The organism is Anaerococcus sp. Marseille-P3915, assembly GCF_900258475.1.
Classification (GTDB): Bacteria; Bacillota; Clostridia; order Tissierellales; family Peptoniphilaceae; genus Anaerococcus; species Anaerococcus kampingae.
On record NZ_LT984888.1, the window covers coordinates 115,344 to 230,686 of the forward strand.

107 protein-coding genes (2 of these 107 cut by a window edge) are annotated in these 115,343 nt (G+C 36.3%); 72 read left to right on the plus strand and 35 right to left on the minus strand.

What is annotated here, in order from left to right; all coding sequences use genetic code 11:
* The 5 genes from C8269_RS08265 to dcm all read left to right on the plus strand — a co-directional run.
* Positions 1–433, plus strand: the 3' portion of a protein-coding gene (locus C8269_RS08265) for a YidC/Oxa1 family membrane protein insertase (protein ID WP_106461250.1). Its footprint begins 287 nt before the window's first position; the window shows 433 of its 720 coding nt (coding positions 288–720); its start codon lies off the left edge, out of view; its stop codon occupies positions 431–433.
* Positions 430–1,425: an RNA-binding cell elongation regulator Jag/EloR gene (gene jag, locus C8269_RS08270; protein WP_106461251.1), complete on the plus strand. Its 996-nt coding sequence runs from the start codon at positions 430–432 to the stop codon at positions 1,423–1,425. Before C8269_RS08265 ends, jag begins: the two co-directional genes overlap by 4 nt.
* Positions 1,426–1,475: 50 nt before the next feature.
* Positions 1,476–1,655, plus strand: a complete 180-nt coding sequence (locus C8269_RS08275) for a hypothetical protein (RefSeq protein WP_106461252.1) — start codon at positions 1,476–1,478, stop codon at positions 1,653–1,655.
* A gap of 118 nt (positions 1,656–1,773) precedes the next feature.
* Positions 1,774–3,243: a Sau3AI family type II restriction endonuclease gene (locus tag C8269_RS08280; protein WP_106461253.1), complete on the plus strand. Its 1,470-nt coding sequence runs from the start codon at positions 1,774–1,776 to the stop codon at positions 3,241–3,243.
* 11 nt (positions 3,244–3,254) lie between these two features.
* Entirely contained in the window at positions 3,255–4,514 is a 1,260-nt protein-coding gene (dcm, locus tag C8269_RS08285; RefSeq protein ID WP_106461254.1) for a DNA (cytosine-5-)-methyltransferase, read from the plus strand.
* A 287-nt stretch (positions 4,515–4,801) separates the two neighbouring features.
* Here dcm and C8269_RS08290 read toward each other — a convergent pair whose 3' ends face one another.
* Together C8269_RS08290 and C8269_RS08295 are read right to left on the minus strand one after the other, a co-directional pair.
* Positions 4,802–5,455, minus strand: a complete 654-nt coding sequence (locus C8269_RS08290) for an MgtC/SapB family protein (RefSeq protein WP_106461255.1) — start codon at positions 5,453–5,455, stop codon at positions 4,802–4,804.
* A 76-nt stretch (positions 5,456–5,531) separates the two neighbouring features.
* Entirely contained in the window at positions 5,532–7,208 is a 1,677-nt protein-coding gene (locus C8269_RS08295; RefSeq protein WP_106461256.1) for a Na/Pi cotransporter family protein, read from the minus strand.
* A gap of 307 nt (positions 7,209–7,515) precedes the next feature.
* Between C8269_RS08295 and mnmE the strand changes: the two genes are divergently transcribed.
* The 16 genes from mnmE (at position 7,516) to ftsH (ending at position 23,206) form a co-directional block, all read left to right on the plus strand.
* Complete coding sequence (gene mnmE / locus C8269_RS08300; protein WP_199792191.1) at positions 7,516–8,880, plus strand: tRNA uridine-5-carboxymethylaminomethyl(34) synthesis GTPase MnmE; 1,365 nt, start codon at positions 7,516–7,518, stop codon at positions 8,878–8,880.
* A complete protein-coding gene (gene mnmG, locus C8269_RS08305) occupies positions 8,870–10,765 on the plus strand; it encodes a tRNA uridine-5-carboxymethylaminomethyl(34) synthesis enzyme MnmG (RefSeq protein WP_106461258.1) in 1,896 nt (631 codons plus the stop codon). The genes mnmE and mnmG overlap by 11 nt, the downstream gene beginning before the upstream one ends.
* Positions 10,758–11,390, plus strand: a complete 633-nt coding sequence (gene rsmG, locus C8269_RS08310; RefSeq protein WP_106461259.1) for a 16S rRNA (guanine(527)-N(7))-methyltransferase RsmG — start codon at positions 10,758–10,760, stop codon at positions 11,388–11,390. Before mnmG ends, rsmG begins: the two co-directional genes overlap by 8 nt.
* A 27-nt stretch (positions 11,391–11,417) precedes the next feature.
* Complete coding sequence (locus C8269_RS08315; RefSeq protein WP_106461260.1) at positions 11,418–12,209, plus strand: CPBP family intramembrane glutamic endopeptidase; 792 nt, start codon at positions 11,418–11,420, stop codon at positions 12,207–12,209.
* Between the two features lie 90 nt (positions 12,210–12,299).
* Complete coding sequence (locus tag C8269_RS08320; protein ID WP_106461261.1) at positions 12,300–13,508, plus strand: CinA family nicotinamide mononucleotide deamidase-related protein; 1,209 nt, start codon at positions 12,300–12,302, stop codon at positions 13,506–13,508.
* On the plus strand, positions 13,486–14,346 hold the full coding sequence (locus tag C8269_RS08325) for a ParA family protein (protein WP_106461262.1): 861 nt from the start codon (positions 13,486–13,488) through the stop codon (positions 14,344–14,346). Before C8269_RS08320 ends, C8269_RS08325 begins: the two co-directional genes overlap by 23 nt.
* Positions 14,343–15,278 carry a ParB/RepB/Spo0J family partition protein gene (locus tag C8269_RS08330; protein ID WP_106461263.1) on the plus strand — a complete coding sequence of 312 codons (936 nt, stop codon included), beginning with the start codon at positions 14,343–14,345 and terminating at the stop codon, positions 15,276–15,278. Before C8269_RS08325 ends, C8269_RS08330 begins: the two co-directional genes overlap by 4 nt.
* Positions 15,271–15,831, plus strand: a complete 561-nt coding sequence (locus tag C8269_RS08335) for a cyclodeaminase/cyclohydrolase family protein (protein WP_106461809.1) — start codon at positions 15,271–15,273, stop codon at positions 15,829–15,831. Before C8269_RS08330 ends, C8269_RS08335 begins: the two co-directional genes overlap by 8 nt.
* Positions 15,828–16,301, plus strand: a complete 474-nt coding sequence (locus C8269_RS08340) for a DUF4446 family protein (RefSeq protein WP_199792192.1) — start codon at positions 15,828–15,830, stop codon at positions 16,299–16,301. The genes C8269_RS08335 and C8269_RS08340 overlap by 4 nt, the downstream gene beginning before the upstream one ends.
* A gap of 76 nt (positions 16,302–16,377) precedes the next feature.
* Positions 16,378–17,403 carry a phosphate acetyltransferase gene (pta, locus tag C8269_RS08345; protein WP_106461264.1) on the plus strand — a complete coding sequence of 342 codons (1,026 nt, stop codon included), beginning with the start codon at positions 16,378–16,380 and terminating at the stop codon, positions 17,401–17,403.
* Between the two features lie 62 nt (positions 17,404–17,465).
* Complete coding sequence (locus C8269_RS08350) at positions 17,466–18,851, plus strand: DUF1538 domain-containing protein (protein WP_106461265.1); 1,386 nt, start codon at positions 17,466–17,468, stop codon at positions 18,849–18,851.
* Position 18,852: 1 nt separating this feature from the next.
* On the plus strand, positions 18,853–19,449 hold the full coding sequence (locus C8269_RS08355) for a P-II family nitrogen regulator (RefSeq protein ID WP_106461266.1): 597 nt from the start codon (positions 18,853–18,855) through the stop codon (positions 19,447–19,449).
* A gap of 9 nt (positions 19,450–19,458) precedes the next feature.
* A complete protein-coding gene (trxA, locus tag C8269_RS08360) occupies positions 19,459–19,767 on the plus strand; it encodes a thioredoxin (protein ID WP_106461267.1) in 309 nt (102 codons plus the stop codon).
* The gene (locus C8269_RS08365) at positions 19,767–20,624 is read left to right on the plus strand and encodes an NAD(P)/FAD-dependent oxidoreductase (protein ID WP_106461268.1); all 858 of its coding nucleotides are present in this window, start codon (positions 19,767–19,769) and stop codon (positions 20,622–20,624) included. The genes trxA and C8269_RS08365 overlap by 1 nt, the downstream gene beginning before the upstream one ends.
* 96 nt (positions 20,625–20,720) lie before the next feature.
* Positions 20,721–21,191 (plus strand): MarR family winged helix-turn-helix transcriptional regulator, encoded by a 471-nt coding sequence (locus C8269_RS08370; RefSeq protein WP_106461269.1) that lies wholly within the window; start codon positions 20,721–20,723, stop codon positions 21,189–21,191.
* Positions 21,188–23,206 carry an ATP-dependent zinc metalloprotease FtsH gene (gene ftsH, locus C8269_RS08375; protein ID WP_106461270.1) on the plus strand — a complete coding sequence of 673 codons (2,019 nt, stop codon included), beginning with the start codon at positions 21,188–21,190 and terminating at the stop codon, positions 23,204–23,206. The genes C8269_RS08370 and ftsH overlap by 4 nt, the downstream gene beginning before the upstream one ends.
* Positions 23,207–23,443: 237 nt before the next feature.
* On the opposite strand, the gene C8269_RS08380 is transcribed toward ftsH, so the two are convergent.
* Genes C8269_RS08380 through larE form a run of 5 tightly spaced genes read right to left on the minus strand, consistent with a single transcriptional unit; the run spans position 23,444 to position 26,519 of the window.
* On the minus strand, positions 23,444–23,644 hold the full coding sequence (locus tag C8269_RS08380) for a DUF4177 domain-containing protein (RefSeq protein ID WP_106461271.1): 201 nt from the start codon (positions 23,642–23,644) through the stop codon (positions 23,444–23,446).
* Between the two features lie 29 nt (positions 23,645–23,673).
* Complete coding sequence (gene larC, locus C8269_RS11075) at positions 23,674–24,039, minus strand: nickel insertion protein (RefSeq protein ID WP_267895199.1); 366 nt, start codon at positions 24,037–24,039, stop codon at positions 23,674–23,676.
* Positions 24,040–24,080: 41 nt separating this feature from the next.
* A complete protein-coding gene (locus C8269_RS11080; protein WP_106461273.1) occupies positions 24,081–24,923 on the minus strand; it encodes a LarC family nickel insertion protein in 843 nt (280 codons plus the stop codon).
* Between the two features lies 1 nt (position 24,924).
* Positions 24,925–25,683: a nickel pincer cofactor biosynthesis protein LarB gene (larB, locus tag C8269_RS08395; RefSeq protein ID WP_234025867.1), complete on the minus strand. Its 759-nt coding sequence runs from the start codon at positions 25,681–25,683 to the stop codon at positions 24,925–24,927.
* On the minus strand, positions 25,680–26,519 hold the full coding sequence (gene larE, locus C8269_RS08400; protein ID WP_234025868.1) for an ATP-dependent sacrificial sulfur transferase LarE: 840 nt from the start codon (positions 26,517–26,519) through the stop codon (positions 25,680–25,682). Before larE ends, larB begins: the two co-directional genes overlap by 4 nt.
* Before the next feature lie 231 nt (positions 26,520–26,750).
* Between larE and sppA the strand changes: the two genes are divergently transcribed.
* From sppA to C8269_RS08420, 4 genes are all read left to right on the plus strand, one after another.
* The gene (sppA, locus tag C8269_RS08405) at positions 26,751–27,734 is read left to right on the plus strand and encodes a signal peptide peptidase SppA (protein ID WP_106461274.1); all 984 of its coding nucleotides are present in this window, start codon (positions 26,751–26,753) and stop codon (positions 27,732–27,734) included.
* Entirely contained in the window at positions 27,724–28,191 is a 468-nt protein-coding gene (locus C8269_RS08410) for an RDD family protein (RefSeq protein WP_106461275.1), read from the plus strand. The genes sppA and C8269_RS08410 overlap by 11 nt, the downstream gene beginning before the upstream one ends.
* Positions 28,192–28,384: 193 nt before the next feature.
* Positions 28,385–30,913: a ribonucleoside-diphosphate reductase subunit alpha gene (locus C8269_RS08415; RefSeq protein WP_106461276.1), complete on the plus strand. Its 2,529-nt coding sequence runs from the start codon at positions 28,385–28,387 to the stop codon at positions 30,911–30,913.
* 421 nt (positions 30,914–31,334) lie between these two features.
* Complete coding sequence (locus C8269_RS08420; protein ID WP_234025869.1) at positions 31,335–31,928, plus strand: IS3 family transposase; 594 nt, start codon at positions 31,335–31,337, stop codon at positions 31,926–31,928.
* Positions 31,929–31,991: 63 nt separating this feature from the next.
* On the opposite strand, the gene C8269_RS08425 is transcribed toward C8269_RS08420, so the two are convergent.
* Positions 31,992–33,086: a hypothetical protein gene (locus tag C8269_RS08425; protein ID WP_106461278.1), complete on the minus strand. Its 1,095-nt coding sequence runs from the start codon at positions 33,084–33,086 to the stop codon at positions 31,992–31,994.
* Positions 33,087–33,187: 101 nt separating this feature from the next.
* On the opposite strand from C8269_RS08425, the gene C8269_RS08430 reads away from it, so the two are divergent.
* The 14 genes from C8269_RS08430 (at position 33,188) to C8269_RS08500 (ending at position 49,038) form a co-directional block, all read left to right on the plus strand.
* Positions 33,188–33,511, plus strand: a complete 324-nt coding sequence (locus tag C8269_RS08430; protein ID WP_106461279.1) for a V-type ATP synthase subunit H — start codon at positions 33,188–33,190, stop codon at positions 33,509–33,511.
* A complete protein-coding gene (locus C8269_RS08435; protein WP_106461280.1) occupies positions 33,498–35,423 on the plus strand; it encodes a V-type ATP synthase subunit I in 1,926 nt (641 codons plus the stop codon). Before C8269_RS08430 ends, C8269_RS08435 begins: the two co-directional genes overlap by 14 nt.
* The gene (locus C8269_RS08440; RefSeq protein ID WP_106461281.1) at positions 35,420–35,887 is read left to right on the plus strand and encodes a V-type ATP synthase subunit K; all 468 of its coding nucleotides are present in this window, start codon (positions 35,420–35,422) and stop codon (positions 35,885–35,887) included. Before C8269_RS08435 ends, C8269_RS08440 begins: the two co-directional genes overlap by 4 nt.
* Before the next feature lie 15 nt (positions 35,888–35,902).
* Positions 35,903–36,451, plus strand: a complete 549-nt coding sequence (locus tag C8269_RS08445) for a V-type ATP synthase subunit E (protein WP_106461282.1) — start codon at positions 35,903–35,905, stop codon at positions 36,449–36,451.
* Between the two features lie 2 nt (positions 36,452–36,453).
* Complete coding sequence (locus C8269_RS08450; protein ID WP_106461283.1) at positions 36,454–37,449, plus strand: V-type ATPase subunit; 996 nt, start codon at positions 36,454–36,456, stop codon at positions 37,447–37,449.
* Entirely contained in the window at positions 37,442–37,753 is a 312-nt protein-coding gene (locus tag C8269_RS08455) for a V-type ATP synthase subunit F (RefSeq protein WP_106461284.1), read from the plus strand. Before C8269_RS08450 ends, C8269_RS08455 begins: the two co-directional genes overlap by 8 nt.
* 11 nt (positions 37,754–37,764) lie before the next feature.
* Positions 37,765–39,534 (plus strand): V-type ATP synthase subunit A, encoded by a 1,770-nt coding sequence (locus tag C8269_RS08460; RefSeq protein WP_106461285.1) that lies wholly within the window; start codon positions 37,765–37,767, stop codon positions 39,532–39,534.
* Positions 39,527–40,894: a V-type ATP synthase subunit B gene (locus tag C8269_RS08465; RefSeq protein ID WP_106461286.1), complete on the plus strand. Its 1,368-nt coding sequence runs from the start codon at positions 39,527–39,529 to the stop codon at positions 40,892–40,894. Before C8269_RS08460 ends, C8269_RS08465 begins: the two co-directional genes overlap by 8 nt.
* Positions 40,895–40,903: 9 nt before the next feature.
* A complete protein-coding gene (locus C8269_RS08470; protein WP_106461287.1) occupies positions 40,904–41,536 on the plus strand; it encodes a V-type ATP synthase subunit D in 633 nt (210 codons plus the stop codon).
* 132 nt (positions 41,537–41,668) lie between these two features.
* Positions 41,669–43,255: a Na+/H+ antiporter NhaC family protein gene (locus tag C8269_RS08475; RefSeq protein ID WP_106461288.1), complete on the plus strand. Its 1,587-nt coding sequence runs from the start codon at positions 41,669–41,671 to the stop codon at positions 43,253–43,255.
* Positions 43,256–43,330: 75 nt separating this feature from the next.
* Positions 43,331–44,281, plus strand: a complete 951-nt coding sequence (locus C8269_RS08480) for a magnesium transporter CorA family protein (protein WP_106461289.1) — start codon at positions 43,331–43,333, stop codon at positions 44,279–44,281.
* A gap of 869 nt (positions 44,282–45,150) precedes the next feature.
* The gene (locus tag C8269_RS08490; protein WP_106461041.1) at positions 45,151–45,699 is read left to right on the plus strand and encodes a helix-turn-helix domain-containing protein; all 549 of its coding nucleotides are present in this window, start codon (positions 45,151–45,153) and stop codon (positions 45,697–45,699) included.
* Complete coding sequence (locus C8269_RS08495; RefSeq protein ID WP_234025864.1) at positions 45,699–46,583, plus strand: IS3 family transposase; 885 nt, start codon at positions 45,699–45,701, stop codon at positions 46,581–46,583. Before C8269_RS08490 ends, C8269_RS08495 begins: the two co-directional genes overlap by 1 nt.
* A gap of 1,129 nt (positions 46,584–47,712) precedes the next feature.
* Positions 47,713–49,038, plus strand: a complete 1,326-nt coding sequence (locus tag C8269_RS08500; protein WP_106461291.1) for a hemolysin family protein — start codon at positions 47,713–47,715, stop codon at positions 49,036–49,038.
* A gap of 51 nt (positions 49,039–49,089) precedes the next feature.
* On the opposite strand, the gene C8269_RS08505 is transcribed toward C8269_RS08500, so the two are convergent.
* From C8269_RS08505 to galE, 4 genes are all read right to left on the minus strand, one after another.
* The gene (locus C8269_RS08505; protein WP_106461292.1) at positions 49,090–49,956 is read right to left on the minus strand and encodes a hypothetical protein; all 867 of its coding nucleotides are present in this window, start codon (positions 49,954–49,956) and stop codon (positions 49,090–49,092) included.
* 116 nt (positions 49,957–50,072) lie between these two features.
* Entirely contained in the window at positions 50,073–50,546 is a 474-nt protein-coding gene (locus C8269_RS08510; RefSeq protein WP_106461293.1) for a PTS sugar transporter subunit IIB, read from the minus strand.
* Between the two features lie 94 nt (positions 50,547–50,640).
* On the minus strand, positions 50,641–51,564 hold the full coding sequence (locus C8269_RS08515) for a nucleotidyltransferase family protein (RefSeq protein ID WP_106461294.1): 924 nt from the start codon (positions 51,562–51,564) through the stop codon (positions 50,641–50,643).
* Positions 51,565–51,566: 2 nt separating this feature from the next.
* The gene (galE, locus tag C8269_RS08520) at positions 51,567–52,592 is read right to left on the minus strand and encodes a UDP-glucose 4-epimerase GalE (RefSeq protein WP_106461295.1); all 1,026 of its coding nucleotides are present in this window, start codon (positions 52,590–52,592) and stop codon (positions 51,567–51,569) included.
* Between the two features lie 410 nt (positions 52,593–53,002).
* On the opposite strand from galE, the gene thrS reads away from it, so the two are divergent.
* The 3 genes from thrS (at position 53,003) to C8269_RS08535 (ending at position 57,533) form a co-directional block, all read left to right on the plus strand.
* Positions 53,003–54,925, plus strand: coding sequence for a threonine--tRNA ligase (gene thrS / locus C8269_RS08525; RefSeq protein ID WP_106461296.1), 1,923 nt, complete (start codon positions 53,003–53,005; stop codon positions 54,923–54,925).
* The gene (locus C8269_RS08530; protein WP_234025870.1) at positions 54,897–56,102 is read left to right on the plus strand and encodes a carboxylate--amine ligase; all 1,206 of its coding nucleotides are present in this window, start codon (positions 54,897–54,899) and stop codon (positions 56,100–56,102) included. The genes thrS and C8269_RS08530 overlap by 29 nt, the downstream gene beginning before the upstream one ends.
* A gap of 69 nt (positions 56,103–56,171) precedes the next feature.
* Positions 56,172–57,533 (plus strand): MATE family efflux transporter, encoded by a 1,362-nt coding sequence (locus C8269_RS08535; RefSeq protein ID WP_106461297.1) that lies wholly within the window; start codon positions 56,172–56,174, stop codon positions 57,531–57,533.
* A gap of 85 nt (positions 57,534–57,618) precedes the next feature.
* On the opposite strand, the gene C8269_RS08540 is transcribed toward C8269_RS08535, so the two are convergent.
* The gene (locus C8269_RS08540) at positions 57,619–58,785 is read right to left on the minus strand and encodes a peptidoglycan-binding protein (protein WP_106461298.1); all 1,167 of its coding nucleotides are present in this window, start codon (positions 58,783–58,785) and stop codon (positions 57,619–57,621) included.
* Positions 58,786–58,925: 140 nt separating this feature from the next.
* Between C8269_RS08540 and C8269_RS08545 the strand changes: the two genes are divergently transcribed.
* Positions 58,926–59,450, plus strand: a complete 525-nt coding sequence (locus C8269_RS08545; protein WP_106461299.1) for a GNAT family N-acetyltransferase — start codon at positions 58,926–58,928, stop codon at positions 59,448–59,450.
* 118 nt (positions 59,451–59,568) lie between these two features.
* Here C8269_RS08545 and C8269_RS10820 read toward each other — a convergent pair whose 3' ends face one another.
* Both C8269_RS10820 and C8269_RS08550 read right to left on the minus strand, forming a co-directional pair.
* Positions 59,569–59,745, minus strand: a complete 177-nt coding sequence (locus C8269_RS10820) for a hypothetical protein (RefSeq protein WP_158698398.1) — start codon at positions 59,743–59,745, stop codon at positions 59,569–59,571.
* Between the two features lie 245 nt (positions 59,746–59,990).
* Positions 59,991–60,704, minus strand: a complete 714-nt coding sequence (locus C8269_RS08550; RefSeq protein WP_106461300.1) for a hypothetical protein — start codon at positions 60,702–60,704, stop codon at positions 59,991–59,993.
* 329 nt (positions 60,705–61,033) lie between these two features.
* On the opposite strand from C8269_RS08550, the gene C8269_RS08555 reads away from it, so the two are divergent.
* The 5 genes from C8269_RS08555 to C8269_RS10910 all read left to right on the plus strand — a co-directional run bounded on the left by C8269_RS08555 (position 61,034) and on the right by C8269_RS10910 (position 66,677).
* Positions 61,034–62,959, plus strand: a complete 1,926-nt coding sequence (locus tag C8269_RS08555; protein WP_106461301.1) for an acyl-CoA dehydrogenase family protein — start codon at positions 61,034–61,036, stop codon at positions 62,957–62,959.
* 12 nt (positions 62,960–62,971) lie between these two features.
* On the plus strand, positions 62,972–64,225 hold the full coding sequence (locus C8269_RS08560) for an FprA family A-type flavoprotein (protein WP_106461302.1): 1,254 nt from the start codon (positions 62,972–62,974) through the stop codon (positions 64,223–64,225).
* Positions 64,226–64,426: 201 nt separating this feature from the next.
* Positions 64,427–66,178 (plus strand): dihydroxy-acid dehydratase, encoded by a 1,752-nt coding sequence (ilvD, locus tag C8269_RS08565; RefSeq protein WP_106461303.1) that lies wholly within the window; start codon positions 64,427–64,429, stop codon positions 66,176–66,178.
* Positions 66,179–66,263: 85 nt separating this feature from the next.
* Positions 66,264–66,353 (plus strand): lipoprotein, encoded by a 90-nt coding sequence (locus C8269_RS10905; RefSeq protein ID WP_199792193.1) that lies wholly within the window; start codon positions 66,264–66,266, stop codon positions 66,351–66,353.
* A gap of 96 nt (positions 66,354–66,449) precedes the next feature.
* The gene (locus C8269_RS10910) at positions 66,450–66,677 is read left to right on the plus strand and encodes a hypothetical protein (RefSeq protein WP_199792194.1); all 228 of its coding nucleotides are present in this window, start codon (positions 66,450–66,452) and stop codon (positions 66,675–66,677) included.
* Between the two features lie 93 nt (positions 66,678–66,770).
* Here C8269_RS10910 and C8269_RS08575 read toward each other — a convergent pair whose 3' ends face one another.
* Positions 66,771–68,687, minus strand: a complete 1,917-nt coding sequence (locus tag C8269_RS08575) for a BglG family transcription antiterminator (RefSeq protein WP_158698399.1) — start codon at positions 68,685–68,687, stop codon at positions 66,771–66,773.
* 247 nt (positions 68,688–68,934) lie between these two features.
* Here C8269_RS08575 and C8269_RS08580 point away from each other — a divergent pair, with 247 nt between their 5' ends.
* From C8269_RS08580 to C8269_RS08595, 4 genes are read left to right on the plus strand one after another with little or no spacing between them, the layout of a single operon-like run.
* On the plus strand, positions 68,935–69,372 hold the full coding sequence (locus C8269_RS08580; RefSeq protein ID WP_158698400.1) for a fructose PTS transporter subunit IIA: 438 nt from the start codon (positions 68,935–68,937) through the stop codon (positions 69,370–69,372).
* Between the two features lie 10 nt (positions 69,373–69,382).
* Positions 69,383–69,688 carry a PTS fructose transporter subunit IIB gene (locus C8269_RS08585; RefSeq protein ID WP_106461306.1) on the plus strand — a complete coding sequence of 102 codons (306 nt, stop codon included), beginning with the start codon at positions 69,383–69,385 and terminating at the stop codon, positions 69,686–69,688.
* Positions 69,689–69,706: 18 nt separating this feature from the next.
* Positions 69,707–70,723 carry a PTS fructose transporter subunit IIC gene (locus tag C8269_RS08590; RefSeq protein ID WP_106461307.1) on the plus strand — a complete coding sequence of 339 codons (1,017 nt, stop codon included), beginning with the start codon at positions 69,707–69,709 and terminating at the stop codon, positions 70,721–70,723.
* Positions 70,723–73,335, plus strand: a complete 2,613-nt coding sequence (locus tag C8269_RS08595) for a glycoside hydrolase family 38 C-terminal domain-containing protein (RefSeq protein WP_106461308.1) — start codon at positions 70,723–70,725, stop codon at positions 73,333–73,335. Before C8269_RS08590 ends, C8269_RS08595 begins: the two co-directional genes overlap by 1 nt.
* Positions 73,336–73,449: 114 nt before the next feature.
* Here C8269_RS08595 and C8269_RS08600 read toward each other — a convergent pair whose 3' ends face one another.
* The 4 genes from C8269_RS08600 to C8269_RS08615 form a co-directional block, all read right to left on the minus strand.
* Positions 73,450–74,079, minus strand: a complete 630-nt coding sequence (locus C8269_RS08600) for a PepSY domain-containing protein (protein ID WP_106461309.1) — start codon at positions 74,077–74,079, stop codon at positions 73,450–73,452.
* 142 nt (positions 74,080–74,221) lie between these two features.
* The gene (locus C8269_RS08605) at positions 74,222–74,791 is read right to left on the minus strand and encodes a PepSY domain-containing protein (protein WP_106461310.1); all 570 of its coding nucleotides are present in this window, start codon (positions 74,789–74,791) and stop codon (positions 74,222–74,224) included.
* 126 nt (positions 74,792–74,917) lie between these two features.
* Positions 74,918–75,532, minus strand: coding sequence for a PepSY domain-containing protein (locus C8269_RS08610; protein ID WP_106461311.1), 615 nt, complete (start codon positions 75,530–75,532; stop codon positions 74,918–74,920).
* A gap of 157 nt (positions 75,533–75,689) precedes the next feature.
* The gene (locus tag C8269_RS08615; RefSeq protein ID WP_158698401.1) at positions 75,690–76,292 is read right to left on the minus strand and encodes a PepSY domain-containing protein; all 603 of its coding nucleotides are present in this window, start codon (positions 76,290–76,292) and stop codon (positions 75,690–75,692) included.
* Positions 76,293–76,612: 320 nt separating this feature from the next.
* Between C8269_RS08615 and C8269_RS08620 the strand changes: the two genes are divergently transcribed.
* The 7 genes from C8269_RS08620 (at position 76,613) to C8269_RS08645 (ending at position 82,187) form a co-directional block, all read left to right on the plus strand.
* Positions 76,613–77,134: a radical SAM protein gene (locus C8269_RS08620; protein ID WP_234025871.1), complete on the plus strand. Its 522-nt coding sequence runs from the start codon at positions 76,613–76,615 to the stop codon at positions 77,132–77,134.
* Positions 77,135–77,278: 144 nt separating this feature from the next.
* On the plus strand, positions 77,279–77,959 hold the full coding sequence (locus C8269_RS08625) for a response regulator transcription factor (RefSeq protein WP_106461314.1): 681 nt from the start codon (positions 77,279–77,281) through the stop codon (positions 77,957–77,959).
* Positions 77,940–79,052: a sensor histidine kinase gene (locus C8269_RS08630; RefSeq protein ID WP_106461315.1), complete on the plus strand. Its 1,113-nt coding sequence runs from the start codon at positions 77,940–77,942 to the stop codon at positions 79,050–79,052. Before C8269_RS08625 ends, C8269_RS08630 begins: the two co-directional genes overlap by 20 nt.
* A gap of 41 nt (positions 79,053–79,093) precedes the next feature.
* Positions 79,094–79,231 carry a CD1871A family CXXC motif-containing protein gene (locus tag C8269_RS10915; RefSeq protein WP_199792195.1) on the plus strand — a complete coding sequence of 46 codons (138 nt, stop codon included), beginning with the start codon at positions 79,094–79,096 and terminating at the stop codon, positions 79,229–79,231.
* The gene (locus C8269_RS08635) at positions 79,224–80,093 is read left to right on the plus strand and encodes a 4Fe-4S binding protein (RefSeq protein ID WP_106461316.1); all 870 of its coding nucleotides are present in this window, start codon (positions 79,224–79,226) and stop codon (positions 80,091–80,093) included. Before C8269_RS10915 ends, C8269_RS08635 begins: the two co-directional genes overlap by 8 nt.
* Positions 80,083–80,757, plus strand: a complete 675-nt coding sequence (locus C8269_RS08640; protein ID WP_106461317.1) for a TlpA family protein disulfide reductase — start codon at positions 80,083–80,085, stop codon at positions 80,755–80,757. The genes C8269_RS08635 and C8269_RS08640 overlap by 11 nt, the downstream gene beginning before the upstream one ends.
* Positions 80,758–80,906: 149 nt before the next feature.
* Complete coding sequence (locus C8269_RS08645; protein ID WP_106461318.1) at positions 80,907–82,187, plus strand: C39 family peptidase; 1,281 nt, start codon at positions 80,907–80,909, stop codon at positions 82,185–82,187.
* Positions 82,188–82,214: 27 nt separating this feature from the next.
* Here C8269_RS08645 and C8269_RS08650 read toward each other — a convergent pair whose 3' ends face one another.
* A complete protein-coding gene (locus C8269_RS08650; RefSeq protein ID WP_106461319.1) occupies positions 82,215–83,072 on the minus strand; it encodes a hypothetical protein in 858 nt (285 codons plus the stop codon).
* 57 nt (positions 83,073–83,129) lie between these two features.
* Here C8269_RS08650 and C8269_RS08655 point away from each other — a divergent pair, with 57 nt between their 5' ends.
* The 3 genes from C8269_RS08655 to C8269_RS08665 are packed head-to-tail and all read left to right on the plus strand — an operon-like array spanning position 83,130 to position 85,569.
* A complete protein-coding gene (locus C8269_RS08655; protein ID WP_106461320.1) occupies positions 83,130–83,780 on the plus strand; it encodes a hypothetical protein in 651 nt (216 codons plus the stop codon).
* Positions 83,767–84,663 (plus strand): CPBP family intramembrane glutamic endopeptidase, encoded by an 897-nt coding sequence (locus tag C8269_RS08660; RefSeq protein WP_106461321.1) that lies wholly within the window; start codon positions 83,767–83,769, stop codon positions 84,661–84,663. The genes C8269_RS08655 and C8269_RS08660 overlap by 14 nt, the downstream gene beginning before the upstream one ends.
* A gap of 30 nt (positions 84,664–84,693) precedes the next feature.
* Entirely contained in the window at positions 84,694–85,569 is an 876-nt protein-coding gene (locus C8269_RS08665) for a helix-turn-helix transcriptional regulator (RefSeq protein WP_106461322.1), read from the plus strand.
* 118 nt (positions 85,570–85,687) lie between these two features.
* On the opposite strand, the gene C8269_RS11085 is transcribed toward C8269_RS08665, so the two are convergent.
* A complete protein-coding gene (locus C8269_RS11085; RefSeq protein ID WP_265213392.1) occupies positions 85,688–85,810 on the minus strand; it encodes a hypothetical protein in 123 nt (40 codons plus the stop codon).
* A 139-nt stretch (positions 85,811–85,949) separates the two neighbouring features.
* On the opposite strand from C8269_RS11085, the gene C8269_RS08670 reads away from it, so the two are divergent.
* The 4 genes from C8269_RS08670 (at position 85,950) to C8269_RS08685 (ending at position 89,571) form a co-directional block, all read left to right on the plus strand.
* Positions 85,950–86,594, plus strand: coding sequence for a hypothetical protein (locus C8269_RS08670; RefSeq protein WP_106461323.1), 645 nt, complete (start codon positions 85,950–85,952; stop codon positions 86,592–86,594).
* Between the two features lie 28 nt (positions 86,595–86,622).
* The gene (locus tag C8269_RS08675; RefSeq protein WP_106461324.1) at positions 86,623–86,889 is read left to right on the plus strand and encodes a hypothetical protein; all 267 of its coding nucleotides are present in this window, start codon (positions 86,623–86,625) and stop codon (positions 86,887–86,889) included.
* Between the two features lie 252 nt (positions 86,890–87,141).
* Positions 87,142–88,020, plus strand: a complete 879-nt coding sequence (locus C8269_RS08680) for a helix-turn-helix domain-containing protein (protein ID WP_106461325.1) — start codon at positions 87,142–87,144, stop codon at positions 88,018–88,020.
* Positions 88,021–88,098: 78 nt separating this feature from the next.
* Positions 88,099–89,571, plus strand: a complete 1,473-nt coding sequence (locus tag C8269_RS08685) for an ATP-binding cassette domain-containing protein (RefSeq protein ID WP_106461326.1) — start codon at positions 88,099–88,101, stop codon at positions 89,569–89,571.
* 438 nt (positions 89,572–90,009) lie between these two features.
* Here C8269_RS08685 and C8269_RS08690 read toward each other — a convergent pair whose 3' ends face one another.
* Positions 90,010–91,281, minus strand: a complete 1,272-nt coding sequence (locus C8269_RS08690; RefSeq protein WP_106461327.1) for a glucose-6-phosphate isomerase — start codon at positions 91,279–91,281, stop codon at positions 90,010–90,012.
* Between the two features lie 360 nt (positions 91,282–91,641).
* Here C8269_RS08690 and rbr point away from each other — a divergent pair, with 360 nt between their 5' ends.
* Positions 91,642–92,235 (plus strand): rubrerythrin, encoded by a 594-nt coding sequence (rbr, locus tag C8269_RS08695; RefSeq protein WP_106461328.1) that lies wholly within the window; start codon positions 91,642–91,644, stop codon positions 92,233–92,235.
* Positions 92,236–93,012: 777 nt separating this feature from the next.
* Positions 93,013–93,735: a glucosamine-6-phosphate deaminase gene (gene nagB / locus C8269_RS08700; RefSeq protein WP_106461329.1), complete on the plus strand. Its 723-nt coding sequence runs from the start codon at positions 93,013–93,015 to the stop codon at positions 93,733–93,735.
* Between the two features lie 118 nt (positions 93,736–93,853).
* Here nagB and C8269_RS08705 read toward each other — a convergent pair whose 3' ends face one another.
* The 7 genes from C8269_RS08705 to C8269_RS08735 form a co-directional block, all read right to left on the minus strand.
* The gene (locus C8269_RS08705) at positions 93,854–94,780 is read right to left on the minus strand and encodes a helix-turn-helix domain-containing protein (RefSeq protein WP_106461330.1); all 927 of its coding nucleotides are present in this window, start codon (positions 94,778–94,780) and stop codon (positions 93,854–93,856) included.
* Complete coding sequence (locus C8269_RS08710) at positions 94,767–96,170, minus strand: ATP-binding cassette domain-containing protein (protein WP_106461331.1); 1,404 nt, start codon at positions 96,168–96,170, stop codon at positions 94,767–94,769. Before C8269_RS08710 ends, C8269_RS08705 begins: the two co-directional genes overlap by 14 nt.
* Positions 96,164–96,859, minus strand: a complete 696-nt coding sequence (locus C8269_RS08715) for an energy-coupling factor transporter transmembrane component T (RefSeq protein WP_106461332.1) — start codon at positions 96,857–96,859, stop codon at positions 96,164–96,166. The genes C8269_RS08710 and C8269_RS08715 overlap by 7 nt, the downstream gene beginning before the upstream one ends.
* Positions 96,859–97,440: an MptD family putative ECF transporter S component gene (locus C8269_RS08720; RefSeq protein ID WP_106461333.1), complete on the minus strand. Its 582-nt coding sequence runs from the start codon at positions 97,438–97,440 to the stop codon at positions 96,859–96,861. Before C8269_RS08720 ends, C8269_RS08715 begins: the two co-directional genes overlap by 1 nt.
* 9 nt (positions 97,441–97,449) lie before the next feature.
* Positions 97,450–99,171 (minus strand): ABC transporter ATP-binding protein, encoded by a 1,722-nt coding sequence (locus C8269_RS08725; RefSeq protein ID WP_106461334.1) that lies wholly within the window; start codon positions 99,169–99,171, stop codon positions 97,450–97,452.
* Positions 99,171–100,916, minus strand: a complete 1,746-nt coding sequence (locus C8269_RS08730; protein ID WP_106461335.1) for an ABC transporter ATP-binding protein — start codon at positions 100,914–100,916, stop codon at positions 99,171–99,173. The genes C8269_RS08725 and C8269_RS08730 overlap by 1 nt, the downstream gene beginning before the upstream one ends.
* A gap of 482 nt (positions 100,917–101,398) precedes the next feature.
* On the minus strand, positions 101,399–102,406 hold the full coding sequence (locus C8269_RS08735; RefSeq protein ID WP_106461336.1) for a potassium channel family protein: 1,008 nt from the start codon (positions 102,404–102,406) through the stop codon (positions 101,399–101,401).
* 95 nt (positions 102,407–102,501) lie between these two features.
* On the opposite strand from C8269_RS08735, the gene C8269_RS08740 reads away from it, so the two are divergent.
* Both C8269_RS08740 and C8269_RS08745 read left to right on the plus strand, forming a co-directional pair.
* On the plus strand, positions 102,502–102,819 hold the full coding sequence (locus C8269_RS08740) for a hypothetical protein (protein ID WP_106461337.1): 318 nt from the start codon (positions 102,502–102,504) through the stop codon (positions 102,817–102,819).
* 30 nt (positions 102,820–102,849) lie between these two features.
* Positions 102,850–103,041, plus strand: coding sequence for a 2-keto-3-deoxygluconate permease (locus tag C8269_RS08745; RefSeq protein WP_106461338.1), 192 nt, complete (start codon positions 102,850–102,852; stop codon positions 103,039–103,041).
* Positions 103,042–103,077: 36 nt separating this feature from the next.
* Here C8269_RS08745 and C8269_RS08750 read toward each other — a convergent pair whose 3' ends face one another.
* The 5 genes from C8269_RS08750 to C8269_RS08770 form a co-directional block, all read right to left on the minus strand.
* Positions 103,078–104,619: an AbgT family transporter gene (locus C8269_RS08750; protein ID WP_106461339.1), complete on the minus strand. Its 1,542-nt coding sequence runs from the start codon at positions 104,617–104,619 to the stop codon at positions 103,078–103,080.
* 352 nt (positions 104,620–104,971) lie between these two features.
* Positions 104,972–106,714, minus strand: coding sequence for an NADH-dependent [FeFe] hydrogenase, group A6 (locus C8269_RS08755; protein ID WP_106461340.1), 1,743 nt, complete (start codon positions 106,712–106,714; stop codon positions 104,972–104,974).
* Positions 106,715–106,722: 8 nt separating this feature from the next.
* Positions 106,723–108,300 carry an NADH-ubiquinone oxidoreductase-F iron-sulfur binding region domain-containing protein gene (locus tag C8269_RS08760; RefSeq protein ID WP_106461341.1) on the minus strand — a complete coding sequence of 526 codons (1,578 nt, stop codon included), beginning with the start codon at positions 108,298–108,300 and terminating at the stop codon, positions 106,723–106,725.
* On the minus strand, positions 108,290–108,790 hold the full coding sequence (locus C8269_RS08765; RefSeq protein ID WP_106461342.1) for an NADH-quinone oxidoreductase subunit NuoE family protein: 501 nt from the start codon (positions 108,788–108,790) through the stop codon (positions 108,290–108,292). The genes C8269_RS08760 and C8269_RS08765 overlap by 11 nt, the downstream gene beginning before the upstream one ends.
* 316 nt (positions 108,791–109,106) lie before the next feature.
* A complete protein-coding gene (locus C8269_RS08770) occupies positions 109,107–110,336 on the minus strand; it encodes an aminopeptidase (RefSeq protein ID WP_106461343.1) in 1,230 nt (409 codons plus the stop codon).
* Between the two features lie 942 nt (positions 110,337–111,278).
* On the opposite strand from C8269_RS08770, the gene pepF reads away from it, so the two are divergent.
* Positions 111,279–113,078, plus strand: a complete 1,800-nt coding sequence (gene pepF, locus C8269_RS08775; protein WP_106461344.1) for an oligoendopeptidase F — start codon at positions 111,279–111,281, stop codon at positions 113,076–113,078.
* 1,116 nt (positions 113,079–114,194) lie between these two features.
* Positions 114,195–115,343, plus strand: partial view of a G5 domain-containing protein gene (locus tag C8269_RS08780; RefSeq protein ID WP_106461345.1) — the start only. Its footprint extends 4,305 nt past the window's final position; only the first 1,149 of its 5,454 coding nucleotides appear in the window; it begins with the start codon at positions 114,195–114,197; the stop codon falls past the right edge of the window.

The window sequence follows — 115,343 nt, forward strand, 5'->3', positions numbered from 1 at the left end:
AGGACCAGGACTTGGTGGATGTCTACCAATGATAATCCAACTACTCGTAATAATAGCCCTCTTTAGAGTAATGCAAGATACCACAAAGTACGTATTCCCAGAAGGAGTAACCCATCTAAAAACCAACTTCTTTTGGATCGAAAACCTACTAAACCCAGACCCACTATGGTATGGTCTACCACTACTAACATCCCTATCACAATTTGGTGTAACCCTATTCTCAATGAAGACAAACCCACAAATGCAACAGCAAGGCGGGGCAATGGGATCAATGAACACAATGATGCTAGTAATGCCACTAGCTTACTACTTCTTCTTTGTAAAGCTCCCAGCAGGTCTTCCACTATACTACACCCTATCATCAGTATTTAGATTAATAATAATGGTAGGAATGCACTTATTTATGAGTAAAGATGAGGCAACAGAAAAATGAAAAAATCAGTAATCAAATCAGCAAAAACAGCCGACGAAGCTATAAAACTAGCCCTAGATGAAATAGGCAAAAAGAGAAGCGAAGTAAGTGTAGAAATCCTAGAAGAAGCATCAGCAGGCTTCTTAGGACTCATAGGCGGTAAAGATGCCCTAGTAAGAGTATCCTATGAAGAAGACATCAACGAAGTTTTAAACGACCTAAAAAGCGAAATAGAAGTTGAATCCTTCAAAGAAGCCAGCAAAGACTACGACGTCAAAGAAAGAAGCAGCTACTTCCAAAAAGAAGAAGGCTTAGAAGAAGAAAAAGAGACAATAACAGAAAAAGCTAAAAATCTAGGCGATAAAGTTACAGAAGAAGCCAAAGAATTTGGCGAAAAAGTCAGAGAAGAAGCAAAAGATTTAGGCGAAAAGGTAAAAGACAAAATCGAAGAAGCAAAAGAAGAAGTAGAAGATGTCTTTGAAGATGACAGCCAAGACGATGAAACAGAAGAAGTCGAAAGCAAAGACTACGCCCTAAACAAAAAGCGTTCAAACATCGACAACTACTACAAAGCCAAAGAGCTCTTAGAAGAAATCCTAAAAGCCATGCACTTTGAAAACACAAGCGTCATCGGCAACCTCGACGGCCAACTAATCAAGCTAGAAGCAAAAGTAGATGAAAACGACACAGGCATCGCCATAGGCAAAAGCGGATCCACCCTAGATGCTATAGAATTCATCATAAGAAAAGCCATCGACTCAAGAGCCAACAGCCTAAGAGTAAACGTAGACATCAACGGCTACAAAAAGCGTCGTGACGAAAAAATCGTAAGACTAGCAAGAGAAACAGCAGAAAAAGTAGCCAAAACCCAAAAATCATGGAACTTACGCTACATGAACTCCTACGAAAGACGCCTAGCCCACGAAGAAATCAGTAAACACAAAAACGTAACAAGTCACTCAGAAGGCCGCGAACCACAAAGATACGTAGTAGTAGACTATGTAGAAGAATAAAAATAAGAGAGAGTACTCGAAAGAGTGCTCTTTTTTTAAGGAAGGAAAAAATGGAAATAAGAAAACAAATAAAACACTACGCCAAAACCAACTACAAAGACCTAATAAAAGCCATAATAAGCCTAGAAAGCCCAGAAACAAGCGAAGAGAAATTAGAAGAAATATATAATTACTACATGGAAAATGATGAGGTAAACCTATTAAGTAATGAGATTTTGGAGAGCTTGTAGGATTTAATGCTATAGATGATTTTATAAAAATCTAAATTCTGATATAATTAATGTTAAGATGATAATTTTATTTCAGCTAGAATTAACAAGAAAGTTTTTGAACTAATTGGAGAATATTATGAATAAGTTATTTGATGAATCAGATCCAAAATCAATAGAAAATTATGCTAAAAAATTAATAGGATATAGTTTTTCAGATGTTATTTATAGTGTCTCAAATAATGAATATGATTATAACATGCTAGTTGATTATTATAAATCACCTTATGGAAAAGGGTCATTGGGTAATTTACTAGAAAGATTATATTTCTTTTATCAACCCAATAGTGATTCAAGACCAGATTTTCCGGAAGCGGGTGTAGAGCTTAAAGTAACCCCATATGAATATACCAAAAAAGGCGATATAAAGGCTGGTGAAAGACTTGTAATAACAATGATACCTTTTGATAGGCCTTTAAATAATGATATAATGCAGTCACATTTGCTTTCAAAATTAGAGTTGATATTATTTATTTTCTATTATAGAAATAAAGAACTATTAAGAACCGATTATAAAATTGGTTATGTGAATTTATTTCATATGCTTAGTGAAAAAACTAAAGAAGATTTTGAAATTATAAAAGATGATTATAAAAAAATAATAGATAAAATAAAAGCTGGAAAGGCGCATGAATTATCTGAAGGAGATACATTATATTTAGGAGCTTGCACAAAAGGTGCTACAGCTAAATCTAGTTATAGGAGTCAATATTATAGCAATATACCGGCAAAGAGTCGAGCTTTTTCTTTAAAACAATCATACATGAAATATGTTTTAAATCACTATATATTAAATGAAGTCGAAACATATGAAAGGGCTTTTGCAGAAGAAGAGATAGAGAATTCTGACTTTGAAAGCTTAGTACTTAATAAAATTAATAAGTATGTAGGTTATAAAGTTGAAGATTTATATAAAGAGTATAATATTAAATCTGGAACGAAATCTAGAAATCACTTACTTCTTATGAGGATTTTGGGAGTAAATACAGATAATGCCCAAGAGTTTGTCAAAGCTAATATTCAAATTAAAACAATTAGAGTAAAAAACAGCGGAGTATTAAGAGAGCATATGTCTTTTCCTAATTTTGTTATAGAAGAATTTATAGATGAAGACTGGGAAGAATCGGAAGTATATGAATTATTTTCTCAAACAAAATTTATTTTTGTTGTTTTTAAAGAAGATGACAATGGTGATGATATTTTGATGGGAGCTAAATTCTGGACTATGCCTATTTCAGACTTAGACAATGAAGGTAAGAAAGAATGGCGAATGTTCCAAGATAAATTTATATCTGGTATCAACTTTGAAGTAAAAGAAACCAATAATGGTGATTATAGAATAGATAATGACATACCAAAAGCGAGTCAAACAGAAATATTTCACGTTAGATTACATAGTAGTAATACTGGATACGTAATTGATGGTAAAAGGTATGGTAAGGGAAAAGATTCAGATATGGATACCTTACCAAATGGAGATAAAATGACTAAACAATGTTTTTGGCTGAATAAAGATTATGTTAAAAATCAAATTGATGATTTAATATAGAAAGAGGATAGATGAAACTTAGTGTAGTAGAGTTATTTGCAGGCGTTGGTGGATTTAGGGTTGGCTTAAATGATATTAAGTCGTTTGATTATGAAACGGGCCTTGCAATTGAAAATAGAGATTGGGATTTTGTGTGGGCAAATCAATTTGAACCAGCATATAAAACCCAAGATGCATATGAATGTTACGCAAAAAGATTTGGTAAAGAAGATGTTTCGAATCTTGATATAAATTTAGTTAATAAAAAAACAATACCAGACCACAATCTCCTTGTTGGCGGTTTTCCTTGCCAAGATTATTCTGTAGCAAGGTCATTATCAAATGAACAAGGTATAGAAGGTAAAAAAGGTGTTTTATTTTGGCAAATTAGAGATACCCTGATTGAAAAAAACACCCCTTTTGTACTTCTTGAAAATGTTGATAGACTATTAAAATCTCCTGCCTCTATGAGAGGAAGAGATTTTGCTATAATGTTAAAAACCTTGGATGATTTAGGTTATAACGTAATTTGGAGAATGATTAATGCAGGAGAATATTCTATGCCACAAAAAAGACGTAGGGTATTTATATTTGCCTTTAAAAATGATACAAAATTCTCTAAACAATTAATCGATAAGGAATTAAATGAAATTCTTAAGGATAATTTTATTAATAGATTATTCCCTATAAATATGGAAGAAAAAAATAATAAATTGATAAGATTAAAAGAATATAAAGATATAGCAGATGTTTCAGATAATTATAAAGATGGGAAATTTTTTGAAACAGGGGTTATGATTAATCAAGAAGTCTTTACAAGTGAATTAGAACCTATAAGCGAAGAAATTTATCCACTTAGCAAAGTTCTTATGGAAGCTAATTATTATAATTTAGCCGACTTATCAGCTTATGTAGTAGAAGATGAAAAACTAGATAAATGGAAATATCTAAAAGGATCCAAAAGGATTGAAAGAACTAATAAGAATGGTCATAAGTATTTTTATAGTGAAGGTTCAATGTCATTTCCTGAAGATATAAATTCACCAGCTAGAACTATGCTTACAAGCGAGGGAACTTTAAATAGATCATCCCATATAATATATGATGAAAATATTAAAAAATATAGGATTTTAACAGAAATTGAAGCTGAATTAATACAGATGTTTCCACCAAATTGGACAAATACAATGCCAAAAAGAAAAAGATATTTTATGATGGGTAATGCTCTAGTAACAGGAATTATCAATAGAATGGAAGCTGATTTAAGAGAAATAATATTAAGTGAAAATTAATTATAAAATTTTTATTAAAAATAAAAGACAAGGCAGTAGGTGCGAACTACTGCCTTTTTTAATGTCTTGATTCTCATGGAGAATCGCAATCTTTCTTTTCCTTGATATGGGTCAAGGGCTTTTTTGATTTAAGAGGTGGCTTCTCTTGCTTTTATTATATATAGAATTGCTTATATTTCAAATTCTCTACCATATGGTCCAACATATTGACTTAAAAAATTAGATTTAGCTGCTAAGTTAACAAAAGATTTTAAAAAATATCATAGAGATTAATTATTACTTTTGTGCTAAAATATATCAAACTTCTCCACATGAAGGTCGTTTTCTAGGAAGGTTATGAAGTTGTTTAGCTCTTCCTTATCTTTTGGGTAGATGTTGAAGTTTAGGATGAATTTGTCATCTTTAAATCTTAGGTTGTAGCCTTTTTTGTGGAAGTTGTTTTCTTCGACGTAGGTGTCGATTTTTTCTAGGATTTTGGAGTCTTTTGATTCTATTAGGGCGGTGTATTGGGTGTGTCTTTGGAAGATTTCTCCTTTGAACATATAGGATTGGAAGAAGACTATGAAGCCTGTGGCTATGATTCCTATAAAATACATACCTGCTCCAAAGGCCATGCCTATGATGGATGTGGTCCAGATGCCTGCTGCTGTGGTGAGTCCTGTGACGCCGTAGTTTTTGACGAAGATTAGGCCTGCTCCTAAGAATCCTACTCCTGATACTATTTGGGCTGCGACTCTTGCTGCGTCGAAGTGTTTGACGTCGTAGAAGCCGTATTTGGAGATTATCATGGCAAGACACGCTCCTAGGCAGACTAGGGTGTGGGTCCTAGATCCTGCTGATTTATTTTTGTTTTCTCTTTCTGTTCCTATTATGAAGCCTGCTGCCAGGGCGAGTGTCATTCTTGCTAGGAGGTAGAGGTTGAAGATATATGATTTGTCCATGGTGCCTTCCTTTATTTTTTAATGAGAAAATTTTCTAATAAGAAAAGCTTGAGTTTTTGCTCAAGCCTTTTGTTTTTTAGTTTTCACCTTCTATATGGTAGCCGGTGTGAGTTTTTACTGGTTCTACTGTTAGTCTAGCTATATTGTAGGCGTGGTCTCCGATTCTTTCCATGGTTGATAGGATGTCGTTGAATACGTAGCTTGCCATTGTTGTGATGTCTAGACCTTGTTTTAGTCTCTTGTAGTGGGACTTTCTTAGCTTTACTTCCATTAGGTCAAGGGCGGCTTCGTCTTCTTTTAGCTTGTTATATTTGGCTAAGTCTTTTAGCTCGAAGACTTCTACTGCGCTTGCTATGTTGTTTATTACTAGATCGTAGATTTCGTTTAGGTCTGCTACCGCTTCTTCATTGTAGGATGAACCTGATTCTAGGATTTCGTTGAAGTATTCTGCTAGGTTTTCTCCTAGGTCTGATATTCTTTCGACGTTGATTTGGACTTGTAGGTAGGATTGTAGCTCTGCTTCTATGTCTACTGGAGCCTGGTTTTGGGCAAAGTTTAGTAGGTAGGCTTGGATTTTGGTGTCCATATCGTTGACCATTGACTCAGCTTCTTTGACTGTTTGGTAGTATTTTTTGTCTTTGGTGTTTAGGTATTCCTTGCTGGCCTTGATTGTTTCTAGGGCTACTACTGATTCCTGGATGATGGCTGTCCTTATTTGATCTAGGGCTGCTGCTGGGAATTTTTCGATTAGCATTTCATCAAGTTCTAGGTTGCCTAGGTCGGTTAGGATTGAATCCTTGCCTGGTATTATGTGTCTTAAGAGCCTTGCTGTTTGGCTGATTAGTGGCAAGAAGACTACCATACCTATGAAGTTGAAGGTGAAGTGTCCTACTGCTATGGTCATGAGCTTGTTGGCTCCTATTGCCCCTGCTATGTGCTCTACTAGTATTTTGTATGGGTTTAGGAAGATTAAGAAAATCAATGATACTGACACATTAAAGAGAATGTGAAAGAGTGATGTTCTTTTTGCTGATAGGGATCCTCCCAGACTTGCTAGTATTGCTGTGATACAAGTACCTATGTTTGCACCAAACATGAGGGCTAGGGCGACGTTTAGGTCGATTGCCCCTGATGCAAAGAGGGACTGGGCTATACCGATGAAGGCTGATGATGATTGGATTAGGGCTGTAAGGGCCGCACCGATTATTACTGCTATTATTGGGTTTTGGGCCATATTTGCTACTACATCTTCAAAGCCTGGCACATCCTTTAGTGCTGTGAGAGATCCTCCCATCATTTCTAGACCTATGAATAATAGGCCAAAACCTACTAAGATTTCTCCTATATATTTATTTTTTCTTCTGGCTGAGAACATGAAGATACCTACACCGATTAGGGCTATGAAGTAGGCGAAATATCCTAGATCAAAACCGATTAAGATTGATGTGACTGTGGTACCTATATTTGCTCCAAGGGTTATACCTATGGCTTGTTCTAGGCTCATGATGCCTGCTCTTACGAAGCTTATGGCTATTACTGTTGTTGCTGATGATGATTGGATAAGTCCTGTTATAAAGATTCCGACAAAGACACCCTTGATTGGATTTGAGGTGTATTTTTCTACATAGCCTCTTAATTTTGGGCCTGCAAAGTTGGTAAGGGCATCACCCATTAGACTTATACCAAATAAGAATATGGCTAGCCCACCTGCGATTAGGTTCCATTCTAGGCTAGACAGTGACGATAATTGCATATTTCCTCCAAAAAAAATTTTGCGATTTTCGCTAAGGACTTTTGAATCTGGTCCACTAAATAAAAAATGTTTAGATTATCTTAATAAACTATACTTCTAATATATCATAATTTAGCCCTAAAACCAAAGATTTTATCAAATTTTTTGATAAGAATTCATATTTTTTTAAAAATTCTTTACAAAGGGCTTGTTTCTATGATTTATAAGTCCTATAAATGTTGACAAATTCCTATTTTCTATTATAATCCTTATGTTAAAGACCACTAGTCAAAGTAGTGGATAATCACTAATTTTATAAGGAGGAATGATGGCAAGTACAATAGCAGCTATATCTACTCCAGCAGGGACTGGTGGGATATCAATTGTCAGAATGAGTGGGGATAAGTCCCTAGAGATTATTAATAAGATTTTTAGGCCAATTAATAAAAGGCCAGTTGACCCTGATAAGGACAATAGGTATTTGCGTTATGGAAATATCGTAAATAAGGATGGGGATGTTATAGATGAGGTGATGGTGGCCTTTATGAAGGGGCCAGGCACCTATACTAGGGAAGATGTGTGCGAGATTAACTGCCACGGGTCTTTTATTTCTGTAAGGGAGATTTTAAACCTATTATTAGATGAGGGTTGTGACCTTGCAGAGCCTGGTGAATTTACCAAGAGGGCCTTTCTTAATGGAAGGATTGACCTTTCCCAGGCTGAGGCTGTTCTTGATATAATTAATTCGACCAATAAGCTTTCAGCAAGCCAAGGTATCAGCCACTTGCAAGGCTCTCTTAGTAAGAAGATAGAAGATATTAGAAATGACCTAAAGGAGGGCCTTGCCCGTCTAGAATATTCTATTAATTTTACTGAAGATGGGGAAGATTTGCCTGTGTCAGATATAGAAGCTTATTTGATTAAGGCTAAGGATAAGATTGATGAGCTTTCCTCAACTTCTAATAAGGGAAAGCTGCTAAAAGATGGCATAAATACGACAATTATCGGTAAGCCAAATGTGGGCAAGTCTTCTCTTATGAATGTCCTTCTTGATGAGAACAGGGCTATTGTTACGGATATACCAGGTACAACTCGTGACCTCATTACAGAATATATTTCCCTGGGAGACTTTACCCTTAAGATAAACGATACAGCAGGTATTAGGGATACTGATGATTTGGTTGAAAAAATCGGAGTTGATAAATCAATCGACTTGGTAGATAAGTCTGACCTTATCCTTGCGATTTTTGACCTATCTAGGGATTTTGATGAAGAAGACCAAAAAATTTTAGACCTTATCAAGGATAAGAACGCTATAATTATCCTCAATAAGACTGACCTTGACCCAGTTTTTGATGAAAAAGTTTTTGATCTAAATCTACCAATCATTAGGACTTCTATGACCGACCTTTTGGGTATAAAGGAATTGGAAGATACAATTAGAGATATTTTTGATACCAAGGATTTAAATAGGGAGTCAGTCCTTATTACCAATACTAGACATGAAAGGCTCCTAGCTTCTGCTAGAGAAAAGCTTGCTTCATCCCTTCACGATATGCAGATGGGAGTGCCTATAGATGCTTGTGAGGTGGACCTATCTTCTGCCTATGAAGATCTGGGTCTAATAATTGGTGAGAGTGTATCAGGAGAGATAATGGATAAAGTATTTAAGGAGTTTTGCGTTGGAAAATAGAAAATATAAGGCTGGGTCCTATGATGTAGTAGTCGTTGGGGCTGGCCATGCAGGATGTGAAGCGGCGCTTTCCGCAGCTAGACTTGGAATGAAGACCCTAGTCCTTACCACATCTATGGAATCAGTGGCAGATATGCCTTGCAATCCAAATATAGGTGGTACAGGCAAGGGCCATATAGTAAGGGAAATTGACGCCCTGGGTGGAGAGATGGCAATAAATATCGACAAGACCTTCATCCAATCAAGGATGCTCAATACATCAAAGGGACCAGCAGTGCATTCGCTAAGGGTCCAGGCTGATAAGAGACGCTATCACGAAGAGATGAAAAAGGTCCTAGAGGATGAGCCAAACCTCGATTTATTTGAGCAGGAAGTAGATAAGATTAATTACCAAGACGGAAAAATTGTTTCATGTGAAACAGTTCAAGGGGCAATCTTTGAAACAAAGGCTCTTATAATTTGTACAGGCACCTACCTTAATGGAACAATATTAATCGGTGATTATGCTAAAGTAAGTGGTCCTCATGGCTTATCAGCAGCGACTTACTTAAGCGATTCCTTAAAGGAAATGGGATTTTATATCCGCAGATTTAAGACAGGAACACCAGCTAGAATTCATAGGTCTTCCGTAAATTATGAAAAGACTACAGTCCAAGCGGGCGATAGCGAAGTAATACCATTTTCCTTTATAAATGAAGGCAAGGACTTTTCTGATAGGCAGCAAGAAAATTGCTTCCTTACCTATACCACAGAAAAGACCAAGGAAATCATCATGGATAACCTTGAAAGGTCACCAATTTATGGGGGCAAGGTCAAGGGCATTGGTCCTAGGTATTGTCCGTCAATTGAAGATAAGATGGTAAGATTCCCAGATAGGGATATCCACCAAGTCTTCATCGAACCAGAAAGCCTTTCGACAAATGAGATGTATGTTCAAGGGGTATCTTCATCCCTTCCACAGGAGGTTCAGGAAGAATTTTACAGGACAATTATCGGTCTTGAAGATGTAAAGATAATGAGACCTGCCTATGCTATTGAATATGACATGATCGATACCAGACAGCTAAAGAGAACCTTGGAATCAAAAGATTATGAAGGACTTTATTTTGCAGGCCAAATCAATGGCTCATCAGGATATGAGGAAGCTGCAGGCCAGGGTCTTGTGGCAGGAATCAACGCAGCCCTTAAGATAAAGGGTGAGGATGAATTTATTCTAGATAGGTCAGATGCTTATATAGGGGTCCTAATTGATGACCTAGTCACAGAAGGAACTAACGAGCCTTACAGGATGATGACTTCAAGATGCGAGTACAGGCTCACCATGAGACAGGACAATGCCGACCAAAGATTATCCAAAAAGGGCCACGACATAGGCCTTGTATCTGATGAACGCTATCAAAAGATGCTTGATAAGAGGGCTATGATAGAAAATGAGATTGATAGGCTTAAAAACGTCCACATCACTCCAAAGGATGAAACAAACAAGGCCCTAGAAGAAATGGGTTCTACTGTTCTTAATAAGGGCCTAAGCCTATATGAGCTTATAAAAAGACCTGAAATCACCTATCAGATGACAGAAATTTTTGACCAAGAAAGGCCAGACCTTCCTAAGTATATAAAAATCCAAGTACAAACAGAAATCAAATACGAAGGATATATCAAAAAGCAAATGGCAGATATAGAAAAATTCAAAAAGCTAGAAGGTCATAAATTATCAGCAGATATCGACTACAGCCAAATAAAGGGCCTAAAGAAAGAATCGGCAGAAAAGCTTAACGAAATCAAGCCAGAATCAATCGGACAAGCTTCTCGTATATCTGGAGTAAGTCCAGCTGATGTTAACGTGCTTTTGATTAGACTAAAGACAGGAGAGCTTTATGGATAAGAAGTATCAAATCTATACAGACTATCTTTTGGAAGTCAATTCCCACACCAACCTTACAACAATCACTGACCCCGCTGAAATTGAGCTTAAGCATTTTAAGGACTCCCTTACAGTCATAGATTATATTAAGGAAGGCGATAAGGTCCTTGACATAGGTGCTGGGGCTGGTTTTCCTGGTATACCACTAAGGATTGAAAAGGACTTTGACCTTACTCTCATAGATTCTGTGAACAAAAAGGTCAACTTCATGAACGAAGTAATAGAAAAGCTTGACCTAAAAAATGCCAGAGCCATCCACACCAGAGCAGAAGATTTTGCCAAGGACCATAGGGAGAACTTTGACCTTGTCGTATCCCGTGCTGTGGCAAATATGGCAACCCTATCTGAGCTTTGCCTGCCCTTTGTCAAGGTCGGTGGACTTTTCATTGCTCTTAAGGGGCCAAAGGCAGATGAGGAAGTGGAAAATGCAGCCAATGCCCTAGAGATTTTGGGCGGGGAGGTGATAAAAATGGAAAAGCTTGACCTTGATGGCAATGAAAGGGTAAATGTCATTGTCAAGAAGGTAAGATCTTGTAAGAAAAGCTACCCAAGGGGACAAAATCTCCCAAAGAGAAAACCCCTTTAGTGTTTCATATGAAACAAAGGAGTCTAAATGAAATTTTTAAAATCATTCCTTATTATAGTATTATTTCTAGCCTTTAATATAATAATAGATGCTCTCACAAGTGTCTTTATCCCTGGTCTTATAGCAGTCTTAAAATCAGGAGACTTCCTCCAGTCGGCTAACTATTTGGTTTATGGGCTCTTGGCAGGCCAATTAGTAAAGCTTACCATCCTTGCCATATATATGGACAAACGTGATAAGACATTTTATAGAAATTTTACTCAAAGATATATAAAAAATGAAAAACTTGAAAGGCCTCTAAGATTTGTAGGAATCGGCTTAGGTACTGTTGGCTTTGGTCTACTCTTAACGAATATTATAATGAAGGCAATGGCGGGTACAGAACTTCTTACATCAGCCCTCAACCTTATGGAAAATGCCTTTAATGCTCAGACAAATCTTGATGGTCTAGTATTAATACTTACAGTTGCAATTGGGGCACCAATAGTCGAAGAGCTTCTTTTTAGGGGAGTCCTCTTTGAAGAGCTTAATAGGCATGTTTCTGTAAAGACAACAATCTTTCTAACAGCATTGATTTTTGGTTTGTATCATTTTAATATACTCCAGTCCCCAAATACCTTTGTTATGGGTTTGGTACTGGCATGGACCTATTATAAGACTAGGTCAATAAAGGCTTCTATTATAATCCACGCTACAAATAATATTCTAGCCTTGATTCCGATAATCGACCAAGGTCTTAGCCCAATAGGCATTGGTATTTATATAATATTTATGGTCATAGGAATATATTCACTTACAACACTTAGGCAAAAGGCCTAGGTGTTTTTTGTTTCACAAAATTAGATTTTATAAGCTTATGAAGTAAAATATAAGTATAAAAGTTTCACGTGAAACATTAAGGTGGTTATAATGAAAGCTATAATTTATTCGGTAGGTACAGAAATCCTACTAGGATCAATACTAGATACAAATTCTAAATTTATTGCAGAAAGGCTCCAGGACCTGGGCATAAATTTATATAAGATGGAAACCATAGGTGATAATCCGGATAGACTTTATCAAGGGCTTAAGGAAGCTGATGGGGTCTATGACTATATATTTATAACAGGTGGCCTTGGACCGACAGAAGATGACATTACAAAAGAAGTGGCAGTAAAAGTCTGCGGGCTTGAAGATGAGATGGTTCTTGACCCATATTCCTATGAAGAACTTAGGAGATATTTTGAAAATAAAAATAAGGCTATGGAAGTTAATAGAAAACAAGCCGTATTTCCTAAGTCAGCAGTGATTTTAAAAAATACCCAAGGGACAGCACCAGGTTGCATCTTAGAATCAAAAAATAAGTCTAAGTACATACTTATGCCTGGGCCACCAAACGAGATGAGAAATATGTTTGATAAAGAAGTAACACCGAAACTTGCGACTGATAGACTAATAAGGTCTATAAATTGTAAGATAGGACTTCTCGGTGAATGGGATGTGGCAAGTAGAATTGACCTAAGTGGATCTGATCCAACCATAAGCCCTTATGCCAAGACTAGCGGTGTAGAGCTAAGAATAACCGCATCTGCTCCAGATGAAGAAAGCTTGAATAAGTCTTTAGAAAGAGGTCTTAAGAGTGTGAAGGATGCCTTCCGAGGCCTAGTTATAACTACTGATGATAGGGCTCGTGAATCAGTCTTAATAGATGAGCTAAGAAATAATAGAGAGACAGTCTCAACTGCTGAATCAATAACGGGAGGCTTAATTGCAAGCTCTATTATAGATATAAGCGGGGCAAGCGATGTGCTTAAGGAATCCTTTGTGACTTATTCTAATGAAGCCAAGCATAGAATATTAGGTGTTTCATATGAAACAATCGATAAGTACGACGTGGTTAGCAAGGAAGTTGTAAGCGAAATGCTTGATGGACTTGATTCTGACCTAAGAATAGCCACATCTGGCTATGCCCATTTGGGAATAGCCTATGTAGGAGTCTCCTATAAAGGAAAAAAATATATAAGGCAGGTAAAGGTCAAGGGCGAACGCAACAAGGTAAGACGTGTGTGCAAGAATAAGGCCATTGACATGAGTATTTTAATAGTAAGAGGTGTATATGAAGATTATATCAGTTTTTAATCAAAAGGGAGGAGTAGGAAAAACTACTACAGTTGTAAACCTAGCAGTAGCCCTTGCCTACCTAGACAAGAAGGTTTTAGTAATAGATATGGATCCCCAAGCCAATGCCACAACAGGTTTGGGCATAGATAAAAATAAGGTTGAGACATCTATCTATGACTTATTTTATTTTACAAGTCCTGAAGATGATAAAGCAGAAGTAACCGAGGGTGACATAGCAGAAGATAATACTGAAGAAGAAAAGACAGTTGAAGAAAATACAGAAGAGTCTTTAGAAAATATAGATAAGTATATAATAAAGACAAAATCTGGAGTAGACTTAATTCCTTCAGAAAATTCTCTTTCAGGTCTTGAAGTTGAGCTTGTAGAGCTTGATCCAGTAGAAAGAACCCAGAAGCTTAAGACAATTTTAGCTGCTATAAAGACCGAGTATGACTTTATCCTCATAGACTTACCACCTTCACTAGGACTCTTATCAATAAATGCTCTAGTAGGATCAAACTCTATAATTATTCCAATACAGACAGAATACTATGCTCTTGAGGGAGTAAGCGAACTTATGAATACTTTTGAGCTTGTGAAAGAATCTCTAAATAAGGACTTATATGTAGAAGGAGTCCTCCTATCTATGTTTGATAAGAGGACAAAACTTGCTTATGAAGTAGTTGAAGAAGTAAAGAAATATTTCAAAAATAGGGTCTTTATGACAATGATACCTAGAAATGTAAAACTTGCTGAAGCACCATCCCATGGCAAGTCAGCGGTAGAATATGATCCAAAAAGCCAGGGAGCTATGGCCTACATCAGCCTAGCTCAAGAAATATCGGAGGACGTATGAATAAGAAAAGAAGCCTAGGCAGGGGCCTATCATCTCTTATACCTGATGCTAAAGATACAAATCATGAAGGCAGGATAATAAAGGTCTCTCTTGATAAGATTAAGGCTAGGGAAGGCCAGCCAAGAAAAACTTTTGACCAAAAGGGTCTGGAAGATTTGGCAAGGTCAATAAAGGAATATGGCCTTTTAAATCCAATAAGCCTATCAAAAGCTGGTGACCATTACGAAATTCTAGCAGGAGAGCGTAGGTATAGGGCAAGCCTTCTAAATGGAGCTACTGAAATAGAAGCCATAATCAAAGACTATGAAGATAAGGATATAGAAATTTTATCACTTATAGAAAATGTCCAAAGGGAAGATTTATCTTCTATAGAAGAAGCCACAGCTTACAAGAAGCTTTATGAAACATATAACTTAACCCAAGATCAGATAGCAGAAAAGATGGGTAAGTCCAGGTCCTATATAGCAAATACCATGAGGCTATTAAAGCTAGAAGATTCTGAAAAAGAAGCTCTAAATAAGGGTGAAATTTCATCATCACAAGCCAGAAGCCTTCTTTCTTTAAAAGATGAGGATGATAGAAAAAAGGCTCTTGAAGATTATAAAAATAAGAAAACTGTCGTAAGGGAAGTAGAAGAACTATCCAGAGCGAAGGCTGATAAGCCTAGCAAAGAAGAAAGTCCAAAAACTATAGAAAACGAAAAGCACAAGGGTAAATACCTAGACCTAAGCAAGGATACTAAAGATACTAAGGAAGAAAAGCTACCAAACCTTGACCAACTCCTCTTTGATGACTTTGAAGAAAAATTCATGGATAAGCTTTCAACCAAAGTATCTATAAAGAAGGATAAGGATACTTATAGGCTAGTAATAGATTGCTATTCTATAGAAGATTTGGAAAATATTTATAAGAGGCTTGGTGAAGATGATTAATTCTTATTCGATTGAGAAACTCTTAGGAGAGATTAGAAGGCCAAGTGCTAACCCAGGCGGTGGAGCTCTTGTAATAATGATTGCTAATATGGCAGTAAATCTAATCTTTATGATGGATAAGAAGGACTACGGGGCTAAGAATGATCAGGCAAATGTTTCACGTGAAACATTAAATCATATCTCAGACCTACTAACAGACCTTGCTGATGAGGATATAAAATATGCGACAATCTTGGTGGATAAGTGCATAAAGGAAAAAAATGTCGATGAAAAATATTTTATAGATGCTGCAAGGCCACAAATTAAGCTAAGTACCCTAATCTTAGAGGCTATGAAGCATTTAGGATTTTTTCTAGAAAATGGAAAATCTTATACAATTTCAGATGGGGAGATTGCAAATATCCTCCTTAAGGCTGCAATTGATGCAAGCCTACCAACAATTGATATAAATTTAAATCAAACAAATTTTAAGTATAATATAGATGAAGTAAAAAATGAAGCTGAAAAGCTTTATGAAAAAAATCTAATTATTATAGAAAGAAGGAAATCTTGACAGGATTATATATAGGAATGGGATGCTTGGCACTTGTTGTAGTCATACAATTTGCCATGATTAAGTCCCTACAAAATAGAACACGAAGACAAAAACAAAGATACGATCACCTCCTAAGAGGTAATGACCCAGATGTAAACATAGAAGAGCTATTAAATAGGCTAAATGACCAGATAGAATCATCCCACAAGGAGCTAAAAAATATAAATAAAACAGCAGCAGATGCAAAAGATACAATAATGGGCGCTGTAAGCAATATGTCTACAGTTCACTTCGATGCCTTTGAAGGACAAAGCAGGGAACTTTCTTTCTGTTTATGTATGCTTGATAATTTTCATAATGGAATTATCCTAACTAGTCTATATGGAGATAACACTTCAAACGTCTATTTAAAGGAAGTTGTAAGCGGTAGGGCTAGGGAGGAATTATCTGAGGCTGAAGAAGAGGCTTTAAAAAAGGCTAAAAGATAAAAAATAACTAGCAATTTAATATATTTTACAATATAATATTAGTAATAAAATTAAGTATAAAAATTAGGAGGACTTAATGGCACAAGTAGGTATTTTAGATCAAGCGATAAAAACTATAGAAGGAAAAAACCTTACCATTGTCTTACCAGAAGGTAAAGACGAGAGAGTTTTGGAAGCAGCTATTAGACACCAAGAAGAAGGTTTATTACAACCAATCGTATTAGGTGACCAAGGAGAAATCCAAAAAACAGCCGACAAATTAGGCAAGAGCATATCTAATATAAAGATATTAAATCCAGAAACATTTGAAAAATTTGATGAATTGGTTGATTCTTTTACAGAAATTAGAAAAGGAAAAATCGACAGAGAAGAAGCAGAATTTATCCTAAGAAGAGATTTAAACTACTTCGGTGTTATGTTAGTTAAATCTGGTTATGCAGATGGTCTTGTATCAGGTGCAATCCACACAACAGCAGACACTATTAGACCTGCCCTACAAATTATCAGAACCAAACCTGGTCAAAAGAGAGTATCAGGTGTTATGGTAATGTTAGGACCAAATGGAGAACAATTAGTATTTGCAGATACTGCGGTTAATATAACACTAGAAGCTGATGAGCTTGCAGAAGTTGCAGTAGAAACAAGCCACACTGCTAAATCATTTGGTATCGACCCATATGTAGCACTTCTATCATTCTCAACCCTAGGCTCTGCTCACCATGACCTAGCTACAAAGGTTGCAAGAGCTACAGCAATAGCAAGAGACCTTGACCCAGAATTAAGAGTAGAAGGAGAAATCCAATTTGATGCAGCAATAGATCCAAAAACAGCTGCTAATAAGGCACCAAAATCAGATGTAGCTGGTAAGTGTAATGTATTTATCTTCCCAGACCTACAAGCAGGAAACATCGGTTATAAAATAGCACAAAGACTTGGCGGTTACAAAGCCCTAGGACCAATACTCCAAGGACTAAATGCACCAGTTAACGACCTTTCAAGAGGTTGTTCAGCTCAAGATGTATATGAAATAGCTATTATAACAGCAATGCAAGCATCAGAAAGAGCAAGAGAAGCAGCAGAAAGAGCCGCTTCAAGCAAATAAGAAAATATATAAGGGCAATCTTTTTGGATTGCTCTTTTTTTATAAACATTTAAAGAAGAAAGGTGAGGATTATATTTTTAGAAGAAATTAAAAACACATCCAAGTCCGTAATACCCATAGCCATCCTAGTAGTGGTCCTGAACCTCTTTGTGGGAGTGGAAGCTAAGCTACTAATCAACTTTCTTATAGGATGTGTGGGAGTAATTCTTGGCCTGGGAGTATTTCTAACAGGAGTAGAGATTTCAATTTCAGAAATTGGATCTATGATGGGAGATTTTATAGCAAGATTTGATAAGATAGCAAAAGTGGTTATCTTTGGTATTTTTATTGGCTTTACAATTTCAGTTGCAGAACCTGATTTGCTGATTCTTGCTAATGAAGTAACAAGTGCTGTGGGAATTCCTGCCCAAATTATTGTTATGATCATATCTTTGGGAGTGGGAATGATGATTTCCCTAGGCTTATTTAGGATATTTAAGGAAATAAGCTTATCAAATATGATGTGGGCATTATATATTACAGTCTTCGTCCTAATGATATTTACAGATGATGTGGGTCATGCAATTGCCTTTGATGCATCAGGGGCTACAACAGGAGCTATGACCACACCCTTTATAATTGCCCTAGGCCTAGGGGTGGCATCCCTTAAGGGCGAGAGGACTGAGGATGATTCCTTTGGCCTAGTAGGTCTTGCATCAACAGGTCCTATACTTGCAGGACTTATCATGAGTTTATTTTCTAAGGGAGGAGATGTCCTAATCGAAGAAGCTGCTCATAGGTCGGCCCTATATAGTGGTTTTATTAATTCTACCTTTGCTATAGTGCCAATTGCTCTCGTCTTTTATATAATGAATTTTTTATATTTTAAGGTAGAAAAAGATGAGCTCAGAAGAATCAGCATAGGAATGCTTTATACCTATCTTGGCCTTATAGTATTTTTGACAAGTGTTGAAGGCGGCTTTATGGAGCTTGCAAGAGTCATGGGCGAAGGCCTTGCCGATTCCAAATTCCTCCCTCTAATAGGTTTTGTACTTGGGCTTTTGGTAGTCTTGGCAGAGCCAGCCGTATCCGTTCTTGCCGAGCAGGTAGAGGATGTAACTGGTGGTTCTATACCAAGGAAAAATATCCTAGTAGCCCTATCTATAGGGGTTGCCTTTGCGGTGATGCTTGCCATCTTTAGGATAAGAATCGATGGTTTTGCCCTATGGATGCTAATTGTACCAGGCTTTTTACTTTCCCTAATCCTATCAAGGAGGGTTGACCAAATCTTTGTTGGTATAGCCTTTGACTCAGGCGGGGTAGCCTCAGGGCCAATGACAGCCACCTTTATTTTGGCCTTTTGCCAGGGAGTTGCTGGAAATATAGCTGATGGCTTCGGGGTAATCGCCTTTGTAGCCATGATGCCGGTTTTGACCATTATGATAATGGGTAACTTATATAGGAGATAAGATGCAATTTTTAAGAATAGTTCTTCCGAGAGGGAAGGGATCAGGATTTATGAAAATTCTACAAGACCATGGGGCAAGTGCTATTTCATGTTTTTATGGAGAAGGATCAGCACCAAGCCACATCCTAAATTCCCTAGCCATTGATAAGACCAAGAAGGAAGTAGTGGTCGGTCTAATAGAGGAAGATATAGCAGGTAAAATTATTGAGAAAATTTCAGATAAGCTTAAGTCTGTAAATACAGCTATAGCTTATTCAACAGCTTTAGAGGGAGAAAATAAGATGGAATATGTATGTTTGTATGTCATAGTGGATAGACATATGGGCCAAAAAGCCATCCACATAGCTCAGGATAATGGAGCAAGGGGTGCAACTGTCATCCATGGCAGGGGCGCAGGAGAAGAAATAAAGGGCAGGATATTCTTTAATATGAATATAGAGCCTGAAAAAGACATGGTAGTAATGCTAATTAAAAAAGACCTTGAAGAAAAAATTACAGCAGAAATATATAAGCAGATGGATTTGGAGGAGGCTGGAAAGGGTATAATATATTCTGTACCAGTAAACCACGTAGCAGGACTAGTGGAACAAAACAATTAAGGAGCAATAATGAAACAATTAGATACATTTGAATTTAGAGAGCATGTAGAAAATGGAAGTGGCCTTTGCCTAGTAGATTTTTCTGCGACTTGGTGTGGCCCATGCAAGATGCAAGCACCAATCCTTGAAGAATTGGCAGATGAGGTTGACTACAAAATATATAAGCTAGATGTGGATGAATCTAACGAAATAGCTGCCCAATACAATGTAAATGCTGTACCAAGCCTATTTATTTTTAAAGATGGAGTCCTAAAACAAAACCTAGTAGGTTTCCATACAAAAGATGCCATCGTAGAGGAAATGAGTAAATTCATATAATGAGATATGACATTGCAATAATCGGCGCAGGTCCTGCAGGACTTAGCGCCGCTTTAAATTCTAAGGTGAGAAACAAGTCAGTAATAATTTTTGGGACCGATTCAAAAAAAATTACACAGACTAGGTCCATCAGAAATTACCTGGGCTTTGGGGAAATAAGCGGCAAAGACTTAAATGAAAATTTCAAAAAGTCCCTTGCAGGATATCCTATAGAAAGGTCAAGTAAGAGAGTTAAAACAGTCTATGCCATGGGCAAGTATTTTGCTCTAGAGATAGAAAATGGTGATATGATGATAGAAGCATCATCTGTAATAATTGCCACAGGCATAGAGCTTGCAAGAGATTTAGAAAATGAAGAGAAATTCTTTGCAAGGGGTGTCAATTATTGTGCAACTTGCGATGCAGCCCTCTACAGAGGCAAGAAAGTCGTAATTATAGGCTATAACCAAGAGTCTATTGAAGATGCAAATTTTACATCAGAAATAGTAGAAAAAGTGACCTTTGTTAACATGACAAAAAAGGAAGTAAAACTTAACGATTCTATAGAGGTTATAGAGGGAGAAATCCCATTAGGCTTTGAAGGAGAAAATCATGCAGATAAGCTCATCTTTAAGTCTGGTAGGGAAATTGAGGCTGATGGATTTTTTATAATAAAAGACTCATCCAAGCCTGAAAGACTTATCCCATCGATAAAGCTAGATGGAAACCACATCCTGGTAAATAGGGACCTTGAGACAAGTATCAAGGGGCTTTTTGCAGCAGGAGATATCACTGGCAAGCCTTATCAAATAGCCAAGGCTGTAGGTGAGGGCCAGATAGCAGGCCTTAATGCAGCAAGCTATCTTTCAAGCTTATAAGACTCTCTATGATATTAAATGTAAAATATAGACTTTTTATAAAAAAGCAGTTTAATATAGGTAGTGAAAACACTGTAAAAAGAAATGGAGGAGAACGTGGCAACAGAACACATAGATTTTTTTGAATTTAACAATACAATCTTCTCTTTGATTAGAGAGATTTCACATAAAATAGACCTACTATTGACAGAAACAGCAAATAAGCTAGATCTAACACCCCTACAGATTAAGATCATAATCGCCCTATTTTCAAGTGATCAAGACGTATCCATAGGCAGTCTTGGCAAGACCATAGGAGTAACTGGGGGCAATATCTCAAATATTTGCAAAAAATTAGAGAAAAAAGGCTTTGTTGTTAGAAAAAGAAGCGAAGCTGATGAAAGAGTAGTAAACGTTGAGCTAACTGAAGAGGGAATCAAGGCAAGCCATGTGGTTGGCGAATATTTTGATAAAATCAGAAAAGATTTCCCAGATGATATGGTAGATTTAAACCTTGAAACCATAGTCTCAGAGCTTAGAGAATTAGACGTATTACTTGATAAGTATATATCAAGGAGAAGTATATGAATCAAAAAGGAAAGAAAAATAGACCCTTAATCTACTATTGGATAGGGGCTTTAATAGTATATTTTATTTTTAGTTTCCTCTTTAATCCGATTGCCAAAAACGACGGAGCTAAAGAAGTAAACTACAGTCAATTTGTATCAATGATCGAAAATGATCAGGTAACAGAAGTAAGCAAGGATAATTTAAAATACACCTTCAAGGCTAAGGTAGATGGCAAAGAAAAAACCTACCAAACAGGTCTTTGGGAAGATACAGACCTAACAGAAAGACTCCTTGCAGCCAAAAAAAGAAATGATAAGCTAGAGTTTGGCAAAGACATAGAAACAAGGATGAACCCTTACCTAGCAGTCTTCCTCCAAAGTATCCTTCCGCTTATCTTTATAATGGTAATCTTCTACTTCGCATCAAGGTCTTTATCAAAGACTATGGGTGGCAGAGGTGGAGCTGATTTCATGAACTTTGGCAAGTCCAATGCTAAGGTCTACATGGAAAATGAAACAGGCAAGACCTTTAAGGATGTGGCAGGCCAGGAAGAAGCCAAAGAAAGCCTAAGCGAAATAGTAGACTTCTTGCACAATCCTAGGAAATACAAGGAAATTGGAGCTAGAGTTCCAAAGGGAGTTCTCCTAGTAGGCCCTCCAGGAACAGGTAAGACCCTCCTTGCCCAAGCAGTAGCAGGTGAGGCCAAGGTGCCATTCTTCTCTATATCAGGATCTGAATTTGTAGAGATGTTTGTAGGTATGGGAGCATCTAAGGTAAGAGACTTATTCAAGCAAGCCAAGGAAAAGGCCCCATGTATAGTCTTTATAGACGAGATAGATGCCATAGGTAAAAAGCGTGATGTTTCAGGATATTCAGGCAATGACGAACGTGAACAAACCCTAAACCAACTCCTAAACGAGATGGATGGTTTTGATGCGACAGAGGGAGTAGTATTACTTGCTGCAACCAACAGACCAGAAATCCTAGACCCAGCCCTAAAAAGACCGGGAAGGTTTGATAGGCAAGTCCAAGTAGAACTTCCAGACCTAAAGGGCCGTGAAGACATCCTAAAAGTCCACGCAAAGAAAATTAAAAAAGAAGAAAATATAGACTACGAAGAAATAGCAAAAAGAACTGCCGGAACATCCGGAGCAGACCTTGCAAATATAGTAAATGAAGGTGCCCTAAGAGCTGTAAGAGAAGGCAGAAACAAGCTAAGCCAAGAAGACCTAGAAGAATCAATCGAAACAGTAATAGCAGGAATGCAAAAGAAAAATGCTGTAATTTCAGATGATCAAAAGAAAATCATAGCCTACCATGAAGTGGGCCATGCCCTAGTAGCAGCCATCCAAACCCACAAGACACCAGTCACAAAGATAACCATAGTCCCAAGAACAGGCGGGGCCCTAGGTTATACCATGACAGTAGATAAGGATGAGAAATATATCATGACCAAGCAAGAGCTATTTGATGAAATAGTAACCCTTGCAGGAGGTAGGTCAGCAGAAGAGCTAATCTTTAACACCAAGACAACAGGCGCCTCAAATGATATAGAAAGAGCTACAGCTATAGCTAGAAACATGGTCACAATCTATGGTATGGATGAAGACTTTGACTTCATGCAACTAGAACAAATCCAAGGCCGCTACCTAGGTGGTCAAAGAGCCATGATAGTATCAAATGGTACAGGCAATAAGATAGATGAAAAGGTAGGAATAATAATAGCAAATGCTCACATGAGAGCTATAGAAATCCTAAAAGATAACATCGACAAACTCCACGAAATCTCAGACTTCTTATTAAAAGAAGAAACCATCACAGGTGAAGAATTCATGGAAATCCTAGAAGGAAAGAAAAATAAAGAAGTAAGCGAAGAAAAAATCGCAGACAATACTGATGTAGATGTCAAAGATTTAGAAGATTCTAAAGAAACAAAAGAAGAAAATCCACAAGAAGCCTCAAAAGAGGATGAAAAAGTGGAAGAAGATAAGGAAAATAAGAGATTTATAGACTTATCAGGCGATGAAGAATAAGAAAAACCGGCCATTTGGTCGGTTTTTTATTGGGTAAATATATTTATAATGATTTATACTTTTTGAAAATTAAAAAGGCCAATAGATTTTTCCCTGCGATTACTTTATTTCCTTATTCGAGATAGGGGAGAAGCTCTTAGATTTTTTAGAAAATAATTTTTAAGAAAATATTTCATTAAAAGAGAAATATAGACAAGCAAAAGAGCTGGAATCATCTACCAGCTCTTTTTGCTTGTCCTAATCATTAACCTTGAAAACCAAAGTGTAATTAAGAAAAGCATAGGATGACCATTTTTCATTGGTTACTGGGACTATCTGAACGAGTTCCCAGCCTTCCTTTGCTTTTTCATTGATGATTTCCTTGCACTTTTCAAAGGTGTCTGTTTTTCCTGCCTTAAGGCCGCCCTCAAAAGGGACTTCGATAAATTCGTATCTCATAAGCTGCCTCCTAGTATTTTTATACCCACTTATAGGGATTTTAGGATGTCGTAGGCTTCTTTTAGGGAGATATTTTGATCTTTTGCCAGGGTCTTGGCGGATTCGTATTCTGGATAGGTGAAGATTTTATCTTTATAGCTAACTTGCTTTGCAAGGTAGTCCTTGCCCTTATAAGAGATTTTGATAATTTCCCTATCTAAAACTGTCCTGTCTAGGTCAAATTTCCTTACACCGATGCTTGTGGTTTGGGTAAAGATTATATCTTCTATAGCTTCTTCATCCTCTGCCTTATAAATTACTGATAATTTATAGGCTGGGCGGTTTTTCTTCATAAAGATTGGAGAAAAGTAGCAATCAAGTGCCACTTCTATAATTTTTTCTAAGGTGAATGCCAAAAGCTCCCCGCTTTGGTCATCTATATTTGTTTCAAGCAGTTTTACAGTTTTTTTTTATCTATTTCAATTTCCATGACCCTAAGGATATTGGTTGATTTTTCAAAGTCTTTGTTGCCAGCTCCTAGGCCGATTTTTTTGATTTTAAAGCTTGTTGGGGCTTTTTTATAGAAATATTTGACTATGGCAGCTCCAGTTGGAGTGATGTGCTCGCCTTCTTCTCCTATAAAATTAAGATTTATATCTGAATCAGCTAGGATATTTGCCACAGCTGGAACAGGTATTGGCATTGGGCCGTGGGCACACATTTGGTAGCCGGAACCCTCATAGAGGTCTGAGAAGTAAAGATTTTCTACTCCTAGGTCGTCAAGAAGGATTGCTACCCCTACTATATCTATGATTGAATCAACAGCTCCGACTTCATGGAAGTGGACCTCTGTTTTATCAATGCCGTGGGCCGCAGCTTCTGCATCTGCTATTATATCAAAGATACCGAGGGCATTTTTCTTGATATTATCATTGAGGTCTGAGCCTTCTATGATTTTTCTAATATCCTCTATATTTCTGTGGACGTGGTCGTGAGAATGGCTATGATCGTCATGATGATCGTGGTCATGTTCATGTTTATGGTCATGGTCATGATGGTGGTCATGGTGATGGTCGTGATCGCCATGATGATGATCATGGTGGTGACCTTCTAGGATCACATCAAAATTATAGGCATCTATGCCATTTTTCTTGGATCTCTCAAAGACAAGTTTGTAGCCATCAAGCTTTAGAGATTTGATGCCTTCGACTAATTTTTCCTTGCTAGCTCCCAAATCTAGGAGGGCTCCTATGGTCATGTCTCCTGCTATGCCTGAATACATTTCAAAATAAAGGTCCATTTTAATTTCCTTTCGCTATTAATTTATTTATCTGACAGGCTGCGTAGGATGCTCCGTAGCCATTGTCTATATTTACAACGCTAACTCCCTCTGCACAAGAATTTATCATGGAAAGAAGGGCGGTGATTCCGCCAAGATTTGCCCCGTAACCAACTGAGGTTGGGACAGCTATGATTGGCTTATCTACAAGGCCTGCAAGGACTGTAGCTAGGGCTGCTTCCATGCCGGCTATGGCTATTATAACATTGGCTTTTTTAATTTCTTCTATCTTATCTAGGAGCCTGTGAATGCCAGCAACACCCACATCTGTGTAGGTTTTAACCCTTGCTCCCAAAAATTTTGCTGTAATTTCTGCCTCAAGGAGGACTGGCAAATCGCTTGTGCCTGCACAAACTATGGCAATTTCACCGATTTTCTCTTCTTCCTTACTAAAATCTAGGGAGATAATCCTTGCAAGTTCGTTGTAGGTGACATCATCTACCTTGGCCTTAACTAGGTCAAATTGGTCTTTGCTTGCCCTGGTTCCTATTACAGATTCTTTTTTCTTGGCAAAGGCTTCAAAAATTCTTACCAGGCTTTCATCATCTTTTGATGCACAATAGATGGCCTCAGGAAAGCCCCTTCGAGATTTTCTAGAAAAGTCTATCTTGACAGCATCGCCTACATCTTCATAGCCCTTGTCATTTAGGATCTCAAGAGCCTCTTCATCGCTTATCTTGCCTTTTTTTATGTCATCAATTAGTTTTTTCTTATCAATCATAGGCTGTACTTATCCTTTTCTTCCTTGGAGAGATTTATATCCATTGAACCAGACCTAAAACCCTCCATATCAAGGCATACATAGGAATACCCGAGGTCTTTTAGTTTTTTAACAACAAGGTCATATTCCTTAAAGAACTTAGGGAAGTCTGCCTTTTCTATTTCAAGCCTTGCAAGGTCATCGTGGTCCCTTAGTCTAAATTTTTCATAGCCAAGACTTCTTATAAAGCCTTCTGCCGTCTCTAACCTATCTAGATTTTCTTTTTTTATTTCTGTCCCATAAGGAAATCTTGTCAAAAGACAAGGGGCCGATGGTTTTTTGGCTACCCTAAGATCAAGTTCTTCTGCAAGGCGTCTGACATCTGCCTTAGAAAAGCCCGCCTGATTTAGGGGACTTATTACACCCAAATCTCTTAGGGCCATAAGTCCTGGCCTATAAACCTTGTGATCGTCTGTATTGGTCCCATCGACAACAGCCCCATAACCTTTCTCTTCCCTTAGCTTTAGGGCTTCGCTAAAGAGGGTTTTCTTGCAATGGTAGCACCTGTCCTTGGCATTGTGGGCGATTTTCTCATTGGTGAGTATGTCAACCTCCCTTATAACTAGGTCCACACCCATTTCTTTGGCTAGCTTTATGGCATTTTCCTCTTCTTCCTTTGTGGTGGACAGGGCCTTAAAAAACATAGCCCTAACATCGTTTTCACTTTCCCTATAAAGGCTTGCAAGTTTCATGATAAGGGCTGAATCAACTCCACCAGAAAAGGCGAGGATAAATTTATCTTTTAAGAGGTCTTTGATAATTTTTATTAGTTTCTCTTTTTTTTCTATATAATTCATAAGTATCCTTATTAAAAAAATAATTAAGCCATATTTTTTGAAAAAATACAGCTTAATTTATGTAGATAGGTCCACATGGACCTATACATAACAATGTAATCGAGTGTTAACGATAATTGTGATGTATATTCATTGTACTTAAAGCTTAACAAAATGCAATCAACTTGCTTAAGTCTTGATTTGTTTGTGGTATAATAATTTTAGTTAAGATTGAAATATAAAGGAGTTTTTATGAAAAATAATGCGAAAAGATGGATAGCGGTAGGGCTTGCAGTTCTAGTCCTAGTTGCTTCCATGTTTATGAAAGACACTAGCGAGGAAAAAGAGGCAAGGGGCTTATCATACCTTAAAGATTTGGGCAAGTCTCAATTATTTGACCAAGAAATAATCCAAGGAACAAATCCTAGCCAAAAGATAAGAAAAATTTCCCTAGAAGGGGTAATCCAAGGCGATGACAATAGCCAATTTGTAATCGACCAGCTTAAGGAAGCAGCAGATGACCCAACTACAAAGGGTGTCATCCTTGCTGTAAATTCTCCAGGTGGTTCTGTTTATGTTTCAGAAAAAATCGCCAAGGAAATTAAAAAACTTAAAGAGATGAAAATCCCAGTTTATTCTGTAATGGAAGAGATGGCTGCATCTGGTGGTTATTATATTTCTGCCCCTACAGATAGGATATATGCTTCAAATGAGACCCTTACAGGATCAATCGGTGTAATAATGGGTGGACGTTCCTTCCAAGGTCTTTTTGAAAAATACGGAATCAAGGAGCAAAACGTGGTTTCTGGCAAGATGAAGGACACAGGCACCATGGGTAGAGATTTAAATGATGAAGAAAAAGCCTACCTCCAAGGCCTTGTAGATTCAGCCTTTGGTCGATTTGTAAAAATTGTCTCTGAAGGAAGGAAAATGAGTGAGGCAGATGTTAGAAAGCTTGCCGATGGTAGGGTTTATGACGGAGCTCAGGCTGTTAAAAATGGTCTAGTAGATAAGATTGGTGATATAGATATGGCTATAGAAGATATGATTAAGGAAAATAAACTAGATGATCCACAAGTAGTCGAAAGCTCCTTTGCCAACCTTTCTTTCAGACAACTTTTCCAAAAGGTAGAAGACCTTAAGAAATCTTCTTCTGATCTTGCTATCTTAAAGGAATTAATGGAAGAAAATAGGCAAGCTCCTATGTATATCTACGGGGGAGTCTATGGAAAATAAGAAGATTTATAAGGAAAGAGACTTTGCTTACGCTTATTCATCCTTTGGTATAAGGCTACTTGCCTATATCATCGATATGATGATCGTATCTGCTCTTTTCACCATAATTAAATTTTTTATCCCTCTTGGAGAAGATGTAAAATTTATGGGTTTAGGTATTTTAGCAAGCCTTAATATAATCATAAGCCTAGCCTATTTTACAATCACATCCCTAATCACAAGAGGCCAATCCCTAGGTAAGATTATAACTGGCCTTAGGGTGGTATCTTTAGATGGTTTTGACCTATCAAATAGTCAAATACTCATAAGGGAAATTGCGGGAAGATATGTCCAAAACAAATTAATTTTCCTATATGCCCTAGCCCTTTTCACACCCAAAAAGCAAACTCTAATCGACCTTTTCACAGACACAGCTGTCGTAAGGGAAGATGCCTATAGGGATTTATATGCAAAATAAATTTAGATAAATTTACTTTTTGGGAAATTTATTACTAATAAAACAATAAAAATCATTAAAATAGCACAAAGATAAGCTTTGACGACCTTTGTGCTTTTTTTATCTATATTTCGCAAGCATCCCCTATATAAGGTATGATAGATATAGATTTTGAGAAAATACCACTACATCTAGTAGTTAGTTTGGAGATACAATGAAGATAATTAAAAGAGACGGATCAAAGGTTGACTTCGAGATAGAAAAAATCAAAAGAGCCATAGCAAAGGCATTTATCTCGGTAGACTCATCCATAAGCGATGAGAAATTAGACAGCATAGCCAAAAAAATAAGGGATACCATCAAGAAGAAATTCCCAAAAGACCACACAGTTACAGTAGAAGAAGTCCAAGATCTGGTAGAGCTTGGTCTTATTGATGAAAACTACTACAGAGAGGTAAAATCTTTTATCCTCTACCGTGCCAAGCACAACATGGATAGAAAAGTAATCTACGATTTTAAGGAATATATAGACGATAAGGACCTTATGGAAATAATAGCCAAGGTCCAAAGAGAATTTGATAGCCAAAGATATCCTATAGAAAGCTTGTATTTTAAATTTGAATCATTCACAAAACCAGACATGAATGAAAAACAAATCCTAGAGGCCATCATAAGGGCTGCAAGTGAGCTAACAAGCAAGGAAGCTCCAGATTGGGAAATAATTGCAGCCAGATTTTTAGCCTACAAGATGAACCTAGAAATCAAGGAATATGAAGAAAGATATGAGCTTTATGATTTCAAATCAAAGATTAAATTCCTTACAGAAAAGGGTCTTTATGGGTCATACATGCTTGAAAATTATACATCTGATCAAATAGATGAATTAGAATCCTACCTAGATTATAAAAGAGATGACATCTTTACCTACTCAGGCCTAGACCTAGTAAGGAAGAGATATCTAATAAGAAGCCATGATGGCCACCTCATTGAAAATATCCAGGAAATGTTTATGGGTATTGCCATGCACCTAGCCATTCCAGAAAAGGATAAGATTGGCTTTGCCAAAAGACTCTACGATATTCTATCAAGCTTAAAGGCAACCATGGCCACACCTACTATGACCAATGCTAGAAAGCCATTTAATCAGCTTTCATCATGCTTTATAGAGACTGTTCCAGATACACTTAAGGGCATTTACAGGTCTATAACCAACTTTGCCGAAGTCTCTAAACACGGTGGCGGCATGGGCATGTATTTTGGAAAAGTCAGAGCATCAGGCTCAGACATAAGAGGTTTTGAAGGAGTAGCGGGTGGAGTAATCCGCTGGATAAGACTTGCAAATGACACAGCAGTAGCAGTAGACCAACTTGGAGTAAGACAGGGAGCAGTTGCAGTTTATCTAGATATTTGGCACAAGGATATGCCAGAATTTTTAGGACTCAGAACAAACAACGGCGATGACAGGATGAAAGCCCACGACGTCTTCCCAGGAGTTTGCGTGCCAGACCTCTTCTGGAGAGAAGTAAGGGATAATATGGAAGGCGATTGGCATATGTTTGACCCACACGAAGTGGAGAAAAAATATGGCAAGGCCATAGAAGACACCTACGGCGAAGAATTTGAAGAATTCTACCATAAGCTAGTAGCTGACAAGGACATATCAAGAAGAATCATGCCAATCAAAGATATGGTAAGATTGCTAATCAAATCTTGGTCAGAAACAGGCACTCCATTTATTTTCAATAGAGACCTAGTAAATAAGGCCAACCCAAACAAGCACGCAGGCATGATTTATTCATCAAACCTCTGTACAGAGATTGCCCAAAACATGAGCCCATCAGAAACCATCTCCCAGGAGATAGTCACAGAAAATGGGGAAAAAGTCATAGTAAATAAGACAAGGCCAGGCGACTTTGTAGAATGTAACCTAGCAAGCCTAACCCTAGGAAAACTTGATGTAAACAATGACCAAGAGCTTGAAGAAACAGTAAGAACAGTAGTAAGGGCCCTAGACAATGTAATAGACCTAAACTACTACCCAACCCCATATGCCCAAGTTACAAACAAAAAATACAGGGCCATAGGCCTAGGCACAAGCGGATATCACCATATGCTCGTTAAAAACGACATAAGCTGGTCAGATGAAGAAAAACACGCAGCCCTAGCAGACAGGGTCTATGAAGATATAAATTATTATGCCATCAAAGAAAGTGTAGAAATTGCTAAAGAAAAGGGGTCATACGAAGTATTTGAAGGCAGCGATTGGCAAAATGGCAACTACTTCACAGACAGAGATTATACAAGCGAAAGATGGATAAAATTAGCCAAAGAAGTAAGGGAAAATGGCCTAAGAAATGGCTACCTAATGGCAGTAGCCCCAACAGGATCAACATCAATAATCTCAGGCACATCAGCCGGAGTAGACCCAATAATGAGCCGCTACTTCCTAGAAGAAAAAAAGGGAGCCATAGTACCAAGAGTAGCTCCAGGCCTAACAACAAAGACCTTCTGGCTCTATGAAAATGCCCACGATATAGACCAAAATATCTCCATGAGAATGGCAGGTGTAAGACAAAGACACATGGACCAAGCCCAATCTGTCAATATCTATATAACAACAGAATACACCATGAGACAAATCCTAAATATCTACCTTACAGCTTGGGAAAGTGGAGTAAAAAGCATATACTATGTAAGAGGTAAGAGTTTGGAAGTGGAAGAATGTGATACTTGCTCCGCATAGGATTTATCCAAGATAAATATATTTTAGGGGATTATCCCCTAAGACCCTATTTGGGATATGTTTTTTTATGGGAGGGCTCCCAAAAGCCCTCTCTTTTTTTATGCAATATAAATTATTTTTTTTATTATCCAAGATAATATTATTATTTACTTTAATTCTTCGTTACTTTATCACTTAATAAATTATATTTATTTACTATTGAATCTTCGTACCTAGGGGGAACCCAAGGGGGCGGCAGATGCCCTGTAGGACTCCCCAAAAGTTGTAGCTAGAAAAGAGGCTGCAATGAAAAAATATAGTTTAGAATTAAAGAAAAAAGTAATAAAAGAATACGAAGAAGGCGAAATAAGTTTAAATAAATTAGCAAGAAAATATAAAATANAATCATAAAAAAGTCTTAAGAATAATGAGAGAAGAATCCTTGCTATGCTCTAAATTTAAAACTAGATCAAGAAAATACTCATCATACAAGGGACAAATAGGTAAAGTAGCAGATAATGTTGTAAAAAGACAGTTTAAAGCTACTAAACCAAATCAATTATGGCTAACAGATGTAACAGAATTTAGAATTAAAGGACAAGAAAAGAAACTATACTTATCACCAATATTAGACCTATACAACAGTGAAATAATCAGCTATACACTAAGTAATCACCCAACAATAGAATCAACTAATACAATGCTAGAAAAAGCATTAGAAGAAAATAAAGACATTAAAGATTTAATTATACACTCAGACCAAGGATTTCATTACCAACATAGTACTTGGACTAAAAAACTAGAAAAGATGAATATAAGGCAAAGTATGTCAAGAAAAGGGAATTGTCTAGACAATTCTCCAATGGAGAACTTCTTTGGAATATTGAAACAGGAAATGTATTATGGAGAAGATTTTAAAAGTTATGATCATTTAAGAAATGAGATTGAAAAATATATAAAATGGTACAATGAGGATAGGATTAAAACAAAATTAAACGGAATGTCACCTGTTATGTACAGATTACATTCCGCTTAAAATATTATTAAATTATTCCGTGTTTACGGGTTCAGGTCATTTTTAGCTCTTTCTCTTTTTGTTTTATTTAATTGACTGTTTAATTGACTCAGCCATGGATTTGACTAGGGATTCGTTGGCAAGTGGGCCTGCTACTATTAGGCTTATATAGGAGTCATTCGTTTTTATTAGGTATTTTTTGCCTGTTAGGGTGTCATTTTGTAGGTATATTCTTACATCTCCTTCTAGGATATTTTTGTATTTATTTATTTTTCCCATATTTACGATTTGGGCTGGGTAGAGTATTTGGCCAGAATTTTGACTATAAGCTTGGTAGATATCACCTGTAATTTTATCTTCTTTTATTATTATTTCTGCTATTACTTCGTTTTTATCCTTGGCTATGAAGGATTTTAGCTTATCATCGTCTTGGTGGAGGTAGAAATTTTCTGGGATTTTTATTTTTTGTTTTCCTACTAGGATATCTTTTGTGGCAAAGACTGATAGGGCATCCTTGTGGTCTTTGAATGATTTATTTATTTCTAAGGGATCATCTGGAGCATTGTAGGCTGTCATTAGGATATCTGCCATGATAGCTGCTGATGCATTTGACTTACTTGTATCTTCACTTATCACAAAATAGATTAGGCCCCTGTCTCCTTTTATAAAAAAGTGGGTTGATGTTTTATTGCCATTTTTGCTTATAAAATATGCGCTATCAAGGTTTGCCATGCTATTTTTTATAGGCATAGATCTTATTTTTTGGCTTAGATTTTTTTCTTTTATTATTTTGCTAGATAAGTCTATTAGGTCATAATCGTAAAAATCGCTTAAATCTTCAAAAGATATGACTAGATCATAGGCAAGACTTGTTGGAAAGTCTATATAATATATATTATCGTTTTTGAAGATTTGGCCCTTTTCCGGTATCCTAAAAAATAAGTCGGCTAGCTTTACTTCTTTGTTATAATCAAGATTGGCTAAATCTTTTTTGTCATAGGAGTCTAGACCTTTAATATTTGATGGATAATCTATTAGCTTTACTTTTGTGTAGAGAGATTGGTCATAAGAATAAGCTTGTATTTTTGAAAGCGAATAGGCTTCTAAGTTTGGCCTATCTTTGCTTTTACAGCCTACTAAAAGTAAGGCAAAAATAAGTGTTATTAGAGTTTTTTTCATAAAATTTCCTTTTTATTTGTAATATAGCAATTATTTTGTCTAGATTATACCCGTTTTGGGTAAAAATATGATATAATTTAAGTATAAACAGGGGGTGAAATATGACTGATGATATTCTAAGTCAAGTTAAGCTTGCAGAAGAAACTGCGGCAAAAGAGCTTGACGCTGCCAAAGATCAGGCTAGGGAGCTCATTGAAGAGGCGAAAAATCAAGCAAATCTTGCCTATAAAGATGAGATCGCCAAGGCTAAGAAAAAGGCCGAAGAGATCCTAGCTGATGCTAAAAAAGAGGCAGAAAAAAAGAGAGAACCAGTGATAGCAAAAGCAAGAGATGAGTCAAAAAAAATCTTGGATGTAGATAAGGCCAAGGTTGAAGCGACTATCAATACTCTTGTAGAAAGGATAGTAAATAATGGCAATAGTTAAGATGAATAAGTTTAGCTTACTTGCCTTTGAGGAAAAAAGGAGCTTATTACTTGATATTCTTCAAAATTTTAACTATGTGCATTTTAACGATTTAAAAGTAAAAGAAGACGAAACTTATCTAAAAGAGCTTACAAATTCTACTAAAATCCAAGCCTTGGATGAAGAGCTTGATAAATTAGCTTTTGCTATTGAGACTAGCTTAAAATATTCATCTACAGAAGAGAGTAAAGACTTTAAAAGGCTAGATATTGATGAGGTCTATAAGGACTCTGAGAATTTTGATTTTAATCTCATTTACGATAAGCTTATAAAATTAGTTAAAGAAAGAGAAGGACTGGTTGATAAAAACCAAGCCATAGAGCAAAAAATAGGAGACCTTAATCCATGGAAGGATATAGATGTCGATATTAGAAGTCTGTACGATTCTAAGAGAGTCTATGTAGAGACAGGTACTATTTCTAGCCAGTTTTACGATGGCCTAAAGAAGAGCCTAGTCGATAAAAACTTTAGCAAATCCCTAATCTATAGGTATTCGGAAGTGGATAAGACTAGCTTTATTGTTGCTATCGCTTCTCTTGATGAGGAAGAAAGATTTAAAGAACTTTTAAGAGAGTACGGATTTTCAAGAATAAGTATTAAGGCAGATGCTTCTGTAAGCAAGAGCCTAAGTGCCCTTAAGAAAGAAGAAGCTAATCTTAAGACAGAAATTAAGAAAATTGAGGCTGAAATAGGAGAGTTTGATAAATATCTAGAAGATTTCTATTTGTATCAATCATATCTTGTCAATGAAAAGAACAAGGAAGAAGCTACAGAAAACTTCCTTAAGACTTCTCAAATGGATGTCATTGAAGGATACATACCTGAGTCTATGACTGACAGGTTTAAAGCCGACATAGAAAAATCCTTAGACAAAGAATATATCCTAGATATAAAAGATGCTGACAAGGATGATCCAGATGTACCTATTATCCTTGAAAACAACGCAATAGTTGAACCTTACGAATCTGTTGTTGAAACCTATGCCCTACCTAAATATAACGAATTTGACCCATCCTTACTTGTGGCCATTTTCTATACTATATTTACAGGCTTCATGATTGGAGACTTAGGTTATGGAGCTCTTGGTGTGATTGCAACCCTTGTAATCCTCAAGAAAAAAGACTTGCCAAAATCAACAGAGAAGATGATTAAGCTATTTTTAGGCATTTCCCTATCAGCTTGCTGTTTTGGAGTATTATTTGGATCAGTCTTTGGCGGAATTATCGATGTGCCATTTGGCTGGATTGATACCCAAACTGATATCAATACCCTAATAGTCATGAGTCTTGTGATAGGTGGTATTGCCCTATTTACAGCCCTAGGCATGAAAGCCTATATGTATATTAGGGATGGCAAAGTCCTTGATGCTATTTATGATGTAGTATTTTGGTATATGGCTCTAGCAGGGCCAATTGCCTACGCTTTAACTAAAAACAAGATTGGTTTATATGTAATGGGAGTCGGTATGATTGGTATAGTCCTATTTGCAGGACGTGATGCTAAATCAATCGGCGGCAGGATTGGATCAGGTGTCTATGAACTTTACGGCATAAGCTCTTGGGTAGGAGATATAGTTTCTTTCCTTAGACTAATGGCCCTTGTCCTATCAGGCGGCTTTGTAGCCTATGCGGTAAATGTAATTGTTAAAATGTTATTTGGGGCAGGTATTGGCGGAATCATAGGTGGAATCTTAGTCTTTGTACTATTCCAACTATTTAATATGTTCCTATCCTACTTGTCAGCCTACGTTCACTCACTAAGACTTATCTATGTAGAGATGTTTGGTAAGTTTTATGAAGGCGGCGGCGTTAAATTTAAAGAAATGTTAGAAGATACTAAAAAAATATTAATTAATAGAGGAGAAAGAAAATGACAGAATTTTTAATTCAAAATGGTGGACTAATTTTTGGAGCCCTAGCAATGGCAATAGCAACCCTTGTTTCAGGTATGGGTTCAGCAAAGGGAACAGGCATGGCAGGTGAGGCTGCAGCAGCTCTTACAGTAGAACAACCAGAAAAGTTTGGTAAGGTACTAATCCTCCAACTTCTACCAGGTACACAAGGTCTTTACGGCTTTGCTATAGCATTCTTTATCATGCTAAGACTTGATGCAAACATTGATGCAGCAAAGGGCCTATACCTACTAATGGCAGCTCTACCAGTAGCAATAGTTGGATACTTCTCAGCTGTAAAACAAGCTAAGGTAGCTATAGCTGGTATCAATATCCTAGCTAAAAACGAACCTGAATTTACAAAAGGTATGATTTATTCAGTAATGGTTGAGCTTTACGCTATCCTAGGATTTGTTATCTCTCTACTACTAGTACTAAGAGCCTAATATTAGGGTAAGATTATGACTAATCTTGATTTAATATTAGAATCAATAAGGAAAAAAGGCGAAGAGGAAAAAAATCAGATATTAAAGGCTGCTGAAGGCGAAGCTAAGGAAATTAGGGAAAAATCTGAAGCAGAAGTAAAAGTTGAGGTAGACAAGATTATAGGTGCAGCCAAAAAAGAAGCTAAGCAAATTTTGGCCAATGAAGAGCTTTCAGCATCAAGAAATGCCCGTGATATAAAAATTACAGCCAAAAACGAGCTCATAAATTCTATAATCGAAAGGCTCATAGAAGAGCTTAAAGGCCTAGATAATCATTCTTACAAGAAGTTTGTCCTAAATAGACTTAAGGACTTCCCAGGCAAGAAGGCAGATATCATCTTAAGGGATGGAACCTTCTTTGACTCAGAAGACCTAAAAGGACTAAATGTTTCATATGAAACAGTCGATGATGGTTTCATAATAAAAGATGGGGATGTTATCTATGACAATAGCTTTTCATCAATAATCGACTATAACAAGGATGAAATTAAGAAAATAATATCTGGTATTTTTGAAGAAAGGTAATTATGAAAAGAGATGACTTCATAGGAGCTTCTATATCAACTAGAATATATGAAGATGATCTAGTAAAGGATTTTTATAGGCTAAATGAATTAGACTCCCTAAGCGAGATAATGAATGCCCTATCAGATTCATCCTATGGTAGATATATCCAAGAATTAAGAAGGCCAGAAGAATATGAAGAAATCCTAAGCAAGGAACTGGTAAGGGTGTATGACAAAATCGAAGATATAACCCCAGATAAAAATCTGACAGAATATCTAAGAGAAAAGTACAACTTCCACAATTTAAAAGTCCTTGCCAAGGAAATTATCCAAGATGAAGATTATAAGTATTCCCCAATGGGCAATATAGATGTAGACTATCTTAAAAGACAAATTTTAAAGACAGACGAAAAAGATATCTTTGAAGATGATGAAGAAAACATCTATCTTACCTATCTAAAAAGAGCCATAGATGCTTATGAGGATAGGAAAGACCCAGCCATGATAGACATATCCCTAGATAAGTCTTATTATGAAAGAGAGCTTGATATAGCAAATGCCACTGGCATGGATTCACTTATAAACTACACAAAAGAAGCCATTGACCTTATAAATGTCAAAACCCTACTAAGGGTAAGAGATTTAGACCAACTAGGTGATTGCCTAATAGATGGCGGCTTTATAGACAAGGACAGGTTTCTTGAAATGTATAAGCTTGATATGACAGGACTTTTGATAAAAATGTCCAATGATAAGATTTATCCATATCTAGCTAGGGCCCTTGACAATGATAAGGGAGAGGTTGAAAATCTCCTAAATCTAGAAAAGGCAATAGATGATCACTTTATGGACTTTGCAAAGGCCAGCAAGGCTGTAACCTATGGCCCAGAAGTTCTACTTGCATATCTAATCAGCAAGGAGCAAGAAATCAAAAACCTAAGGATAATCTTTATATCTAAGCTAAATGGCCTTTCAAAAGAATTCACAAAAGATAGATTGAGAGAAGCTTATGTATAAAATAGCAGTAATAGGCGATAAGGATTCGATACTAGCCTTTAAGGCCATAGGTATCGAGGTTTTTACAGCCATAGACAAAGACGATGCAAGTAAACTTGTAAAAAAATTAGCAGGGGATAATTATGGAGTAATCTTCATAACAGAAGCCTTTGCCAAGGACATACAAGAAACAATAGATAAATACAGAGAAGCTCTAAGGCCAGCCATTATCCTAATCCCATCTAATAAGGGATCTTTAGGTCTAGGCCTTGCCGATATCAACCGTTCAGTTGAGAAGGCAGTCGGAGCAAACATTCTAAATTAAAGGAGCTTAATTTGAATATAGGTAAAATTACTAAAGTATCTGGACCACTAATAGAGGCATCAGGCCTATCTGATGCTAATATCTATGACGTGGTAGAGGTATCAAAAGATAAGCTCATCGGCGAAATAATTGAGATGAGGGGAGATGTAGCAAGTATTCAAGTTTATGAAGAGACAACCGGTATAGGACCTGGCGATGAAGTTAGGTCAACAGGTAGGCCTCTATCAGTAGAGCTTGGACCAGGCATGCTTGAAAGAATGTATGATGGTATCCAAAGACCACTAGAAAAACTTGAAGAGCTTGCAGGAAATTTCCTAACAAGAGGGGTAACTTCCCCAGGACTAGATAGGGACAAAGTTTGGGAGTTTAAGGCTCTTTTAGAAAAGGGCGCAGAAGTTGTTCCAGGTGATATACTAGGAGAAGTAGAAGAAACAACAGTTATCACCCACAAGATTATGGTTCCAAACGGAATAAAAGGAAGATTAAAAGAGATTAAATCTGGAGAATTTAAGGTAGCTGACACCATTGCTGTTGTAGGAACAGAAGATGGGGATAAAGAGCTAAATATGATCCAATATTGGCCAGTAAGAAAGGCTCGTCCTATCAAAAGAAAGATAGACCCAAATGAGCCACTTATCACAGGCCAAAGGGTAATAGATACCTTCTTCCCAGTAGCCAAGGGCGGTACAGCTGCAATCCCAGGACCATTTGGTTCAGGTAAGACTGTAGTCCAACACCAGATAGCAAAATATGCTGATGCTGACATAGTAATCTATGTAGGTTGTGGTGAACGTGGAAACGAGATGACAGACGTACTTAACGAATTCCCAGAGCTAATTGATCCGAAAACTGGCGAATCAATCATGAAACGTACAGTTCTTATAGCAAATACATCAAACATGCCAGTAGCAGCCAGAGAGGCATCAATTTATACAGGTATAACCCTTGCTGAATACTTCAGAGATATGGGCTATAACGTAGCTATGATGGCAGATTCTACAAGCCGTTGGGCAGAGGCCCTTCGTGAGATGAGTGGTCGTCTAGAAGAGATGCCTGGTGATGAAGGTTATCCAGCTTATCTAGCAAGTAGGGTTGCAGAATTTTACGAAAGAGCTGGTAAGGTAGAGGTTTTAGGAAATAGAGATGATATCGGTACACTTTCAGTAATAGGAGCCGTCTCTCCTCCAGGTGGAGACTTATCAGAACCAGTAACCCAAGCTACCCTACGTATAGTAAAGGTATTCTGGGGACTTGATTATGACCTATCCTACCAAAGACACTTCCCAGCTATCAACTGGTTAAACTCATATTCACTCTACCAAGACAAGATGGATAAGTTTATAGACAAGGCAGTTGACCAAGATTTCTCAACTCATAGAAAACGTGCTATGAGCCTACTCCAACAAGAATCAGGCCTTTTAGAGGTAGTAAGACTTGTAGGTCGTGATGCCCTATCAGATGATGATAAGCTTAAACTAAATGTAACCAAATCTATCAGAGAAGACTACTTACAACAAAATGCCTTCCACGATATAGATACCTACTGTTCACTAGATAAACAGGATAAGATGCTTGGCACAATCCTCTATAACTATGATAAGTCCCTAGAGGCACTAGGAGCAGGAGTAGAGTTAAAAGATATAGAAAATCTAGAAGTAGTAGAAGCAATCACCAGACTAAAACTAGTAAGTGAAGATGACAAGGCTAGATTTGACCAAATAAAAGAAGAAATAGACAAACAAATCGGCGAACTAATTAAGAGGGAGGCAAAAGATGCTTAAGGAATATAAAACCGTAACAGAAGTAGTTGGCCCTCTTATGCTCGTAGAAGGAGTAGAGGGAGTCGATAACGAAGAGCTTGTTGATATCAAGCTACAAAATGGCGAGCACCGCAGAGGTAGGGTAATAGAAATAGAAAAAGACCGTGCCATGGTTCAGCTATTTGAAGGATCAACAGGTATCAACCTAAAATCAACCTCAGTAAGATTTTTGGGTAGGCCACTAGAGCTTGCAGTAAGCGAGGACATGATTGGTCGTGCCTTCAATGGTCTAGGTGAAGCCATTGATGATGGTCCAGAAATCATCCCTGAAGAAAAAAGAGATGTAAATGGTACAGCCATCAACCCTGTATCAAGGGACTACCCATCAGAATTTATCCAAACAGGTATATCAACAATCGATGGACTAAACACCCTAGTTCGTGGCCAAAAGCTACCAATATTTTCTGGAAACGGTCTGCCACACAATCAAGTAGCAGCTCAAATTGCCAGACAAGCAAGGGTACTCGGAGATGACGAAGGCTTTGCCGTAGTCTTTGCAGCCATAGGTATCACCTTTGAAGAAGCACAATTTTTCATGGATGACTTCAAAAAGACAGGGGCAATCGACCGTTCAGTACTCTTTATGAACCTAGCAGATGACCCAGCCATAGAGCGTCTATCAACACCAAAAATGGCCCTAACCTGTGCTGAATACCTAGCTTTCGAAAAGGATATGCAAGTACTAGTAATCATGACAGACATGACAAACTACGCAGAAGCCCTTCGTGAAGTATCAGCAGCTAGAAAAGAAGTACCAGGTCGTCGTGGTTACCCAGGTTATCTTTATACAGACCTTTCAACAATCTATGAGAGAGCTGGAAAACTTCGTGGAAAACCAGGAACAATTACCCAAATTCCAATCCTATCCATGCCAGAAGATGATATAACCCACCCAATCCCAGACCTAACAGGCTACATCACAGAAGGACAGATAATCCTAGATAGGAGCCTATATAACCAAGGAGCCCAACCACCAGTATCAATCCTACCATCCCTATCAAGACTTAAAGATAAGGGTATAGGCAAGGGCAAAACAAGAGAAGACCACGCAGATACAATGAACCAAATCTATGCAGCCTACGCCTCAGGTGTAGATGCTCGTGAGCTTCAAAAAATCCTAGGTGATTCAGCCCTATCAGATGCAGACCTTGCCTTTGCAGAATTTGCCAAGGCCTTTGAGGAAAAATACATTAATCAAGGTTATTACACAAATAGGACCATAGAAGAAACCCTAAACTTGGGTTGGGAACTCTTAAAAATAATACCAAAATCAGAACTTAAGAGAATTGATGATGCCCTTATTGAAAAATACATGGATTAGGAGCATAAAATGGCAAGACTAAAAGTAACTCCAACAAGGATGAACCTAAACACCCTTAAGGATAGGCTTGCCACTGCCAAAAGAGGCTACAAGCTATTAAAAGATAAGCAAGATGAGCTAATGAGACAATTCCTAGAATTAATCAGGAAAAACAAGACCCTAAGAGAAGAAGTCGAAAAAGAATTATCAGATTCCTTCGCCTCCTTCCTTATGGCCTCAGCCTTCATGAGCCCAGAAGTCCTCGAAGAAGCAGTAAGCTTTCCAACACAAAAGGTAGGCATTGACATAAAAACAGCCAATGTCATGAGTGTTAGGATTCCTAAGATGGAGTTTAAAGTAGAAAAAAACGAAAACGCAAGCGATTTGCCATATGGTTATGCTACAACAAGTGCAGGTCTAGATGAGGCCCTACTAAAGCTAAACCATGTCACAGATAGACTTCTAAGCCTAGCCGAGCTAGAGAAGACAACCCAGCTAATGGCTGATGAAATAGAATCAACCAGAAGAAGGGTAAACGCCCTAGAATATAGGACAATCCCAGACTTAGAAGAAACAATCAAATATATCAGATCAAAACTAGAAGAAAACGAAAGAGCAACCATCTCTCGTTTGATGAAGGTAAAAGATATAATTTCAGAATAAAGATAAGAAACTCCCCGGTCTGGGGAGTTTTAAATTTGTTTAAAATTTAAATGATTTTTAGCAAATTCCTTTATAATAAATTTTTAGTCAGTATAATATAAGTCGTGACCTTAAATTTATGAGAGGAAAGAAATGAAAAAGAACAAATTATCAATAGTATTCCTAAGCTTAGTTGGGATATTATCAATATATATAGCAAATACCCATCCAGAAACTTTCGCAAGCCCCTGGGCCCTAATGCCGCCTATAGTGGCAATCCTTATGGCCCTAATCACCAAGGAAGTTTATTCTTCCTTATTTATAGGCCTTGTAATCGGGGCAATTCTTGCAAGTGGCGGCTCGATTGGAAGTTTTTTAGACAATGTAATAGTAGAAGGTTTCATAAATGCCATACAGGATAATGGGGGAATCTTTATTTTCCTTATTTCCTTGGGAGTTATGGTAAGTCTTATAAATGAATCAGGAGGATCGAAAGCCTTTGGCAAGTGGGCCCATTCCAAGATTAAATCTAGGAAACAAGCCCAAATCTCGACCTATTTCCTATCAGCCATGCTCTTTATAGACGATTATTTTAATTGCCTAACCACAGGCTCAGTCATGAAGCCAATTACAGATTCCTACAAGATTTCAAGGGCAAAGCTAGCCTATATAATAGATGCAACAGCAGCTCCCATCTGCATGATAGCACCTATTTCATCCTGGGCAGCGGCTGTATCAGGCTATGCAGAGGGGACAGGCCTTTCTGGCATAGAGATGTTTATAAGGGCCATTCCCTTCAATTTCTATTCGCTTTTAACCCTAGTTTTCGTAGCGACCATAATTCTTACAGAAAATGACTATGGCCCAATGAAAGAATTTGAACAAAGGGCAAAAGAAAGCGGAGAGCTTGGGATAAATAGCAAAAAACAAATAGAAACTAGTGATGATGGGATAGAAGGTAGAGTTAGAGACTTGGTCTTCCCAATTATAATCCTGATCATATCCTGCATCAGCAGCCTAATCTATGTGGGTGGATTTTTTGATAAGGCAAGCCCTTATTACATGGACTTTGTAAATGCCTTTGCCAACACCGATTCCCAGGTAGCCCTAGCAACAGGATCAGTCATTGCCCTAATAATTTCTATGATATTTTTAAATTTGAGTGGCAGGATTAGCTTTGAAAGATCTATGGAACTCCTTCCAGAGGGCTTTTCATCTATGACATCAGCCATCCTTATTTTAAGCCTTGCCACAAGCCTTAAAAATATTTCTAATGACCTTCTAGGCTCTGCAGCCTTTGTTGGAAATGTCATGACAAATGTGGCAGGAAGTTTAAATAATTTCCTACCTGCGGTTATCTTTGTGGTAGCCATAGCCCTTGCCTTTGCGACAGGCACAAGTTGGGGGACCTTTGGTATCCTTATACCAATAGTCGCATCTATGTTTGACCCAACAAATCCCCTATTTTTTATAGGCATATCAGCCTGCCTATCTGGGGCAGTATGCGGAGATCACATCTCTCCAATATCAGATACAACAATCATGTCATCAGCAGGTGCAGGAGCTAACCACATCGACCATGTCAAAACCCAACTTCCTTATGGATTAACAGTAGCAGCCATAGCCTTTATATCCTATATAATAGCTGGCTTTAGCAAAAGTGCGACTATTTCCCTTGCCTTTGGGATAATAGCTATAATGGTCCTCATGTTTCTAATGAAAAAGATAAAGCGAGCCTAGGCTTGCTTTTTTAGTGGGCAAAACTTTGACAGGCCAAGGACAAATCCATATAGTCATAGAGATTAAGGAGAGAAAATGGATTATATTTATAAATTTGATACCGACAATGGTTTTGAAAAAACCGACATAGATAGTTTTTATGATGTAATAGAAGATGAAGATTTTTACCTTATGTATCTGGGCAAGGATTCCTTTATAGATTTTGCCAAGACTTATGACATAGATACAGCAATAATTGACTTGCTTTTGACAGATTCATCCAAGAAATCCTACATGGCAGTAGAAGATAAGTACACCTTCGCCATCCTAGAGATGCTTGATATCAGGGGTAATTTAGATGCATCTGACCTTATAGGTTTTTATATAGAAAATAACAGGCTAATAATTGTAGACCTCTACGATAGGGATAAGTCTTCAGCCAGAGCCTTTAAGAAAATCTTGACCAAGAAATTTTCAGCCAGGTCTCCAGGAAGAATCTTAAAACATTTCATAACAGCCATAATAGAAAATCACAACTCAATCTTTGACCAAATCAAAAACTCAACAGCCTCCATAGAAGATGGGATAAACAAGAACAAAAAGCCAAAAAATTCTATAGAGATGATTTCAGATAATAGGCACAAGGCCCTAAATCTCTACACATCTTACGAAAGACTTCTGGATACCATAGAAGTCCTAGTAGAAAATGAAAACGACATTTTTGATGACGATGACATCAAACACCTAAAGAGCGTATCCTTTAGGGTAGACAGGTACTCATCAAACATATCCTATCTTTCAGATTATATAACAAATGTAAAGGACTCCTACGCTTCAAAAATGGACCTAACCATGAACAACACCATGAAAGTCCTAACAGTAGTAACAACAATATTTACTCCAATAACAATACTTACAGGATGGTACGGGATGAACTTTGAAAACATGCCAGAACTAAACTGGGAACACGGCTACCTATATGTGATAGTCTTGTCATTATTTTCACTTCTAGTTGGGACCTTATTATTTAGGAAGTTGGACAAATAATATCGGATTTAGGGGGCTTCCCCCTAAATATCCCCTTTTTTTATTACTTAATTTTTTAATGAATTATTGTTATTTATTATTTTTCTTCGTAAATTTATCTTTTATTAAATGATTATTATTTACAATTGAATCTTCGTCTCAAGGGGGAGCCCCAAGGGACCTTCCGCATGGTCCCTTATCGGGCTCCCCCTCGCACCCCCCTCCCCGTTACACCCCCAGGCGGCCCCTAAAGCGGGGAGCATGATTAGAAGCTTGCCTTCGGCAAGCCTCTCTCTGTAGACGGAACTCCTTGTTTTAGAAATCTTTATTATTACTGATTTTGACATTCCGATGCCTAAAAATCTCAATCTAGCCCAAATTTATGTTTTGTATACATTCTTCATCTCAGTAGTTACAGAATTTTAATCTTTACTCGTGCGTCAGGAGATTTTCTTAACGGCATCTCCATTTACAAAATCTCCCGACCTCGGGAGATTTGTTCTGTATTCTGAGAGAATATTAACGAAAAAGCAGGTTCAAGGCTCGTTTGCTCTCGCAAACTTTGCGATTAGTGGGTTTAGAGAATAGAGCTTTAAGATATACTTAATTAAAATCGTTAATTATTTCAAAGCAAGTCAGCGTTAAGAAAATTTTGTTGAACGAAACGAAGTGAAGTGAATCTAAATTTTTAGCTGACGAGATTTGAAATAATAGATTTTGAACCAGAATGAATAGCAGTCATGTCTAACAAATAAGATTGCCATGGGCAATCTTCAGTTTGCCCTCTGCAAGAGCCGCTTGGAGGGTGTAGCGAAGAGGGGGTGTAAGGGGGAGAGCGGTGAGGGAACATGTAGGACTCCCCAAAAGTTGTAGCTAGAAAAGAGGCTGCAATGAAAAAATATAGTTTAGAATTAAAGAAAAAAGTAATAAAAGAATACGAAGAAGGCGAAATAAGTTTAAATAAATTAGCAAGAAAATATAAAATAAAAAGTCCCAAAAGCATAAGAGAATGGGTAAGAAAAAGCAAAATATTTGGTGAAACTAGTCTAGAAAATCCTAAAATCAACGAATATCCTTTAGAAATAAAGCAAAGTGTGATAAAATGTGCCTTAACAGGAGATTTAAATTTTAGGGAAATATCTGATAAATTTGGAATAAGAGATCCGAAAACAGTAAGTTCTTGGGTAAAAAACTTTCAAAAAGAAAAAAACTTCCCTAAAATCAATCTAACAATAGATTTAAAGGAAGAATACTTAGACATGAAGAAGAAAAATAAAAAGAAAGACTACACCGAAAAAGAAATCCAAGAAATCCTAGAAGAAAACCTCCACCTAAGAATAGAAAATGACTATTTAAAAGAACTCAGGAGGTTGGTATTAGAAGAAGACTTGACAGATGCGATAAACAATACAAACAAACCAGAGCAATCTGCAAAGTAATAACCAGCCTCCGTGAGAACTATCAATTAAAAGACATACTAAAAGTAGTAAAAATAAGCCAATCAACCTACATGTACTGGCAAAGAAAAGAAAAAGAAGAAAATCCAGACGCTGAAATACTAGAAAAAATACTAGAAATAAGAAAAAAACATGAAGATTGGGGATGTAAAAGAATCCATGGATATCTAAGCAGAAGCATAAAAATAAACATAAAAAAAGTTCATAGAATAATAAAAGAAAATAACCTACAAGTAAGAACATATCACAAGAAAAATGGAAAATACAACTCATATAGAGGAGAAGTAGGAAAAGTAGCAGACAATATAATAGATAGAAATTTCAAATCAGAAAAACCACACAAAAAAATAACAACAGACACAACAGAATTCAAATACTATGAAAAAGACAAATCAAACAACTATCAAATAAAAAAACTTTACTTAAACCCATACTTAGATATGTACAACTCAGAAATAATAAGTTATTCAATAAGTAAAAGCCCAAACTATGCAGCAGTAGAAAAAGCCCTAGATAAAGCATTAGAAATAACAAAAGATCAAACAGAAGTAATCTACCATTCAGACCAAGGCTGGCTGTATCAGATACCAAGATATGTAGAAAAGTTAAAATATAAAGACATAATCCAATCAATGTCAAGAAAAGGCAACTGCCTAGACAACTCCATAATGGAAAACTTCTTCTCAATAATAAAGCAAGAAATGTACAACAAAAAAACATTTCATAGCTACAAAGAATTAGAAAGAGCAATAATTAAATACATGGACTATTACAACAATGAACGAATAAAAGAGAAATTAGGCTTTATGAGTCCAGTAGAATATAGAGAAAATAGGTCGAAAGAAAAAATCAGTATATTATCTTGATAAATCGCCCTTTTCTATAGAAAAGGGCCACCATCAATCTATAATATATTTGTATTGTAAGAAATTGAGCTACAACTTTTTGGGGGTACCATACCCCCTCACCGGTTCCCCCTAAGGCCCCCTTACGCTACACCCCCGTCTGCTCCTAAAGCGGAGTGCGAACAGAGAAGATTGCCTAACGGCAATCCTCCCTTTTTAGACAGAATCCTTTGTATTAGCTATCCTTATTCTTACTGATTTTGACATTCCGATGCCTAAAAATCTCAATCTAGCCCAAATGTTTCTTTTATATGCACTCTATATCTTAGTAATTACAGGAATTTAATTTTAACTCGTGCGTCAGGAGATTTTATTAACGGCATCTCCATTTACAAAATCTCCCGACCTTGGGGATATAGTTCTGTATTCTGAGAGAATTATAACGACGAATCAGTTCTAAGGCTCGTTTGCTCTCGCAAACATTGCAATTAGTATGTCTAGAGAAGGTGATCTTAAGATTTACTGAAATAAAATCGTCAATTATTTCAAATCAAGGAAGCGTTAATAAAATTTTGTTGAGCGTAACGAAGTGAAGCGAATCTAAATTTTTAGCTGACGAGATTTGAAATAATAGATTTTGCACAAGGATGAATAGCAGTCAGGTCTGACAAAGAAGATTGCCATGGGCAATCTTCAGTTTGCCCTCTGCAAGAGTCGCTTGCGGGGTGTAACGAAGAGGGGGTGTAAGGGGGAGGGCGATGAGGACCCATGCGAAAGGGTCCTTGGCCCTCCCCCTTTGGCGGAGTCATCAGCTTGATGACAATCATTTAATAAAAGATAAAGGTACGAAGAAAAATATCATATGATATTGTATCACTAAAAGAAAAGCTCCTTGGGGCTCCCCCTTGAGACGAAGATTCAATTGTATATAGAAATAATTCATAATGAGATAAAGTTACGAAGAGAAAAACTTTATAATACTATTATCATGGATAATAAAGCATAAAAATTATTATCTTTGATAAAAAAGGGGTATTAGGGGTAAAGCCCCTAAAATTATTTATCTTGGATAAAACAAGCCTTTGACTTTAGCCCCAACACTTGATATAGTTATAGTAATTGATTATTTTACAATAAGGAGAGATTTTTTATGGAAACTGGGCCCTACCACAGTTTGATTACGATTTTAGTTACAATTGGATTAATTTTATTAAATGGATTTTTGACTAGCTTACATACTTCGCTTATTTCCCTTAATGGAGCTAAGCTTAGGGAGGCGGCTGAGTCTGGGGATGATAAGGCGGCTAGCCTTTTTAAGCTTGTTACTGATCAGGATAGGCTTAATCAGTCTTTTGCTATGATTAATGCTTTTTTATCCCTTACTACCCTCGCCTTTTTGGCTAAGAGGATAAGGGATATGTCTCTGCTTGCTTCCTTTATTTCAGATTCTTCTGTTTTGTTTTTTACAATTATTGCCTATATCATTATTAAGATAATTTTTGTAGACAAGATTCCGCAGAGGTTTGGGGTTAGAAATCCTATGGCCCTTTCTTCAGGGGCAAGCGGCCTTGCTAGGCTTGTTATTCTCCTTACCAGTCCCTTGGTTAAGTTTACCGACCTTATTACCAATTTTATTATGAAGATTTTTGGGATTAAGGCTAAGGATATACAAAGGGAAGTTACTGGCGAGCAGATTAAATCTATTGTCCAGATTGGAGAAGACCAGGGAATTATTCGACCTATGGAGTCTAAGATGATTCATTCTATCATGAGTTTTGATGATATCCTGGCTGAGGAAATTATGACTGCTAGGACTGATGTCTTTATGATTGATATTAACGATAAGGATAGGACTTTCCTTGAGGAGTTTGTCAAAATTAGACACAATAGGATTCCAGTTTATGAGGATGATGTGGATAATATTTTGGGTATTATCTATACCAAGGACTATCTTTTGGAGGCTACTAAGGTTGGCCTTAGTGATGTTAATATTAAAGATATCTTAAGACCGGCTCATTTTGCTCCTGATAAGATTGAAGCTGACAAGCTCTTTTCTGATATGCAAAAAAACCACATCCATATGGCTATTCTTATCGATGAATATGGTGGATTTTCTGGAGTTTTGACTATGGAAGACTTGATCGAGGAGATTGTAGGAGATATGGAGGATTCCTTTGACTATGATATTCCTGATATCAAGATTAATAACAAGAATGTCTTTGTGGTCAAGGCTTCTATTGGTATCAAGGACTTAAATGAGAAGATTCCAATTGATATAGATGAAGAAAATGAAAACTACGATTCGCTCGGCGGTTTTATTATAGATAGGCTTGGCTATATACCAGAAAAGGATGCCAAGGAGACCATTATCTATAATGGCTACGAGATCAAAATTCTTTATATGGAAGACAATAGGATTAAGGCCTGCAGGATTCGAAAATTGAAGGAAGATGAAGATAAAAAAGAAGAGGAATAAAAAAGTCATTGCCTGTCTAGCTTTTGCTAGGTTTGTGCAATGACTTTTTTTCTATTCTTCTGCTTCTAGGTTAGGTTTTAGGATTATGGATTTTAATTTACCTTCCTGATCAAAGGCAAAGAGCAATTCTAGGTTGTCCTTATCTTTTGATACTGCTGTTATGAAGATATTTACCATGTCTTTTTTATCCTTTAGGTCTTTAAGGTTTGGGTTTGATAGGAATTGGTATTCCATGCTTGTGATTTCGCCAGCTTCATCGAAGGCCTCTTGTAAGGCTTGGTAGATTTCTTCCTTATCTGCCAAATCTGGAGTTTCCTGGTCAAATTCTTCTTTTCTTTGGTTGTAGATTAAATTTACTAGGTTGTTGGCCTTTTGGAGCTCGTCTTGGTATTTTTCTGTCATGTATTTTTGCTCTTTTTCGAAGGAATATGGGCTTATTTGATAATTTGTAAGCTTGCCATCTTTATTCCTAACTAGAGTAAATTCCAAGCTTCCTTCTTCATTTATGCTTATTACCCTTATTATGGTATCATCTGTAGTCTCGCTTGTTTCGTTTGTTATAGCCTTTATTCCGCCTATGTGGCCGTAGTCATCTATCGGTTTAAAGGATGCGGCAATCTTATCATTATCCATTAGCTTTCTATAATCATCGGCTAAAAGGTTTGAAAATTCCTCGCTTCTTTTCTCATCGACAAGTCTTAGGACGCTTAAAACGAAGGCTTTGTCTTCATCTTTTATATTTTTGTCTATAAAGGTGTATTTAAGCCAAGCATCTCCTATGTCATCTTTTAGCATGACACTTTCTAGCTTATTTTCTGTATTTTCTTTTACATTAGCCTTAGGCTTTTCTTTTTTAGCACAGGCTGAAAGTGCTAGTACACATAGGCCTAGGGCTAGTAAGTTTTTAATTTTTCTCATATATCCTCCTTGAACTTATTCTTATTTTACCATAAAGGCTTGAAAAATCTTCTTTTGAGGGCGTTTCATCTTAAAATGGGCACAAAAAAGCCAATCCTTTTGGATTGGCTTTAAAATTAAAATAATAGGTTTTCGTCAGAAGCTTCATCACTTGATAGGATTCTTAGGTCAAGGGCTACACCCTTGTCGTGGATTTTCTTAAAGTTTGCTCTATCTTCTGCGCTTACAAATACATCGTCGATTACCTTTTCTTTGCCTGGTAATTCTCTCATGTTTCCTACGTTGATTGATTTGATATCAAGACCAGCATCTAGTAGTTTTAGAGCATCTTCTGGGCCTTCTACTAGGATTAGGACCTTTTTACCGTCGTGGTCGTCTTTTATTTTTTCGATTAGGTTATTAACGCTTAGAAATCTTGTGTCAGCGTAGAGAGGGGTTGCTATGTTCATTAGCTTTTGAGTTTCTCTATCTTCTGCTACTCTGTCATTTGCTACTACTATTAGGTTTGCGCCTTCTTCTTTTACCCAGCTTCTTGCAACTTGGCCATGAAGAAGTCTGTCATCGATTCTTACAAATACTATTTCTGCCATTTTAGCCTCCTTGTTTATTTTGTAATGATTGCTCAATTAATTTTATAATTTCACAAATACTATATATCACTTATAATTTAATTCAAATTAAATTTTACTTAGACCATATATTTGCTGGATAGACCCCATCCTTTAACATTTCTTTAAAGGCTTCTTGAGCTAGGGCCAAATCCTCCTTATAGGTGATTCCTATCCATTTTTCGCTTGTTGGGATTATTGTTACTTCTGCCTTGTCACTTCTTATTAGATCATCTATCATCTCTGGTAGGACGTATTCGCATTTTTCTAGATTATCCTTGTTTTTTTCTAGGTAGGATATGAAATGCTCTTCGCCTAGGTTTATAAATTCAGGGAAGGATGCCCAGAGATTCATTGAAACTAGGGATTCTAGGTTGAGGATGTCAGAGTCAAGATTTTCCTTTGATGAGAAGGTCTTAGCTTGCCTGTCATAAGAAATTTCGTGGGTTTCTATGATTTTTACTAGCTTGTTATCTTCGTTTCCTAGTGAAACGCCTCTTGTGACTGTACCGTTGTCTGATAGGGTATTTTTAAGCTTGTAGCCTGCCATGGCGATTTGAAGCTTGCCATTTTCATCTGAAGGTGTATTTACTAAGAAGTCGTGAAGGTCTTTAAAGACTGTCTTTCCATAATAATCATCTGCATTTATTACAAGAAATGGCTCTTTTACAAGGTCTTTTGTAGATAGGACTGCATCTACTGTGCCCCAAGGTTTGGTTCTTGCCTTTGGAGATTCAAAGCCTCCTGGCAGACTCATATCTTGGTAGGCATATTCTACTTCGATTATTTTTTCTATCCTATTTCCTATTACTTCTTTGAAGTCTTTTTCTATATCACGCCTTATGATAAAGACTACCTTGTCAAAGCCTGCCTCGATTGCATCAAAGATTGAGTAATCTATTATTGTATAGCCATTTTCATCCATCTTGGCTAGTTGCTTGATGCCTGCTCCATACCTTGATCCTATGCCTGCGGCAAGGACCACTAGACTTGTCTTCATTTTTACTCCTTTTCTTCATAACCATTTGGGTTATTTTTTTGCCATCTCCAAGAATCTTCGCACATCTCATCGATTCCATTTTCTGCCTTCCAGCCAAGAAGTCTATAGGCCTTACTGGCATCTGCGTAGGTTCTTGCTATGTCTCCTTCTCTTCTTGGAACAATTTTGTAAGGGATTTCTCTTCCAGAAGCTTTTTCGAAGGCCCTTAGGACTTCAAGGACTGAATAGCCCTTGCCTGTGGCAAGATTTATTATCTCAACTCCTTCTAGGTCATCTATCTTATCACAAGCTAGGACATGGCCCTTAGCAAGGTCTACTACGTGGATATAATCCCTAACTCCAGTGCCATCGACTGTGTCATAATCATCGCCAAAGACTCTTAGATAGTCTAGTTTTCCTACTGCTACTTGGGCAATGTATGGGAGGAGGTTATTTGGGATACCTTGTGGGTCTTCGCCGATTTTTCCTGACTTGTGGGCACCGATTGGGTTAAAGTATCTTAGCAAAACTACCTTCCAAGAATGATCTGATGTGTAAAGGTCGGTCATGATTTGTTCCATCATTGACTTAGTCCAGCCGTAAGGATTGGTGCATTCGCCTTTTGGGAAGTCTTCTGTTACAGGTACTTCTTCTGGATCTCCATAGACTGTTGCTGATGATGAGAAGATTATATTTTTACATCCTACTTCATTCATAGCTGCTAGGAGGGAGAGGGTTCCTGTGATGTTGTTATGATAATATTCTAGAGGTTTCTTTACAGATTCTCCTACAGCCTTAAGGGCTGCGCAATGGATTACCACGTCGATTTTTTCATCTTTTAGGACTTCTATGAGCTTATCCTTATCTAGAACATCTGCTTCATAGAATTTTAGCTTTTTGCCAGAAATTTCTTCGACCCTGTCTAGGGCTATGGTTGAAGAATTTATGAGGTTATCATAAATTACAACCCCATAATCTTTTGCCAAAAGCTCTACTGCTATATGGCTACCGATGTAGCCGCATCCTCCAGTTATTAATACCTTTTTCATATGTCTACCTTTCTCTTATATATATTACAATTATACTATATTGTGAAGAAATTTTGAAGCTTTTAAATTTATATGAAAGCTTTATAAAGATTATATAGATAAATAATCTTAGTTTTATTAAAATAATTTGCAAATTTTCTCTTATTGAGTAAAATAGAACCATATATTAGACTAAGAAGGGAATGTGGATAGGATTTTATCTACAGAGAGGAGCCGGATGCTGCAAGGCTTTGATTAATTTGTTCACTACCGACCCTGAGTTTCATGTGAGATAAGCATGACGTATGGCTGCGATAAAGCTTTTAATGAGTAAAAAATTAGGTGGAACCACGAATCTTTCGTCCTGATATCCCATATGGGGTATCAGGATTTTTTGATTTTGGGCCTATCTGAAAAATTAAGGAGAGATTATGATTAAAATTAAATTACCAGACGGATCAGTTAAGGAATATGAAAGTGGAGTCTTGGTAGGAGATGTAACAAAGGATATCTCTGAAGGACTTTACAGGGCAGCATTAGGTGCTGTTGTAAATGGCAGAGTTATGGGCTATGAAGAGCCAATTAATGAAGATAGCGACTTTAGAGTTGTGAAATTTGAAGATGCTGAAGGTAAGGAAATCTTCTGGCATACATCAAGCCATGTCATGGCTTCAGCTATCAAAGAGCTTTGGCCTGAAACAAAATTTGCTATAGGACCAGCTATTGCTGATGGTTTCTACTACGACATGGACCTAGACCACAGATTTACTCCAGAAGATCTAGAAAAAATCGAAAAGAAGATGAAAGAGATTGCCAAAAAAGACCTTAAGCTAGAAAGAGTTGAAATCTCAAGAGATGAAGCCCTTAAGCTCTTTAAGGAAGAGGGCCAAGACTATAAGGTTGAGCTTATAGAAGATTTACCAGCAGATGAATTAATTACTCTTTATAAGATGGGCGATGCTTTCACAGACCTTTGCAGAGGACCACACCTTGTTTCAACAAAGAAAATCAAGGCAATCAAGCTTAAGGCTATAGCAGGTGCTTATTGGAGAGGTGATTCTGATAAGGCCATGCTTCAAAGAATCTACGGTATTTCTTTTGAAAAGGCTAAGGAATTAGAAGAATACGAAGTTTTACAAGAAGAGATTAAAAGACGTGACCACAGAAAGATTGGCAAGGAAATGGACCTATTTGCCTTCCATGAAGAAGGACCAGGCTTCCCATTCTTCCATCCAAACGGCATGATTCTAATGAATGAACTCCTTGATTGGTGGAGAGGTGTTCTTGATAATAATGGTTATGGAGAAATTAAAACACCACTTATCCTAAATGAAGACCTATGGCACAGATCAGGCCACTGGGACCACTACAAGGAAAACATGTACTTTACAAAGATAGATGATGAAGACTACGCAATCAAGCCAATGAACTGCCCAGGATCAGTTTTAACTTACGCATCTAACCAACATTCTTATAGGGACCTACCAATAAGACTTGCAGAATTTGGCCAAGTTCATAGACACGAGCTTTCAGGAACTCTTCACGGCCTATTCAGAGTTAGAACTTTCACTCAAGATGATGCCCACGTTTATTGTCTTCCAAGCCAAATCAAGGAAGAAGTTTACAAAATGATCGACCTAGCTGACCTTCTTTATTCAACATTTGGTTTTAAATATACAATAGAATTATCAACAAGACCTGATGATTATATGGGAGATATCAAGGATTGGGACTTTGCTGAAGACCAACTAAAGGCTGCCCTTGAAGAAAGAAACATAGAATATCAAATAAACCCAGGCGATGGTGCCTTCTACGGTCCAAAAATCGACTTCCATCTACTAGATGCTGCTAAGAGAGAATGGCAATGTGGGACAATCCAGCTTGACTTCCAATTACCAGCCAACTTCAACCTAGAATATGTAGATGAAGATGGTTCTAAAAAACGTCCAGTAATGCTTCACAGAGCCCTACTTGGTTCTGTAGAAAGATTTATCGGTGTCCTAACAGAGCACTTTGCAGGAAGATTCCCACTTTGGATTAACCCAAGACAAGTAACAGTAATCCCTGTAGCAGATAGGTTTGCAGATAAGGCAAATGAATTAGCTGATAAAATCAAAGAAGCAGGCTTTAGGGTAAATGTAGATTCTAGAAGCGAGGGAGTAGGCTATAAGATTAGAGCTGCTCAAATGATGAGAGCAAACTACATGCTAGTAGTAGGTGATAAAGAAATCGAATCAGGCCTATTAACTGTAAGAAACAGAGACGGCGAAGAAACTAAAGATGTCAAAGTAGAAGACTTCATCTCACAAATCTCAAAAGAAAGAGATGAAAAATCAAGGGAATCAATCTATTAATATGACCTATAATGCTATAATCCTAGGCACAGACCACAACTCCTACTCGGTGGCCAGGTCCTTTTATGAGGCCTACGGCAAAAAGCCAATAGTAGCAGGCTCTGCAGTCCTTGTGCCTTTCTATAAGTCAAAGATAGCAGATGTTTATACAGCTAAGGACTTTTCATCAGATGATGAGGTCTTTGTCAAAACTCTAAATGATCTAGCCAAGGCAAGGGATGAGGAAGATTTTATCTTCTTCGCCCCAACAGAGCATTACGTAGACTTGCTTTTAAGAAATATAGATAAGCTTAACTTTTCTTATAAGGTTCCTTATCCAAATCCAGAAGAAGCTTCTAAGCTAATCAAAAAATCTGAATTTTACAAGCTTTTAGAGAAATTTGGCCTCCCTTATCCTAGGACCTTTAGGGCAGATAGAGATAATTGGAAGGATTTAGACCTTGATGGCGAGCTTTTCCTAAAGGCTGATGAATACGATGATTTCATAGCAAGTGATATAAAGGTTAAGCAAAAGGGCTACCATGTAAAAGACAAAAGCGAAGCCCTAGAAGTTTTGGAAAATATCTACGATAGTAAGTATGAGGGCCATGTCATTGTCCAAGAATTTATCCACGGTGGCCAGGGAAGCGAATATTCCCTAAACGGATACAGGGCAAAGGATGGTTCCGTATCAATGGTTCTTGCTAGAAACCTCTTATCAGATATGCGTCCTATGTGGGTAGGCAACCATCTAGTCCAGGTTGACCATGATGAAAAAGCCATGTATGACCTAGCAGAGGAGATTGTCACTAACTTATCTTATGAGGGCCTTTTCAATTTAGACTTTAAAAAGGATAGTAAGAGTGGTAAGATTTATATCCTGGAGATGAATATTAGACAAGGAAGGACTTTCTATTATTCAACCCTAGGTGGAGTCAATCTCATAAAGATAGCTACAGATGATTTGATTTTAGGCAAATCTGTTAGCGAAAGGACCAAAAGACATTTCATGCTTACAGCTATCAACAAGGATGTGGCAAGAAGCCATGTAGATCCTTCATTACTAGAAGAGTTTGACAAGAAAGAAAGAAATGAAAACTCAGCCATCCACATCATAAACAAGGCAGATGATGGATTTATGAGAAGTTTGAAAGTTAAAGAAGCCCTAAAAAGGCAAGAAAAAGAATTATTTGACTAAGTTTAAAGAGATAGAAGCAAAAAAATGCGGCTATCTCTTTATCTTGTAAAGAAAACAAAAGGAGGTTTTATGAGCGAAACAAAAGTTACAGAAAATAGAATGGGGACCATGCCCGTTGGCAAGCTCCTATTTTCAATGTCTTTGCCGATTATAATTTCGTTTTTGGTCCAATCAGTCTATAACCTGGTCGACTCAATCTTTGTGGCAAGGCTATCTGAAAAGGCCCTAACAGCAGTATCCTTGTGTTTCCCAGTTCAAAATATAATGATATCTGTGGCAGTCGGCATAGGAGTAGGATCTGCAGCCCTTATTTCAAGGTATCTGGGCATGAATGATAAAAAAAGAGTGGGTCAAGTTGCAACTCACGGCTTAATCTTAGCGGCCCTTGCTACAGGATTATTTGTTTTATTTGCAATATTTTTTACATCCTTTTATGCAAGTAGCCAGTCACAAGACCCTGAGATAATTAAGTATACAGAAGAATACCTATCTGTAGTGCTCATATTTTGTGGCGGGGTATTTTTCCAAATATTTTTTGAAAAGACCCTCCAAACAACAGGTAATACAGTTTACACCATGGTTACCCAGGGAACAGGAGCGGTGATAAATATTATCCTTGACCCAATCATGATCTTTGGCCTACTTGGCTTTCCAGCCATGGGCGTAAGGGGAGCTGCCCTTGCGACAATCATTGGCCAAATGGGTGGAGCCCTTGTTGGTGTTTATTTCCACACCCATAAAAATAAGGAAGTTAACTTTGAATTTCACAAGTTCCGCTTCCATGGAGATATCCTAAGTCAAATATTTACAATAGGCCTTCCATCAATAATAATGAGTGGTATCGGTGCTTTTGTCCTATTTTTCATGAATGCCATGCTTTATGGATTTGGGTCATCTGCAGTAGCTGCTTATGGTATTATGTTTAAGCTCCAGTCCTTTGCCTTTATGCCAATGTTTGGTATATCAAATGCCCTTCTTGCCATAGTTTCTTTTAACTATGGAGCAAGAAATAAGGAGAGGATAAAAAAAGCAATCAGGCTTTCTATGACAGCATCTTTTGCGATTGTTGGCCTATCAATAATACTTATGTGGGTCTTTACCAATCAGATTTTCGACCTCTTTGCTGCTACTGATGTCATGAGAGAGATTGGTGTACCAATGGTTAGGATAGTTTCCCTATCCCTTATCATTTCTATCCCATCAGTGGTAGGGGTAGGCGGGGTCTTCCAGGCCCTTGGCAATTGGAAGTTTCCAATCTTCCAGTCTTTCTTAAGACAGGTAATAATACTCCTTCCTATATTTTACCTATTTACAAAAACAGGCAGACTAAATATAGCTTGGTGGGCCTTTGTAATAAGTGAATTTATAAATTCCACCTTCTGTGTTTATTTCCTAAAGAGAGATATTAGAAATAAAATTGATGTATTATAAAATTTAGCCCTTAGGGGCTATTTTTTTTACAAAAAAACTAGCAAGGAATCTTTATGATTTGCTTGCTAGCTTATTTTTAGAATATTTACTTGTCTTCTTTTGTAGCAGCCTTATAGATTTCTTCTAGGTAGCCTACTGTGTTATTGAGGGTTGCACCAGTTACTGCATCTACTGGTTTGCCATTTTCGTTTGAATCTATTACTTCTTTGATTTCTTCTGGAGTCTTGCCTACTACGAATTCTTCGATTGCCTTGTAGTTTTCGTCAAGGTTTTTAGTAGCCTTGGCCATATCTTTCATCATCTTAGAATATTCTTCGTTGTTTTCAAGCTTGCTTGAAAGTTTCTTTGCAGGATCTGCGTAGTTTTCGCCGAATTTCTTATCAGAGTTTGGTACTCCAGCATCAGCGATATATTGAAGTTCATCTATGCTTGCTGCAACGATTTTGCCATCTTCTACTACTACAAATGTGTCTGTTACAGCATTATTTGCACCAGCTGTACCAAAGAATTGTTGAAGTTTTATATTTGCAGGGTCACCCTCAAAGGCAACTGCATTTTCAGATTTTTCAGCTGTGTTGATGATTGCTTGTAGGTAGCCTTTTGTATCTACAAGTGTAGCACCTGTTACTGAATCGATTGCTTTTCCATCTTCAGCACCTTCTACAACTTCTTTAAGCTCATCGATTGTTTTACCTTTAGCGAAATCTTGGATAGCTTTGTAGTTATCTGAGATTGATACTGTTGATTTAGCCTTTTCTGTCATAAGTTTAGAATAAGCTTCGCTATTTACAACCTTTGAACCAAGGATTTTGCCTTCTTTTGCACCTTTTTTAAATTCTGTGTCAGAATCTTGGTTTGGAAGGGCTACGAAATCTGATCCTTCGTCAAAATATTGGAATTCATCGATGCTTGCATCTACGATTTTTTCGCCATCTGTTACAACAGCAACTCTAGCAAATGAGCCTTCTCCGTGAGGAGCTTCTAGGCTACGTCTTAGGACAAGTTTTCCCTCAAAATTTGCCTTTAAATCTTCTGCCTTATCTTCTGCTGCATCTTTGGCATCTTCAGCAGCATCCTTTGCATCTTCAGCAGCATTTTCTGCCTTATCTTTTGCATCGCTAGCAGCATCCTTAGCTTCTTCAGCTACATTTTCTGCCTTTTCGCCAGCATCCTTAGCTGCTTGGTTACCACATCCAACAAAGACTAGTGATAAAGCAAGAGCTAGGCTCGCTAACTTAATTTTGTTTGTCATTTTTCCTCCTATAACATTCGTTTATGCAAGTGGTTTGCGCTTTGCTTGCAAATGTTTACCTTTTGACTATACCTGACCTTTCTTAAAATACAATATTGTTTGATTTTATAATGATATTATAATTATAATCGGAGGGGATAATGAAATTAATAATAACTAATAAGATAGAAAGTCTGAATTTAGATTCTTTGATGGAAGTTTATGCGGAGTCTAATAGGGAAAACTTGGAAAAATTTGCATATAAAAACCTAGATGATTTAGAAAATGCTTATAAGGAGTATTTGAGTAAAGACTTCTTAAATAATAAAGATAATTACCTAGCTATCTTAAGTGATGGGAAGAATTATTTATCAGCCCTTAGACTTCATAGGGAAGATGGGGGATATTTGATAGAAGCTATTGAAACAAGAGAAGACTCTAGAAAAAAGGGCTATGGATTTAAGCTATTAAGCCTTGTCGTAGATTGGACTTGTGAAGACTTATATTTAAGGTCTGAAGTGGGTGAGGATAATATAAAGTCAATTGGCCTTCATAAGAAATTGGGTTTTGTAGAAAAAGAAAAAATTGGAAAGAGCTTTGTATTTATAAGATATGGGCAAAAAAAGAAAGCTATATTGAAAACAGAAGCGGGAAACACTTTTCTAGGAGATTTACCTTTAAGTTAAGAAAAAATTATGGTATATGGAGAGTAATCTAAAAATTTAGATTTATTCAAATTTTCTGTTTTCTATTTTAGCTTTCCTTGTGTGGAAATCTTTTAAGGATTTATTATTAATTTTAAACTTATCTTTTATTGGATTCGTAGATAGCACCTAGGCCATAACCAAGTCCTAAACATATGATAAAGGATGCTACCATGCCATTTTTGAGGGATAGACTTGCAAATAGACCAAGCATTGATCCTAGCTGGAGACCCATAAGCTTATAGTTTTTGGTAGCGTTTTCTTGAATATTAAACATAATTAGTCCTTTCTGTATTTTCTATCTCTATCGATTTATCATGATATCTTGCTCTTGCAAACATTATACCAGAAAGCTTTAACTTTATCAAGATAATGTACTATCCAAGTCCTAAAAATTTTACTTTTTTATCAAATTTTTACAGACAAAGCCCTAAGCCATGCCGATTTTATTAATTTAAAAAAATTTTTAAAATTTAAGTAAAGAAAAACCAGTAGTCGCCTACTGGTCATAATTTTTTGATTCTATGATGAAATTGAAACTGATTTTGCCACGCCATCTTCTACAAATATGATTAGGGCAAGGCCTGTTTCTTTAACTTCTTCGAAATATTTTACAAATTCATCCCTAGTCATTTCTTTAGCTGGTGCAGTACCGCCTACAGCTTCAAATGTTGTATTATCATCTATGACAAATTTTTGTTCTTCTTTATTTTCGATTTCTTTTGCATTTTCATAGTCAGATGGATCTTTATAATAGTCAAAAGATCCTGACACTATAAGCTTGTCATCTTCGATTTTTGCTGCATAAGATGTAGCACTTATATAGTCATCGCCTTTACCTTTTAGGCTTGCGATTACACTTGTAGAATATTTGCCATCTTCTGTAAGGGCATCTTCAGCCTTTGTTTGGTCCTTAGCTTTGGCAGGTGCTTTTTCCTTTTTATCTATCTTTTTGTCTTCTTTTTTCATATCAGCTTTTTTAACTTCTATAGTTTCTTTTTTGATATTTTCATCATCTTTATCTGTATTTTCTGCTGTAGCCTTTGCATCTTGGTCATCTCTTGCAGGCTTGTTCTCGCTTGCCTTATTTGGGGTATTTATATCTTCGCCTGTATCTTCGCTTGCAACAGCTTCAGGTTCTGTAATTTCACTTGTTTGTGGTTTTGTATCATCACAAGATACTAGGGCTAGTGCCATCATTGAAATTATTACTGGTTTTAAAAGTTTATTTTTCATATTCCACCTCACCCTTATTATACCCTAAATAAGATTTTAAAAACTTAAAATCCATGTAAGTTTTGATAAAATTGGGTATTTATATAGTAGATGAGTAGTAGAATTAGGAAGATGTTTATATTAAAATACTAAGATAATTAATTTTGATAAAAATTATCATGATTTTTTATCCAAGTTTGAAAGATGACATTGGTCTTTTAGTTATCTTGATAAAACTTGCTTTCTACTCAAACAAATTTATAAGATATTTGACAGAAAAAATATTCTTGACAAAACGTTTTCTTAATATTATAATTTACTCATAAGGATAATAATGTAAGGAGGATTATATGCTTTTTAAAACAACAGAACAACACGAAGAGCTTAGAAAAAAAGTTAGAGCTTTCGCAGAAGAAAAGGTAAAACCAATAGCCTTCGACCTCGATCAAAATAACCAATTTCCTGATGATATAGTTAAGGAAATGGGTGAAATGGGCCTTATGGGTATACCATATCCAAAAGAATATGGTGGAGCAGGACTTGATGTTACCTCTTACGCTATAACAGTTGAAGAATTATCTAGAGTAGACGGTGGTGTGGGCGTTATTTGCTCAGCACATACTTCTTTAGGTAGCTGGCCAATCTTTGGTTTTGGTACAGAAGAACAAAAACAAAAATACTTAGTTCCACTTGCAAAAGGTGAAAAAATCGGTGCTTTTGGTCTTACAGAAGAAAACGCTGGTTCAGATGCTGGTGGTACAGAAACTACAGCAGTTCTTGATGGAGATTACTATATCCTAAACGGTAAGAAAATCTTTATCACAAATGCACCAAAAGCTGACATATATGTAGTATTTGCAGTTACTACACCAGGTATTGGTACACATGGTATCTCTGCTTTCATAGTAGAAAAAGAATTTGAAGGATTCACCTTCTCAGACCACTATGACAAATTAGGTATCAGATCATCTTCAACAGCAGAACTTCATTTTGACAATGTAAAAGTTCCAAAAGAAAACTTACTTGGTAAAGAAGGCCAAGGATTTAAGATAGCTATGGCTACCTTAGACGGTGGTAGAATCGGTATAGCTTCTCAAGCCCTAGGTATCGGCCAAGGAGCATATGAATCCGCTCTTACTTATGCAAAAGAACGTGAACAATTTGGTATGCCTATAGCTCACCTACAAAGAAATACATTCAAACTTGCTGATATGGCAACATATCTACGTGCAGCAAGACTAATGATCTATTCTGCAGCAGAACTTAAAGAAAATCACGAAAGATATTCTGCAGAAGCAGCAATGGCTAAACAAGTAGCATCAGACCTTGCAATGAAGATAACAACAGAAGCTATCCAACTATACGGTGGTTCAGGTTATATCAAGGGTGTAGATGTAGAAAGATTCTTCAGAGATGCTAAGATAACACAAATCTACGAAGGAACCAATGAAATCATGAGAGTAGTAGTTGGTGCTAGTACAGTAGGTCGTGCTCCAAAGATGAAAAGAGCAGGCTCAGCTGCTAAATCAGGTCCAATCGCAGGTGTTCGTAAAGGTGAAATCTTTGAAGGAGACCCAAAAGAAGCAGTTAAAAACCTAGTAGCAGCCCTCAAAAAAGACGGCTACGACTTTACAATAGGCATCGACCCAATGACACCAATTGGCGAAGCACAAAGAGTAGTAGTAGCAGGCCGTGGTATAGGTGAAAAGAAAAACATGAAGCTAATAGAAGACCTAGCTTACCAAGCAGGAGCAGCTATTTCATCATCTAGACCAGTAGCAGAAACATTAAAATACGTACCACTAGATAGATACATCGGTATGTCTGGACAAAGCTTTAGAGGCAACCTATACATCGGTGTAGGTGTATCAGGAGCAGGCCAACACTTAAAAGGCATGAAAGATGCATCAACAATAGTAGCAATCAACAACAGCAAAAACGCTCCAATCTTCAATAACTGTGACTACGGTATAGTAGGCGATGCAATGGAAATTCTTCCACTATTAATCAAAGAACTTGATAATGGCCAAGAAAAGAAACCAGCACCACCACAACCAAAAATCAAAAGAAGTAAACCAAGAAAAATGGCTCCAAAAGAAGACGTTTATCTAGACCTAGGTTCAGGATATGAATATGACCCAGAAGTAGGCGATCCAAGCCAAGGAATAGAACCAGGAACACCATTTGACAAACTACCTGACAGCTGGGTAAGCCCAGTATCTGGCGAAGCAAAAGAAGAATTCATCAGAATGGAATTCCCAGAAGATAGAAAGTAGTAGGAGGAAATAATGTATACAGTTAGAAAAGTAACAGATGATTTATATTATGTAGGTGGCGATGATAGAAGACTTGCCTTATTTGAAAATATATTTCCAATACCTGAAGGCGTATCTTATAACTCCTACCTATTAATGGATGAAAAAACAGTTTTAATCGATGCGGTTGACTGGGCAATAACAAGAGAATACATGGTAAACGTAGCAAGAGTATTAGATGGCAGGGACCTAGACTACTTGATTGTTCACCACATGGAACCAGACCACTGCTCATCAATAGAATTGATGCTACAAAGATATCCAAACCTAAAGATAATTTCTTCTGAAAAAGGAGTTATGTTCATGAGACAATTTGGTTATCACGTAGACGATAGATACATCGAAGTAAAAGAAGGCGACACAGTAAGCTTTGGTAAACACGAATTCACCTTCGTAGAAGCACCAATGGTACACTGGCCAGAAGTATTAATGTCATATGATTCATACGACAAAGTCCTATTCTCAGCAGATGCCTTTGGATCATTTATCGCAAACAACGGTAGACTATTCGCAGACGAAGTAAACTGGGATAGAGACTACCTAGACGAAGGACGTAGATACTACACAAACATCGTAGGTAAATACGGTACATTCGTACAAAAGGCCCTAGCAAAAGCAGGTGGTCTAGACCTCAAATATATCTGCCCACTACACGGCCTAGTATGGAGAGATAACTTCGGCTACATCATCGACAAATACGTACACTGGGCAACCTACGAACCAGAAGAAGAAGGTGTCCTAATCGTATATGCATCAATGTATGGTAACACAGAATTTGCAGCCCAAGCCCTAGCAAGCAAGCTATGTGAAAAAGGCATGACCAACATCTCCCTAAGAGACGTATCAAGCACTCACGTATCAACCCTAATAGCAGAAAGCTTCAAATACTCAAACATAGTCCTAGCATCTGTAACCTACAACCTAGGAATCTATCCAGTAATGCTCAACTACCTAGAAGACATGAAAGCTCTAAACCTACAAAACAGAGCAATCTCAATCATAGGTAATGGAACATGGGCTCCACAAGCAGCAGAAAAAATGGAAAAATTCATAGACGAAGAACTAAGACTAATGGACGTTCTACCAGAAAGCTTAGACATAGTATCATCACTAAAGAAAGCAAAAGAACCAGACATGGATGCCATAGTAGATGGAATCTTCGACTCAATGAAGAAGAGAAGAGAAGAAAAAGCAAAAGCAGCTTCTCAAAAGAAGGGCAAAAAATAAGTAAAAATTTAAAAGGCGGGGATATCCTCGCCTTTTTGCGTGGAAATTTTTTTCAAGCCTACTTATAGGAAATTGAAAGCAGGCTTGAAAAAATCAATCTTCTCCTTATAATGGTAAAAAGTAGAAGATGTCAATTACAATTTAAAATTGATAGTGATAAGTCAATGTAAAATCATTTTAAAATTATAAATAGGAGAAAAAATGAACTTAAAATCACAAGAATCTAGAAAAATAGCGCCTGAGCTTGACCCTTTAAGAATAGGAATGGGCTGGGAAGTTGAAGATCTATCTAAGGCTCAAATCTACATAGGCTCAACCTTTGGAGACTCCCATCCAGGATCAGCACATTTGGATAGTTTGGTTGAAATAGCTAGGAAAGAAATTTACGATAAAGGTGGATTTGGGTCAAGATATTATTACACAGACATGTGCGATGGCCAAAGCCAGGGAACAGACGGGATAAATTATTCCTTAGTCAGTAGGGAGATGATTGCAAATATGATTGAAATTCAAGCAAGTGCCCTACAATTTGACTCTGCAATTTTTGTAGCATCTTGTGATAAGGGAGCGCCCGGATCCTTGATGGGCATGTTAAGGGTAGACTTGCCAGCTGTATTTCTTCCTGGTGGAGTCATGGCAGCAGGGCCAGAAATGCTAACCCTAGAGCAACTTGGCATGTATTCTGCCCAATATGAAAGAGGAGAAATTACAGAAGAAAAATTAAACTGGGCCAAGCACAAGGCCTGTCCATCTTGTGGGGCCTGCTCTTTTATAGGCACAGCCACAACCATGCAAATAATGGCAGAAGCCCTAGGTCTTGCCCTACCAGGAAGTGCAGTCTTACCTGCCATAGGAGATGATATTAAAAAATACGCTCAGATGGCAGGAGCTAGAGCCTTTGAAATAGCAGGCGATGAGTCTATGAGGCCATCTAATATTTTAACAAAGAAAAGCTTTGAAAATGCCATCCTAATCCACGCAGCCATATCAGGATCAACCAATGCCATGATGCACCTTCCAGCCATAGCCCACGAACTAGGCATAGAAATAGATGGGGATGACTTTGATAGAATCCATAGAAAGGTAAACTTCCTACTAAATATAAGGCCAGCTGGCAGATGGCCTGCAGAATTATTTTATTACGCAGGAGGCCTTCCAGCTGTTATGAAAGAATGCTATGACCTACTAAATCTAGATGAGATGACCATAACAGGTAAAACAATCAGAGAAAACCTAAAAGATTTAGAAAGATATGGATATTTTGAAAAGTGTCAGGGCCTTCTTGATAAATTCAATGAGAAATTTAAGCTAAATATCAAAAAAGAAGATATAATATTTCCTTATTACAAACCAATAAGTGTGGGTGGGTCAGTCGCAGTCCTAAAGGGCAACCTAGCCCCAGAAGGAGCAGTCATAAAGCATACAGCCTGTCCTAAAGAGATGTTTGTGGCAGAACTTATCGCAAGGCCTTTTGATAGCGAAGAAGAATGCCTAAAAGCAGTATTAAATAAAGAAATCAACAAGGGTGAAGCAGTATTTATCAGGCACGAAGGCCCAGTTGGAAGTGGCATGCCAGAGATGTTTTATACATCAGAAGCGATCTCATCAGACAAGGACCTTGGAGCATCAATAGCCCTAATAACAGATGGTAGGTTTTCTGGAGCATCAACTGGACCAGTCATAGGCCATGTAAGCCCAGAAGCAGCCAAAGGAGGCCCTATTAGCCTAGTAGAAGAGGGAGATATAATCGAAATAAATATCCCTGAAAGAAGGCTAAATATAATAGGAATAAATAGGGGAAAATGTAGTGAGGAAGAAGTCGAAAAGATCTTGGAGAGTAGAAGAAAAAAATATAAAAAAAAGGACCCAAAATACAAGAGGGGAGCCATCAAAATTTTGATGGAACATTCAGTAAGTCCAATGAAGGGTGCTTATTTGGAATTTGATGATTAGGAGTTTTCAAATACTTACAAAACTTGTAATTAAATTTCTTCTGATTTAATGTTACTATTTAATTAACAAAAATGAGGAGGATATTATGAAAAAAATATTCAAAATCCTAGTCCTAATTTTAATACTTGCTTCCTGCTCATCCCAAGGCAAAGTCAAAAATCCGGCCACCCAGTAATATATAGTAGGAACAGGCAATATAAAGGGCAATGTAGATATAGATAAATATTTAAAAATAGATCAGAGATTTGAAATAGGGGCAGATAAAGAAGGCATGGCAGTATTCAAAGACCCCCACAAAGCCTACCAGGCCCTTATAGAAAAATACACAGCTGGCATAAATCTAATCCAAAAAGAATTTGACCTAGAAGATTTAAGCGAAACATCCTATGAGGCCTACAAAATTTACGGAGGGCAGGTAGAAACAGGGACTTCAGAAGAAAAGAACCAAGCCAAATTTGTATCGAGATTTTTTGATATTTATGAAAATAGTTTTGAGTAATATTTTTATAAAATTTTTGTTTTAATCTATGTAAAATATATGAAAATATAATATTTAAAAAAATGACCTCTAAGTCAAGTTGTAGAGGTCATTTTATGATTTTGAAAAAAATAATTTCCAAAAATCATCTATGTTAGATGATTTTATAGATTTTAAAATCCTAGTGTCATCATTTAGAAAATCGCTAAGATATTTATAAAAATTTTCAATAGTGGATCTTTTTACCTTATCATTTAAATTTAGTAAAAATACAATGTTTACTGGTTTTCCGTCCCAATCAATTTCGTCTGAGCTAATGTATAAAGCAAGGAAATTATCATCTAATACTTGATTAAGAGGATGAGGAATAGCGACTCTATTTTCTAGGCCTGTGCTAGCAAATTCTTCTCTTCTAATTAATTCTCTAATAAAAATTTCCTTATCAATTATAACATCAATTTTATCGACCATTTCTTTAAGGAGTTCTTCTCTAGTGAATTTGTTGGATTTGTTAGGATTAAAGAAAATATTATTAGCAAAAAGATCTTTTATTTCTTGGATAGATTCTTCGCTTTTTAAAGCCATGAGGATTTTATCTACATCTTTTTTATATAGATAAGCACTTACCTCTATAATTGGGACCTCTGTTTTAAGTTTTATGGGAATTGTTGAAACTATTAAATCGTATGAACTTAAATCCATGCTTATTGCCATTAGATAGTCACTTGTATCCAGTATATTTATATATTTTGAAAATTCATGCATAAATCTATACTTTAGCACTCTTGCTGTAGCTCTACCACTAGCACAAATAAGAAGAATGTTCTTTTTGTTTAGATTATCCCTTATCTTAGCTAGGGAAGCGCTGAAGTGTAAGGCTATGTAACCAAGCTCATCTGGATTTATATTAATTTTGTAAATATCGTTAATATAGGATGCACAGAGTTTTGCACATTCCATAGCTATGTGATCTCTTTTTATATCATCTAAGAGAGGATTTTTAAGTTTGATACCGTATTTAATTCTCTTAATCATTGGTGTTAGGTGAATAGTGAGTGATGATTTTAAATCGGTATCGTTTGATAAGTCAATAGAGAGGGTGTTTCTAATTGCCATTAAGGATCGTTCAATGATTTGTTCAATGTTTTCGTTATATTCTGATGGAATATAGGAATCTATTTTACTAAGGAGATTTATATATAAGTACTCAATTTCTTTATTATCAAGCTTAAGATTAAAAAGTTTTTCTGCTTCTTTTGCTATACTTAGGCTCAATTTATATATTGATGAATATTTTTCATAAATTGGTTCATTTTTATTATCATTAGATATTAAAAATCCCATATTCACTCTTGAAATTGATATTATTAAATAGTTAATAAAGTTATTGTATTTAACGAGGTTTGTATCGAATCCATATTCCTTAAATTTATTTAGGACAAAGGAACTTATTTGATTAGTTCTATAAGTGCTTATTTTACTAACTTCTTGTAAGATGTTACTATTAAATTTAGAACTTTCTTCTATATATTTTACAATAAAAGATCTTACATCTATCTCTTGCGCTTCTATCTTCATTCCATAATGAGGTTTAGAAATTATATTTATGTTGTTTTCAGATAGAATTTCTCTAACAATTTTCAAATCTTGGTTTAATTGAGACCTGCTTATATATAATAAGTCTAGAAACTCATCAGATTTAAAATAAGATTTTTCTCTTGCCAAGGTTAAAATTATTTGATTAACTCTATATTCTTGATTGTTCAGATCATCATTAAAGGCATAATTAGGCCATTCTTCTTTGACAAACCTATAGAATTTATTTTTATCACTTAATATAAACCTATAACCAACACCTGATTTGGATTCAATACGTGCTCCGTTATTTTTTAAAAGTAAGTTTAATTCTTTGATATCTTCCCTAATCGTTTTACTAGAATACCCGACAAATTTAGAAATATCGTTTGCAGTATAAGCTTTAAAATCATCGGTTAGGATTTCAAATATCTTTTTAATTCTATTTTCTTTCATTTCCATCCTCTCTTTAGATATAAATAGCTCATTTAATCCTATTATATCATCTTTTTACTTATTTATTATTTACATTTCTTCCACAAGTCTACTTAACTTGTGGAAGAAATGAATAAGGACAAATATAAGTATTTGATATATGATATAAGCAACAGGAAAAGGTATTCTTAATCAGATATCATTTTTCAAAAAGTAATATAAGGGGGCGATATTTTAGAAATGAAAAAATATGAAGGGAGGTATTTATGTGTCTTATATTGAAAAATCAAATATCATATACAATCTAGAGGCTAAAAATAAGTATGAAGCTATCAAAGCTCTAGCAAAGAAATTAGATGATAACGGTTATTTAAATGATTTTGATGTATTTTTAGAAGATGTAATTGAAAGAGAAAACCAAATAACTACAGGAGTTGGTAATGGGATTGCTATACCACATGGAAAAAGCAAGGCTATAAAAAAATCAGCTATAGCAATGGCAACTTTAATCAATCCCATTAACTGGGAAAGCCTAGATGGTGAAGAAACAAAATATGTTTTTTTATTGGCCATAAAGGATGGAGATGGAACAGAACATTTAAAGGTTTTAGCGAACTTATCAGCTAAATTGATGGATGATGCTTATATATCATCCATAAAAGAATCAAAAAGTTTAGATCAATTATATGAAGCAATTAATATTTAGGGGGTAATAAATGAAAATAGTAGCAGTAAGTGCATGTATAGCAGGAATAGCTCATACTTATATGGCAAAGGCAAATCTAGAAAAATTTGCAAAGCAATTAGGTCATGAAATAAAAGTTGAGACCCAAGGAGCAATGGGATTTGAAGATAAGCTATCTGAGGATGATATTAATCAAGCGGACGTAGTGATTTTTGCTGTCGATACAGTGGTGAGTGAAAGAGATAGATTTGATGGTAAAAAAATTTATGAATTTGGCACTAATGAAGTAATTAAAGATGGTAAATCAGTTATAGAGAAGGCAACAAGCGAACTTTAATTATTAGGAGGAAAATTTATGAAAAATAAAGGTAAGGAAATTTTAAGGCATTTACAGACTGGCGTTTCTTATTTAATTCCACTTTTAACAGCGGCAGGTTTGTTAACATCAATTGCTGTTATATTTGGTGGCTTAAGCGTTTGGGATGAAACAGAAACATTCTGGGGAGTTCTCAGAATGATTGGACAAACAGGTTTGAATTTTATCGTTCCAATGATTTCAGCTTTTATAGCATTTTCAATTGCTGATAGACCGGGCTTAGCACCAGGATTTGTTACTGGTATTATAGCTTATAATATGGGAACAGGATTCTTAGGCGGAATGATTACTGGTTTACTATGTGGTTATCTAGCACAAGAATTAAAGAAAATTCCTATTCCAGCTAGAGTTCAAACTCTTAAAGTTTTATTTATTATCCCTATAATTACAACCTTCGTAACAGGTTTGCTTTTATGGTATGTAATAGGTACTCCAATTTCAATGATGACAGAAGGGGTTTCTAATTGGTTAAATGGACTCTCTGGTGTAAATAATGCTATTTTAGCAGCTGTAATCGGTGCAATGATGGCTTTTGATATGGGTGGTCCTATAAATAAAATAGCCTATGCTTTTGGAATGGCAGCATTTACTGATGGAAACTACGCTATAAGTACAGCTATGCTTATTGCAATAGGCCTACCTCCATTTGGTATGTTCTTAGCTACTCTTTTAGCACCAAAACTTTATTCTGACTCTGAAAAAGAAAATGCAAAATCTGCTATAGTAATGGGAATAGTAGGAATTACAGAAGGTACTATACCATTTGCTGTTGCAGACCCACTAAGAGTTATACCAAGCATAATGATTGGTACTGCTATATCAAGTAGTATGAATGCTCTATTTGGAATTACTCATGCCACAACAATGGCAACATTCTTTGCGATTCCATTTGTTAACAATATACCTTTATACCTAGTATCTATAGCAGCTGGTGGTATTGCTACAGCTCTAATAGTTAATTTCTTAAAAGGTAGAAGTCAAAAGAAGGAAGCTTAATGAAAAAAATACACTTAGTAAATCATACTCATTGGGACAGAGAGTGGTATTTTACTCTCCAAGATTCACTGGTATTAAGCGATATAGTTTTTTCGAAAGTTATAAATGAACTAGAAAACAATCCAAATATGAAATTTGAGATAGATGGTCAAGCGTCTGTAGTTGAAGAATATTTAAGATGTAATCCTAATGATATAGGAAGGGTTAAGAAGTTAATAGAGAATAAACAATTGTTCATCGGACCTTGGTATACACAAACTGATTGTTTATTAGTTACTGATGAATCTATCTTAAAAAACCTATTGATTGGTATTAGGGAAGCAAATAAAATTGGTGGGTCATCTATGTGTGGATATTTGCCGGATACTTTTGGCTTTAATGCTCAACTTCCTACTCTATTAAATCATGCTGGAATAAACAACTTTTTCTCATGGAGGGGAATTGACTATGGTGTTAATGTTGATGCACCATATTATATTTGGAAGGGACTTAGCGGCAAAAAAGTAGTTGGTGCAAGCTTCCCATATGGATATTCTATTGGTGCTATTTTTAAAAAGGATTATGAAGATCCAGATTATTTTGCAAATACAAGAATAAAAAATTATGTGGATTTCATATGTCAGTGGAAAAATTTTAATAACATTTTAATGCCTGTAGGTGGAGATCAAAAAAATATTACACCGAATTTTGAGGAATATGTGGAAAAATTAAATGAACTATCTGATTATGAAATATTAATAAGCGATTATCAATCTTTTGCAGATGATTTAATTGAAGAGGATTCTTTAGTTGAATATGAAGGAGACTTAAGAGCACCTAGATTTTCTAGAATACACCGTACAATTGGTGGAATAAGAATGCCTCTAAAATTAGAGAATTTTGATATTGAACAAAAAATGATAAGAAGAATTGAGCCTTTAGCAGTAATAGCAAAAAGTTTAGGTATCCATTTATCAACTGAAATAATAGTTGAAATTTGGAAAAAAATTCTTCAAAACCATGCTCACGATAGCATTGGTGGATGCGTATCGGATGATGTTACAAAAGATATTTTGCAAAGGATAAAAGAAGCAAATGAATTAGCTGATGGCGTTGAAAATTATATTAAAAAATATATATCAGAATCATTAAAGTTAGAATATAATGAAATATTAGTATTTAATACTGATCCAATCCCTTTTGAGGGCTATAAAGAAATAGAATTCATTAGTAAAGAGGAAAATATAAGATTTTTAAACCATGGAAAATCAATCCTTATAGATAAAGAGTATATACCAGGTAGAAACAATATAAAGTTATGGAATTCTGATGGTGACACATATATTAATGAAGATGGATATTATAAAATAAAAGCTAAAATCTATTGTAAATTACCAGCTATGGGCTACAAAGTAATTAGCTTTGAAGAGTCAGATTCAAGTTTAGATAATCTTCAAAAAGTGACAGGTAAGAATTATATTGAAAATAGTAAATATAGATTTGAATTCAATGATGGATCTATAGATATGATCTGTGAATCAAATGTATATAAAGATTTTATTAGGTTAAAAGATATGGGAAATGGAGGAGATACATATGACTTCTCGCCTATACCAGAAGATAAAGAGATAATATTATCTTGGGAAAACTTTGAAGTTTATGAATATGATGATTATAAGATCATGGTGGTTAGAGGAAGTGAGAAACTTCCGAAAAATCTAGAAAATAGATTAAGTAATAACGAAATGGAAGAAGTTTCTTATGAGTTAAAAATCACCTTGATAGAAGGAGAAAATGCCAAGTTTAACTTAGTCTTCGATAATACTATATATTCTCATAGGCTAAGATTATCTGTTAATACTAATAGTGATTGTGGCAATTCTTATTCTCAAATTCAAAATGGATTCTATGAATATGATAATAAAATCATTGATGAAAATTGGAAAAATATTTATGAAGAAAAGCCAGTTAATATATACAATATGGATAAATCTGTATCTTGTACTAACGAAGAACAAACAGTAACCATATTTACTAATGGTTTGAAAGAATATGAAAAAAATGAGGATAGAATTGATATAACATTATTATCAACCACTAATCAACTTGGAAAACCAAATTTATTGTGGAGACCTGGAAGGGCCTCAGGGGATACAACAAATGCTGGTCACATCATGATGCCAACCCCATTAGCAGAAGAAATAGGATTAATTGAGTATAAGTTTGGCATTTTAGTAAATGATGGACCAATAGATGAGGAGTTAATATCAAAAGAAAGTGCGCTAAGGCTGTCACAAGATATAAGCTACCAAAAACAAGAACTAAATAAATTTGTAAATAGGTTAGATAATAAGATATGGTATGATTTTGAGTATTTAGAACTGCCAAGAGAGTATTCACTATTTGAAAATATAGATAATGTATTAATGACTTCAATATATCCTGCCTTTACAAATGATGATGGTTTTGTAATAAGATATTCTAACCCAACAAATAAAGATAAGAATCTTAAGTTCGAAGGGCTTGAAGATTACGAAATAAAATATTTAGATGCTGTAGAAAATGAAATAGAAACAGATTCAATAATTAGAGCTTATGACTATAAGACAATTTCCATATCTAAAAAAGTTTGATATATTCTAGATAATTTATAATCAATTAATATTTCAACCAATACAAAAACCAGAGCTAAGTAATTTAAGCTCTGGTTTTTGTATTGGTTGAATTTTTTAGAATAAATCAAGGATTTACATTACCTTCTTATTGATAGCATTAACAATGATTTCCTTGCCATCTTTTAATTCAAATTTGTATTTTTCGCCTTCGCCGTCGTTATAGAGTTTCCATTCTTTTATTTCTCCGCCGCCGTTTGATTCTAGGGCTATGTGCATGGCTTCTTCTGGTGGGATGGCCTTGCCTAGGTCTACTGGGTTTTCCTTATCTGCTCCCTTTTCCATTTCAGCTTCTGTTGTTTCTGCTGAGTTGGCATTTACTTTTAGCTTATATTCATCACCATTTTTCTCGCCTTCAAAGGTATAGTAAGCCTCTCCATCTTCAACTTCGTAGCTTACCTCTGTAAGATTGTAAGGAGCGCCACCTACGTGGCTTTCAAATTTGTAGCTTGCAGCCTTTAGTGTTACCTTGTTATCTGGCATGACCATTTCAGCTGTAGTTTTTTCTTTATTGTCATCTGCTTGATCAGTAGCTTGTTCTTTATTGTCATCTGCTTGATCAGTAGCTTGTTCTTTATTATCGTCAGCAGGAGCTTCTGCTTTTTCTTCAACTTTAGTTTCTTCTTTGGTATTAGCTTTTTCACCATTGCATCCAGCAAAAACAAAACTTGTTGCTAGAAGTAGAGCTAGTATTTTTTTATTCATATTTTCCCCCTTATAAAAGCTTTGAACATTAGTATTATACCAAAAGGCCTATGTTTTACAAATTATAGAGTTTAATGTCTATTCTATATCAAAAGCTTTTTAGACTTGATAAATCAATTAAATTGTAGCAGGATTTTTTAGTCTATTTTATTATCTCTCCCGTTGACCCGTTGATTTTTATATCTCTGCCTTCTGCTATATTTATGTAGTAAACTGCCTTTTTATCTTCGATTTTTAACTCGTATCCCTTTACCCAAGCGCCTTTACTTTGCTTCTCTAGGGCCTTTTCCATTGCATCAACGCCAGAAATAATATTTTTGAAGTCTAGGGCGAGTTTTTTATTGGTAGTGTCTTTTTCGATTTTTTCTTCTAGGATTTGGGCATTGTCATCGATTTTTAGCTTATATATCTTTCCGTTTTTAAATCCCTCAATATTTAGGATGAAAAGCTCATTGGTAAATTCCATTTTTATTTTATCTATATTTATTGAATCCATGTCTGTCTCACCAAAGTTGTGGTTGTGGAATATTTTTAGGGCGTCATCTAAGCTTTTTGCAAAATCTGGGACAGGTTTCTTTTTTATTTTGGAAATTTTCGTATTTTTATTTTCAACTTGCCTTATACCTGCTTCACTATTTTCCTTATTTGTATTATTACATCCCGTTAGCAAGAAAACAAAGGCTAATAAACCTATTAACACTTTTTTATTCATCTATATCTCCATAAGAATCTCTTTGTTATTGAGATTATACTAAATAGCTTTGCCTTATCAATTTTTATTGGTTTGCTTTGATTTTAGCGAAAAAATAGACCCATTTGGGCCTATTAATTTTAGAATTTAGTCTCTTTTTATTATGTCGCCTGTTGTGGCGTCAATTTTTACGTCCTTGCCATTATCTAGCTCTATGTCGTAGACAACCTTGCCGTCTTCAATTTTTAGTTCATATTCTTTGACTTTAACATCTTCAGCTTGGCCTTCTAGGGATTTTTCCCAGGCGTCCTCACCAGAAATTATCTTAGTAAAATCTATGGCAAGTTTTTTCTTATCGTCGTCATCTTCGATTTTTTCTTCTAAAATTTTGCCATTGTTGTTTATCTTAAGCTGGTATTCTTTGCCATCTTTAAAACCTTCAATGCTATAGATTATATCCTTATCTAAGATTTCTACCTTAATTTTATCGAAATTAAAAGAATCAGCTGATGCATCTCCGAAATTATGTTCGTGGAAAATTTTGACTGCGTCTTCCATATTCATGGCCACTTCAGGAGCTTTTTCTTTATCTGTGTCATCAGTTTTTTTATCATCTTCAGAAACTTCTTTTACACCTGTATTTGTATCTTCAACCTGGCTTGGTTTTTGCTTGGCATCTTCTACTGGCTTTGCATCTTTATTGCCACAGGCTCCTAAAATAAGGCTTGCTAAAAGAATTAGGCTTAAATTTTTGATTTTCATATTTTACTCCTCTTATATAATATTAGCTCAAAAAAGGAATTCCTGTTTTCTTAAATATATTATACCAGATATTAGAAAAGTTCAATATTTCTTACAAAAGTTTTAAGATTTGTAAGTATGATAATAAAAAAATAGACCCGAAGGCCTATTTATAAAATTATTTGATTATTTCACCTGTCGCTGCATCAATTCTTACATCTTCTGCATTTTCTAGGTCTATGTCATAGACTGCTTTGCCATTTTCTACTTCTAGTTCATAGCCTTTAATATAAACACTATCAGCTTGACCTTCTAGGGCTTTTTCCATGGCTTCTTTGCCTGTTATTATAGCTTTTCTATCTATAGCCATTACCTTTGTGTCATCTTCTGCTTCTGTTTTTTCGCTGATGATTTCAAGAGTATTGGCATCTAAAACGGCTTCGTATTCTTGACCATCTTTAAAACCCTTTACGCCATAGCAATATTTGCCATTTTCTTCGTCAAGTTCTGCACTTGTTAGCTCGATTGCCTCATCTTTATAGTGGGCATAAAAAGCGTCGATTGCTTCTTCTAGTGTTTTTTCTGTGGCTGGGATTGGATTTTTTGCAGCTGTGTTTGCATCATTTGCTACTTCCTTTACTGCATCATTATTTTCTGCTACTTGGCTTTCTTCTTGTTTTACTTCTTTTGCTCCATCATTAGCTGGCTTTGCTGCTTGATTGCCACAAGCGCTAAGGACTAGGCCTGCTGCTAGCATCATTATTAATTTTTTATTTTTCATTCTATCTCCTTCAATTTTCATCGTCTTATTTTACTTTATACCCAAGGATTGCAGGTTTTAAGCAAATTTTCCTTTTTTCTGTATGAGGGTTATGTATATATTAATTTTTGTGGTAGAATCCAGGTAAGATTTGAAGGAAATTTTAGGGAGGTGGTTTTATCAATAGGTATTCAAAGATTACGAATAAGACTAAAAGGGAGATTGTTCTTTTAAAGGCTAGGCCTTGCAAGTGGGGCAAGTGTAGCTTTTGTGATTATATAGATGACAATGAAGTCGATGAAAAAGCGATTGATGAGGTCAATTTTGAGGTTTTAAAAAATGTGACCGGAGAGTATGGGGTCCTAGAAGTCATCGATTCAGCATCGGTTTTTGACTTAACTGATGCTACTCTTGCTGAGATAAAGAGGATTGTAGATGCTAAAAATATCAAGCACTTATTTTTTGAGGCCCATTGGATTTATAGGAATAGGCTAGATGAGATTAGGGATTATTTTAAAATTCCTATTACCTTTAAGACTGGCGTTGAGACTTTTGACAATGACTTTAGGGAAAAGATCCTTAGAAAGGGTGCGACCTTTACAGATTATAGACAGGTTAAGAAATATTTTGATTCTCCTTGCGTGATGGTTGGAATTAAGGGCCAGACTAAGGAGATGATTGATAGGGATATGGAGATAATTAGGGAATTTTCCCATGCTACTGTCAATATTTTTATGAATAATTCCACACCTATAAAGAGGGATGAAGACCTGGTTAGCTGGTTTGTCGAAAAGTATAGGTATCTTGAAGATGATCCAAAGATTGATATCTTATTTGAAATCACTGATTTTGGAGTGGGTTGATTAAAATTTATTTTAAATGACTTGTTAGCACGTAAATAGGTCTTTTGACTTGATTTTACATCTAGCAAGCCATTTTTATTTGCTAAACTTTATCTAAATTTAACAAGGATTTGATATAATTATACTAGAAAGTTAGGAGGTTTTATGAAGGTTCTTATTGTTGAAGATGAACTCGACTTGCTTGATTCTGTTGCCGAAGGGCTCAATCTTTTGGGCTATGCGACTGATAAGGCAAGCGATGGAGATACTGCCATTGATATGGCTTATGTAGAAAATTATGATATCATCATCCTTGATGTGAATTTGCCTGTTAAGGATGGTTTTGAGGTTTTAAAATCTATCAGGTCTTTTGATAAGGAAGTTGCAATCATCATGCTTACAGCCCGTTCTGATATAGAAGATAGGGTGGCAGGACTTGACCTTGGGGCAAGTGATTATATGACCAAGCCTTTTGCCCTTAAGGAGCTTGATGCCAGGATGAGAAGCCAGCTTAGGCGCAAGCAAGTTCACACTGAAAGTGAGATTGCCATAGCAGGACTTGTATTTGATACGGCTAAGAGAGAGGCTTCCTATCAGGGCAACCCTATTAGCCTTACCAGCAAGGAAACAGGGATTTTGGAATATTTGTTCTTAAATTCTGAGCGTTTTGTCCCAACTGAAGAGCTTATCGAGCATGTGTGGGACTCTAATGTGGATGAATTTTCAAACTCGGTTAGGGTTCATATGTCATCTTTAAGGAAGAAAATCAAGAAGGTTTGCGGGAAGAATCTGATTGAAAATGTGATAGGCAGGGGCTATCGTATCCATGAAACAGAAGTTTTATGATTCGATAATTTTTAAACTCATAGCATCTGTCGTAATAATTTTTATAGTCATGCTCCTTGTAGTCATGTATCTTGTAAATCGCAAGCAGTCCATGGTTATAGATGCTGTGATGGAGGAGTTTCAGACCAATTTGCCCTTTAGAGACCATTCGGTTGTCCTTTTTGTGGATTCGTCCAAACTCCAATTTACCAGCGATTTTAAAATCTATCTTTTCTTTATAATTACCGGTGTAATTATAGTTGGATCCTTTGTTTTTGCCCTAATTATCAGGAAAATCTTGGCACCCCTTAAAAATCTCCAGGAAAAGATAAGCGATGTGGATATAGATAAGCCAGAAAGCTTTGAAAATCTGGCCCTAGTTGATTCTACATCGACAGAGATTGTCGAGCTTTCCCAAAGTTTTGACAAGATGCTTAGGAAAATTTACGCAGATTACAAGAGGCAGAAGGATTTTTCTTCAAATGTGGCCCACGAACTGAGGACTCCGATTGCCGTTATGAAAAGCCAGCTTGATGTCTACAAGCAAAAAATCCACACAGAAGATTCTATGAAGATGGTAAGGGTCCTTGAACACAATGTAGACAAGTTAAATGGCCTTGTTGATGCGATTTTATCCTTGAGGAAGAAGTCCCAACTTAAGCTTAGCAAATTTTCCCTAGAGAGCTTGGTCGATGAGATAATCCTGGACTTAGAAGATAAGGCAAGTGATAAAAAGGTAAGCCTTGCCTATGAGAATTTAGACCTAGATATCATAAGCGATGACTCCCTCATGCAGAGGCTCCTTTACAATATTATTGATAATGCCATCAAATATAATAAGGAAGGCGGTTCTGTCAAGGTCAGCGGGGAAAAATCAGGCGATGAGATAAGGATTTTGGTTAAGGATACAGGCATTGGCATAAGCGATTCTGATAAGGCTAGGATTTTTGATCTTTTCTACCAGGTAGATAATTCTAGGGGAAGCGAGGGTTATGGTATTGGCCTTTCCCTTTCAAAAACCATAGCTGATATGCTAAGGGCAGATATTGATATCAAGGAAAACGAGCCTTGCGGGTCAATATTTATTATAAAAATCCCTAGGTCTTTATCATAACTTAACAAGGCCTATGTTATCATGATTAAGGAAGGTGAGAAATGAAAAAATATAAAAAATCACTGGCTATCTTAGCCCTAAGCCTTGCCTTCATTGGCTACGGGCTTTATAGAAAAGAGGCCGACACAGTCTTTATGAAGGCAATTAACTTATGTTTGGAGTGTATAGGAATTGGATAGAGTAAAAAATACAAAGAGAATGATTATCCAAGCCCTATCAACCCTAGCTCACAACTTCCACTTACCCAACTTCCTAAAGGGAAAGATTTACCAGGGGCCTGGCAAGAAAATTTGCCTGCCAGGTCTTAACTGTTATTCCTGCCCAGGTGCTGCAGGATCTTGTCCTATAGGAAGTTTGCAAGCTGTAATTGGCTCAGCCAAGTACAGGGTCTCCTTTTATGTGATGGGCCTTATGATGTTTTTTGGTATAATGGTCGGTAGGCTTATATGTGGGTTCTTGTGTCCTTTTGGATTTTTCCAGGACCTATTTTATAAGATACCAACAAAGAAATTTTCCACCAAAAAACTAAAGGTCCTAAGATCAATTAAATACATAATCCTAACTAGCCTATTAATATTTGTAGGCTTTGCCTTGAAGGGAAAATACGAAGTGGTTCCCCCTTATTTCTGCAAATATATTTGCCCCCAAGGCATAATGGAAGCAGCCCTTCCTCTAGCAAGCAGAAATGCCAACCTAAGGATGGCCCTAGGCCCGCTATTTAGGATGAAATTTGTAATATTAATAATTACAATAATCTTATCAATCATATATTTTAGACCATTTTGTAAGTGGATTTGCCCACTTGGAGCCTTTTATTCCTTGTTCAACAAGTTTTCCTTCTATCAATTGGAACTAAGCAAGGATAAGTGTATAAATTGCGGCAAGTGTGCTAGAGTTTGTAAGATGGATGTGGATATAAGACAGTCAACCAGTCACTTAGAATGTATAAGATGCGGCGATTGCTTAAAGGCTTGTCCAACAAAGGCAATCACAAGCGAATTTTTAAATATCAAAAAGAAAGAGGAAAAAGATGAAAAATAATATCAAAAAAGGCCTAGGAGCCTTAGCCCTAGTTCTAGTACTTGCAGGATGTGGAAACAGCGCACCAAAAGAAGAAGCTAAAGATAAGGGAGCTGAACAAGCCCAAGAAATGGCAGTTCCAGAAGGACAAATGCCAGAAGGAGCTCAAATAACAAAAGATACAACTACAGAAATCGAAGATGTAGACCCAAGCCAAAGACCAACAAACCTAGGCAAGTTTGAAGCGACAGACCAAGAAGGTAAGAAATTTACCAATGAAGATTTAGGAAAATATGATGCAACAGTCATCAACCTATGGTTTACAGGTTGTTCTGCTTGTATACAAGAAATGCCAGAGCTAAATAAGCTAGCAGATGAATTCAAAAAGGATGAAAAAGTAAACTTCGTAACCCTCTGCACAGACAGCGAATACGATGACTCAACAAAGGCAGCCTACAAGAGAATAATCGAAGAAAATAAGCCAACCTACCAAGCTCTAGGCGTAAAACAAGAAGGCGACATCAAAAAATTCATCGACAATATTTTTGCCTACCCAACAACAATAGTAGTAGATAAAAATGGCAATGTCATAGGAGATGATGTAGTAGGAGCAATTGCAAACAAGGACCAACAAGAAAAATTGATGAAAAACATCGAAGCTGCAAAAGAAGCAAGCAATAAGTAAAAACTCAAACCCCTTAATAACTTTTTTCCCGGCAAGAGCCGGGATTTTTTTGCCCAAAGATTGCCTTATTTGATATAATAAACTTATGTAAAATGAAATCATTAGGTTTATTTTTATAAGCGAAAATTTTAATTACAAATGGAGAAAAAATGAAAAAGAAGGTTTTATTGTTAAGTTTAATATTAGCAGGAATTATGAATTTTAACACAGCCTTTGCTGCTGATATTATTTATTATGATGATTCTGATTTAGATGCTTTTCTTGAGGAATTTCAGGCAAGCACAAGTGATGAAAAAGAACAGGCTCCTACTCTAAATGAAGAAGAACCTACTAGGGAAGATATTTATTATAAAAATCCTGATGGCACCCTTGCCAAGGGCTTGACAGATACAGGCGAGGTCCGCAGGTATTTTGACAAAAAGACTGGTCAAATGGTCAAAAATATGACAATCGCCAGTGAAAATATCCATGTTGATAAATCTGGAAAGGCCCATTACATCGGTTGGGATTATTTTAATGGTAAGCTTGGCTATTACGACCCCCAAACAGGATATGCCAAGGGCCTAAAAACTATTGGCAATATCACCTATGGTTTTGATGAGAATGGGTCAATTTTTAGGAAGAAAAATAGGGTCTTTAATGGGCAAAATTATTATTTCAATAAATTTGGCGAAGCGACTAAGACTGATGGGTCTTATGCCAGGGGCTGGGTTGGGGATAGGTATTTTTTTGAAGATGGCAAGCCTGCTGAGGGCTTGGTAGAAATTTCTGGCAAAAAGTACGCCTTCCACGAAAGAAGTCTAAGGCTACTTAGAAATACAGAGAAGGTCTTTAATCACAAGCTTTATAAAATAAATGATAAGGGCGAGGCTATCTATCAATATGATGTGGCTCATGCAAACCTAAGTAGGGGGACTAATGGTGAATTTAAGCCAGGCTTTTCTCAAAATCTTATGAGAAAGACCCCTTATTTTTACCAGAAAGATGGGCGTTGGGCAAAAAGAGCCTACGCAACAGGTACCATGGCAGGTTTTGGTTGTGGGCCAACAGCCATGGCCATGGTCCTAAATAGAAAGCTTAATACCAACGACATCTACCCAACCAACACCATGGCAGTAGCCCGTGACTACTCATCTTGGGATGGGACTGATTGGCAATATTTCATAGAAGGAGTCGAAGCCTACGGCCTTAAATCCTACGACATACCAGTCCAAAAAGACGCCTTCGTTCAGGCCCTTAAAAATAATCCCATAGTTGTAAGGGTAGGGGCAGGATCCTTTATAAATTCAGGCCATTACATGGTTGTAGATTCCTACCAAAAGGACCATTTCCTCATAAATGACCCTTATAATATGAGAAGAAATACCCTTGATAATATTTCATGGAGAAGATTAAGGGGAGAAGTGACAGTAGCCTGGGAGATAAAATAAAAAAGCAAGCCTATAAAGCTTGCAATGTCAATCAATTCCTAAAAGCAAATAGGAAAGGTATTTATTTTTTATCTTGTAAATAGCTTCAGCAATAATGTAGGAGGCAAGGATTGAAATTATTAGAATTCCAATATCCTCTATAGGCATCCTTGCCTTAATTATCACAAAGAGGGCTGGATATATATAAATTAATCCAAAGATAAGATAATCACTAAAGCCCATAGCCTCTTCCTTGCTAATGGTTTTAAGGGCTAGATAGGTCAGAGGGAAAATTGTAAGCATAAAGCCATAGTCGACTTTGACCAACCTTTCTTTCAGGTAGAATTCACCAGCCACAAGGCCTAGGGCAAGTACTAAAAGGATTGGTCTGATATTTGATGCAGATCTAACCTTAATAGCCATTAGATAAAAGCTAAAATATAGGAAATAATCTTTATAAGGACTAAGGCCACCGAGCCTTCCAATAAAAATTATGGCGAAAAAAATCACAAGACAAAGTCCTGCAAGATAAGGTGTGATAGAGCTGCCAAGAATTTGATTTATGATAAGCTCCAGGATAAAAAATCCACCCATCATGATCATTAACCTGTAAATGCTTGTGATAATTTTAAGTAGATCGGCAGGGATTTTTTCGAAACTTCTCCCATTTACAACAAAAGCCATGACCAGGCTATAAAAAATGAGAGGGATAAACATGATAAAGACCTTTTTTGTATCAATAAAGGAAATCTTAAAGGCTAGATAGGCGACGGTTAGGGATGTGAGAGTCCTTTCTATTAAATTTTCATCAATTACAAGAGCTTTTGCAAGAAAAGCCTTAAAAATTAGCCCGATAAGGGCAAGAATCGTAAAGCTTGCTGCAAAATTATTTTTAAAATACTTCATACTATTATCATATCATAAATTCATCGTAAATGGTATAATAAATAAAAGGAAGGAATTATGGCAAGAGATACAACAAGACAAAGACATGACAGACGTGAAAGACCTTCCCCTTCTAGGGAAAGAGTAGATAGGACCAGGCGTAGAAAAGCTAGGGAGAAGAAAAGAAAAAGAAGGACCTTTGGCCCTTATATCTTAATATTTATCCTCCTAATAGCAAGTGTGTTTTTTATAGCAAGGTCCATAAGCCACAATGTAGATAGGACTGTGGCAAGAATTGAATCAGCAATCAAAAGCGACGATGAACTCTTCATGAAAGAAAACATGGATAGGATCGATCTGATTTTTGACGTGCTCAAAAAATCTTACTCAGAAGATGAGGTCAAACAAGAAGACTTTATAAAAAATAATTTCAAAAATCTTGATATAAAAGTTTTAAATAAATTAGATATAGACGGGGGCAAGGAAATAAGTCTAAGGATATCAAATGTGAACTATGTAGAGGAATTTGACAAGGTCAAAAACATAGAAGAAGCCAACCAGCACGAAGAATATATGAGAAAGCTCTCAGCATCAGATGCCAAGCTTAAAAACACCGATGCCAAGATATTTCTAAAGAAAAAACTCTTTGGCTATGATATCTACGAATCAAGAGAATTTATAAATGGGATAATAGGCGGAGCCTTGGATTTAGTCAATGAAAGCAAATAGATCAATTAAGAGAACAAAAGAAGAAGCCCGTGACCTAAATCCGGTCCTAATCACCCTAATATTGTCAATTCTTATCATAATTCCCCAATATATCCTAGGTCTTATAGGAGGTCTTGGGAAAAATATCAAGGTCATAGATGATTTTTTCACCTACATGGACACAAATAACATGTCCTTCTTGCTAATAATTTATTCAACCGCACTCACCCTATTTTTAGCCTATATATTTGCAAGGAAAGTCTTAAAAAGAGATAAAATTTCCCTAGGCCTCGTAGATGATAAGAAATTTATCTCCTATGCCAAGGGCATCCTGCTGGGATTTTCACTTTTAAGCCTCATAGCCCTAATCTTAAAATCATTAGGCTTTGCAGAAATAGTAACAAACAAGACAGACCTTAATATAAAGCTCTTTTTAATCTTCATCCCAGCCTGGATGATTCAAGGTTTTGAAGAAGAATTTCTAATGAGGGCAATCCTAATGAACCAAATGGCAGGAAGGGGCAAAATCATCCTTGCAATGGTCGCAAACTCCCTAATATTTTCCATCCTCCACTTGGGAAACTTGGGCTTTAGCCCTATGGCCTTTATAAATATATTTTTAATTGGAATGATATTTTCCTTATTATTTTATAAGGAAGACTCAATATATATTTCAGCTGGGGCCCACTCCTTTTGGAACATGACCATGGCCAATATATACGGCGTAGCTGTCTCAGGCTTTAGCCAAAGCGGAGCAAACATACTTAAAACCACCCTTAAGGGAAGTCCCCTAATCTCAGGAGCAGACTTTGGCCTAGAAGGCTCAATTGTCACAAGCCTGGTATTAGCGATTGTTTTGATAATTTTAATAAGTAATATAAGAAAGAAATCTTGCCCAAAGTAAGCAGGATTTCTTTTTGTAAGGACGGACACTATGTCTATATATAAATTTGCAAATAATTTAATAAAAATTAGAGAAAATAAAAAACTTAGCCAGGAAGACTTGGCGCATCTTTCAGGAGTAAACCGCAGGTCCGTATTAAGGCTAGAAAATGGCCTAATAAAAGAGCCGACCATCGACACCCTCCTAAAATTATCAGCAAGCCTAGAAGTTGATCTAGTTGATTTATACATAAAAGATATCTATGAATCCCATTACTTATATAAGGACCTTCTATCAAGCTTTGACATTCTATGCGGTTTTAAACCTAAGGAAGAAATCCTTCTTTTAGAAAAAAAGTTAAATATATTAGAAGCTGACCCAAATTTCAAGGGAAAAGACTATGAACTAGCTCTAATGAGGCTTTTTATAAAAAACTTAAAAACACCCATCCTGATTAGCCTACAGGAAGAATTTGAAGACCTTACATCTACTAGGCTTAACAAAAATAATTTGCTGACTAAGGATTTGAGTTTTTTAGAAGCTAGATTGCTGCTTAATATTTGTAATAAAAATAAATCTTATAAGGAAATAGAAAGAGAAGATATTCTGAATAATTTAATTACAAAAAGAGACAAACCTATTATAGTTATAATGGCATATAATATTCTTATAAATAGAATGTATGTAAATGGGACATCTAAGGAAGCCTTAGAATTGGCGGATAAATCGATACAGTATGCTATAGATAATCATATTATTAATTCATATGCTCTTTTATATTACTTAAAATTTTTGTGTTTTTATGAAATAGGAGATGACAGATATATTAATTCACTTAATTGTGCAAATATGTTTTCATCACATTTAGATAATTGTATGTTATCAAAAATTATTGACAAGAAATCCAAAATTGTTTTTGGAGATTAATTATATAAATTTATATAACTAAATCAATAAATCCTAAATTTAATAAATTTTTTCAAAATAAAAATTTGAAGTAATTTAAAACATTTAATTATTGTTTTAATGGGTTTTTATAAAAGATTTATTTTAAATTTTTATATGACTTAATTTCTATTATAGTAGACTCTTTTTTATCATTAGCATAAGAAGTACTAACGTTTAGTGTTAATAATATTGCAATTAGAAGTAATATATTTTTTTTCATAAAGCAACTCCTTTTAATATCGTTTGTAATATTATATAGTTGAATTAATTATAAAAAAGTGACATGGATGTCACTTTGAATATTTTAATTTGCTTGTAAAGTTTATATGCAAATTATTTGAATAGTAAAGGAGAAACTTATGAAAAATAAAAAAACAAAATATTTTGCCTGCTTATTAAGTGCTAGCATATTAGCTAGCCCAATTGGCCAAGCTTTTGCTAGCCAATGTAATATTGGAATGAATAAAGATGATATAAAAATCAATTCGATAACTCAAAGCTCAACAAAAGTTACAAACCAGAGTATATTAAATAATATAGAAATTAAAGATGAAGGTGATAAAAGAATCGTAACAATAACTGATAGTAAAACTGGAGAAAAAAATCAATTAATTGCGAATTTTAAAGATAATACCCTCTATTCTACAATCACCAATAAAACAATAGATTTGCCAGCTGATTTATCATTTTATAGGGTAGAAACAACTTATGAGACAAAAAGGCTTACCTATAAGCAGATAAGTGATTCCCTAGGTGATAAGATTGATGTTGCTAGCCTAGTTGGTCTTGTTATGTCTTATGTACCAGGACTAGAAGGAGCTGGTGGTGTAACTGTTGTGATTAGTGAAATTGTAAGGTATTATAATAATCATCTGGCCAATAAGTCAACTGAGCATGGTCTTATATTTAAGATAAAAAAGGTAAGACATATAAGGCGTAGGGGATCAAAACATAATGTAGCGTATAGAACTTCAAAAACAATTGTGGGTGTGACTAAGTTCTAAAAAGTAAATATTTATACGGAGCAAAATTATGCAAGAAAATACAAATAAATTAAAGATAGTCAACATAATATCTATAGCATTAACAGCACTTATTCTTTTATCTATATTTGATATATTTAAATTAAAAGAGTATAGGTCAGTTTTTGTAGGAGCTTTTTTAGTGACGTTATTTTTAAAAATCTTATTGTCTGATTTAAACAAAAAGGAGAAAATTTATTCACTGGTAGCTTTAGTGATAATAGCAATAATTTTTGTTTTTATATTTGTTAAGTTTTCCTATCTATGGGTTTTGTAAAATAAGGGGATTTATAGATTTAATAGTTACTATATAAATGCATGTTGCTTGAGCTTGTAGTAAATAAGGATCAATTTTACTAAGTTAAGAAGCTCTATGATTAGGTGAATACTCTAAAATAGGTGATGATAAAAAGCTTATAAGAGAAATTTAAGGAGACCTCGGATAAAATGAGGTCTTTTTATATGACTAATTTTAATGTAGCTATCAAGTTAAGGTGGTATGATATAAGTCAAAACGAAAGGAGGTTCTATGTCTATATATAAATTTGGAAATGACCTTACAAAAATCAGGGAAAACAAAAGAATTAGCCAGGAAGACTTGGCATTTTTATCAGGAATCAGCCGCAGGTCCATATCAAGGATAGAAAATGGCCTAATAAAGGAACCGAGCATTGACACTCTCCTAAAATTATCAGCAAGTCTTGATGCTGACATAGTTGATTTATACATAAAAGATATCTATGAATCCCAATATTTATATAGGGAACTTCTATCAAGTTTTGACATTCTTTCTAGCTTTAAATCCAGGGAGGAAATCCTATTATTAGAAAAGAAAGTCGATATTTTAGAAAAGGATCATAATTTTAAGGGAAAAGACTATGAACTAGCCTTAATGAAGCTTTTTATAAAATCCTTAAAAACTCCAATTTTACTTAGTTTAACAGAGGAGTTTGAGGATATCACGAGCGCTAGGATAAATAAAAACAATATACTAACTAGAGATTTGAGCTTTTTAGAAGCAAGACTTCTTATAAATGTTTGTAATAATAAAGCTTATTTTAAAAATATTGATAGGAAAGAGATTTTATCATCCATAATAGATAAAAACGACGAAAGTCTTATAAAATTAATTGCCTACTACTCACTTGTTAATGTCATGGATATAGAGAGGGATTCTCTTAATGGCTTAGAAAAAATTAACGAAGCTATATCTTTTGCAAAATATTCTAATCATAGCGAGATGTTTGCATTTTTATATTATCTGAAATTTTTATGCCAACATGAATTGGGAGATGAAAACTATAGAAATTCAATAAAATTATCGAGAATTTTTGCAAGCCACCTTGACAAAGATGGGGCACTAAAGTCAATAAATCAAGGCATAGGAGATGTTTTGGGAAATAATTAAAATTGGGACAGCCATGTCCCTTTTTAATTTACTAGACTTAAGTATATTGACCCTATATAAAAATAAAGGAGGTAGCCTATGTTGAGATTTTTTTATTTGACTGATAAGAAAGAATTTGTAAAGCTTTTATTAATTAGGCTAATAGTAATCTGTTTGGGATTGTTAATTCCTATTAATACAGCAAAGGCCATTGACTTTGCTATTGCTAAGGACTTGGACCAGACAATAAAGCATATAGGGATCATGGTTTTACTTGATATTGGTATCCATATTTTTTATGTCCTCGAAGATTATATTTTTGGGAAAAATGACGCCAAGGCCTATCTAAAGCAATTTGTAAGTCTTGATAGGGCCTTGAAATTTTATGACAGTAAGGTTTATAATATCGACCAGGCAAGGATTAACCAAGAGCTTGGCCAAAATTTTGAAATTGTCCAGCCCTTTATCTACAAAAATACCTTGAGGATATTTTTAAACGCCCTTAAGTTTGTGGCAATTTGCATAATTGTATTTTTTATCTCACCATATCTTTTAATTTCATTTTTAATCATAGCCCCAATAGCAGCTGTGGTTTCCTATAAGAGTGAGGAGAAGATTTCGGATTATTCCTCAAACCACTTGGACGATATGAAAAATATCAAGGGCTATTTGCTTGATTCTAATAATCTAAGTAAGGAAGAAAGATTTTTAGAAGAAAAGCAGCTTCCACCTATTAAGGACTTTTTTAAGGGGTTTTTCAAAAATCTAATAACAAAGGTTCGCTATGAAAGCGTGATTTATAATATTTTCGTCTATGGAACCCTAAACATGGCCATCACCCTTACAACCATTATTTCAATTATCCTTATTATAAAGGGCAAGATGACCCCAGGCTCCTATGCAGCTGTGTCAATCTATATCAGCTCCCTTTGGGATCCCATGCTTGATACTTTTAATACAAGAAGAGAATACGTCTCAGGCAAGCCTGCCATGGACTCTTTCTATGAATTTATAAATATGACTCCTGTAAAATTTGATAAGGCAAAGATAAATTCTTTAGAAATAAGAGGATATACAAGTCTTGGAAGTGGAGGAGAAAGACTCCACCAAGCCTTTAGTGAAAATTTTGAAAAAGGAAAAATCAACCTTATTGTAGGAGATAATGGCATTGGAAAGACAACCCTTATAGAAGCAATTATGAATCTTACAACCAGGTATGAGGGAGAAATTTTTATAAATGGCAAGGCTCTTGATAAGAAATCAGGTATTTTATTTGATGACCTGGTCTATATTCCTGCAAATCCACTCATAAGTGAGTATGGCAAGCTAAAAGAAAAGCTTAAGGGCTCATCAGGTCAGAAAAAACTAGCCCAAGTAGAATTTGCTACAAGAACTGACAAGTCTCTCTATATCTTTGACGAGCCGACAAACTTTTTGGATAAGGAAGTTAAGGGAAGGGTCTTGGATTTAATTAGAGGACTTACCAGTAAGGGCAAGCTAGTAATAGTAATAAGCCATGACCAAGTATTTATGGATGCAAGTGATGTGAATTTGATTAGGATTAATAAGTAAAGCAAAAAGACCTCGGCTGAGGTCTTTTGTATGATTTAAAGCACCCCAGCTAGGGCTGGGGTGTAGAGAACGTAATCTTTTTCAACGAACGCTCCTATACGTCGCGTTCTTATGAAAAAATTACATAAGGTTTCTCATCAATCTATCTTCACACTTCGTGTTTGATATATTGTGAGAACCGCAAAAAAATCGCTTATGAAGTCCTATCCCAATTTTATGAAATAAAATTGTTGGAAGGACTGATACTTTAGTACGATTTAAAGCACCCCGGCTAAGGCCGGGGTTAAGGAACGTAATGTTTTTAGAATCAATGCTCGTATTCCTCGCATCGCTTCTAAAAAATTACATAAGGTTCTTCATCAATTTCTACTTCGGTGCTTCGCACCTTGAGAAATTGTGAAGACCGCAAAAAAATCGCTTACGATTTTTTTGCTACCATTAGTATCCAGGTTTACCTAGTAGTTTAAACATTGCTTTCTTATATGCTTCTACTCCTGGTTGGTCGAATGGGTTTACTCCTAGCATGTAGCCTGATACTCCTACTGCTATTTCGAAGAAGTAGAATAGTTCTGCTAGAGTTCTTTCGTTTACTTTGTCTATTTTTATTCTAATATTTGGTACATTTCCTTCTACGTGGGCCATTGCTGTACCTTCCATGGCTTGTTTGTTGACGTAGGACATTTTTTTGCCTGCTAGGTAGTTTAGGCCATCTAGGTTGTCGGCATCTGTTTTGATTTCTATGTCTTTGTCTACATTTTCGACTTCTATTACTGTTTCAAATAGGTTTCTCTTGCCATCTTGGATCATTTGGCCTACTGAGTGGAGGTCTGTTGTGTTATTTACACTTGCTGGGAAGATTCCTTTGCCATCTTTTCCTTCAGATTCGCCGTAAAGTTGTTTCCACCATTCTGCTACATATTTTAGCTTTGGTTCGTAATTTACAAGGACTTCGATTTCTTTACCATTTTCATGGAGCATATTTCTTATTGCTGCATATTTTATAGCATCATTTTCCATTGATTTAAGAGTGTATTTTTCTCTACCATCAGCAAAACCTGCCATAAATTCGTCTATATCAATGCCTGCTACAGCTAGTGGGAGTAGGCCTACTGCAGAAATTACAGAAAATCTTCCGCCTATATCATCTGGCACTACAAAGGTTTCATAGCCTTCATTTGTTGCAAGCTCTTTTAAGGCACCCTTGGCCCTGTCTGTTGTGGCAAAAATTCTTTCTCTTGCACCTTCCTTGCCATATTTTTCCTCAAGAGCTTCTTTTAAAAACCTAAAGGCTATGGCAGGCTCTGTGGTTGTACCAGATTTTGAGATTACATTTACTGAATAATCCTTATCCTTGAGGTAGTCAAGAAGCTCTACCATATATTGGCTGGAAATTTGATTACCGGCATAGATTACTTCTATTTCTCTTTTTGAGTCAAAGTAAGTGTCGCATGCCACATCTATTGCCTTGATACCTAGGTAGGACCCACCTATACCAACTGATACGAATACATCAGAGTTTGCTCTGATTTTTTTAGCTGCCTTTTTAATTCTTTCAAATTCGTCCTTGTCATAGTCAACTGGCCTATCAATCCAGCCTAAAAAGTCATTGCCAGCTCCAGACCTGCTAATAAGAGTGTCAAAAGCATCCAGAGCCCTTCCTTCATAGTCTTTTAAATTTTCTAAGTTAACATTATTTAAATCTAATTTCATATTGCCTCCTATCCTTCTTTATATGATTATACCCTTAAAGGAAATTTCTTATAATAAATTATATTTATTAAAAAACAACCTTTAATCACTAGTCTGCATAATATTTCAAAATGAAAATCATTATCAATATCACAAGAGTAGGATCCATTATAAAAACAAATCTTCTACTCACATCTAGGCAATCTATGTAAATATGTATTTTAAAAGAATTTTGGAATTAATGCCTGCTAATGATAATGATTATATATATCATGCTTAGAAAGAATAAAACTTTAGAATCATTCTTGACATTTGTATAATTAATAATATAGTATGAATAACAGGTGATATGAAGTCACAAAAAATATAAAGGAGATTATTATGGCAGAACTAAAAGGAACAAAAACAGCACAAAACTTAATTACATCATTCGTTGGTGAATCACAAGCTAACATGAGATATACATATGCTGCAAAAACTGCAGAAAAAGAAGGCTATAGACAAATCGCAGCAATCTTTAGAGAAACAGCAATGAACGAAAGAGAACACGCTGCAAGATTCTACAAATTCCTAAAAGAAGAATACAAACTAGAAACAATTGAATTAACAGAAGGCTATACAGCTTGGCCAGTAATTTGGCATGACACATTAACAAACCTACAAGGCGCTATCGATGGTGAAAACGAAGAATGCGAAGATATGTATCCAGCATTTGCTGACGTAGCAGAAGAAGAAGGATTCGACGAAATCGCTAGAGCATTCAGAAACATAGCAAAAGCTGAAGGCGCTCACAGAGATAGATACCAAAAACTACACGACAATGTAGAAAATGGCACAGTATTTGAAAAAGAAGAATCAGTAATCTGGAAATGTGGAAACTGTGGCTTCCTATATGAAGGCAAAAAAGCACCAAAAATATGCCCAGCATGCCACCACCCACAAGAATGGTTCGAAGTAGCAGCATTTAACTATTAATGGTAGCAAAAAAATCGTGAGCGATTTTTTGCGGTTCTCAAAGTTTTTCAAGCAAGCAAAGCTTGCGAAGTGAAAACTGATGAGAAACCTTATGTAATTTTTTATGCAAGTCGCGACGAATAGGAGCGACTGGAATAAAAACATTACGTTCTTAACCCCGGCTTTAGCCGGGGATTTTTAATTGCGAAATTTTTATGGTTTTCACAATATAACCGAGTGCGTAGCACGAAGGTTAGATTGATGAAAAAATTTATGTAATTTTAAGCAAGCCTGCCCGGCTCTTTGAGGACATGCGACGAATATAATGGTAGTAAAAAAATCGTAAGCGATTTTTGCGATTCTCACAGTTTTTCAAGCAAGCACAGCTTGCGAAGTTAAAACTGATGAGAAACCTTATGTGACTTTTTATTTTAATTACGACGAATAGGAGTAATTTAAATAAAAATCACTGAGCATTATAAATAAAAAGATTACGTTCCTTATGAAGACCTATCACAATCCGATGAAATCGGATTGCATGAAGGTCTGATGCTTTAGCACAAAATTTAACTTGTTAAATTTTGCAATATTAGCAAGACTAAAATAAATATCAAACCCGGCCTCGGTCGGGTTTTTTATTTTGCCTATGATGGTAAAAATATTTAAAATGGGTATCTATATAACTATAAGGAAAGTAAGGCTTCCAGTTCGTTTTTCTTTGCACTTCGTGCTTGAAAAACTGTGAGAACCATAAAAATTTTATCTATAAAATTTTTATTACCATTAAAGGAGTTATATATGAAAGTTATAGTATGCAAAGATTATGATGATATGAGCAAGAAGGCTAGTGAGCTTGTTATTAGCAATATGATTGAAAAGCCTCAAATAAAGTTTGGTTTTGCGACAGGTTCTAGTCCTATTGGTCTTTATAAAAACCTGATAGCTGCCCAAAAAGAAGGGGAGATTTCTTTTAAATATGCTAAGAGTGTGAACTTAGATGAATATGTAGGAATTGATAAGGCTAATGAACAATCCTATTCTTATTTTATGGATGAGAATCTTTTTGATCATGTAAATATCAATAAAGAAAACACCCACCTACCATATGCTCCAGAAAATGATGAGAAATATGCTATCGAATACAGAAAAATCTTAGATGATTTTGGCCAAAGAGATATTCAAATCCTAGGTCTTGGACCAAATGGCCATATAGCCTTTAATGAGCCTGCTGATAAATTAAATAGACGCGCATCTATTATAAAATTAACAGATTCTACTATCGAAGCCAACTCAAGATTTTTTGAAAATGAGGATGAAGTTCCAAAATACGCCCTTTCAATGGGGGTTGAAGAAGTATTTGATGCCAAGACCCTAATAGTACTTGCTAGTGGCAAGAGCAAACATGAAGCTGTAAAAAGACTCTTAAATGATGATACAATTTCAACAGAGCTTCCATGCTCTCTTCTAAACCTTCACCCAAATGTTTATCTATTTGTAGATGAAGAAGCTTATAATGGCTAAAACTTTATAGTTTTATTTAAAAAATCACCTCTATTAGCTGATGCTTATTTTTCCATTTGCTAATAGGGGCGTTTTTTTCATTTTTATTTGCTTTTCTTTATAATTTTTAGATGGTTTACTACTGATTAGTTTTTCTGTAGGAACTTGGGCTTAGGCCTGTGAAATCCTTGAAGGCTCTGGTAAAGTTGGATGGATTTTTGAAATTAAGGTCATTGCTTATTTCAATAATGCTTAAGTTACTTTTTAGAAGTAGTTCTTGGGCCTTTATTAATCTTAGTCTTTGTATATATTTCATAGGTGTGTATTGAAAGGTTTTGGTAAATTTATCATTTAGACTTGATTTTGAAATTTTAAATTTCTTTGAGATTTCTTCTAAGCTTATATCATTATCAAGATTTTCTCTCATATATATTTCAATTTCATTAACGAGTTCAGTATGATTTATCTTAAAATAGTTCATCTTATTTGGATTCATTCCTATTTTTCCAATCCTATAAATTAGCTCTAGGGTTAGCAATTTTATTAGTAAAAAATCTTCACTTTTTAGGGCTAGAATTAAGTTGTTGGCAAGATTTATTAGGCTTTTTTCTCTCATTACATAACCCATATTCTTAATATTTTTAAAGTTATAGAGGAATTTGCCAATGTAAGGGAAGAGCTTGGAGTTTTTATCTAGGACTTTATCTAAGATTATAATATTAAAGGCCCTAGTTCTGTGGCTAGTTGTGAAGGAAAATTTCGATTCTGGTATAGATCTTCCTATAAAGAGTTCATTAGTTGTTATTAAGACCTTTGAATCTTTTATATAGGTAAAGTAGTTTCCCTCATAGCAATAGCCTATCCTATAACCTAAGCTGCCTTTTGAGGCTGAATTTTTGGCTTCATATTTTTTGTCAAGGCTAATATATAAGACAAAGACGCCAGGTATAAGCTCATAAGAAGTCATCTTATTTTCGGCATTTTCTATGCCCATGTATTTTATAATCCTAGGATCACTTGTTGGGAAGGATTCAAAACCCCAAGATTTTAATCTAGTATCTTTCATTTATAAACTCCACTATATTTTCGTCAGTATTTTTTATAAATTCATAATCGTGGCTTATGATTATTATAGTTTTTCCGGCAATTTTCATTTGCTTTATTATGTCTATAAGTCTTTGCATATTTTCGTAGCAAAGACCAGATGTTGGTTCGTCTAGGATGGCTATTTCTTTGGGACTTGCCATAGCAAGACCTAGGGCGAGCCTTTGTTTTTCTCCGCCAGATAGCCTTTGGGGATGGCGGTCTTTTTTGTCGGCTAAGTTTAAAGCTAATAGGCTTTTTTCTATTAGACTCTTATCATCGCTTACAATTGCCATCTCCATTTCAACTGATTCTGTAAAAAGCTGATAGTTTACATCTTGCATGACAAGGGAAATATAGGCTCCATGATTTTTTATAAGCTTATTTTTATAATAGATTTTTCCATTTTGTTTTTTATTTAGACCGCATAGGTTTCTAATAAATGAGCTTTTGCCTATACCATTAGCCCCAATTATAAAATATATACCAGGCTCAAAAGAAATGGAAAAATCAAAAATTTGGGGAGAGTCTTTGTAGGCACAAGAAAAATCCTTGCATAATAGACCTTGCGTATTATCACAATTTTTGTCAAAGAGATTTTTTATTTGGTACTTATCAGACTTTAGGTCTTCTTTTCTTATTTCATCAAGAGTCCTTAATTTGTGTTCTTTTATGACTTTAGGAGTCAGTTGTTTTTTTGTGTATGTGATGGACTTTTTATTTTCTATTACTATTAGCTTATCCAAAATGTTTTTAAGATAAAATAGCCTATGTTCAGCTATGATTATAATTTTGCCCATGCTTTTTAGGACCTCTAAGCATGAGGAAAGGTTTTTTATCGACTCTTTATCAAGGGATGCTGAAGGCTCATCAAAGATATAGACCTCATTATCCATAACAGCTACAGAAGTTATTGCAATTAGCTGTTTCTGACCACCTGATAGGGTGAATAAATCTTTATCAAGTAGGCTATCACTTGAAAGAAGCTTGCTATAGTAAGAAATCTTCTTATATATATTATCCCTAGGCTCATTTCTATTTTCCAGAGCAAAGGCTATTTCATCAAGAGAATTAACAGCATAAAACTGGTTTTTAGGATTTTGAAAAACTGTTGCTATGAAATTTGATCTACTACTTATATCCTTGTCCAAAAGTGACTTGCCATTTAAGAGTAAGTCTCCAGCAATTTTTGCCTTATCAATTTCTGGTATTATTCCATTTATGCTTTTAATTAATGATGATTTGCCAGCACCTGATTTTCCGGTGATGACATTTATTGTTCCTTTTTCAAATTTAATATTTATTTGTTCGAGTATCTTATTTTCCTTGCCATTTTCACTAAAGCTTAGGGAAAAATTTTTAAATTCTAGCATAATTTTATCCTTATAAATAAGCTTATTATAAATATTCCAAAGGCAAGAAGTATATAGTCTATGCTTCTTAGCTGAGCCCTTGAAATTGATGATCTCTCGCCATCTACTTTCATTCCCCTGGTCATGGCTGATATAGCGACATTGTCGGCAGTTTGGGATGTAATCATAAGCAGCGGAACAAACTTGTATTCGATAAACCTTGATGGGTTTTTGAAAAAACTTTTTAGGGTTAAATCGTGCATATACATGGCTTCTCCTATGATTTTGTAATCTTGCTTGATGGAGTAGAAAAACCTAAACATGACAGAAATGGGGATTATGATTGTATTTGGAAATTTTATCTTTTGAAGGGAGTAAACAAGGTCACTCATCTTTGTGGTGGTCATAGTATAATAACCCATAATAACTCCTGGTAGTATCTTAATTACTATGCCGGCATAGAGATTTAAAATCATTGCCCAAAAGCTATTTGGGAATTTTTCCATGATATTTTGCCCAAGAAAGGCCAAGCCAGTATAAAAAATACCCTTGGAGACAAGGGATATTTTTCTATCATATAGGGCAAAAAGATAGGGAAGGAGCGCTAGGAAGATACCCAGATAGTAGTATCTCCTAGCTAGTGAGCCTTCCATAGTGCTTATACCTATTATTAAGGTCAAAAAGAACTTGGTCCTAAAATCAATTTTCATTAAGCCATACCTGCTTTTTTGAAATGTTTATTTAATACCTTTATTCCTATGGTGCAACCCAGATAGCCACCAATCATTCCTAAGATTACAACAGGTAGGAAGGACCATGTAGGCATTACTGAGAGTAATTTTTCTACATAAGCTTCTCCATATCCTTGGTCTATTAGGGATTTAGCATAAGAATCTCTAGCTAGATACATAGGAATTAGATTTGCGGCTGCAAACATCATAAAGACTGTATAGGTAACTCTTGCGGTTTTGATTGACTTATAGGAGCCAGTTTTTAAGATAAATTCACAGATTATTGATAAGATAATTATGGCTGGTAGGACAATTGCACCATGGCCAGACATAGAAAATACAAGGCCAAAAATTATACCCATAATCAAAACCATGCCAAACTTATTTATCTTTGTAGAATAAAGCATAAAGACAGGACCTGAGACTAAGCCACAAGCAAAAGGGACAAGAGGCATTAAGACTGGCACAAAGCCAATCATACCTCCGCACCAAGTGGCCATTACAGTAAGTAGTGAAAAGACTCCTGCATTTACTAAATCACGTATTCCAAATTTATTCATTATTTCCTCCTAGTAGATAAATTCTTCTGATTTTTTGGAAGATTCTATCATTTTTTTATAAGTTTTGCTGTTTTTAAGAAGCTCATCGTGCTTGCCGAATGCTTCTATTCTGCCATCATTCATAACAATTATCTGATTGACATTTTCTATTGATTTCATCCTGTGAGATATAATTATTACTGTCTTATTTTTTGTCAATTTGTTAAGGGATTCTTGGATATATTTTTCATTTTCTACATCAAGGCTTGCTGCTATTTCATCTAAAAGAATTATTTCTGCGTTTTTTAGAAAGGCTCTGGCTATTGATATTCTTTGCCTTTCTCCTCCAGATAGCTTGCTGCCATTTTCCCCTATTTCTGTTTGGTAACCATCCTTAAGCTTGTTTACAAATTCATCACAATTTGCAAGCTTAGCGGCTTTTAATACTTCTTCATCACTAGCATCAGCTTTTCCTATTCTAATATTATCCATGACAGAACCATTAAAGAGAATTACATCTTGAAATACCATGGAAATATGCTTGAATAAATCAGCTGTATCTGTAGTTTTTATATCCTTATCACCAATAGAAATTATTCCTTTATCATAGTCGTAGAGTCTAGCTATCAGCTTTATTAGGGTAGATTTACCACAACCAGATGGGCCAACTAGGGCGCTTGTCTTATCTTGAAGGGCATTAAAGGAAATCTTATCTATTACCTTTTTATCATCAAGGTAGGAAAATTCCACATCTTTTCCTTCAATATCAAATGATTTTATATCAGCCCTATTTCCTTTTTTGATTTTTTCATTCCTAAGGGCCTTAATTTTCTCTATAGGGCTATCCATATACATTAATTCCCCGTAGGCTTGGTTAAAGGCTGCCACTCCGTCAATAAGTCTTGCTCCTGCAAACAAGTAGCCTGCAAAGTATAAAATATTAATTTCTCCTGCCATAAGCTGTCCAAGTCCGACAAATATTACAAGGGCTATGGATAAGTTTGCAATAATAGTAGCTGATACTATCGGTATAATTTGTCCTAGTTCAGTCTTTATATGCTTTTTTTCAAGGTCTTTTACAAAGGTTGTTGCCTGTTTTTCCTTTTCATCTGATAGCTTGTAGGATTTGATTTCTGTAGACAAATCAATTAATTCTTGAAAAATTTTTGAGGACTTTCTTTGCTCTTGGTAATAGGTCCCGGTCGCCTTTATTTGCATTTTCCTTGAAAATAAATTTAAAATAATTGAAAAGCCAATAGGAATAATAACAGCAAGGCCTAGTTTGAAATTGCCAAGTAAAAGTAATATGGAAATAAGAGCGAAATTGATCAAAAATCCATAAAAACTAGGTAGAGAATGACTAAGGCCATGCTCAATTGTATCTACATCCTTCATAATGGTTTGAGAAAGATCGGTTATATCTCTTCTTGAGTAGAAGGAAAGGGGTAATTCCTTGATGATTTCTATAAGCTCTATCCTTAGATTTGCTGATTCCTTGTAGGTTTCGTTGTAGGTTGTGATATAGTCCTTATTAATTATAAAAAGCATCACTAGGCCTATTATGAAAAATGCTAGAATTGAAATTGCTAGCTTCATATCACCAAGACCAAGCAAGCCCTGGAGGACATACATCAAAAGCATAATAGGTAGCATGTAGGAAAGGCTTTTGAGTGTTGAATATTTAATTGCAACTAGAGCTCCTTCTGCACCCTTATCTGTTAGAGCGAAGCGGTTTTTAAGATATTTTTTCATTAATTTACCCTCCATTCGTTTGCAGTCTCATATAGGTCTACGAAGTTCTTGTATTTACCATTTTCTTTTATCAAGTTATCATGACTAGATCTTTCTACAATCTTGCCATCTTCTACAAGGAGAATTTCGGAAGCTCCTCTAATAGAAGAAAGCCTATGGGCAATCATGATTGTAGTCCTGTTTTTAATTAGAGATTTAAAAGCGATTTGAAGTTCGTATTCATTCTCTGGGTCGGCAGCAGCTGATGCCTCATCTAAGATAATAATTTTAGGGTTTTTTAGGAAAATCCTTGCAATAGATATCCTTTGTTTTTCACCACCAGATAAGTTTATCCCATCTGCACCAATAATTGCATCATACTTATCCTTAAATTTTTCTATAAAATCATCGCATCTTGCAAGCCTTAAAGCCTCATAAACTTCATCCTTGCTAGCATCTTTTTTTGCTAGCCTTACATTATCAAAAATTGAAATGCCAGAAAAAAGTTGAGGATTTTGGAAAACTATGCCTATCTTATCCATTAAGGCATCTTTTTTATAAGAAGAAATATTTTTGCCTCCTATAAGAATTTCCCCGCAATCAACTGGATATAGGCCTGAAATAAGCTTAGCTATTGTAGACTTACCAGATCCAGAAGAACCAACCAGTGCATAGACCTTATCTTGGTCAAATTTGACAGAAAAATCCTCGAGGATTTTATGAGAGCCGTCATAAGAAAAATCTACATTTTTAAATTCTATATCGTAGGATGAAAAGTTTTCTTCCTTGCCAAAAGAGATTTCTTTGATTTTCATTTCTTCAAATAAACTCTCAAGATTGTCAACTGCAGAATTTGCTTGGAATATGTACATGGATACATACATAATTTTCATAGTGTTAGCAAAATACATCCCCATAAAAAGGGTGAAAAATAAAATTTTAGCCGCCCATATATGAGGATCTGCTCCCTTGCTTACCATAAAAATTGCAAGAAAAACTGGACTTATGATGAAAATATTTAAAATCCATTGGAATAAGACGAAGGGAATCCTGCAAGACATAGAATATTTGTAGACCATATCCTTGTAAGTAAGGATTGATTGGTGAAGTTTCTTAAAACCTACAAGAGGGGCGTTAAAAATTTTGACAACTGGCATATTTCTAACATATTCCACAGCTCCTGCATTCATTTGATCAAGCTTATCCATATAAATCTTCATAAAAGATTGGTCACCCATCATATTTTTGATTAGAACTAAGGATATGCCTATAATGATTAGGAAAAATATTCCCAAATACATATCGATAATAAAAGTTAAAATAATCATAAAGATGGGAGTGAGTATTGCACAAGTCTGATCTGGTATAAGGTGGGCAACAATCATATGGGTCTGTTCGACATTGTTGTCAATGATTTTTCTGACCTGGCCAGAATCGTGGGTGTCAAAAAAGCTATTAGAAGCCTTTAACAAATGTCTTATTCCCTTTTCACGAAGGCGAGTTTCAAGCCTAAAACCAGCTAAATGACTCATCCATGTACCGGAAAAATAAAAAATTCCATAGCTGATAAATAGGATTAAGATTTTAGTAGGAAAATTTGCTAAGTTTTTCAAATCTTGTCCAATAAAAACGTTTTTTAGCAAAATCCAAATGAGGTAATAAGCGTAAAATTCTAAGACTATGCCAAAAGCTGATAATATCACAGCTAATAATCCGTGGAATTTTCGCTCAGGCATATATGAAAATAATTTTTTATATAAGGTCATATCAAGCTCCTTTCATACTGATAATCAATATCATTATATAAGAAATTAAAAGTTTTGTCTTATCATAAAAAATAAATATGTCATAAATTTCAAAGAATATAGGATTAGTTAAAGAAAATAAGACTAAGTGCAAGTATTCTTAATTTACACTTGTAAGAAGAATATAGTGAACCTAGTAATTTCTAAGTGAATTTTAGTTTTTAAGGCTTAAAAAAAGAGAACAAATGTTCTCTCATAGTATAGCTTTATTAGTATATTTTTAAATACTTATATTTGTAATCCTGAATTCATGGGATTCTTCCTTACTTCGTTCGTCTGAATGACATCAGAAAATGATTTTGTCGATGGCTCGAGAGAACATATGTTCTCTTTGTATTGATTATTAAATTTTATTTAAGGCTCATCTTGTATTAAGCAAGTGAAAATAAGCTCATAGTTACAGATTTTAATATGTTTTTTAAAAATATAATAATTTTAAGTTTCTATTTTATCTCATCTCCCAAGTGCCTTAGTTTTTCTACTTGCTCTTCGTGGCCTAGGACTATTAGGACATCGCCAATCTTAAAGCTATAGTCTATAGGTGGATTAAAGAGCATTTTATTGTCTTCTTTCTTTTTTATAGCAAGGATGGTAAGGCCTGTTTTGTTTGGGATTTGGGCTTCAAGGAGATTTTTATTTTCTAGGTAGGATCCCTTGTGGACTATTACTTCTTCTAGGTCTAGCTCTAGATCGCCCACCTTGGTTACTACATCCAAAAAGGCCATTATATTTGGCTTGGTTATGAGAGAGGCCATCCTCTTTCCGCTTATTTCTATGGCTGAGATGGTCTTGTTTGCACCGACTTTCATTAGCTTCTTGCTGCCTGATTTTGTGATGGCATTTGAGATTATATAGATATCCTTATTCATGTGTCTAGCTGTAAGGACTGTTACAATATTATCTACCTCTGTATCAAGGGTTGAAATTAGGCCCTTGGCCCTAGCTATCCCTGCCTGGTCAAGGATGTCTTCTTCTGTAGATTGGCCCTCGATTACGAGGATATCGTGGTGACTGTAATCGTCTAGGTCCGCATGATCATTTGTTATTACAACGAAATCCTTATTTTTCTTTATAAAATTATCTATGATAACTTCTGCTAGCTCCCCTGAACCGCATATTATGTAGTGGTCCTTTAGGGCCTTGATTTTCTTTTCCATCTTATTTCCCTTCCATAAATCTCCGATTTTTCCTTCTACAAACATGGCTACAACTGTTGTGAAGGTGTAACCGACTATACCTACTCCCATAAAAATCATAAATATCGAAAATAGCTCAGAGGCATCATTTGTTGTGCCCACCTCGCCAAAGCCTACTGTAGATATAGTTATAACTGTCATGTAAAGGGCATCTATCATGTCTACCTTGGATAGGGACATATAGCCTGTAACCCCTACAATTAACAAGCTTATGAAGGCTATTATTATAAGCTTGAGTTTCCTTTTCTCATCCATAAGAACCTCTCCTTTATTTGATTATAGTATATTTTTAAACAAAAAGCTAGAGGAGGAAGTTTTTGGGTATTAATTAGTAAAAGAGAGGTGCATTTATGAAAAATTTTAAAAAGATGCTTCCATATTTATTAATCGATGCTGTGGCATTTTATATATCACCAAAGCTTATGATTGATACAGGCTCTGCCATGTTTCTTTTGCTCTTGGTAATACCGCTAATTTGTCTTTTTACAGCTCTAATTTATAGCTACAAAAATAATTTTTCTTGGGCATATCCGATTCTTGTCATGGTGCTTTTTGTCCCATCAGTCTTTATTGATTATAATGACAGCGCCTTTATTTATACCTTTATTTTTGGTGGGATAAGTTTAATAGGTTCATTTATTGGCAAGCTTTTTAATAAGTATAAATAACACATAAGGATGGTAAATTAGAGAGTTTTTATGAAAAGAAAGGGCATATCAGCTGTAGCTATGTCTACCCTAGTAGGAGTATCAGCTTCTGTGCCAATGCTTATGGCAGGGTCAAATCCAGAACTTGTCCCTTACGCAGGATTAGCTGCTGCCATAGTGAGCCTTTGCGTGGTCTTATCGGCTATAATTAGCCCAAGCCTTGCCAAAAAACTTCATAAATAAGCAAAAAAATAACCTCTAGCTAAGCTAGAGGTATTTTTATACAAATAAGCTTGCTCCTGGTCCTAGTGGAATTTTGAAAATCATCCACACTATTAATAGGATGGTCCAGAAGATTAAAAATGCTATGGAATAAGGAAGCATGGTTGATATTAGGGTACCAAGGCCTCTTTCCTTATCGTATTTTTGCATGAAGACTACAATCATGGCAAAGTAGCTCATTAGCGGGCTTATGATGTTGGTTGATGAGTCTGCAATCCTGTAGGCCATCTGGCTAAGCTCTGGTGATAGGCCCAGGCCATAAAACATTGGCACAAAGATTGGAGCCATGATTGCCCATTTGGCTGAGGCCGAACCTATGAAGAGGTTGATAAAGGCTGATAGGATTATAAATAAAATTATAAGTCCAATGCCTGATAGGCCGATTGATTCCAAAAATTCTGCACCCTTGACAGATAGGATGGTACCAAGATTAGTATAGGCGAAAAATGCCACAAATTGAGCTGCAAAGAAGGAGAGTACCAAGAAGCTTCCCATAGATTCCATGGACTTACTCATTGATGCCACTAGGTCTTTTGAGTTGTTGATTTTTCCTACAGTCTTACCAAAGATATAACCAGGTATTAAAAACATTAGGAAGATCGCAGCAATTAGCCCCTTTGATAGGAAGGCATCTAGGGTCATCTTGCCATGAGCGTCAGCTTCTCTTAAGATAGCCCCTTGTGGGATTGTCAAAAATCCAAGGACTAACAAGAAAACCCCAAGGCCTATAAGAGAATTTTTGAGTGCCTTTTTTTCAAGGTCTGTAAGAGGGGCATCTTCGTGGACATAGTCTCCTGTGTAGGTGCCCAGGTTTGGTATTACGATTTTTTCTGTAACGACAGTTCCTACTATAGTTAGGATAAAGGTTGAAACAAGAAGGAAATACCAGTTGCCAGCCACATCCACGCTTGCAGAAATATTGGCCGCCCTTAGGGCCTCGTTGGTGATGCCTGAAAGAAGGGCATCGGTTGGTCCAAAGATGAGGTTGGCTGAAAAGCCTCCAGAAACACCTGCAAAGGCAGCAGCAAGACCTGCAATTGGGTGCTTGCCAGCTTGGGCAAAGATCATAGCTCCAAGAGGGATTACAACTACATATCCTGCATCAGATGCGATATTTGATACTATTCCTGCAAAAACAACAGCCCCTGTAAGGATGAGGGATGGGACATTTGATAGCATCCTTCTAAGACCTGCATCAAAAAATCCTGCATCTTCAGCCACACCTACCCCAAGCATAGCCACAAGGACAATTCCAAGGGGTGCAAAGGATGTGAAGTTTGGCACAAGTGATGAGAACATATAGCGGATGCCCTCAGGAGTTAAGAGGCTTACAGCTGCAATAGTTGCCTCGCTTTCTGCCTTGGCATCATAATAATTCACGGTAACTCCCGCAGATGCACAAATTTGTGCAATCACTGCAAGAATTGCAATCATGATTACAAAGATAATAGCCGGATGGGGAAGAGCGTTGCCCACTCTTTCTATCCTAGCTAAAATCCCGCCCGATTTCTTTTCGGGTGTATTTTTTATTTTAGTCATATTATTTCCTTTCTATTATTATAAAAATTATTGAATAAATTCATACCCTTCTTTATACCAGTTATTAGCCTTTATGTCAATCTATTAGAATGTTTGGTAAATTTAGTTAATAAAAAACAAGCCCCGAATGGAGCTTGTCATCTTATAAATTTAGGCATATTTGGTCAGCCTCTCACAAATCCTTGCCAAAGTCTACAAAGACACCATCTTCCACAAGGATTTCACTAGCATCCTCATGGCCATAAATTACTGCATTTATAAATTTTTTTTAATTAAATCAATCTATGTAAAATATTTATATATTTATTATATCAAAAAAGAGCGAGTCTATGCTCGCCCCTTTCTTTGAGATTTAATATTTTGGCCTAGCCTTATAAGAAGTGTGTAAAAGCTTGTGGGCCTTTTCTGAGCCTGGCTTTTCTAAGAATTCTTGGTAGAGGATTTTTATGGATGGGTTTTCGTGAGACTTTCTTAGGGTCTTTTTCCTATCGATTCCATAAAGGCCCTCGGCTCGTTTTTTGATAATGCTTAGATCACCCTTGTGGAAAGGCTGGCCGCCCCCTGCTACGCATCCTCCAGGACAAGCCATAACTTCGATGGCATGGATATTTTCCTCGCCAGCTCTTATCTTTTCTAAAAGCCTTCTGGTATTGCCCAGACCGCTTACTACCGCTATGTTAAGCTCTTTTTCGCCGATTTTTACGCTAGCCTTCTTACTTCCCCTAAGACCTCTGAGGTCTTCAAATTCAACTTTTTCAAGAGATTCGCCTGTGATGGTGTCGGCAGCAGTTCTTAGGGCTGCTTCAATCACACCACCGCTTGCTCCAAAGATGGTTCCTGCTCCTGTTGATTCTCCCAAAGGATTATCAAAGTCGTCTTCGTCTAGATTTACAAGGTCAATCCCGCTTTCCTTGATCATGCCCGCAAGCTCTCTGGTACTTATGACTATATCAACATCAGAAAGGCCCTCGTTATAAAGCTCATCCCTCTTTGCCTCGTATTTTTTGGCTATACATGGCATAACTGAGACAACTGTCATGTTTTCAGGCCTTATTCCGATCTTCTTAGCATAATAGGATTTAGCAATGGCCCCAAACATTTCGTGCGGACTCTTGCAGGATGATGGGATGTCGATTAGGTCTGAAAATTGGCTTTCCATGAAATTTACCCAGCCTGGACAGCAAGAGGTAAGGATTGGGAGCTTGCCATGACCATTAAGCCTTTCGACAAGCTCGTTGGCTTCTTCCATGATGGTTAAGTCTGCTGCAAAATTTGTATCAAAAACCTTGTCAAAGCCTAGTTTTCTGAGAGCTGTGACCATTTTTCCTGTCATAGGTTTGCCGGGTTCTTCTCCAAATTCTTCTCCAAGAGCCACTCTAACAGCTGGAGCCACCTGGACAATGACCATCTTCTCATCATCCTTCTTATGTAAGATTTTCCAGAGGTCGGCCACATTTGACTTTTCTGTAAGGGCACCTGTTGGGCAGACTGCCAGGCACTGGCCGCAGAAGGTGCAGGTTGTCTCAAACATTGGTCTGTTAAAGGCAGAGCCCACATGGGTCTTAAAACCACGGCCAATTTCTGCAAGGGCGCCCACAGTTTGGACCTCGTTGCACATGTTCTCGCAGCGCTTGCAAAGGATGCACTTGTTTGGGTCCCTGACTAGGGAATAGGAAGAGGCATCTATTGGTAGGTTTTTCTTCTCGCCTGGATATTTTATCTCCCTTATATTTAAGTCGCTTGCAAGCTTTTGGAGCTGGCAATTGAGATTTTTGGCACATTTTAGGCAATCATTTGGATGGTCAGAAAGTAAAAGCTCGACAATTACCCTCCTAGCCCTGACAACTCTGCTTGAATCTGTAGAAATTTCCATCCCGTCCTTAACAAAGGTCGCACAGGAAGGTACTAGCTTATCTTTTTTCAAATCTTCCACCAAACACACCCTGCAGGAGGCGATTTTATTTATGAAATTCACTCCGGATAAATCCATGTGGCAAAGGGTAGGAATCTTTATATTTAGCCTTCTAGCGGCCTCTAAGATTGTGGTTTTTTCTCTGACTTCTATTTCTTTATTATTGATTAAAATCTTTGGCATATTTCCTCCTATCCTAGGCTAATGGCAGAAACTGGACAGTTGGCCATACAAGTTCCACACTTGATGCAGACATCTTGGTTGATTACATGCTTAGTCTTTTTCTCTCCACTAATAGCTTCTACAGGACAAGATCTAGCACACTTGCCACAACCGATGCACTTATCTGTGATATGGTATTTTAAAAGGTCCTTGCACCTGCCAGCAGGGCAAGTTTTATCGCCCGTAACATGGGCAAGGTATTCATCGTAGAAATAGTGGAGGGTAGATAAGACTGGATTTGGACTAGCTTGGCCAAGGCCGCAAAGGCTAGCATCAGAGATAATTTCTGATAATTCCTTAAGCTTATCTAAAGTTTCGACACTTGCCTTACCAGATGTGACTAAATCAAGCATCTCAAGGAGTCTTTTGTTTCCAATCCTACAAGGGGTGCACTTGCCGCAAGATTCATCGCAAGAAAATTCTAGGAAAAACCTTGCCACATCGACCATACAATCAGTCTCATCCATTACAACCATGCCGCCAGAGCCCATGATTGAGCCGATGGCCTTGAGAGATTCAAAGTCACAAGCTGTATCAAAAAGTCTTTTCGGTATGCAGCCGCCAGATGGGCCACCGGTTTGGACAGCCTTAGCCTCCCTGTCATCGGTGATTCCACAGCCTATGTCATAGACAATGGTCCTAATAGGAGTGCCCATGGCTACTTCTACCAGGCCAGAATTCTTGACCTTGCCTGAGAGGGCAAAGACCTTAGTGCCTGGAGAATTTTCTGTCCCGTAGGCTCTGAAATAATCTGCTCCCCTTAGGATGATTTGTGCCACATTGGCAAGGGTTTCGACGTTATTAATTACAGTTGGCTTTCCCCAAAGACCCCTGACTGTGGTCCTATATTCCTTATTTCTAGGCTGGCCACGCTTGCCTTCGATTGATTCCATAAGGGCGGTACCTTCGCCGCAAACAAAGGCCCCAGCCCCTAGTCTTAGCTCTATATCAAAGGAGAAATCAGAACCCATTATATTATCTCCCAAGAGATTTAAGTCTTTAGCAGCCTTGATGGCTATATCTAGAGCTTTGACAGCCTTTGGATATTCTGCCCTAACATAGATAAAGCCCTTATTTGACCCCACAGCGTAGCCGGCTATGGCCATAGCTTCAAGGACGGAGTGGGGGTCATATTCAAGGACAGACCTATCCATAAAGGCACCAGGATCGCCCTCATCGGCATTGCATATTATGTATTTGGTAGGGTTATCTTGCCTAAAGGCTGTATCCCATTTGCGACCAGCTGGAAAACCAGCCCCACCACGACCCCTTAGGCCAGAATCTGTAATGACCTGGATAATTTCTGCCCTATCCATTTCAAAAAGTGCCTTGGCAAGGGCAAAATAGCCATCACGGCCTATGTATTCTTCAATGTCAGCAGGATTGATTATGCCGCAGTTTCTAAGGACAAGCCTTACTTGCTTTTCGTAAAAATCTCCCCTAAGCCTTATATCTTCGCCATTTATTTCGTAAGAGTCATCGTCTTTTATCCTGGAAATAAGCCTAGCAAGGCCTCTTTCTTTTATTTTATTAAGGTCAACTTTCATAAACTTCCCCCAAGGTCTCCGCAATTATTTCATCTGCCATAGATGGGTCAGCCTGGCTAATAATCCTGTCATTGTCGATGCTAACAACAGGTGCCTTGCCGCATTCGCCAATACATCTGGCCTCCACAAGCGAAATCTTGCCATCAGGTGTAGTCTCGCCCACTCCTATGCCAAGTTTTTTAGAAAGCTCTGCCAAAATCTTATCAGAACCTTTGACATAGCAGGCTGTGCCTAGGCATACACAAATCTCATGGTCTCCCTTAGGGATTAGAGAAAATTGAGAATAGAAGGTTGCAACTCCGTAGATTTCTGAAGAGTGGACCCCCATCTTAAGGGCCATCATGTCAACGATTTCTTCAGGTATGTAGGTAAAAAGCTCCTGGGCCTTTTGAAGGATTGGCATAATAGCTCCCTTCCTATCCTTGTTATCTTCTAAGAAGGTTAAAAACTCATCGAGCTTAGCCTGATCTTTTTTTAAACAAAATCCCATAGACAAACTCCTTTCATCATATTCTTAATTTCATTGTATCATATTAAAAGTCTTATGAAAACTATTTCATTATATATTATTTTAATCACTAGGATTGTTATTATAATAGAACCTTAGAATACATAGATAAATAAATAACGATTTCATAAAAGGAAAAGAAAAAAGCAGGATAACTCCTGCTTTGATTTAAGTTTAAATTGTTTGTAATAGATTTCTCCGCTCGCTTTGCTCGGTCGAAAAAAGGGGTGTGGTGCTTTGCTTGGTCGAAAAATGATTTTTAGTTTATTTTTATAAAGTTATTTACTTCTCTATATCTTTAAGCAAAATTACCATTCACAAAGATTGGGTATTCTTTTCCGTCCTTGTATCCTTTTATTTCTAGATCGCTTGTTCCTACCATGAAGTCTTCGTGGATTAGGGAATCATTTAGGCCGGCGCTTTTTACCTCATTATCAGCTAATTCTGTTCCTCCCTTAACGCAGGTAGGGTAGGCCTTGCCTAGGGCGAAGTGGCAGGAGGCATTTTCGTCAAATAGGGTGTTGTAAAATAAGATATTTGAGTTAGAAATTGGGCTATCATAAGGCACTAGGGCGATTTCACCTAGGTATTTTGAGCCCTCATCAGAATCTAGCATCTTAGCTAGGGTATCCTTGCCTTCCTTAGCATCAAAATCAATAACCTTTCCATCTTTGAAGGTAAATTCAAAATTATTTATAACTACGCCATTATAAATAAGTGGCTTAGATGCGACAAGTCTGCCGTCTACGCCGTCATATTGTGGGGCTGTAAAGACTTCTTCTGTTGGCATATTTGGTATGAAGGCATCTCCCTTGGCATTGGTAGATCCTGCACTCATCCAGATGTGGTCTTTTGGTAATTTAACCTTAAGATCTGTGCCATTGGCTGCCTTATAGGTCACATAGTCAAATTGGTGGCTGTTTAAAAATTCTGCCTTTTCATTTAAAGTAGCTATGTGATTTTCCCAATTGGCCTTTGTTTCTTCCCAAGAATCAGCTACTCTAGACACATCAAGGATGACTTCCCAAAGCCTATTTACAGCTTCTTCACCCTTAAGGTCAGCAAAGACCTTTTCTGCCCATTTTACTGATGGAACAGAGATAACAAGCCAAGATACAATGTCATTCATGGTGTATTTTACAAAGTCTTTCATCTTTAGGGAACGAGATCTGATAGCCTCAGAAATCTTTGCCTCATCAAGGCCAGCCAAGAGGTCTGGGTCTTCAGAAACTATAGATATCCTATTTGACTTCTTCTCAGCTATCTGGTAGCGGCTCTTTTCAACCACCCAGTCAGGCACTTCGTTAAGAGTCTCCTGGCTTTCATATTCGTAGGAAAGTCTAGTAAGGGTATCATCAACCCAATTTATAGACACCTTGCGAGCTCCCTTTTCATAAGCAGCCTTAGTCATAAGACGGGCAAGTTCAGGTGCTTCCACAGGGCTAGTAATTAAAACATCCTCGCCCTCTTGCACATTAACACCAAACTCAACAGCAAGCCTGGCAAAATTTTCAATTCTTTTATTCATAATCTTCTCCTAACATATTAATCTAATCTAACTATACCTTTTCTAACATGGATATGGGAAGCCTCAAGACAAAGCCCAAATCCATCCCACTCATCTCGAACGAAGTGAGAGAACTTATGGGTATCTATATCAAAGGTTTTGTAAGTTCATCGTCATTAGCAATGTCCTATCACACAAAAAAGACGAGCGTAGGGGCTCGTCTTTTTTTGGTTGAGACCATGCAATATTCTTGGAATTCATGGTTGATGTTAATATACCAACATTTAAGAAAAATTAAATAACAAAGTCGATTAGAAAAACCATCCCCATCTCCCAGACAAAGCCCAAAGCCCGCCCACCCATCTCGAACGAAGTGAGAGATCTCATGGTTATCTATATTAAGGGTTTTGTAATTACATCGTCATTAGGAATATATCGAAAATTCTAAAAATTATCCTCAATCAATAATCAAACCCTATCTCCCAAAACAAAGCCCAAAGCCCGTCCACCCATCTCGAACGAAGTGAGAGATCTCATGGTTTTTTATATCAAGGGTTTTGCAATTACATCGTCATTAGCTCACTACTTCCTACAAAAAACCTTTTAATAGTAAAAATCTTTATCAAAGCCAAGAAAGGGATATAATATAAATAACTTAGAAAAGATTTATTAGGTAAATTTTAAAAGGAAGGTAATCTTTTTGCTAATAATGCTCCTATTCGTCGCGTCATTAGCAAAAAATTACATAAGGTTTCTCATTTGTTTTTCTTCGCACTTCGTGCTTGATAAACTGTGAGAACCATAAAAATTTTACCTATAAAACAAAGCACCCCAGCTAGGGCTGGGGTGTAAGGAACGTAATGTTTCTCATCAATCTAGTCTTCGTGCTTCGCACTCGACTATATTGTGAGAACCATAAAAATTTTATCTATAAAATTTTTATTACCATTAAGGAGGATTAACATGAAAAAAAGAAACGAAGTTGACCCAAAGGAAATTTGGGCTATTGAAGATTTATATGCTACAGATGAAGCCTTTTATGCTGATATAAAAAAACTTGGCGATATGGCTGATAAATTCAAGGAAGATTTCAAAGACCTAAAGACTGCTGATGATGTTTATAAGTCCCTTGAGGCCTATGCTGAGATTTCTGGCCTTACAGATAGGCTTGGCACTTTTTCTGGAATTTCTAAGGAAACAGACGCCACAGATGATGCCATGGCCAAAAGAGATGCCAAATTTGGCAGCGAATATGCAAAAATTGCGGCCACACTCTCTTTTTATGATTCAGCCTTAGTCAAGGTTGACCCAAAAATCCTAGACCAAGTGGCCAAAGACCACCCAGGCTATGAATATTACCTAAAAAGAGTGAAGGATGAGGCCAAATACCTATTAGATGAGAAGACAGAAGCAGCCCTTGCAGCCCTTGCCCCAACCTTTGATGCCCCATATGTAAACTACAATGACATGCGCTATGGGGATATGGAATTTGAAAATATAAATTACAAGGGCGAGGAAGTTGTCCTAAACCACAACACCTTTGAGGAATACCTAGAAGGCGAGACCGACACAGAGCTTAGACGTAAGGCCTTTGCAGATTATCACAAGGTCCTAGGAGCCTATCAAAACGCAGACGCATCAGTCTACAACACCCTTATCCAAAACGAAAAAATCATGGCAGACCTTCGTGGTTACAAGTCAGTTTTCCATTATCTCTTAGCTCGCCAAGATGTGGACTTTGATATTTATGAAAACCACATCGACATAATTATGGAAAAACTTGCCCCAATCATGAGAAAATATGCTACAATCATCAAAAATCACTACGGCCTAGATGAAATGACCTATGCAGACCTAAAACTAGCTATAGACCCTGAATATGAGCCACAGGTATCAATTGACCAGGCTAGAGATTATATAGTGGATGGCCTATCACCACTAGGTGAAGAATACATCGGCTACATGAAAAAGGCCTTTGCCGATAAGTGGATAGATTATTCACAAAACATAGGCAAGAGAACCGGTGCCTTCTGTGCATCCCCTTATGGATCCCATCCATTTATCATGACTACTTACAACAATTCCATGAGCCAAGTCATGACCCTCGCCCACGAACTAGGTCACGCAGGCCAAGGAATTTTGTCAAATGACAATCAAAATGCCCTATCAAATGACATGTCCATGTACTTTGTAGAAGCTCCATCCACAGCCAATGAAATAACCATGGAAAGATACCTCCTAAAGAAGGCAGAAGACGATAGGGAAAAACTTTGGGTCTTAGCCACAATGATAGGTAAGACCTACTACCACAATTTCGTAACCCACTACCTCGAGGCAGCCTTCCAAAGAGAAGTCTATAGGAGAGTAGATAGGGGAGAAAGCCTAGGAGCAGAAGACTTTAACACTATCTTTAGAGAAAAACTAGAGGAATTCTGGGGGGATTCTGTAAAACTAAACGAGGGAGCAGAACTCACCTGGATGAGACAGCCTCACTACTACATGGGTCTTTACTCCTTCACCTACCAAGCAGGCCTTACAGTAGGAACAGCCATCTCAGAAAAAATAGTCCACGGAACAGAAGAAGACAGAAAAACCTGGCTAGAAGTCCTAAAAATGGGCGGCTCACGTGGTCCAATAGAGCTAGCCAAAGCTGCTGGAGTAGATATGTCCACAACCAAGCCAATAGAAGATGCCATCGACTTTATCGGGGAAATTGTTGATCAGATAGATGAATTGATGGGTAAGCTTGATATGTATAAATAAAGGGGTTTTCCCATCCGAGATAATGGTAGTAAAAACTTTTACTAAAGTATCAGACCTTCCATCAATTTGATTTCATCAAATCGGGATAGGACTTCAGTTTGCAAAGTTTTTACGGTTTTCAAAATTTCTCAAGGTGCAATGCACCGCAGAAGAAATTTATGAAAAACCTTATTTAATTTTGAACTAGCCCGTCCGGCTCGGGGAGGACCGATGTGACGAATAGGAGCATTGATTGTAAAAAGATTACGTTCTCTACAAAATTTTCTCGAAAATTTTGCGTTTATTTGTTTTTAATAACAAATTCTATATCTTTTATATGTTTGCTTTATTTACAATTGAATCTTCGTTTCTAGGGGAGGCCCAAGGACCCTTCCGCATGGGTCCTCATCGGACGGAAACCCGTTTGCTACGCAAACTTCTTCGTGCTACCTCACTATGTTTCCGGCATAAACGCCCCAAATCAAGGGGCGTTTATGTCCCCCTTACACCCCCACTTCGCTACACCCTCCAAGCGGCCCCTTGAGCGGGGAGCATGAGCAGATGTTTGCCTTTGGCAAACTCTCGTTGGATTTGTGGATTGGTCTTCGGAGTTTATGCTAAATTCTGAAAGTGTGTTTTATTAGGCTTTTTAAGAATGTATTTACTTTTACAATGTTTAATAAAGAAACACTTATATTTTTTTGTCATTCTGACGAATGGCATAAGGAAGAATTTCATATAGGCTAGTCATGTAAGCTATTAGTAAAAATAAACATTATCAAAATCTTGCCTCCCTTTTTTTGGGAGGTTTTTGTTTTTTTAAAAATCTTTTTATTTCTTTTAATTCTCTACAACAAAACTTAGAGTAGTATGATAAAAAACTTGTCAATATCTTTAAAATTTGAAAATGGTGTGTTTAGCTCTTTTTCTTGCTTTTTGGTAAAGATGTTCAATAAAACTAAAAAGATATTGAATTAGTGAATTAAAGCGATTGTTAAATTCGTGTTAAGTATTGAAATTAAGAGGGTTTGGTCCTTGAATTGTTTTCCTAATTCCGGTATGATATTTAACATGTAAATTTAGAATTATTTTAATATATATTGCAATAATTAAATGTAGATAAAAGAAAGGAAAGCTATGAATAAGAAACAAAACCTCCTAGCCATAGCCATATCCGCCTCCTTTATTATAGGTGGGGCAAATGTGGCTCAAGCTAGTGAAAACACGACTGCTCCGGTTGTTGAAGAAAACATTACTAGTCAAAACACTCCTAGTGCTGTAAATCAAGATAATCAAGCAGCAAATGTAAATACTCCTCAAGGAAATGATGAAAAAGAGGAAGAAAAGGAAGAAAAACAGACTCCAAATATCAAGCAAGATGCCCAGACCGAAGAAGAAGCTTTTGACATGTCTGATGCAAGTCTTGTTGATGCCCAAGGAGCTGGAGAAGGTGAAGCTGCTAAAGAAGAAGATAAACATATCCAAAAAGCAACTGACCCAAATTATGGTGAAGATGAAGGAAAAATAAAGGACTACAATAAATCTGAACGTTATAAGGAAACGGACCTACAGCCGGGAGATACAAATCAAGAAAGTAATATAACCGATCAAGGTGAAGCAAAAGATGGTTTAGAATTTAATACTAAGAACCCATCCGCAGATACCTCAAGTAAGACTGAATATGGTTACCAAATTACCATAGACAAGAAGACAGGTCAAAGAACCTATACTAAGGTTTATGTTACGGATTCTGGTCTTATACCTGTTGATGAAGGCGAAAAACAAATGATGGACAAAGGGGAGAAATTAACTTCTGAATCTCCTGATGTAACCTATAAGCCAAATGAAAATACAAAAATTACGGCTTCTAGGTCACAAAGAAATTTGAATTATGAGGCCAGTGAAGAAACCTTAAAGCATATAAATAACAAGGATAATGACTTCACTTCTCTTGGCTTTGAAGATAATTACACATCAGACAATCCAAGAGTGAAGTTTTTTAAAGGCAGCTTTGCTTTAGGTTACAAGGTAAACCCATGGCCAAATGAAAATGATAAGCTTGAGCAATTAAAATTAAATGGCCAGTACAATGAAAAGGTCTTTGTCCAAGGTCAAGAAATCGATACAGGTATAAAGGTAGATAATATAGATGAAAGTGCCAAGGAAAGACTAGTCGGTCAAGTCTATAACCCTATTACAGGAAAAGTTGTTCCGGGAGCAAGTGCCTATATTAAAAACGGAACTATCCATATCCAGATGCCAGAAGGCGCCCTAAAGAAGGATAAA

Excerpts from the sequence above, each read along its gene's own strand:
- C8269_RS08770 (WP_106461343.1), bottom strand. The coding sequence starts at position 110,336 with ATGAATAAAAGAATTGAAAATTTTGCCAGGCTTGCTGTTGAGTTTGGT.
- C8269_RS08740 (WP_106461337.1), top strand. The coding sequence starts at position 102,502 with ATGAAAAATTTTAAAAAGATGCTTCCATATTTATTAATCGATGCTGTG.
- C8269_RS10905 (WP_199792193.1), top strand. The coding sequence starts at position 66,264 with ATGAAAAAAATATTCAAAATCCTAGTCCTAATTTTAATACTTGCTTCC.
- C8269_RS08650 (WP_106461319.1), bottom strand. The coding sequence starts at position 83,072 with ATGAAGTATTTTAAAAATAATTTTGCAGCAAGCTTTACGATTCTTGCC.
- C8269_RS08545 (WP_106461299.1), top strand. The coding sequence starts at position 58,926 with ATGAAATTAATAATAACTAATAAGATAGAAAGTCTGAATTTAGATTCT.
- C8269_RS08425 (WP_106461278.1), bottom strand. The coding sequence starts at position 33,086 with ATGAAAAAAACTCTAATAACACTTATTTTTGCCTTACTTTTAGTAGGC.
- C8269_RS08455 (WP_106461284.1), top strand. The coding sequence starts at position 37,442 with ATGTATAAAATAGCAGTAATAGGCGATAAGGATTCGATACTAGCCTTT.
- C8269_RS08445 (WP_106461282.1), top strand. The coding sequence starts at position 35,903 with ATGACTAATCTTGATTTAATATTAGAATCAATAAGGAAAAAAGGCGAA.
- C8269_RS08280 (WP_106461253.1), top strand. The coding sequence starts at position 1,774 with ATGAATAAGTTATTTGATGAATCAGATCCAAAATCAATAGAAAATTAT.
- C8269_RS08325 (WP_106461262.1), top strand. The coding sequence starts at position 13,486 with ATGAAGATTATATCAGTTTTTAATCAAAAGGGAGGAGTAGGAAAAACT.
- mnmE (WP_199792191.1), top strand. The coding sequence starts at position 7,516 with ATGGCAAGTACAATAGCAGCTATATCTACTCCAGCAGGGACTGGTGGG.
- C8269_RS08550 (WP_106461300.1), bottom strand. The coding sequence starts at position 60,704 with ATGAAAAATAAACTTTTAAAACCAGTAATAATTTCAATGATGGCACTA.
- C8269_RS08760 (WP_106461341.1), bottom strand. The coding sequence starts at position 108,300 with ATGAAAGTTGACCTTAATAAAATAAAAGAAAGAGGCCTTGCTAGGCTT.
- ilvD (WP_106461303.1), top strand. The coding sequence starts at position 64,427 with ATGAACTTAAAATCACAAGAATCTAGAAAAATAGCGCCTGAGCTTGAC.
- C8269_RS08575 (WP_158698399.1), bottom strand. The coding sequence starts at position 68,687 with ATGAAAGAAAATAGAATTAAAAAGATATTTGAAATCCTAACCGATGAT.
- C8269_RS08765 (WP_106461342.1), bottom strand. The coding sequence starts at position 108,790 with ATGGGATTTTGTTTAAAAAAAGATCAGGCTAAGCTCGATGAGTTTTTA.
- C8269_RS08690 (WP_106461327.1), bottom strand. The coding sequence starts at position 91,281 with ATGAAATTAGATTTAAATAATGTTAACTTAGAAAATTTAAAAGACTAT.
- C8269_RS08665 (WP_106461322.1), top strand. The coding sequence starts at position 84,694 with ATGTCTATATATAAATTTGCAAATAATTTAATAAAAATTAGAGAAAAT.
- C8269_RS08625 (WP_106461314.1), top strand. The coding sequence starts at position 77,279 with ATGAAGGTTCTTATTGTTGAAGATGAACTCGACTTGCTTGATTCTGTT.
- jag (WP_106461251.1), top strand. The coding sequence starts at position 430 with ATGAAAAAATCAGTAATCAAATCAGCAAAAACAGCCGACGAAGCTATA.
- C8269_RS08750 (WP_106461339.1), bottom strand. The coding sequence starts at position 104,619 with ATGACTAAAATAAAAAATACACCCGAAAAGAAATCGGGCGGGATTTTA.
- C8269_RS08560 (WP_106461302.1), top strand. The coding sequence starts at position 62,972 with ATGTATACAGTTAGAAAAGTAACAGATGATTTATATTATGTAGGTGGC.
- C8269_RS08675 (WP_106461324.1), top strand. The coding sequence starts at position 86,623 with ATGCAAGAAAATACAAATAAATTAAAGATAGTCAACATAATATCTATA.
- C8269_RS08640 (WP_106461317.1), top strand. The coding sequence starts at position 80,083 with ATGAAAAATAATATCAAAAAAGGCCTAGGAGCCTTAGCCCTAGTTCTA.
- larE (WP_234025868.1), bottom strand. The coding sequence starts at position 26,519 with ATGAATTATATAGAAAAAAAAGAGAAACTAATAAAAATTATCAAAGAC.
- C8269_RS08470 (WP_106461287.1), top strand. The coding sequence starts at position 40,904 with ATGGCAAGACTAAAAGTAACTCCAACAAGGATGAACCTAAACACCCTT.
- C8269_RS08450 (WP_106461283.1), top strand. The coding sequence starts at position 36,454 with ATGAAAAGAGATGACTTCATAGGAGCTTCTATATCAACTAGAATATAT.
- C8269_RS11085 (WP_265213392.1), bottom strand. The coding sequence starts at position 85,810 with ATGAAAAAAAATATATTACTTCTAATTGCAATATTATTAACACTAAAC.
- pepF (WP_106461344.1), top strand. The coding sequence starts at position 111,279 with ATGAAAAAAAGAAACGAAGTTGACCCAAAGGAAATTTGGGCTATTGAA.
- C8269_RS08290 (WP_106461255.1), bottom strand. The coding sequence starts at position 5,455 with ATGGACAAATCATATATCTTCAACCTCTACCTCCTAGCAAGAATGACA.
- C8269_RS08685 (WP_106461326.1), top strand. The coding sequence starts at position 88,099 with ATGTTGAGATTTTTTTATTTGACTGATAAGAAAGAATTTGTAAAGCTT.
- C8269_RS08705 (WP_106461330.1), bottom strand. The coding sequence starts at position 94,780 with ATGAAAGATACTAGATTAAAATCTTGGGGTTTTGAATCCTTCCCAACA.
- C8269_RS08645 (WP_106461318.1), top strand. The coding sequence starts at position 80,907 with ATGAAAAAGAAGGTTTTATTGTTAAGTTTAATATTAGCAGGAATTATG.
- C8269_RS08430 (WP_106461279.1), top strand. The coding sequence starts at position 33,188 with ATGACTGATGATATTCTAAGTCAAGTTAAGCTTGCAGAAGAAACTGCG.
- larB (WP_234025867.1), bottom strand. The coding sequence starts at position 25,683 with ATGATTGATAAGAAAAAACTAATTGATGACATAAAAAAAGGCAAGATA.
- sppA (WP_106461274.1), top strand. The coding sequence starts at position 26,751 with ATGAAAAATAATGCGAAAAGATGGATAGCGGTAGGGCTTGCAGTTCTA.
- thrS (WP_106461296.1), top strand. The coding sequence starts at position 53,003 with ATGATTAAAATTAAATTACCAGACGGATCAGTTAAGGAATATGAAAGT.
- C8269_RS08735 (WP_106461336.1), bottom strand. The coding sequence starts at position 102,406 with ATGGATGAGAAAAGGAAACTCAAGCTTATAATAATAGCCTTCATAAGC.
- C8269_RS08755 (WP_106461340.1), bottom strand. The coding sequence starts at position 106,714 with ATGCCAAAGATTTTAATCAATAATAAAGAAATAGAAGTCAGAGAAAAA.
- C8269_RS08595 (WP_106461308.1), top strand. The coding sequence starts at position 70,723 with ATGAAAAAAATACACTTAGTAAATCATACTCATTGGGACAGAGAGTGG.
- C8269_RS08415 (WP_106461276.1), top strand. The coding sequence starts at position 28,385 with ATGAAGATAATTAAAAGAGACGGATCAAAGGTTGACTTCGAGATAGAA.
- C8269_RS08630 (WP_106461315.1), top strand. The coding sequence starts at position 77,940 with ATGAAACAGAAGTTTTATGATTCGATAATTTTTAAACTCATAGCATCT.
- C8269_RS08540 (WP_106461298.1), bottom strand. The coding sequence starts at position 58,785 with ATGACAAACAAAATTAAGTTAGCGAGCCTAGCTCTTGCTTTATCACTA.
- C8269_RS08555 (WP_106461301.1), top strand. The coding sequence starts at position 61,034 with ATGCTTTTTAAAACAACAGAACAACACGAAGAGCTTAGAAAAAAAGTT.
- C8269_RS08610 (WP_106461311.1), bottom strand. The coding sequence starts at position 75,532 with ATGAAAATCAAAAATTTAAGCCTAATTCTTTTAGCAAGCCTTATTTTA.
- C8269_RS08295 (WP_106461256.1), bottom strand. The coding sequence starts at position 7,208 with ATGCAATTATCGTCACTGTCTAGCCTAGAATGGAACCTAATCGCAGGT.
- C8269_RS08530 (WP_234025870.1), top strand. The coding sequence starts at position 54,897 with ATGAAAAATCAAGGGAATCAATCTATTAATATGACCTATAATGCTATA.
- pta (WP_106461264.1), top strand. The coding sequence starts at position 16,378 with ATGGCACAAGTAGGTATTTTAGATCAAGCGATAAAAACTATAGAAGGA.
- C8269_RS10915 (WP_199792195.1), top strand. The coding sequence starts at position 79,094 with ATGAAAAAATATAAAAAATCACTGGCTATCTTAGCCCTAAGCCTTGCC.
- C8269_RS08585 (WP_106461306.1), top strand. The coding sequence starts at position 69,383 with ATGAAAATAGTAGCAGTAAGTGCATGTATAGCAGGAATAGCTCATACT.
- C8269_RS08355 (WP_106461266.1), top strand. The coding sequence starts at position 18,853 with ATGCAATTTTTAAGAATAGTTCTTCCGAGAGGGAAGGGATCAGGATTT.
- C8269_RS08330 (WP_106461263.1), top strand. The coding sequence starts at position 14,343 with ATGAATAAGAAAAGAAGCCTAGGCAGGGGCCTATCATCTCTTATACCT.
- C8269_RS10910 (WP_199792194.1), top strand. The coding sequence starts at position 66,450 with ATGGCAGTATTCAAAGACCCCCACAAAGCCTACCAGGCCCTTATAGAA.
- C8269_RS08605 (WP_106461310.1), bottom strand. The coding sequence starts at position 74,791 with ATGAATAAAAAAGTGTTAATAGGTTTATTAGCCTTTGTTTTCTTGCTA.
- C8269_RS08365 (WP_106461268.1), top strand. The coding sequence starts at position 19,767 with ATGAGATATGACATTGCAATAATCGGCGCAGGTCCTGCAGGACTTAGC.
- C8269_RS08590 (WP_106461307.1), top strand. The coding sequence starts at position 69,707 with ATGAAAAATAAAGGTAAGGAAATTTTAAGGCATTTACAGACTGGCGTT.
- C8269_RS08515 (WP_106461294.1), bottom strand. The coding sequence starts at position 51,564 with ATGAAGACAAGTCTAGTGGTCCTTGCCGCAGGCATAGGATCAAGGTAT.
- C8269_RS08315 (WP_106461260.1), top strand. The coding sequence starts at position 11,418 with ATGAAATTTTTAAAATCATTCCTTATTATAGTATTATTTCTAGCCTTT.
- rbr (WP_106461328.1), top strand. The coding sequence starts at position 91,642 with ATGGCAGAACTAAAAGGAACAAAAACAGCACAAAACTTAATTACATCA.
- C8269_RS08670 (WP_106461323.1), top strand. The coding sequence starts at position 85,950 with ATGAAAAATAAAAAAACAAAATATTTTGCCTGCTTATTAAGTGCTAGC.
- C8269_RS08435 (WP_106461280.1), top strand. The coding sequence starts at position 33,498 with ATGGCAATAGTTAAGATGAATAAGTTTAGCTTACTTGCCTTTGAGGAA.
- C8269_RS08660 (WP_106461321.1), top strand. The coding sequence starts at position 83,767 with ATGAAAGCAAATAGATCAATTAAGAGAACAAAAGAAGAAGCCCGTGAC.
- nagB (WP_106461329.1), top strand. The coding sequence starts at position 93,013 with ATGAAAGTTATAGTATGCAAAGATTATGATGATATGAGCAAGAAGGCT.
- C8269_RS08710 (WP_106461331.1), bottom strand. The coding sequence starts at position 96,170 with ATGCTAGAATTTAAAAATTTTTCCCTAAGCTTTAGTGAAAATGGCAAG.
- C8269_RS08730 (WP_106461335.1), bottom strand. The coding sequence starts at position 100,916 with ATGACCTTATATAAAAAATTATTTTCATATATGCCTGAGCGAAAATTC.
- C8269_RS08600 (WP_106461309.1), bottom strand. The coding sequence starts at position 74,079 with ATGAATAAAAAAATACTAGCTCTACTTCTAGCAACAAGTTTTGTTTTT.
- C8269_RS08655 (WP_106461320.1), top strand. The coding sequence starts at position 83,130 with ATGGCAAGAGATACAACAAGACAAAGACATGACAGACGTGAAAGACCT.
- C8269_RS08475 (WP_106461288.1), top strand. The coding sequence starts at position 41,669 with ATGAAAAAGAACAAATTATCAATAGTATTCCTAAGCTTAGTTGGGATA.
- rsmG (WP_106461259.1), top strand. The coding sequence starts at position 10,758 with ATGGATAAGAAGTATCAAATCTATACAGACTATCTTTTGGAAGTCAAT.
- C8269_RS08615 (WP_158698401.1), bottom strand. The coding sequence starts at position 76,292 with ATGAAAAATAAAAAATTAATAATGATGCTAGCAGCAGGCCTAGTCCTT.
- C8269_RS08505 (WP_106461292.1), bottom strand. The coding sequence starts at position 49,956 with ATGAGAAAAATTAAAAACTTACTAGCCCTAGGCCTATGTGTACTAGCA.
- C8269_RS08745 (WP_106461338.1), top strand. The coding sequence starts at position 102,850 with ATGAAAAGAAAGGGCATATCAGCTGTAGCTATGTCTACCCTAGTAGGA.
- C8269_RS08335 (WP_106461809.1), top strand. The coding sequence starts at position 15,271 with ATGATTAATTCTTATTCGATTGAGAAACTCTTAGGAGAGATTAGAAGG.
- C8269_RS08510 (WP_106461293.1), bottom strand. The coding sequence starts at position 50,546 with ATGGCAGAAATAGTATTTGTAAGAATCGATGACAGACTTCTTCATGGC.
- C8269_RS08275 (WP_106461252.1), top strand. The coding sequence starts at position 1,476 with ATGGAAATAAGAAAACAAATAAAACACTACGCCAAAACCAACTACAAA.
- C8269_RS08465 (WP_106461286.1), top strand. The coding sequence starts at position 39,527 with ATGCTTAAGGAATATAAAACCGTAACAGAAGTAGTTGGCCCTCTTATG.
- C8269_RS08680 (WP_106461325.1), top strand. The coding sequence starts at position 87,142 with ATGTCTATATATAAATTTGGAAATGACCTTACAAAAATCAGGGAAAAC.
- C8269_RS08500 (WP_106461291.1), top strand. The coding sequence starts at position 47,713 with ATGGAAACTGGGCCCTACCACAGTTTGATTACGATTTTAGTTACAATT.
- C8269_RS08725 (WP_106461334.1), bottom strand. The coding sequence starts at position 99,171 with ATGAAAAAATATCTTAAAAACCGCTTCGCTCTAACAGATAAGGGTGCA.
- C8269_RS10820 (WP_158698398.1), bottom strand. The coding sequence starts at position 59,745 with ATGTTTAATATTCAAGAAAACGCTACCAAAAACTATAAGCTTATGGGT.
- C8269_RS08720 (WP_106461333.1), bottom strand. The coding sequence starts at position 97,440 with ATGAATAAATTTGGAATACGTGATTTAGTAAATGCAGGAGTCTTTTCA.
- trxA (WP_106461267.1), top strand. The coding sequence starts at position 19,459 with ATGAAACAATTAGATACATTTGAATTTAGAGAGCATGTAGAAAATGGA.
- C8269_RS08715 (WP_106461332.1), bottom strand. The coding sequence starts at position 96,859 with ATGAAAATTGATTTTAGGACCAAGTTCTTTTTGACCTTAATAATAGGT.
- C8269_RS08490 (WP_106461041.1), top strand. The coding sequence starts at position 45,151 with ATGAAAAAATATAGTTTAGAATTAAAGAAAAAAGTAATAAAAGAATAC.
- C8269_RS08440 (WP_106461281.1), top strand. The coding sequence starts at position 35,420 with ATGACAGAATTTTTAATTCAAAATGGTGGACTAATTTTTGGAGCCCTA.
- galE (WP_106461295.1), bottom strand. The coding sequence starts at position 52,592 with ATGAAAAAGGTATTAATAACTGGAGGATGCGGCTACATCGGTAGCCAT.
- C8269_RS08380 (WP_106461271.1), bottom strand. The coding sequence starts at position 23,644 with ATGAGATACGAATTTATCGAAGTCCCTTTTGAGGGCGGCCTTAAGGCA.
- dcm (WP_106461254.1), top strand. The coding sequence starts at position 3,255 with ATGAAACTTAGTGTAGTAGAGTTATTTGCAGGCGTTGGTGGATTTAGG.
- ftsH (WP_106461270.1), top strand. The coding sequence starts at position 21,188 with ATGAATCAAAAAGGAAAGAAAAATAGACCCTTAATCTACTATTGGATA.
- C8269_RS08480 (WP_106461289.1), top strand. The coding sequence starts at position 43,331 with ATGGATTATATTTATAAATTTGATACCGACAATGGTTTTGAAAAAACC.
- C8269_RS08535 (WP_106461297.1), top strand. The coding sequence starts at position 56,172 with ATGAGCGAAACAAAAGTTACAGAAAATAGAATGGGGACCATGCCCGTT.
- C8269_RS08320 (WP_106461261.1), top strand. The coding sequence starts at position 12,300 with ATGAAAGCTATAATTTATTCGGTAGGTACAGAAATCCTACTAGGATCA.
- C8269_RS08410 (WP_106461275.1), top strand. The coding sequence starts at position 27,724 with ATGGAAAATAAGAAGATTTATAAGGAAAGAGACTTTGCTTACGCTTAT.
- C8269_RS11080 (WP_106461273.1), bottom strand. The coding sequence starts at position 24,923 with ATGGACCTTTATTTTGAAATGTATTCAGGCATAGCAGGAGACATGACC.